This window comes from Pseudomonas sp. 11/12A, from assembly GCF_000800055.1.
Lineage (GTDB): Bacteria > Pseudomonadota > Gammaproteobacteria > Pseudomonadales > Pseudomonadaceae > Aquipseudomonas > Aquipseudomonas mohnii.
Genome location: NZ_JUGV01000001.1, coordinates 1 through 115,343, shown reverse-complemented (window position 1 = coordinate 115,343; position 115,343 = coordinate 1). Strand labels below are relative to the sequence as shown.

Genomic DNA, 115,343 nt, shown 5'->3' with positions numbered 1-115,343 from the left:
TGAGCCGCAGCGGCTCAGCGCAGATTGTTCAAGTGATCCTGCCCAAGGACTGCCTGCTGCAAAGCCGCGCCCTGCAGTCGGGCTTGAGAGAACTCAAAGGCCCGGCAACCCTGGTCAGCGGCATCGGCCCCGGTGCGGTACTCGCCTGGCGCTGGTTGTCCGAACAGAAAAACGACAAGGCCCAGGCTGTCTCGGTCGACCTGGCCCTGGAAAAGGGTGGCTGCACGCACCTGCTGCCAAAAAGCGCCTCCCACGGCCATTGGCTGGTGGCGTGGAACGACAACCCGGATGACACCAGTGCCGGCTTCGTGCGCGACCAGCCCAACGCCGAAACCAGCATCAGCGACTACGACATCAACCTGCCGCAAGTGCTGAACAACGAACTGCGCAAGATCTTGGTCGGTGGCGACAAGGCCTCGGGCGGCCTGCAGATTCCTGTGGTTGAAGTGCCGGCCGGCCAGGCCAAGGACACCGTGACCCTGTTCCTGTCCGGAGATGGTGGCTGGCGTGACCTCGACCGCGACGTGGCGGGCGAAATGGCGAAGATCGGCTACCCCGTGGTCGGCATCGATACCCTGCGCTACTACTGGCAGCACAAAAGCCCTGAGCAAAGCGCCCTGGACCTTGCCGAGCTGATGCAGCACTACCGGCAGAAATGGGGCACCAAGCGCTTCATCCTCACCGGCTACTCGTTTGGTGCCGATGTGTTGCCTGCGATCTACAACCGCCTGGCGGAGTCCGAGCAGCAGCGCGTCGACGCGATCATCCTGCTGGCCTTCGCCCGCACCGGCAGCTTTGAGATCGAAGTCGAAGGCTGGCTTGGCAACGCCGGCAAGGAAGCCGCCACCGGCCCGGAAATGGCCAAGTTGCCTGCCGCCAAAGTGGTGTGCATCTACGGTGAAGAAGAAGTCGACGAAAGCGGCTGCACCGACAAGACCGCCGTGGGCGAAGCCATCAAACTGCCTGGCGGTCACCACTTCGACGAGAACTACCCAGCCCTGGCCAAGCGCCTGGTGGACATCATCATAAAACGCCAGGCCAAGGAAGAGGCGACGGCGCAGGAGTGATGTAAGCCGAGCAAACAAAAAAGCCCCTACCGCTGCATAAGCGTGGGGGCTTTTTCATTTCAGCAGGTACTACTTATCCTGTGTGGGAGCGAGGCTGCTCGCTCCCACAGGGTATCCGCGCAAGGTTCATTCAATTGCCAGACAACAAAAAGCCCCCGATACCGCAAGGCACCGGGGGCTTTTGATTCAGGCTTACATCTCGACCTGAGTACCCAGCTCGATCACCCGGTTCAGCGGCAGATTGAAGAAGCGCAGGTTGCCGTTGGCGTTTTTCAACATAAAGGCGAACAGCGCCTCACGCCAGCGGGCCATGCCTTCGATTTTAGAGGCGATGACCGTCTCACGACTGAGGAAGTAGGTCGTGCGCATCGGACTGAAGTCCAGCTCATCCAGATGGCACAACTTCAGCGCTTGCGGTACGTCCGGCTCGTCAGTGAAACCGAAGTGCAGGATCACGCGGAAGAAACCCTCACCATAGGCGTCGACCTCGAACCGTCGTGATGAGGGCACACGCGGGATGTCCTCATACACCACCGTCAGCAGCACCACTTGCTCGTGCAGCACCTGGTTATGCAACAGATTGTGCAACAACGCGTGAGGCACGGCGTCTGGCCGCGCCGTGAGGAATACGGCGGTGCCCTGAACACGATGCGGTGGTTGTACGGCGATACTGCTGATGAAAATCGGCAGCGGCAGGCCGCCCTCGTCCAGCCGATCCACCAGCAACTCTTTGCCGCGCTTCCAGGTGGTCATCAGGACAAACAACACGATCCCCGCCAGAACCGGGAAGGCACCACCCTGAATGATTTTTGGCACGTTGGCGGCAAAAAACAGGCCGTCCACCAGCAGAAAGCCCACCAGGATTGGCACCGCCAGCACGGGTGGCCATTTCCACAACAACAGCATCACAGCGGAGACCAGAATACTGGTGATCAGCATGGTTCCGGTTACCGCCACGCCATAGGCCGAGGCCAACGCGCCGGAGGATTCAAAGCCAAGCACCAGCAGGATCACGCCAACCATCAGCGCCCAGTTCACCGCACCAATGTAGATCTGCCCCTGCTCGGCACTGGAGGTGTGCTGAATGTGCATGCGCGGGATATATCCCAGTTGAATCGCCTGACGAGTCAACGAGAACGCGCCAGAGATCACTGCTTGCGAAGCAATCACCGTGGCCAGGGTCGCCAACACCACCAGCGGGATCAACGCCCAGCTCGGCGCCAACAGGTAGAACGGGTTGCGCGCTGCGTCCGGGTTTTCCAGCAGCAAGGCGCCCTGGCCAAAGTAGTTGAGCACCAGCGCCGGCAGCACCAGGGCGAACCAGGCACGAGCGATCGGCTTGCGGCCGAAGTGGCCCATGTCAGCGTACAACGCTTCGGCACCGGTCAAGGCCAGCACCACAGCGCCCAGGATGGCAACACCCATGCCCGGATGCACCATGAAGAACCGCACGCCCCACATCGGGTTCAGCGCGCTAAGGACTTCCGGGTGCTGCACAATACCGTTGGCGCCAAGCACACCCAGCACCACGAACCACAGCACCATGACTGGGCCGAACAGCTTGCCGATTCGGTCTGTACCGTGCTTCTGGATCAGAAACAACGCCACGAGCACGAGCAGTGCCAAGGGCACCACCCAGCGATCCAGGCCCTCGAATGCCAATTCCATACCCTCCACCGCCGACAACACGGAAATCGCCGGGGTGATCATACTGTCGCCATAAAACAGCGCCGCGCCGATCAGTCCCAGAATCACCAGCACTGATCGCAGCTTCGGATAGGGCGATGAGGCGCGACGAGCAAGCGCCGTCAGCGCCATGATCCCGCCTTCGCCCTGGTTGTCTGCCCGCAGAATAAACAGCACGTACTTGATCGAAACAACCCAGACCAGCGACCAAAAAATCAGCGCCAGAATCCCAAATACACCGTCATGATTGACCGGAACTCCATAGTGGCCTGTAAACACCTCTTTGAGGGTGTACAGCGGGCTCGTGCCGATATCGCCATATACCACCCCAACCGCCGCGACCAGCATGCCGATCGGCTTTGCCGTCGAATGCCCGGCGCCCGCAGCCTGACTACTTGCCTGACCCATCCACCACTCCTACTACCCAGACCCGGGCTTCTTTTGAAGAAGCACTATGCTTTGTCGTGCAGCATGCGCTGTTTTACTTCGCGTTACAGACGTTTTGATGACTGTAAAAATTCGGTAAAGCCTAACGGCGCGAAGCATAGCGCAGCACTCGTCGTATTTCCCTGCATAAAGCTGGTCAAGTGCGCTTGCCATCGCTAGAATTGCGCACTTTTTGATCAGAGGCGCGATAAAGCGTCCATCTGTCGCCTTGCCGATCATGGCTGGAGGCGTCACAAAATACCGAGGTTAGACATGTCCACCACTCCTGCGCCGGCCAATCCCAAGGTTGGCTTCGTATCCCTGGGTTGCCCGAAAGCACTGGTCGACTCCGAGCGCATCCTTACCCAGCTGCGCATGGAAGGCTATGACGTCGTGTCCACTTATCAGGATGCGGACGTAGTGGTCGTCAATACCTGTGGCTTCATCGATTCGGCCAAGGCGGAATCCCTGGAAGTGATCGGCGAAGCCATCAAGGAAAACGGCAAGGTCATCGTGACCGGTTGCATGGGCGTCGAAGAAGGCAATATCCGCAACGTGCACCCGAGCGTGCTGGCCGTGACAGGCCCGCAGCAGTACGAGCAAGTGGTCAACGCCGTGCATGACGTCGTGCCTCCGAGACAGGATCACAACCCGCTGATCGACCTGGTACCGCCTCAAGGGATCAAACTGACCCCGCGCCACTACGCCTACCTGAAGATTTCCGAAGGCTGCAACCACAGCTGCAGCTTCTGCATCATCCCGTCGATGCGCGGCAAACTGGTCAGCCGTCCAGTGGGTGATGTGCTCGACGAAGCCCAGCGCCTGGTCAAATCCGGCGTCAAGGAGCTGCTGGTGATCTCCCAGGACACCAGCGCCTACGGCGTCGACGTGAAATACCGCACCGGATTCTGGAACGGCGCGCCGGTGAAAACCCGCATGACCGAACTCTGCGAGGCCCTCAGCACCCTGGGCGTCTGGGTTCGTCTGCACTACGTCTACCCGTACCCGCACGTCGATGAGTTGATCCCGCTGATGGCCGACGGCAAGATCCTGCCGTACCTGGACATCCCGTTCCAGCACGCCAGCCCGAAAGTCCTCAAGGCAATGAAACGCCCGGCGTTCGAAGACAAAACCCTGGCGCGTATCAAGAACTGGCGCGAGATCTGCCCGGACCTGATCATCCGTTCGACCTTCATCGTCGGCTTCCCCGGCGAAACCGAAGAAGACTTCCAATACCTGCTGAACTGGCTGACCGAAGCGCAGCTCGACCGCGTCGGCTGCTTCCAGTATTCGCCGGTCGAAGGCGCTCCCGCCAACGATCTGGATCTGGAAGTCGTCCCGGACGAGGTCAAACAGGATCGCTGGGAGCGCTTCATGGCGCACCAGCAGGCGATCAGCTCGGCGCGCCTGCAACTGCGCATCGGCCGTGAAATCGAAGTGCTGGTCGATGAGGTCGACGAGCAAGGCGCAGTCGGCCGCTGCTTCTTCGATGCCCCGGAAATTGATGGCAACGTGTTCATCGACAACGGCAGCAACCTGAAGCCGGGCGACAAGGTCTGGTGCAAAGTGACCGACGCCGACGAATATGACCTGTGGGCTGAACAGATCTAAGCGCCAAAAATACGAAAAGCCCCGCTCTCTTGACGAGATGCGGGGCTTTTTTACGGCTATCGTTTTATGAAGAACGGATTTCTCTTCCCTCACAACCGGTTGAAAAAAGAAGGAGCAGTCAGGCATGCGCCAACATTCGGTCATCCATACGCCGAAACTGAGCGACTACGAAGAACTGACACGGGTTTGGGAGGCTTCGGTACGGGCCACCCATGACTTTCTGCCAGAGAGCTACATCGAATTGCTGAAAAACCTGGTGCTGACCCGCTACCTCGACGCGGTCATGCTGATCTGCACCAAAGACCCACGCCAGCGCATTACCGGATTCGCCGGGGTCGCGGCAGGCAAGATCGAAATGCTTTTCATCGACCCCGCACACCGCGGCCAGGGCTTGGGCAAGCAGTTGCTGCGCTACGCCATGGAGCACCTGAATGCCGATGAACTGGACGTCAACGAACAGAACCCGCAAGCCCTCGGTTTTTACTTTAAACAGGGCTTCGAAGTCATTGGACGCTCTGAAGTCGACGGCATGGGGCAGCCGTATCCGCTGTTGCATATGCGGATGCGCCAAAACCAGCAGCGCTCACGACTTGGCTGACACCACACGGAACGACAAGCCAGCGCCTACAAAAAGCCCCTGCGGCAAAATGGTTCCGGGATTAACCGGCGCCAGGCAGGTACAATGCCCACCCCTTTTTTGTTACGGCCTTGTCATGACTGACCCGATTCGACTCTCCAAACGCCTCATCGAACTCGTCGGCTGCTCCCGTCGGGAGGCTGAGCTGTTCATCGAGGGCGGCTGGGTCACCGTCGACGGCGAAGTCATCGATGAACCGCAATTCAAGGTTGGCGACCAGAAAGTCGAACTCGACAAGGATGCCAAGGCTAGCGCGCCGGAGCCGGTGACCCTTCTGCTCAACGTGCCTGCCGGCATGGATGCGCAAACCGCCATGGCGACCATTAGCGCCGAAACCCTGAGCGAGGAGCACCGCTACGGCAAACGCCCGCTCAAGGGTCACTTCCTGCGCCTGACCGCCAGCACCGACCTGCAAGCCAATGCCAGCGGCTTGCTGGTGTTCACCCAGGACTGGAAGATCCTGCGCAAACTCACCGCCGACGCGAGCAAGATCGAGCAGGAATACGTGGTCGAGGTCGAGGGCGACATGGTTGACCACGGCCTCAATCGCTTGCAGCACGGCCTGACCTACAAGGGCAAGGAGCTGCCACCGGTGAAGGCCAGTTGGCAGAACGAAAACCGCCTGCGGTTCGCCATGAAGAACCCGCAACCAGGCGTGATCGCCCTGTTCTGCCAGGCTGTCGGCCTGAAGGTCGTGGCCATCCGCCGCATCCGTATCGGCGGTGTGTCCATCGGCAAAGTGCCCTTGGGGCAATGGCGCTACCTGACCGGCAAAGAGAAGTTCTAAGACGCTCACGCCGCCCTACATTTCGGCATCGCTGTTTTCTGCGACGCCCATAGCTGAATTATCAGGATTGCTCACATGATTCATAACGACGTACTGCGCAGCGTGCGCTACATGCTGGACATCAGCGACAAGAAAGTCATCGAGATCATCAAGCTCGGCGGCATGGACGTGGCCCTGGCCGACCTGGTGAGCTACCTCGACAAGAAAGAGGAAGACGAAGAAGGCTTCGTACGCTGCCCGGACGAAGTCATGGCGCATTTCCTCGATGGCCTGGTGATCTTCAAGCGCGGCAAGGACGAAAGCCGTCCACCGCAGCCAATCGAAGTGCCAGTGACCAACAACATCATCCTGAAAAAGCTGCGCGTGGCCTTCGAACTGAAAGAAGACGACATGCACGCGATTCTCAAGGCCGCCGAGTTCCCGGTGTCCAAACCTGAGTTGAGCGCCCTGTTCCGCAAGTTCGGCCACACCAACTATCGCCCGTGCGGCGACCAGTTGCTGCGCAATTTCCTTAAGGGGCTCACTCTTCGAGTGAGAGCCTGAAGCAGCTGCAAGCTACAAGCCGCAAGCGGACAGGGCCCGGCTTGTAGCTTGTAGCTTGTAGCTTGTAGCCGGGCCGTATACCCCCCCATTCCGCACAAAAATAGTGGCTCCGCTTCCAGCGGTTGACGACTAGGGTGTTAAGACCTTCAGTTCTCAGGACTCGCCATGCACCCCTACTTTTCCCTGCAAGGCCGCACCGCACTGGTGACCGGCGGCACTCGCGGTATCGGCAAAATGATCGCCAAGGCCTATGTCGAGGCGGGCGCTACCGTTTACGTCTGCGCCCGAGATGCCGAAGCCTGCCTGCAAACGGCTGATGAGCTCGGCGCACTTGGCCGCTGTCACGCCGTCGCCGCCAACCTGGCCACGGAAGAAGGCGTGCAGCAACTGGCCGCACGCTTGAGCGAGCAGATCGGCCACCTCGATATTCTGGTGAACAACGCAGGTACGACCTGGGGCGCGCCACTGGAGAGTTACCCGGTCAAGGGCTGGGAAAAGGTCATGCAGCTCAATGTGACGTCGGTGTTCAATTGCATCCAGCAATTTCTGCCACTGTTGCGCAAGGCCGGCTCACCGGCGAATCCGGCCCGGATCATCAACATCGGTTCGGTTGCAGGAATTTCGTCCTTCGGTGAACAAGCCTATGCCTACGGACCGAGCAAGGCGGCCCTGCATCAACTGTCACGCATTCTGGCGCGGGAGCTGGTGAGCCAGCACATCAACGTCAACGTGATCGCACCGGGACGTTTTCCGAGCAAGATGACCCGGCACATCGGCAACGATGAGCAGGCATTGGCCGAAGATACCGCGTTGATTCCAATGAAGCGCTGGGGCCGGGAGGAAGAGATGGCGGCGCTGGCGATCAGTCTGGCGAGTACGGCGGGGGCTTACATGACTGGCAATATCATTCCGTTGGATGGGGGGTTCAGTCTCTGAAATTTGCGGCGTGGCCATCGCGGGCAAGCCACGCTCCCATAGGGTTCTTGAGCGAACACACAAGGCGCGCCCACTCCAATAACAGTGGGAGTGTGGCTTGCCCGCGATAGCAGACTCACAGTCTGCACCGATGCACGGGTTGATCGGGTTATCATTCCCGCCCCCATTCCGCTTCGATCCCACACCATGACCTACAGCGTTTCTCCCATCGGCTTCGTGCGTTCCTGCTTCAAGGAGAAGTTCGCCATCCCGCGCCAGCCGCAACTGGCACCGGCCGCACGCGGCGTGCTGGAGCTGGTGGCGCCATTCGATCAGGGCGATGCGGTGCAGGGTTTGGAACAGGTCAGCCACGTCTGGCTGCTGTTCCTGTTTCATCAAGCCCTGGAAGATAAACCACGACTGAAGGTCCGCCCGCCTCGCCTCGGCGGCAACAAATCCATGGGTGTGTTCGCCACCCGCGCGACCCACCGACCCAACGGCATTGGCCAGTCCGTAGTCAAACTGGACAAGGTCGAAGCCAATCGCTTGTGGATATCCGGCATAGACCTGCTGGACGGCACGCCGATTCTCGACATCAAGCCCTACGTGCCTTATGCCGACGTTATCGAGAACGCCACCAACACCATCGCCAGCGCCGCGCCACAGCTGATTCCTGTGCAATGGACGGACACCGCCCTGCAACAGGCCCATGGGCACGCTCAGCGCCTTCAGGAGCCCCTGGTCGAGCTGATCGAACAGTGCCTGGCGCAAGACCCTCGCCCGGCCTATCAGACGCCGGTACCGGAACGGGAGTACGGCGCGCAGTTCTGGGACCTGGACGTGCGTTGGCATTACCCGACACCGGAGCTGATCCGCGTGATCGAAGTCATTCCAGCAAAAGCTTGAACGCCGGAAACGAAAAAGCCCGCATGACCTTACCAGGCCATGCGGGCTTTTCAGATACGCTGCAAAACTACTGTAGGAGCGCGCCTACAGGTGACCTACGGTCACTTCTCGACGAACGCACGCTCGATCAGGTAGTCACCCGGTTCGCGCATCCGCGGCGACACTTTCAGGCCGAAGCTGTTCAGCACTTCGCTGGTCTCGTCGAGCATGCTCGGGCTGCCGCACAGCATGGCGCGGTCGTCCTGCGGGTTGATTGGCGGCAGACCGATGTCGCGGAACAGCTTGCCACTGCGCATCAGGTCGGTCAGGCGGCCTTCGTTCTCGAACGGCTCGCGGGTCACGGTCGGGTAGTAGATCAACTTCTCACGCAGCGCTTCGCCGAAGAACTCGTTCTGCGGCAAGTGCTCGGTGATGAATTCGCGGTACGCGACTTCATTGACGTAACGTACGCCGTGGCACAGGATCACTTTTTCGAAACGCTCGTAGGTTTCCGGATCCTGGATGACGCTCATGAACGGCGCCAGACCGGTACCGGTGCTGAGCAGGTACAGATGTTTGCCAGGCTTCAAGTCATCCAGCACCAGCGTGCCGGTAGGCTTCTTGCTGATGATGATCTCGTCGCCTTCCTTCAGGTGTTGCAACTGCGAAGTCAGCGGACCATCCGGTACCTTGATGCTGAAGAACTCGAGATGCTCTTCCCAGTTCGGGCTGGCAATCGAGTAAGCGCGCATAAGCGGGCGGCCATTGGGCTGTTGCAGGCCGATCATCACGAACTGACCGTTCTCGAAGCGCAGGCCCGGATCGCGGGTGCACTTGAAGCTGAACAGAGTGTCGTTCCAGTGGTGAACACTGAGGACACGCTCGTGGTTCATGTTGCTCATGTACGTGGGACTCCTGGAGATTGGTCTGCGCCCTGCCCTGCGAAAAAGAGCTGGCTTCGCGCAATTGCATCGCATTCTAAAGGCAGCGACAATATCTGTTAAATGGATTATTAAGATAAGGGTTATCGGTTATATAGATATGCGATTTACTCTCCGTCAACTTCAAGTATTTGTCGCCGTCGCCCAGCAGGAAAGCGTGTCCCGCGCTGCGGGCTTGCTCAATCTCTCGCAATCGGCGGCGAGCACCTCGATCACCGAGCTTGAGCGCCAATGCAGCTGCCAGCTGTTCGACCGCGCCGGCAAACGGCTGAGCCTCAATGCCCTTGGCAAGCAGCTGCTGCCGCAAGCCGTCGCCCTGCTGGATCAGGCCAAGGAAATCGAAGACCTGCTCAACGGCAAGTCCGGCTTCGGCTCTCTGGCGGTGGGCGCGACCCTCACCATCGGCAATTACCTGGCCACTTTGCTGATCGGCAGCTTCATGCAACGCCACCCGGAAAGCCAGGTAAAGCTGCACGTACAGAACACTGCCAATATTGTGCAACAAGTGGCCCACTACGAAATTGACCTGGGTCTAATCGAAGGCGACTGCAGCCATCCGGACATCGAAGTGCAGAGCTGGGTCGAGGATGAGCTGGTGGTGTTTTGCGCACCGCAGCATCCCTTGGCCAAACGCGGCACGGCGACCATGGATGAGTTGAGTCACGAAGCCTGGATTCTGCGCGAACAAGGCTCGGGCACGCGATTGACCTTCGATCAGGCGATGCGTCATCACCGAAGTTCGCTCAACATCCGTCTTGAGCTGGAACACACCGAAGCGATAAAACGCGCAGTGGAGTCTGGCCTGGGGATTGGTTGCATCTCGCGACTGGCGCTACGGGACGCATTCCGGCGCGGCAGCCTGGTGCCGGTGGAGACACCGGATCTGGACCTGGCGAGGCAGTTTTATTTCATCTGGCACAAACAGAAATACCAGACGTCGGCGATGCGTGAGTTTCTCGATCTCTGCCGCGCCTTCACCGCCGGGGTTCAGCGCAGCGACGAGATCGTGCTGCCGACAATCGCTTAAAGCAGAATCACGGCCCACACCAGCGCGATCATGCTCAACGCCACCAATTGCGCGGCACTGCCCATGTCTTTGGCGTTTTTCGACAACGGGTGCAATTCAAGGGAAATGCGGTCGATGGCTGCTTCCACTGCCGAATTGAGCAACTCGACTATCAAGGCCAGCAGGCAGACCGCAATCAGCAATGCCTGCTCGACACGGCTGACATTCAGGAAGAACGACAGCGGAATCAGGATGACGTTAAGCAACACCAACTGGCGAAAAGCGGCTTCGCCGGTGAAAGCTGCGCGCAGGCCGTCAAGGGAATAGCCGGAGGCGTTGAGGATGCGTTTCAGGCCGGTCTGGCCTTTGAAAGGTGACATAGAGTATGCAACTGACCAAAAAAGAGGTGGGAAAGCTAGATGAGCCAAAGTCAAAAAAGCGTGAAGACGCTGCTTCTTAATGGCTCGGAATTGACTCAAGTTGTTGCAGAAGCAGCGCGGCCTGGGTTCGGGTCCGGACATTCAGTTTACGGAAAATCGCGGTTACGTGGGCTTTGATGGTCGCCTCGGAAACGCTCAGTTCGTAAGCGATCTGCTTGTTCAGCAGTCCTTCACAGACCATGGTCAACACGCGAAACTGCTGCGGCGTCAGGCTCGCAAGGCCTTCACTGGCCGCTTTAGCCGCTTCGGAAACACTGACGGCTTCGAACGCTTGCGGTGGCCAGTAAACATCGCCATCGAGGACCGCCCGCACGGCTTTCTGGATCACGCCCAGGTCGCTGGACTTGGGAATGAAGCCACTGGCGCCAAATTCACGGGACTTGACCATGATCGTAGCCTCTTCCTGGGCCGAGACCATGACCACAGGAATCTGCGGATACTGACCGCGCAGCAGCACCAACCCGGAAAAACCGTATGCCCCCGGCATGTTCAGATCCAGCAGTACAAGATCCCAATCGGCCTTTTCGGTCAGACGGGTTTCCAGCTCCGCAATGCTCGCTACTTCGACAAGACGGACATCCGGGCCAAGACCCAGAGTCAACGCTTGGTGCAAGGCGGAACGAAAAAGCGGGTGGTCATCGGCTATCAGGATTTCGTATGTGGCCATTTTTCAAATCATCCTGTTCTTCAAACAGCTCAAGGTGCAGCCACGGAGCTGCACCAAAGGGCACGCTAAACGCCAGTCACGTGGATCTCACGTGAAAAAATGGCGTATCAAACCTTGGCCGCGCCCCAATCGGCGCCAAGCATGCCCAGCGTAGCCGGGGTGGTCAAGGTGCATGGCCCGGACAGTTCTTTGCAGTATGGGCGACAATTAGCTCATTGAGGCGGCGTTACCCTGCACGAATGGCATCAACTCAGCGTGCGCCGCTGTTTCAACGTTCATTTCAAGCTGCCGCTTGGCATCGAGGTAATGCTGGCTAAAGACGTCGAAATAAGCGTCCAGCGCCGACGCCGCCTGCGCATCGCCGGCAAGATCGAGGCACAACGCCGCCACTTCCGCAGTGCACAGATGCTCACTGCGTGTAGAGCGACGCAACTGATAGCGGGAGAGTTTTTCCGGCAGCAGGCTGAGGATCGGCAATGCGTCGAAGTAGGGGCTTTTACGAAAAATCTTGCGGGCTTCGGTCCAGGTCGCGTCGAGCAATATGAACAGCGGCCGCTTGGTGCTATCAGGCGTCACACCATGGGTCACCCGCTCAGGCGCGACGTATTCGCCCGGGAACACCAGGTAGGGTTGCCATTGCGGGTCGGATAGCAATGCCAGCAGCTTTGGGTCGACCTCGGTGCGCGACCAGATAAACGCGTGATTGTCCCGCACCACATCGGCGATAAGCCAGCCGGTATTACTTGGCTTGAACACTTCCTTGTTGGTCATGATCAGGCACACGCCGGAGCGGGTTTCGACCTGCGGGCGCCAGGCACACAGGCAATGGCTCTCGATCACACGACAATCGCGGCAACGGGTTGCCCGCCAGCCACGGGCCTGAATCGGCTTGATGCCTTCCTCTTCACGTTGATCGCGCAGCCGGGCTACGGCGTTGGGAGCATGGCTCATCGAAGGTAACGCCGACAAAATGGGGAAATTGACACGAACAACTCTCGGCAGGGCAATAAAGGCCGACAGTTTAACAGAGCGCTGAGCGCAAACCTGTACCGTCCCGACCACCTCCCCTATAATTCGCCACCACTGAACGCACAGTCATGTGACTGGTCGAAGCACTCAGTCACTGAATCAGGAGAGTTTCATGCTGCGCCTTATCGTTCCCACCGCTGCCATTCTGCTGGCGTCGTCATTCAGCGCCCAGGCTGCATCCTTGAGTGAACAGAATCTGAACAAAGAGCTGCAAAACGTCGCCGCGCAAAGCAGTGTTGGTACTCCACGAGCAATCAATGAAGACATTCTTGATCAGGGCTATACCGTCGAAGGAACGACATTGATCAACCACCTGAGCGTGCAAAGCAGCCACGCCACCAAGATGCGCGCCGATCCAAAAGCCGTGTATTTCCAACTCGGTGCGTCGGTATGCAACAACCCGTCGTTCCGCAAGCTGATGGCCAAAGGCGCAACCATGCGTTACGACTTCACCGAAGTGAAGTCCAACCGTTCGGTCGGCTCGGCCAGCTACCGGGAATCGGATTGCCCGAAAGCACCTCAGAAGAAAAAGTAATCAGTGGGACTTGGCGCGCCGCTGTTCATCTTCGGCGCGCAGCTCCGCCAGTAACGCCTGCAGGTAACGAGAGTGCGGCTCTGCTCCCTCAAGCCGTCGACAGCACTCCTCTTCGAGACTCAAATGATGGGTCTCGGCTGACGACTTCAGCAATCGATACAAATTCGTATCGATCTCTATTTCCAGAATGACTCTGGCCATGGCTCCCGCCTCCTTGCTCCTCGCTCTTGTTAAGCGACAAATCCTTAAACCGCTCGTACCGTGCGCCCTACCCTTGACGCCAAGTTGTTGTGATACACCTGTCATTCAGTTAATCAGAATGCAGCCCCCCGGGCGCGCCTTCAGACGAGTGGTGAAACCACCTTGTAAATCGTCAATAAGCGGTTGCCAGGAAAGACTTTGCGGCGCAATGATCAAGACAGCGCAAATCATCGCGAGGGTCTAGATTTCAGGTTAGCCACGTTCAATTTTTCAGGGCTGGAAAGGGGCCGTCCGTTACGTACCAAGCTTTGCGAATGTTTCTTTCACCCAAGGAAAAAACAGAGCCTGTATGGATGATCCGCCAACCATTCGGATCAAGTGGGTCGCCCAGGCATGGGTCTGGGCAGACAGCGACACACGAGGTGTCGTGGCATTGACGAATGCGTTGTCGATGTCGAGGGCTCTGTGCAGAAGGAGAAGTTGAATGCCTTACCAACCGAATGACCTCTTGAGCCGTCATTTTGAAGAAAGCGGCCACGACCTCATCAGCAAGGTCGAAGAACAACTCAACCTGGTTTCACCCAACAGCCCGAACATCCCGATCTATCGCGACATGATCCTGACCGTGCTGCGCATGGCCCAGGAAGACCACAACCGCTGGAATGCCAAGATCACCCTTCAAACCTTGCGCGAACTGGAGCAGGCCTTCCGCGTACTGGAGCAGTTCAAGGGACGGCGTAAAGTCACGGTTTTCGGTTCGGCCCGCACCCCCGTTGAACATCCGCTGTACGGAATGGCCCGTGAACTCGGCGCCGCTCTGGCCCGCTCAGACCTGATGGTTATCACTGGCGCCGGTGGCGGTATCATGGCCGCGGCCCATGAAGGGGCCGGCCTCACGCACAGCCTGGGCTTCAACATCACCCTGCCCTTCGAACAACACGCCAACCCGACGGTCAGCGGCACCACCAATCTGCTGCCCTTCCACTTTTTCTTCACGCGCAAACTGTTCTTTGTCAAGGAAGCCGATGCGCTGGTGCTATGCCCCGGTGGCTTCGGCACGCTGGATGAAGCACTGGAAGTACTGACACTGATCCAGACCGGAAAAACGCCTTTGGTACCGGTCGTGTTGCTGGATGCCCCGGGCGGCAAATTCTGGCAGGTCGCGTTGGACTTCATTCATCAGCAATTGGCGGAGAACCGCTACATCCTGCCCACCGACATGAAACTGGTGAAATTGGTCTACTGCGTCGATGAAGCGGTGGAGCACATCAACCAGTTCTACAGCAACTTCCACTCCAGCCGCTGGCTCAAGCGTCAATTTCTGATTCGCATGAATCACACACTCAGTGACCCGGCGCTCGAACACATGCAGGTGGCATTTGCCGACCTGTGCCTCAGCGACCACTTCCATCAACATGTCTACGGCGGCGAAGAACACGACGAAGCGCAGTTCAGCCACTTGGCGCGATTGGCCTTCAATTTCAACGCCCGTGATCATGGCCGGCTGCGAGAACTGGTGGACTACATCAATCTGCCGGAAAACTGGGCGCAGCCCCAACCTCAGGCGCAACAGCACACTCGTGAGCCATCAAAGGTTACATGAGGCATAAAAAACGGCCCGCTATCGAAATAGCGAGCCGTTTCAGTTAATCGTCCATCCCTCGACCACTGAACAAGCGGCCGATCATTTCCATGGAGAAGCCCCGATACGCCAGGAACCTGCCTTGTTTGGCACGTTCCCGGTTGTCGATCGGTAGATGCCCGGAGAACTTGCGCTGCCAGGTGTCAGCCAACCGCTCTTGCCAGTCTATCCCGCTTACGCGCAAGGCGAGTTCAATGTCACTGCGCTGCAGGCCCCGCTGGTTTAACTCTTCACGAATACGCAGAGGGCCATAGCCGGAACGGGCACGATAGGCAACGAAGCTTTCAAGGTATCGGGATTCGGACAACAAACCCTCTTCCGTCAATCGGTCGAGGGCTGTCTCGATCATTTCAGGGAGAGCGCCGCGCTGACGCAGCTTACGCGTCAGCTCGACCCGACCGTGCTCACGACGTGCGAGCAGGTCCATGGCAGTTCGCCGCACCGCGACGAGGGTATCGAGTACGGCAGTCATCGGTTCTTATCAGATGTCAGCGTCAGCCAGGTCATCTTCAGTCTCTTTGACTGGCGAAGCTTTGACGTCCGGCGCTGGCGTCAGCAGTTTGTCGCGCAGTTGTTTTTCAAGGGTCGCTGCAATTTCCGGGTTATCCGCCAGGAACTTGGCCGAGTTGGCTTTGCCCTGACCGATCTTGGTGCCGTTGTAGGCATACCAGGCACCGGATTTTTCAACGAAACCGTGCAGAACACCCAAGTCGATCATCTCGCCATTGAGGTAGATACCTTTGCCATAAAGAATCTGGAACTCGGCCTGACGGAACGGCGAAGCCACCTTGTTCTTCACAACCTTGACGCGGGTCTCGCTACCGACGACTTCATCACCTTCTTTCACCGCGCCAGTACGACGGATATCCAGACGAACCGAAGCGTAGAACTTCAGCGCGTTACCACCGGTGGTGGTTTCCGGGCTGCCGAACATCACGCCGATTTTCATACGGATCTGGTTGATGAAGATCACCAGGCAGTTGGCGTTCTTGATGTTACCGGTGATCTTACGCAGCGCCTGGGACATCAGACGGGCTTGCAGGCCAACGTGCATGTCGCCCATTTCGCCTTCGATTTCAGCCTTTGGCACCAGCGCCGCCACGGAGTCGACGATGATCACGTCAACCGCGTTGGAACGCACCAGCATGTCGGTGATTTCCAGGGCTTGCTCGCCGGTGTCCGGCTGGGAAACCAGCAGGTCGTCAACGTTGACACCCAACTTGCCGGCGTATTCAGGATCGAGAGCGTGTTCAGCATCGACGAATGCACAAGTCGCGCCGGCTTTTTGAGCCTGGGCAATGACGGACAAGGTCAGAGTAGTTTTACCGGAAGACTCAGGACCGTAGATTTCAACAATACGGCCTTTTGGCAGACCGCCAATGCCCAGTGCGATGTCCAGACCCAGAGAGCCAGTGGAAATGGATGGGATCGCCTGACGGTCCTGATCGCCCATACGCATTACGGCACCCTTGCCGAATTGACGTTCGATCTGACCCAGGGCCGCAGCCAAGGCTTTCTTCTTGTTGTCGTCCATTAAAGTCCTCACGTAATCAATAAGGCCTGACGGCCAACACCTGTATAAGTAGACAGTATTATTCCACAGCGTTCGAGGATCGCCTACCCCTGATTTGAGATTTCTCCGGCGGCATGTCGCAGCAGCCCCTCTAGCGCGGCCTTCACCGTTTGTCGGCGAACTTCGTCGCGATTACCCGGGAAGTGCTGTAACTCACTGAACACCTGCTCGCCGACGCCCCAGGCCAGCCATACGGTGCCGACCGGCTTACTTGGCGAACCGCCGTCCGGGCCGGCGACGCCGCTGACTGCTACGGCAAAACGCGCATGGCTTCTTTCCTGCGCGCCGCGGACCATGGCTTCGACGACCTCTCGACTGACCGCCCCCACCGTTGAAAACAACTCGGCAGGGACATTCAACTGCTGGGTCTTCTGACGGTTGGAGTAAGTGACGTAACCCGCCTCGAACCATGCCGAACTGCCCGGAATCCGGGTTATCGCCTCGGAAATTCCGCCGCCCGTACAGGACTCTGCTGCGGTGACATGGGCGTTGAGAACCTGCAAGCGTCTACCGAGCTCGGCGGCCAGCTGTGTGATTTCTTTCACAGTCATCTCCTGATCAGGCGGAATGAGGCCTACCGTACACGAGCGGATCACGCTTGCAAGTTACAGGATCGATCAAAATGTTAGCGCGCGGGCGCTCTGATATAAGCCTGACACGTCTGCAAGGCAATCAATCCGCGGTCGCTGGCATGGACGTCACGATCACATCGACGACTGACAGAGCACTTCCTGTTTATTTATCGACGGGATTCATTATTGGTCGGGCCGAGAGTCTCGGGGTGGCATTTTACAAACGCCGATCCGCTTGGCCGCCCACCGTTCATAAAGACCGATCGCCACGTCCGCCCCGGCCATCGCAGTGAGGCCACCGAAGGCGCCGGCGACCCAGATCGACAGGCCGGCGGCATACAACAGCATGATTGCCGATACCCCGCCGACCATGCAGGCCCCGGAGCGCAGGACCAGCCGCCGCAGCAACGCCCAACCACGGGCGCCATCCTTGTCGGCGCGCCACATCTCACCGGACAGCCCACCCACCAACGCAAGGACGACGACCAGCCAGATCGGAATGTCCAGCAACGCTGGCGGCTCAATGGTCATGTCATGCCTCCTGGAGTAATCGATGGGGTGTAAGTGCGCTTAACCATGTCCGTTGCTGAGTCTTACATCACGCAGGCAGAAAACTTCGTTGGAACCGATTAACAGACCGGGGAGATCGAATTTATGCGTCAGTGCATATTTTGTCAATGTTAAAGTGCATTCCAACCGTACATAAAATGCACAAACGCATTCTCACTCATGCAAACAAGGGCGTTCGCGCTTTTGCCGCAGGTGAAAAAAACCCGCCTGATGGCGGGTTTTATCTGACAGTGACGGGAGGTTATCGGGCGTACATGCCCCACCAGAAGACGTGACCGAGGATGACGATTTGCTCTTCCTGCATTTCCTGGAAGCTGTAGTCCTCGTCCGGGTGTTCATCGCGATTGAAACTGCGCAGGCGAATTCCGGTAGGCAGGCGATAAAGCTGTTTCACCCGCAGTTGACCGTTGTGGTTGATGGCATAGAGGTCGCCATCAACGATGTCGCCAATCCTGCACTTGCCGGCGTTAACCCCAACCGTGGCCCCGTCGCGCAGTACCGGCAGCATGCTGTTACCACGCACGGTTACGCATTTGGCCTGGTCGAACTGCACACCGTTATGGCGCAAGCTGCGCTTGCCAAAGCGTAGGCTGGCGCGTTCGCTCTCTTCGATGACGAATCTTCCCGATCCCGCCGCCAATTCAACCTCGCGAAGAAAGGGGACCGACACCTCGTCGTCATCGACAGGGGTATCGTCGTCCCACAGACTTATATCCTTGAGTTCAGCATGCGATCGACCGCGCCCGGCATTGGCTGTCGGCGTGATGTCCACGCGACCACGCAACTGATCGGTGCTCACGGCGAAGTACTCGGCGATCTTCGAGATGTGTTTATCCGATGGGTCGACGATCTTCTCGCTGAGAATCCGCGAGAGCGTGGATTGGGGCACGCCAGTGCGACGGTGAAGCTCCGTGGGGGAGATTCCGTGCTGGTCGAGCAGTGCTCTTAAGACGGTAGAAACGTTGCGTTTTTGCATACTCTGCATAGTGCTTGTTCTTTGCATGGAAAACAAATGCTGATTTGCATGCCTCATGCATAGATCAGCAGAAGCAAGCCGCGTGGCGTTCGTGCCTGCGTCCGGCGGACCGCCCATGTTAATCTTGCGCCCATTGCGGAAAAGCCGGGCCGATGCCCACCTTTGCCCCACACCTTTCAATGAGTTTTCCGATTCCCGATGAATAAAGCCCTGTCCGACCTGTCCTCCCACACGCCGATGATGCAGCAGTACTGGCGCCTGAAGAACCAGCACCCTGATCAGTTGATGTTCTACCGCATGGGCGACTTCTACGAGATCTTCTACGAAGACGCGAAGAAGGCCGCCAAGTTGCTGGACATCACCCTCACTGCCCGCGGGCAATCGGCCGGGCAAGCGATTCCGATGTGCGGTATTCCTTACCACGCGGCCGAAGGCTATTTGGCGAAACTGGTGAAGCTTGGCGAGTCGGTGGTGATCTGTGAACAGGTTGGCGACCCGGCGACCAGCAAAGGGCCGGTGGATCGCCAAGTGGTGCGGATCATCACGCCGGGGACAGTGAGCGATGAGGCGTTGCTGGACGAGCGTCGGGACAACCTGATCGCCGCGGTATTGGGTGACGAGCGTCTGTTCGGCTTGGCGGTGCTGGACATCACCAGCGGCAACTTCAGCGTGCTGGAAATCAAAGGTTGGGAAAACCTGTTGGCGGAACTCGAGCGGGTCAATCCGGTGGAGCTTCTGATCCCGGATGACTGGCCGAAAGACCTGCCGGCGGAAAAACGCCGTGGGGTGCGTCGCCGCGCGCCGTGGGATTTCGAGCGCGATTCGGCACTGAAAAGTCTTTGCCAGCAATTCGCTACCCAAGACCTGAAAGGTTTCGGTTGTGAAAACCTAACCCTGGCCATCGGCGCCGCCGGTTGCCTGCTGGCTTACGCGAAAGAAACCCAACGCACCGCATTGCCTCACTTGCGCAGCTTGCGTCATGAACGCCTGGACGACACTGTCGTACTCGACGGCGCGAGCCGCCGCAACCTGGAGCTGGATACCAACCTGGCCGGCGGCCGTGACAACACCTTGCAGTCGGTGGTCGACCGTTGCCAGACGGCCATGGGCAGTCGTCTTCTGACCCGCTGGCTGAACCGTCCTCTGCGCGATCTGACCGTATTGCTGGCTCGCCAGACATCGATCACCTGCCTGCTCGATGGCTACCGATTCGAGAAACTGCAACCGCAGCTCAAGGAAATCGGTGACATCGAACGAATTCTCGCGCGAATCGGCCTGCGCAATGCTCGCCCCCGCGATCTCGCACGCCTGCGTGACGCCCTCGGTGCACTGCCGGCACTGCAAGTGGCGATGACTGAGCTCGAAGCCCCGCACATTATTCAACTGGCCAGGACCACCAGCACCTACCCCGAACTGGCGGCGCTGCTGGATAAAGCCATCATCGACAATCCACCGGCGGTGATCCGTGACGGCGGCGTGTTGAAGACCGGTTACGACAGTGAACTCGACGAACTGCAATCGCTCAGCGAAAACGCCGGGCAGTTCCTGATTGACCTCGAAGCCCGAGAAAAAGCCCGCACCGGCCTCTCGCACCTGAAGGTTGGCTACAACCGCATTCACGGTTACTTCATCGAACTGCCAAGCAAGCAGGCCGAATCAGCACCGGCTGACTACATCCGCCGCCAGACGCTCAAAGGCGCCGAACGCTTCATCACACCAGAACTGAAGGCCTTCGAAGACAAGGCGCTGTCGGCCAAGAGCCGTGCCCTTGCCCGGGAAAAAATGCTCTACGAAGCGCTACTGGAAGATTTGATCGCACAGTTGCCACCGCTGCAGGACACCGCTGCGGCGCTAGCCGAGCTAGACGTTCTGAGCAACCTGGCCGAGCGTGCGCTGAACCTCGACCTGAACTGCCCGCGCTTCGTCAGCGAGCCGTGCATGCGCATCACGCAGGGCCGTCACCCGGTAGTCGAACAAGTCCTGACCACCCCGTTCGTCGCCAACGACCTGAACCTGGACGACAGCACGCGGATGCTGGTGATTACCGGTCCGAACATGGGCGGTAAATCCACCTACATGCGGCAAACCGCGCTGATCGTGCTGTTGGCACACATCGGCAGCTTCGTACCGGCGGCCAGTTGCGAGCTGTCCCTGGTCGACCGGATCTTCACCCGGATCGGTTCCAGTGATGACCTGGCCGGCGGGCGCTCGACTTTCATGGTCGAAATGAGCGAAACCGCCAACATCCTGCACAACGCCACCGAGCGCAGCCTGGTGCTGATGGACGAAGTCGGACGCGGCACCAGTACATTCGACGGTCTGTCCCTGGCGTGGGCGGCAGCGGAGCGCCTGGCGCATTTGCGGGCTTACACGCTGTTCGCCACCCATTACTTTGAGTTGACGGTCCTGCCGGAAGCCCAACCGCTGGTGGCCAACGTGCACCTCAACGCCACCGAGCATAACGAGCGCATCGTGTTCCTGCACCACGTTCTGCCAGGGCCTGCCAGCCAAAGCTACGGCCTGGCTGTTGCGCAGCTGGCCGGCGTCCCAAGCGAAGTGATTGTGCGTGCCCGCGAGCATTTAAGCCGACTGGAAGATACCGCCCTGCCTCACGAGGCGCCCAAGCCAGTCAAAGGCAAACCGGCCGCGCCACAGCAAAGCGATATGTTCGCCAGCCTGCCACATCCCGTGCTGGATGAACTGGCCAAACTCGACCTGGACGACATGACACCACGTCGTGCACTCGAAATGCTCTATACACTGAAGACACGGATCTAACGCATAGGCTTGCAAGCTGTTAGAATCTCGCGCGGTTTGGGATGCTGCTGGCTATAGCCTGGCCTGCAGACTATCGCTCCCGAACCTTGCGACCCCCACGTGAAGGGGCGCAGCAAGCCGCGCCTGAGGAGAAAATTAGAAATGACCTTCGTCGTCACCGACAACTGCATCAAGTGCAAGTACACCGACTGCGTAGAAGTGTGTCCGGTGGACTGCTTTTACGAAGGCCCGAATTTCCTGGTGATTCACCCGGATGAGTGCATCGACTGCGCACTGTGCGAACCAGAATGCCCTGCCGTGGCCATCTTCTCCGAAGATGAAGTCCCGGAGGAGATGCAGGAGTTCATTCAGCTCAACGTTGAGCTGGCTGAAATCTGGCCCAACATCACCGAAAAGAAAGAATCGTTGCCCGATGCCGAAGAGTGGGATGGTGTCAAAGGCAAGATCAAAGATCTCGAACGCTGATTTTACCCGCGCTCACGAAAAGGCCCCTTGCGGGCCTTTTTGCTTTTTCATGGGCAAAAAAAGGGGCGGTTTGACCCGCCCGCTTTTTTTCCCTATTCCCTGTGTTCCTTTTCATCGTCCTGATGAATCGCTTCCTGCGATGTCCCTTCCCTTCGTCCTTGAAGGGTGTGTCTGTCCGTCGACACAACCCGAATACTAGAGCGTTCCGTGGCAAGAGCAATCGGGGCCTGGCTCCCCAACCGCTTGTCACACGCCGTAAATGTATAAAAATTTACTTATTTTTCAGTTAGATAAAATTCTCGCCTGAAATTCTGAGCAACTATCACCCTGTAAAAATAACGAACACTTACGAAAGAGTAAGCGAAGACTTACAACGCGAGACTACGAACCAGATGAGCACCCTGCGCTTAGATTATTTTTCCATGGCAACAAAAAGCCCCGAACCAGTCGGGGCTTTTTGTTAGCTGCTACACAAGGCTGTTACTGAAACAGCGACTCGCTAGACAAGCCATTTTTCTCCAGGATCTCCCGAAGACGCTTCAGGCCTTCAACCTGAATTTGTCTGACCCGTTCCCGGGTGAGGCCAATTTCCAGGCCTACGTCTTCAAGGGTGCTGCTCTCATGACCTCGCAGGCCGAAGCGACGAACTACCACTTCGCGTTGCTTATCGGTCAACTCGGAAAGCCATTGATCAATGCTCTGGGACAGGTCGTCATCCTGCAACAACTCGCATGGATCGGTTGGGCGATCATCGGTAAGGGTATCCAGCAGGGTTTTATCCGAATCCGGGCCCAGCGAGACGTCGACTGAGGAAACTCGCTCGTTCAGGCCGAGCATGCGCTTGACCTCGCCTACCGGTTTTTCCAGCAGATTGGCGATTTCTTCAGGTGAGGGTTCATGGTCGAGTTTTTGCGTCAGCTCCCGTGCGGCCCGCAGGTACACGTTGAGCTCTTTGACCACATGGATCGGCAACCGGATGGTCCGGGTCTGATTCATGATCGCGCGTTCGATGGTTTGACGAATCCACCAGGTCGCGTAGGTCGAGAAGCGGAAGCCACGTTCAGGATCAAACTTCTCCACCGCCCGGATCAACCCCAGGTTGCCCTCTTCGATCAGATCAAGCAGCGACAGACCACGATTGACGTAACGTCGGGCGATTTTCACCACCAGTCGCAAGTTACTTTCAATCATGCGCTTGCGCCCGGCCGGATCGCCACTTTGCGACAGGCGCGCAAAATGCACTTCTTCTTCAGGGGACAACAGCGGGGAAAAACCGATTTCATTGAGGTACAGCTGCGTGGCATCGAGCGCCCGCGTGTAGTCAATGTACTTGTGTTGCTTTAGCGAAGTGGAGTGTTTGGATTTGGCACGAACGGAAGGTGGAGCCGCCCCTTCATCATTCGACATCGAATCCGCACCGATGCCGGTCTCCATCAGGAGAACCTCATCGTCGATGTCAAACTCCGGCACTTCTTTACTGAGAGCCATTGTTATAGTCCTTTGGTGAGTTCGACCTCAAGCTCAAGCGGCGCCTTTATCCTTGGCAACGCTGGAGCCTGTCCCCTCTACGATGGAACAGGCTGGTAAGCGATCAACGGCGTGGCAGGAATTGCAGCGGATCTACAGGTTTACCTTGACGGCGAATCTCAAAATGCAGTTTCACCCGGTCCGTACCCGTTGACCCCATTTCGGCAATTGTCTGTCCGACCTTGACCTGCTGCCCCTCCCGAACCAACAGCCTGCGGTTATGTCCGTAGGCACTGACGTAGGTTTCGCTGTGTTTGATGATCACTAATTCGCCGTAGCCCCTTAAGCCACTCCCGGCGTATACCACCGTCCCATCAGACGCAGCTAAAACAGGCTGTCCCAAATCCCCGGCGATATCAATTCCTTTATTCAAACTACCGTTTGAAGAGAATTTTCCAATTAAAATGCCATTAGATGGCCATCCCCAGCCGGTCGGGGCCGGACCGGCAGGAGGCATCGGAGCGGGTGCTGGCTTGTTGGCGACGGACGGTACAACCGCAGTCGCAGTGCTGGTCGAACCGTTTACCGGACGACGGAAAACCGTGGTTTTACTCGAGGACGAAGGCGTTGAATTCGACGAACTGACCGTCGTCGACGTTGAATCACTACGCCCGTCGAAGCGAATCGTCTGACCCGGATGGATCGTATAGGGCTCAGCAATGTTGTTTCGTGCCGCCAGGGCCTTGTAGTCCCAGCCGTAACGAAAGGCAATGGAAAACAGCGTGTCCTTGGGGCGGACGACATACTGCCCCGTCGTTACCGCCGGACGCTGGGCGACGGCATTGTTGCGATCGACCACGCGTACATCGCTGGATTTGTTGCTGGAACAACCGACCAGCAAGGTGCTCAAGACAAGGCCAGTCACCAGGCGCTGAAAGCTCGTTGTACCCATACGCTGCGCAATGACTGTGAGACTCACCCGCCGCTCCCTTTGTGGTGGCTGAAAATATGATTTGCCGTGGTCCGGCATGAAATGTCGCAAGTATAACGGGCCGTGCACGCTTTACCTTTAATGAAGCGAAATGGCTTCGCGCACACGTTTGCTGCTAGACAAAACAACCCGTTTAACCGATCGACGCCGCTGTAAGACAAAGGCAATCGAAGAGAATTCAGAACGCTGAAACAAATGATCAGGCCAGTGGTCCGTTGAGCAACGGAACGAAGCGAACCGATCCCAGAACACGTCTGGAAAAGCCCTGTTCTTCCCTGATGATCAGCATCAATTGTTGAACCTCGCCCGACCCGACCGGGATCACCAGACGCCCTCCCGGCGCCAGTTGATCGAGCAGTGCCTGAGGCACATCGGTCGCCACGGCGGTCACGATAATACCGTTGTAGGGCGCCAGCGCCGGCCAACCCTCCCAGCCATCGCCCCAGCGAAACACCACATTGCGCAGGTTCAATTCGACCAGGCGCTCCTTGGCCCGGTCCTGCAGCACCTTGATGCGCTCGACGGAAAACACTCGCTCGACCAGTTGCGACAAAACGGCCGTCTGATAACCCGACCCCGTGCCGATTTCCAGCACTTTGTCCAACGGACCTGCTTCCAGCAGCAGCTCGCTCATGCGCGCCACCATATAAGGCTGGGAAATGGTCTGGTTATGTCCAATCGGCAGCGCCGTGTCTTCATAAGCACGGTGCGCCAGCGCTTCGTCGACGAACAGGTGACGCGGTGTACGGCGGATGACTTCCAGCACCCTGGCGTTCGACAACCCCTCCTCATACAAACGCTGGATAAGCCGTTCACGGGTCCGTTGCGACGTCATCCCGATGCCGCGCCGCAGCATATCGTCGTGCTCACGAGACATCAGCGCAGCCCCTCCAGCCAGCCATCGAGACTTCTAAAGGCGTCATTGAAGGTGCGATCCAGTTGCAGCGGAGTAATGGACACATAGCCCTGCATGACCGCATGGAAATCAGTGCCCGGGCCACCGTCCTCGGCATCTCCGGCAGCCGCGATCCAGTACCCGGCCTTGCCTCGCGGATCGACCACCTGCATCGGTGCCGCCGCGCGAGCGCGATGGCCCAGACGGGTCAACTGGATGCCGCGTATGTGATCCAGCGGCAAATTCGGAATATTCACGTTCAATACCGTACGCGGAGGAAGATCGAGCTCAGCGTGGGCTTCGACCAGTTTGCGCGCAAAGTACGCCGCCGTAGGAAGGTTCTCGACTTGTCGTGAAACCAACGAAAAGGCGAATGAAGGACGCGCCAGGAAACGCCCTTCGAGCGCCGCCGCCACGGTTCCGGAATACAGGACATCGTCCCCCAGATTGGCGCCCAGGTTGATCCCGGAAACCACCATGTCCGCTTCACGTTCCAGCAAGCCGTTCAGGCCCAAGTGCACACAATCGGTCGGTGTGCCGTTAACGCTGATAAAGCCATTGGCCAGCGTCTGTGGGTGCAACGGACGGTCGAGCGTCAGCGAGCTGCTGGCGCCGCTTTTGTCCTGGTCCGGGGCGATAACCACACATTCGGTGTAATCCGCCAGCGCAGCATAAAGCGCGGCGAGACCGGGTGCGGCTACCCCATCGTCGTTAGAAATCAGAATACGCATGGGCTGTCCGTCTGCCCCACCGGCACCAGATCAACAAGTTCGCGCACCAATACAGTGGCGAAGCATCCGGCCGGCAGGACGAATTCCAGTTGCAGAATGTCAGGCTCGGGATAATGCCACGTCAACCCGGCTATGGGCAGTCGCAGGATGCGACGTTCGTGGCTCATTCCGGCGTTAATCAACCAATCGCGAAGGTCGGCTTCGCGTGCGGCGATTGCCTGCTCCAATTCATGGACAGCGCCCGTGGCCGGCGAGTCACCTTCACCCCACTGCGGGCCGGTCGGATGCAGATCGAGAATCGCCAGACGAGGGTCGCTGCACTCGGCCTCACCGGCCGGAAAGAAGCTGCGGCTATCGGTGAATGCCAGCAAGTCACCCACTTGGGCGCGCTGCCAGGTGCCATCGGCAACACGGGCTGCCAACACCTGGTTGAACAGAAAGCTACGGGCTGTGGAAAGCAGGCGCGAACGAACGTTGCGCTGCTCCGGCAACGCCCTGCGCGCAGCCCAGGCGCGGGCATCGACCACATTGCCGCCGTCGTGCCCGAAGCGCTGCGCCCCGAAATAGTTGGGGATGCCTTGTTGGGCGATCAACTGCAGGCGCTCTTCAATGGCGGCCTTGTCGCCGGCGAACTGCGTCAGGCGCAAAGTAAAGCCATTGGCCGAGTGGGCGCCGCGTTGCAGCTTGCGCTTGTGCCGACTGGTCTTGAGGATTTTCAGCGTGTCGTTTTCTGCCGCCGACAGATCCGGATCGGCCTTGCCCGGCAGTTGAACGCTGAACCACTGGCGGGTCAGCGCCTGGCGATCCTTGAGCCCGGCATAACTGACAGTGCGCAATGAAACGCCGGCTGCCTTGGCGATTCGCCGCGCCGCTTCTTCAGTGTTCAGACCGCGTTTTTCCACCCAGATCCACAGGTGTTCACCGTCACCGCTCAGCGGAATATCAAGGACTTCGTCGACCTGAAAATCTTCCGCGATGGCTTTCAGGACTGCAGTGCCGAGGGCTTCACCATAGGCCCGCGGGCCGAGCAATTGCAGTTCGTTCATGCGCGCAGCAACAAGGCAACGGAGTGCACCGCAATGCCTTCTTCGCGACCGACAAAGCCAAGCTTTTCGGTAGTGGTAGCTTTAACGTTCACTTGATCCAACTCAACTTGAAGATCCGCGGCAATCAGTGCGCGCATCGATTCGATATGCGGGGCCATTTTTGGCGCTTGGGCGACAATGGTGTTATCGACGTTGCCGACTTTCCAGCCCTTGGCGTGGATCAATGCGACGACATGACGCAACAGCCCACGGCTGTCGGTGCCCTTGAATTGCGGGTCGGTGTCCGGGAAATGTTTGCCGATGTCGCCCAGCGCAGCCGCGCCGAGCAAGGCATCGCTCAAGGCGTGCAGCAGGACGTCACCGTCGGAGTGAGCGAGCAGCCCGAAGCCATGTGCAATACGCACGCCGCCCAGAGTGATGAAATCGCCTTCAGCGAAACGGTGCACATCATAGCCGTGGCCAATACGCATAAAAAAACGCCCCGAATTTTGTCAGGGCGTGATTCTACCTGCATTAGGCACCTAGAGCATGCGCGTGATGCCGCAAGTGATCATCGATGAAACTGGCGATGAAGAAATAGCTGTGGTCATAGCCGGGTTGCAGACGCAAGGTCAGCGGATGACCCGCCAGTTTGGTCGCCTGCTGCAAGGCTTCCGGCTTGAGCTGGGTGGCCAGAAAATCATCGCGATCTCCTTGGTCTACCAGCAGCGGCAGCTTCTCGTCGGCCTCGGCAATCAATGCGCAGGCATCCCACTCGCGCCATTTCGAGCGATCTTCCCCGAGGTATCGGGAAAATGCTTTCTGGCCCCAAGGGCAGTCCATCGGATTGTTGATCGGCGAAAACGCTGACACCGAGAGATAGCGCCCAGGATTGCGCAAGGCACAGACCAACGCACCGTGCCCGCCCATGGAGTGACCGCTAATGCCACGTTTGTCGGACGCCGGGAAATGGGCTTCGACCAACGCCGGCAATTCCTGCACGACATAGTCATGCATCCGATAGTGGCGCGACCACGGTTCCTGCGTGGCATTCAGATAAAACCCGGCGCCGAGACCGAAGTCCCAGGCGCCGTCCGGATCGCCCGGTACGTCCGGACCACGGGGACTGGTGTCCGGTGCAACGATGATCAAACCCAGCTCGGCCGCCATGCGCATCGCGCCGGCCTTCTGCATGAAGTTCTCGTCGGTGCAGGTCAGGCCGGACAGCCAATACAGCACCGGCAGTTGGCCACCCTGCTCCGCCTGCGGCGGCAGGTACACGGCAAACACCATGTCGCAGCCGAGCACGTCGGAGCGATGCCGATAACGCTTGTGCCAGCCGCCGAAGCTTTTCTGGCAGGAAATATTTTCCAAACTCATGGGAATCCTCCCAGCAGCAAGCCGCAAGCTTGTAGCTGCAAGTCGAGGCGCGCTCTCTTGCAGCTTATGGCTTGCAGCTTGCTGCCGCTTCTTAGAAATGGATGACGGTGCGGATGCTTTTTCCTTCATGCATCAGGTCGAAAGCCTTGTTGATATCTTCCAGGCCCATGGTGTGGGTGATGAAAGTGTCCAACGGGATTTCGCCGGTTTCAGCCATTTCCACGTAGCTTGGCAATTCGGTACGACCGCGTACGCCACCGAACGCCGAACCGCGCCAGACGCGACCGGTGACCAACTGGAACGGACGGGTGGAGATTTCCTGACCGGCACCGGCGACACCGATGATGACCGACTCGCCCCAACCCTTGTGGCAGCACTCCAGTGCGGCACGCATCAATTGGACATTGCCGATGCATTCGAAGGAGAAGTCGACGCCACCATCGGTCATGTCGACGATGACTTCCTGGATCGGACGGTCGAAGTCTTTCGGGTTCACGCAGTCGGTTGCACCCAGCTGTTTGGCGATCTCGAATTTGGCCGGGTTGATGTCGATGGCGATGATACGAGCAGCCTTGGCTTTGACTGCGCCGATGACAGCCGACAGGCCGATGCCGCCAAGGCCGAAAATGGCCACGGTATCACCGGGTTTCACCTTGGCAGTATTGAGGACTGCGCCGATGCCGGTGGTGACACCGCAACCCAGCAGGCAGACTTTTTCCAGTGGTGCTTCTTTAGCGATCTTGGCGACGGAGATTTCCGGCAGCACGGTGTACTCGGAGAAGGTCGAAGTGCCCATGTAGTGGAAAATCGTTTCGCCCTTGTAGGAAAAACGCGAAGTGCCATCCGGCATCAGGCCTTTGCCCTGAGTCGCGCGAATCGCCTGGCAGAGATTGGTTTTGCCCGACAGACAGAATTTGCACTGACGGCATTCCGGGGTGTACAGCGGGATCACATGGTCACCGACGGCAACGGAGGTCACGCCTTCGCCGATCGCCTCGACAATCGCACCACCTTCATGACCGAGGATCGACGGAAAGATACCTTCCGGGTCGGCACCGGACAGGGTGTAGGCATCGGTATGGCAAACACCGGACGCCACCACACGCAGCAGCACTTCACCGGCCTTGGGCATGGCGACATCGACTTCAACGATCTCCAGAGGTTTCTTGGCCTCGAAGGCAACGGCAGCGCGCGACTTGATCATGGTGATTCTCCAGTGAATAAAAACGAGTCAGGGAGTGTATTACAGCGCCTTACGGTGAATAATCCAGACAAAAGCAAAACATTATTGCCACACAGGGATAATCCGGGATGTCCGACAATCGCTGGGAAGGAATCGACGAATTTGTCGCGGTCGCCGAATGCAGTCAGTTCACCGCTGCCGCCGAACGCCTGGGGGTTTCTTCCTCCCACATCAGTCGACAAATTGTACGCCTGGAAGAACGCCTGCAAACCCGATTGCTTTATCGCAGTACGCGCCGGGTCGCACTGACCGAAGCCGGGCAAACTTTTTTGCAGCATTGCCAGCGTTTACAGGACGGTCGTGAGGAGGCGTTGCGCGCGGTCGGCGACTTGACCAGCGAACCCAAGGGCATGCTGCGCATGACCTGCGCCGTGGCATACGGGGAACGCTTTATCGTGCCGCTGGTGACGAGATTCATGGGGCTCTATCCGCAACTGCGGATCGACATCGAACTGAGCAACCGGCAACTCGATCTGGTGCATGAAGGCCTGGACCTGGCCATCCGCCTGGGTCGCCTGCAGGACTCGCGACTGGTCGCCACCCGCCTCGCACCACGACGCATGTTTCTTTGCGCGTCACCTTCCTACCTGGAGCGCTATGGCCGGCCCCACAGTTTGTCGGAGTTGAGCCGTCACAATTGCCTGATCGGCAGTTCCGATCTCTGGCAACTCGAACAGAACGGGCGGGAATTTTCCCAACGAGTCCAGGGAAACTGGCGTTGCAACAGTGGGCAAGCGGTGCTGGATGCGGCACTTCAGGGCGTAGGGTTATGCCAGCTGCCGGATTATTACGTGCTGGAACATCTGAAAAGCGGTGCACTGATTTCGCTATTGGAGGCGCATCAGCCGCCGAATACGGCCGTGTGGGCGCTTTATCCACAGCAACGGCATCTGTCGCCCAAGGTGCGCAAACTGGTCGATTATCTGAAGGAAGGATTGGCGGAAAGACCCGAATACCGGGGTTAGGGATCGTCTAGCCTCGGTTAGCCCAGCGCTGACGCAACCATTCCAGATCTTCGGGGCGCGTGACCTTGAGGTTATCGGCGCGCCCTTCGATCAGGCGCGGCGCCATCCCCGCCCACTCCATGGCCGAAGCTTCGTCGGTGATGATGGCGTCGGCCACCAGGCTGTCCGCCAGCGCGCGATGCAATGCGCCAAGACGGAACATTTGCGGCGTATAGGCTTGCCAGATCACGCTGCGATCCACGGTTTCAACCACACGACCCTGCTTGTCGACCCGCTTCAAGGTATCCCGTGCCGGCACCGCCAGCAGTCCACCCACCGGATCATCCGCCAGATCGCCCAGCAACTTGTCCAGATCATCGCGACTCAGATTGGGCCGTGCGGCATCGTGCACCAACACCCAATCCTCGTCATCCGCACCCAACGCATGCAAATGCAACAGCGCATTGAGTACCGATCCGGAACGTTCAGCACCGCCATCAACGCGTTGAATGCGCCGATCGGAAGCACACGCCAGGTTCGGCCAATAAGGATCGTCAACCGCAAGACTGACCACCAATCCCTTAAGAGATGGGTGATCAAGGAAACAGCCGAGGCTGTGTTCGAGAATAGTGCGCCCGCCCAATTGCAAGTATTGCTTGGGACGGTCCGCGGCCATACGGGCACCGACGCCCGCGGCAGGAATCACGGCCCAGAAGGCCGGTAGAGACAAATTCATTGTGCCAACTGGTAAAGGGTTTCACCGTCCTTGACCATGCCCAGCTCATGGCGAGCCCGCTCTTCAACGGTCTCCATGCCCTTTTTCAACTCGCTGACTTCAGCGTCCATCACCCGATTGCGCTCCAGCAAAGACTCGTTCTCAGCGTGCTGATCCGCGATCTGCTGAGTCAGTTCGGCCACTTGCGCCAGGCTGCCATTACCCACCCACAGGCGGTACTGCAGGCCAGCCAGCAGCAGGAGCAAGACGAGGAACAACCAATTGGGACTGCGCATCGAATATCAGGTATCCAGTGAAAAAAGACAGCCATACCAAAACATGAAGCTACTGATAGCACGAAGCCTGGATGAACCAGGCTTGTGCTAATAAGGCATCAGATTAGTGCTAAAAACGTCGCCGTAGCGATTTTTCCGACACAATCCGGTGTCTTTTTTTTGTAGCGATTAGCCGCGGAATTCGCTGCGGCCGTTGTACTTGGCTTTGCCGTTCAACTGCTCTTCGATACGCAGCAGTTGGTTGTACTTGGAAACGCGATCGGAACGGCACAGGGAGCCGGTCTTGATCTGGCCAACCGAGGTGCCCACAGCCAGGTCGGCAATGGTCGAATCTTCAGTTTCGCCGGAACGGTGCGAGATCACCGCGGTGTAACCAGCGGCCTTGGCCATCTGGATGGCTTCCAGGGTTTCGGTCAGGGTGCCGATCTGGTTGAACTTGATCAGGATCGAGTTGGCGATCTTCTTGTCGATGCCTTCTTTCAGGATCTTGGTGTTGGTCACGAACAGGTCGTCGCCTACCAGTTGGGTCTTCTCGCCGATCTTGTCGGTGAGGATTTTCCAGCCAGCCCAGTCGGACTCGTCCAGGCCGTCTTCGATGGAGATGATTGGGTAACGCTCGGTCAGACCTTTGAGGTAATCAGCGAAACCTTCAGCGGTGAAGACCTGGCCTTCGCCGGACAGGTTGTATTTACCGTCTTCGTAGAATTCGCTGGCCGCGCAGTCCAGGGCCAGGGTCACATCGGTGCCCAGCTTGTAACCGGCATTGGCCACGGCTTCGGAGATCACTTTCAAAGCGTCTTCGTTGGAAGCCAGGTTAGGCGCGAAACCACCTTCGTCACCGACCGCAGTGCTCAGGCCACGGGCTTTCAGCACGGCTTTGAGGTGATGGAAAATCTCGGTGCCCATGCGCAGACCTTCCGAGAAAGTCTTGGCGCCAACTGGCTGAACCATGAATTCCTGGATGTCGACGTTGTTGTCGGCGTGCTCGCCACCGTTGATGATGTTCATCATCGGGACCGGCATCGAGTAGACACCCGGGGTGCCGTTCAGGTTGGCGATGTGAGCGTACAGCGGCAGATCCTGGTCCTGTGCAGCTGCCTTGGCGGCGGCCAGGGAAACGGCGAGGATCGCGTTGGCGCCCAGGGTTGCCTTGTTTTCAGTACCGTCGAGCTTGATCATCGCCAGATCCAGCGCTTTCTGGTCGCTTGGGTCAGTGCCTTTCAACAGGTCACGGATCGGACCGTTGATGTTGGCAACGGCCTTGAGTACGCCCTTGCCCAGGTAACGGCTCTTGTCGCCATCACGCAGCTCGAGCGCTTCACGCGAGCCAGTGGAAGCACCGGACGGCGCGCAGGCGCTGCCGATGATGCCGTTGTCGAGAAGCACATCCGCTTCCACGGTGGGATTGCCACGGGAGTCGAGAACTTCACGACCTTTGATGTCGACGATTTTAGCCATTGTTGTAAACACTCCAAAGTTGACGAAAACGACGCAGCTGTAGGAAATCTTTGATCGTCGGCAAGCGATGTGCAGCGGGCAGACTTGCAGACGATAAAGCTCAGACCCGAGGGCCTGAGCGTTAAATCGTGCGGTACTTTACCGGAGAATTGAGGATTACGCGGTTTCTACCGTCGGAAAACTCTTCACCAATTCGTCCAGCGCCTTGAGCTGGGCCAGGAATGGCTCCAGTTTATCCAGACGCAGGGCGCAAGGGCCGTCGCACTTGGCGTTGTCCGGGTCCGGGTGGGCTTCCAGGAACAGGCCAGCCAGGGACTGACTCATGCCTGCCTTGGCCAGATCGGTGACTTGGGCGCGACGACCACCGGCGGAATCGGCGCGACCACCCGGCATCTGCAGGGCGTGGGTTACGTCGAAGAACACCGGATATTCGAACTGCTTCATGATGCCGAAGCCGAGCATGTCGACGACCAGGTTGTTGTAGCCAAAACTCGAACCGCGCTCGCAGAGGATCAACTGATCATTACCGGCCTCCACGCACTTGTTCAGGATGTGTTTCATTTCCTGAGGCGCGAGGAATTGAGCTTTCTTGATGTTGATCACGGCACCGGTCTTGGCCATCGCGACCACCAGGTCGGTCTGGCGCGACAGGAAGGCCGGCAGCTGAATGATGTCGCAAACTTCAGCAACGACCGCGGCCTGATCCGGCTCATGGACATCGGTGATGACCGGCACGCCAAAGGCCTGCTTGATGTCCTGGAAAATCCGCATGCCCTCTTCCAGGCCGGGGCCTCGGTAAGAGGTCACGGAGGAGCGGTTAGCCTTGTCGAAACTGGCCTTGAACACGTAAGGGATACCGAGTTTCTCGGTAACCTTCACGTATTCTTCGCAGACCTGCATCGCCATGTCGCGGCTTTCCAGCACGTTCATGCCACCGAACAGCACCATTGGCTTGTCGTTGGCAATCTCGATATCACCTACACGGATGATCTTCTGCGCCATAAGGTTCAAGCCTTCTTCTGGTGTTGAGCCAAGGCGGCCTTGACGAAACCACTGAACAACGGGTGACCGTCGCGAGGTGTCGAGGTGAACTCAGGGTGGAACTGGCAGGCGACGAACCACGGATGATCCGGTGCTTCAACCACCTCGACCAGCGCGCCATCACCGGAACGACCGGAGATTTTCAGGCCGGCTTCGATGATTTGCGGCAGCAGGTTGTTGTTCACTTCATAGCGGTGACGGTGACGCTCGACGATCACGTCCTTGCCGTAGCAATCGTGAACCAGGGAACCCGGTTCCAGTAGGCAGTCTTGCGCGCCGAGGCGCATGGTGCCGCCCAGATCGGACGCTTCGGTACGGATTTCGACGGCACCGGTGGCATCTTCCCACTCGGTGATCAGGCCCACGACCGGGTGGCCGCTGGCGCGATCGAATTCGGTGGAGTTGGCGTCTTTCCAGCCCATGACGTTACGAGCGAACTCGATCACGGCCACCTGCATGCCCAGGCAGATACCCAGGTATGGCACTTTGTTTTCGCGAGCGTATTGAACGGCAGTGATCTTGCCTTCCACGCCACGCAGGCCGAAACCACCCGGCACCAGGATTGCGTCGACACCTTCGAGCAGCGCGGTGCCCTGGTTTTCGATGTCTTCGGAATCGATGTAGCGCAGGTTGACCTTGGTACGGTTGCTGATGCCGGCATGACTCATCGCTTCGATCAGCGATTTGTAGGCGTCCAGCAGCTCCATGTACTTGCCGACCATCGCGATGGTGACTTCGTGCTCCGGGTTCAGCTTGGCGTCAACCACGGCGTCCCACTCGGACAGATCGGCGCCGCCGCATTGCAGGCCGAAACGCTCGACGACGAAATCGTCCAGACCCTGGGAGTGCAGAATGCCCGGGATCTTGTAGATGGTGTCGGCGTCTTCCAGCGCGATCACCGCACGCTCTTCAACGTTGGTGAATTGCGCGATCTTGCGACGGGAAGACAGATCGATCGGATGATCGGAACGGCAAACCAGCACGTCAGGTTGCAGGCCGATGGAGCGCAGCTCCTTGACCGAGTGCTGGGTTGGCTTGGTTTTGGTTTCGCCGGCAGTGGCGATGTACGGCACCAGCGTCAGGTGCATCAGCATCGCGCGCTTGGCGCCGACTTCGAAACGCAACTGGCGGATGGCTTCGAGGAACGGTTGGGATTCGATGTCACCCACGGTGCCGCCAATCTCGACCATCGCCACGTCGGCATCGCCGGCGCCCTTGATGATGCGGCGCTTGATTTCGTCGGTGATGTGCGGGATGACCTGGATGGTCGCCCCCAGGTAGTCACCACGGCGCTCTTTGCGCAGCACGTGTTCGTAAACGCGTCCAGTGGTGAAGTTGTTATTCTGGGTCATGGTCGTGCGGATGAACCGCTCGTAATGGCCCAGGTCCAGGTCGGTCTCGGCGCCGTCGTGGGTGACGAACACCTCACCGTGCTGGAACGGGCTCATGGTGCCCGGGTCGACGTTGATGTACGGGTCCAGCTTCAGCATGGTGACCTTAAGTCCCCGCGCCTCCAGGATGGCCGCCAATGATGCCGATGCAATGCCTTTCCCCAATGAAGAAACAACACCGCCCGTGACGAATATGTAGCGCGTCATGAAAAACCCTAGAAGTCTGCGTTAAAGCGGTCCGAGCCGCCGGGGAAAGCGAAGGAAGGCCGAAGCCCCCGATCACCTGCATTAATCACAGTGCACCTTTCAAAAAAACCGCCGCGTTGGGACAGACCGGAAGATGAAACACCGGTACGTTGCTCGCTACACATTTTTTGGAATCGCCCAGCAAAGACTGCTTGGTAATCGGCAACTCCTGCAATTCAGGCGAATCCACAGAAGTTGTATCAAGAAGGGAGCGTAGTCTACCGGAAAGCCCCTTTCATCTCAAACCTTGATCCTCGTCAGGCGGCTGCCAATGTAAATTCCAGCTTCCCGCCGCCGCGCCATCGAGCCCCGGCAGGTTCGCTACCGCCAGCAATTGCTGACCTTTGAACAGCAGCGGCAATCTGCCGCGCACGAACAACGGTACAGCGCATTCGTTAAGCAAACGCTTCAGATCGCGATGCCCCCGACCTGGCAAATCCATCACTTCTCCACCTTCACGATAGCGGATATGCAGCGGACCCTCCGGGATTGCCCCGGTGATTTTCAGCACTCCATTTTCGGGCAAGGCCAGAGGAGACGCTGGGTCCAGCCATGCCCCGACAGCGGGGCAAGCGCGCAACCAGTGGCCGGTCAGCCACCAGATGCGGCCGCCAGACCGATGCAATTCGCCATCGGCCAACCGCCAGACCGGACGGGCATCACCCGCCGCATCGCGTAAATCTTGCCAACCCGACCAATGGTCGGTGTCCGGTAGCCCTGTCAGCGACTCGAGCCAATGGCCAAGCGCATTGCGTTGACGCGCGGCGGAGAGTTTCTGCAGTGCTGCCAACTCCAGCGATGGCAACTTGAGCCACTTGAAAGGACTGTCCGTGCTGGCGTCGAGCAGATCCATTTGTGCCAGGTCGTCGAGCAATCCCTGCGCCTCGCTCAGATGCGCAGCGCTGCGGGCCATGGTCGCGGCGGCCTGCGGCCACCGCGCGGTCAATGCGGGGAACACTTGATGACGCAGGTAATTGCGCGAGAAATGTCGATCCTGGTTGGAAGGATCCTCGATCCAGCTCAATTGATGCTTGGCCGCATAGGCTTCCAGATCGGCGCGAGTCGCCTCCAGCAGGGGCCGCAACAGATAGCCGTTACCCAGCCGACGCTGGCGAGGCATTCCCGACAGACCTCGCACCCCGGCCCCACGCAACAAACGGAAAAGCAGGGTTTCGGCCTGATCATCACGATGCTGACCGGTCAACAGAACGTCGTTGACCCCGGTAACCTCGACGAACGCGCCATAACGGGCATCCCGGGCCGCACGCTCAAGACTGGCGCCGGGCTGCACTTGCACACGGACAACCCGCAACGGTACGCCCAGCGCCGCGCACAACGACCGACAATGGTCCGGCCAGGCTTCAGCCACAGCCTGAAGACCATGATGAACATGAATGGCACTTAATGGCGGCAGGGATTCGGTTTTCGCGAGTGTTGCGAGAAGGTGCAGCAGGACAGTGGAGTCAAGCCCCCCGGAGAAGGCGATGCGCCAGGTTTTGGCGTTGCGCCAGGGCGCGAGATTCAGGAGAAGTCTGGTTGGCAGATCACTATTGGACTGGCTCATATCCTTCATTCACACAAATCAAATGTGGGAGCGAGCTTGCTCGCGATAGCGGTATAACAGGCGACGGATTGGTCGAATGTTAAGCCCCATCGCGAGCTGGCTCGCCCCCACAGGGTAGAGCGAACAGCGCGGTCAGATCAGAGACCGTAGCTCATCAGACGCTCGTAACGACGGGCCAGCAGCGCCTTGTGGTCGAGCTTCTTCAGCATCCCCAGTTGCGAGCTCAGCTCGGCACGGATATTTGCAGCTGCCGCCGCTGGATCACGGTGCGCACCGCCCAAAGGCTCGCTGATCACTTTGTCCACGATGCCCAGGCCTTTCAGGCGCTCGGCGGTGATACCCATGGCTTCAGCGGCGTCCGGTGCTTTCTCGGCGGTTTTCCACAGAATCGAAGCGCAACCTTCCGGAGAGATCACCGCATAGGTCGAGTACTGCAGCATGTTCAAATGATCGCAAACGCCGATCGCCAAAGCACCACCGGAACCACCTTCACCGATCACGGTGGCGATGATTGGGGTTTTCAGGCGAGCCATGACCCGCAGGTTCCAGGCAATGGCTTCGCTCTGGTTGCGCTCTTCAGCGTCGATGCCAGGGTAAGCGCCCGGCGTGTCGATGAAGGTCAGGATCGGCATCTTGAAGCGTTCGGCCATTTCCATCAGGCGGCAGGCCTTGCGGTAGCCTTCCGGACGCGGCATGCCGAAGTTGCGGCGAACCTTTTCGCGCACTTCGCGGCCTTTCTGGTGACCGATCACCATCACTGGCTGGTCATCCAGGCGGGCGATACCGCCTACGATGGCGGCGTCGTCGGAGAAGTGGCGGTCACCGTGCAACTCATCGAACTCGGTGAAGATGTGTTCGATGTAGTCCAGGGTGTAAGGGCGACGCGGGTGACGCGCCAGACGCGCGATCTGCCAGCTGGTCAGCTTGCCGAAGATATCTTCGGTCAGCGTGCTGCTTTTGTCCTGCAGGCGGGAGATCTCATCGCCGATATTCAGCGAATTGTCATTACCGACCAAGCGCAACTCTTCGATCTTGGCTTGCAGGTCGGCGATCGGCTGTTCGAAATCTAGAAAATTCGGGTTCATAGGCGTCCGTCTTGGGTCGACGTCCAAGAGAGCTTGGGCCGGCCGGTTGTCTATTCGCGCCCTACCTTAAGGGACAGGCGCGTTCAGGTCGAGATTAAAAATTCAGGTCAAGGCCAGGGCCATCCAACAGCACTGACCGTCAACGGTATTGGAGGAAGACGTTGTCTCGCCCGAACTGGTCACGCAGGGCTTGAATCAACGCATCCGCCGGATCGATTCGCCAGCCTTCACCGAACTGCAGCAAGGCTTTCGCATCGGGACTGGTGTAGTCCATGGTGATCGGGCACGCACCACGGTGGCGCTTGAGCAGCTCACCCAGCCAGCGTAGCTGATCACCTTTCAAATCTTTGGCGTGCAACTTCAGGCGCAGGCTCTCAGCCAGGTTGGTACGCGCATCTTCCATGCTCATCACCCGCTTCACCCGCAACCTCAGGCCGCCGGAGAAATCATCGTTGCTGACTTCGCCTTCGACTACCACCATTGCATCAGTCTGCAACAGCGATTGCGCGGAATGGAACGCATCGGCAAACAACGATGCCTCGATCCGCCCGGAACGGTCATCAAGGGTGATGAACCCCATTTTGTCGCCCTTTTTGTTCTTCATCACCCGTAGGGCGATGATCATGCCGGCGACCGTCTGGGTATCGCGCGCAGGCTTGAGATCGATGATGCGCTGACGGGCGAAACGGCGTATTTCACCTTCGTATTCGTCGATCGGGTGACCGGTCAGGTACAGGCCCAGGGTATCTTTTTCCCCTTTCAACCGCTCCTTGAGGGTCAGCTCCTTGGCTCTGCGATGGTTGGCGTAAACATCGGCATCTTCTTCGACGAACAGACCGCCAAACAGGTCGGCATGGCCACTGTCGTGGGTACGGGCAGTCTGCTCGGCAGCCTTGATCGCCTCTTCCATCGCGGTCAGCAGGACGGCACGGTTACGGTCGATATTGGCTTGATAAGCCTTCGGCTCATCGTGGAAGTACGGGCCAAGACGATCCAGCGCTCCGCTGCGGATCAAGCCGTCGAGGGTGCGTTTGTTGATGCGCTTGAGGTCGACCCGGGCGCAGAAATCGAACAGATCCTTGAACGGCCCCTCCAGGCGCGCTTCGGTGATCGCTTCGACCGGCCCCTCGCCCACGCCCTTGATCGCGCCCAATCCGTAAATGATCCGGCCTTCGTCGTTCACCGTGAACTTGAACTCTGAAGTGTTCACATCCGGTGCGTCGAGGCGCAGCTTCATCGTGCGCACTTCCTCGATCAAGGTCACGACCTTGTCGGTGTTGTGCATATCCGCCGAAAGCACCGCCGCCATGAACGGCGCCGGGTAGTGCGTTTTGAGCCATGCCGTCTGGTACGAGACCAGACCATAAGCCGCGGAGTGGGATTTGTTGAAGCCGTAACCGGCGAATTTTTCCACCAGGTCGAAGATGTTACCGGCGAGGTCGGCATCGATATTGTTGGTGGCGCAACCTTCAATGAAGCCGCCACGCTGCTTGGCCATTTCTTCGGGCTTTTTCTTACCCATCGCCCGACGCAGCATGTCTGCACCGCCGAGGGTGTAGCCGGCCATGACCTGGGCAATCTGCATCACCTGTTCCTGATACAGGATGATGCCGTAAGTCGGCGCCAATACGGGCTTGAGCCCTTCGTACTGGTAATCCGAGTGCGGGTATGCCAGTTCGGCACGACCGTGTTTACGGTTGATGAAGTCGTCCACCATGCCCGATTGCAGCGGGCCAGGACGGAACAGGGCCACCAGTGCGATCAAGTCTTCCAGGCAGTCGGGCTTGAGCTTCTTGATCAGCTCTTTCATGCCACGGGATTCGAGCTGGAACACCGCCGTGGTTTCGGCTTTTTGCAGCAGCGTGTAGGTCGGCTTGTCGTCCAGCGGGATAAACGCGATATCCAGCGGCGGCTCGTTGACCTTGGCGCGGTCGCGGTTGATGGTTTTCAGGGCCCAGTCGATGATCGTCAAGGTCCGCAGGCCCAGGAAGTCGAACTTCACCAGCCCGGCGGCTTCAACGTCGTCCTTGTCGAACTGGGTCACCAGGCCATCGCCCGCTTCATCGCAATAGATCGGCGAGAAATCGGTCAATTTGGTCGGAGCGATCACCACACCACCGGCGTGCTTGCCGACGTTACGCACAACGCCTTCGAGCTTGCGGGCCATCTCCCAGATTTCAGCGGCTTCTTCATCGACCTTGATGAAGTCACGCAGAATTTCTTCCTGTTCGTAGGCCTTTTCCAGGGTCATGCCGACTTCGAACGGAATCATCTTCGACAGACGATCCGCCAGGCCATAAGACTTGCCCTGCACCCGCGCCACGTCACGCACCACCGCCTTTGCCGCCATCGAACCGAAGGTGATGATCTGGCTTACCGCGTTGCGGCCGTATTTTTCGGCCACATAGTCGATCACCCGATCGCGCCCGTCCATGCAGAAGTCGACGTCGAAGTCGGGCATGGAGACCCGTTCCGGGTTAAGGAAACGTTCGAACAGCAGGTCATATTCCAGCGGGTCGAGGTCGGTGATCTTCTGTACATAAGCCACCAGCGATCCGGCACCCGATCCACGGCCTGGCCCCACCGGCACACCGTTGTTCTTGGCCCATTGGATAAAGTCCATCACGATCAGGAAATAACCGGGGAATCCCATCTGGATGATGATATCCAGCTCGAAATTCAGCCGGTCGACATAGACCTGACGCTTGGCCTCGTAGTCTTCAGTGGTGTCCTTGGGCAGCAGGACCGCGAGACGCTCCTCAAGGCCATCGAACGAGACTTTGCGGAAATACTCGTCGATGGTCATGCCATCGGGAATCGGGAAGTTGGGCAGGAAGTGCGTGCCCAGCTTGACTTCGATGTTGCAGCGTTTGGCGATCTCGACCGTGTTTTCCAGCGCTTCGGGAATATCGCTGAACAGCTCGGCCATTTCCTCGGCGCTTTTAAGGTACTGCTGATCGCTGTAATTCTTCGAACGCCGCGGATCGTCCAGCGCGCGGCCCTCACCGATGCAAACGCGAGTTTCGTGGGCGGCGAAGTCTTCCTGCTTGATGAAGCGCACATCGTTGGTCGCCACCAGCGGCGCACCGATTTTCTCGGCCAGCGCCACGGCACCGTGCAGTTGCTCTTCGTCGTTGGGGCGATTGGTACGCTGGATTTCCAGATAGAAGCGGTCCGGGAACACCTCCATCCATTCGCGCGCCAAGGTTTCGGCTTCGTCCGGGTTGCCACTGAGCATCGCCTGGCCGATCTCGCCTTCTTTCGCCGCCGACAGCATGATCAAGCCTGCGCTGGCTTCAGCGACCCACTCGCGCTCGATGATGATCGAACCGTTGCGCTGGCCGTCGATAAAGCCGCGGGAAATCAGCTCGGTGAGGTTGCGATAACCTTCGGCGTTCATCACCAGCAGGCTGATCCGGCTCAGCGGATTGTCCGGATCCTTGTTCGACAACCACAGGTCGGCGCCACAGATCGGCTTGATTCCCGCGCCCATGGCGGCTTTATAGAATTTGACCAGGGAACACATGTTGTTCTGATCGGTGACCGCAACGGCAGGCATGTTCATGCCGACCAGGGTCTTGACCAGCGGCTTGATCCGCACCAGACCGTCGACCAGGGAATATTCAGTGTGCAGGCGTAGATGAACGAATGAAGCCGGCATAGTGATCCTGTCTAGAAACTAGAAACGTGAAGACAACAAGGCCCGGATTGTACCGGGCCTTGGCAAAAAAAATCAGCCTTGCCGCTAACTCTCGATCAGGCGTTCCCGCGCCTCATACGCCAGGCGCACCGGGGCAAACGAGCGCCGATGGATCGGGGTCGGCCCCAGACGAGCGAGCGCTTCAAGATGGACTGGCGTCGGGTAACCTTTATGCCCGCCAATGCCGTAGCCGGGATAAATCAATTCGAACGCAGCCATTTCACGGTCACGACTGACCTTGGCCAGAATCGATGCAGCCGCGATGGCCGGCACCTTGCCATCACCCTGCACCACCGCTTCGGCGCGCATCGGCAATTTTGGGCAACGATTACCGTCGATCATCGCGAGTTTCGGCTGTATATGCAGCCCTGCTACCGCGCGCTGCATGGCCAGCATGGTGGCATGGAGTATGTTCAGCTCGTCGATCTCTTCGACTTCCGCGCGGGCGATGCACCAGCTCAGGGCTTTCTCGCAGATTTCATCGTAGAGTTTTTCCCGGCGAGCTTCGGTGAGCTTCTTCGAGTCATTCAAGCCGAGAATCGGACGGTTCGGATCAAGGATCACAGCCGCAGTCACCACGGCGCCACAGAGCGGGCCGCGACCGACCTCGTCGACGCCGGCAACCAACTCTTCCACTTCAGCGACCAAGGTGAAATCCAGCCCCATCTGCATGCTTGTTTTACTCATTGTGCTTGGCCGATCAAATTCAGCACCGCATCCGCCGCCTGATTAGAGGCATCCAGACGCAAGGTACGGTGGATTTCGTCAAAGCCGCGAGTTTGCTCTTCCCCACCCTCGATCAGCGGCGACAGGGTCTGGGCCAGCGCTTCGACCGTTGCATCGTCTTGCAGCAACTCGGGCACCAGCAGTCGCTGGGCCAGCAGGTTCGGCAAGGAGACGTAGGGGCTTTTCACCATCCGCTTGAGAATCCAGAACGTCAGCGGCGCCAAGCGATAAGCGACCACCATTGGGCGTTTGTACAACAGGGCTTCAAGCGTTGCCGTTCCGGACGCGATCAGCACTGCGTTACACGCGGCCAAGGCCAGGTGGGACTTGCCATCGAGCAAGGTCAGCGGCAGATCGCGGCCGACCAACAGCTCTTCAAGCTGCGCGCGACGCTGCGGGTTGGCACACGGCAAGACAAACCGCACGCCAGGACGCAGTGCCCGCAGGCGCTGGGCCGTGTCGAGAAACAATGCACCCAGACGGCCTACTTCGCCGCCGCGACTGCCGGGCATCAGCGCGACCAACGGCCCGTCAGGCAATCCAAGCTCGGCCCGCGCTGCGGCACGGTCGGCCTCGAGCGGAATGGCATCGGCCAGGGTGTGCCCGACAAACCGCACTGGCACGCCCTTCTCTTCATAGAACTTTGCTTCAAACGGAAACAGCGTCAGCATCAGGTCGCAACCTTCACGAATCTTCAGCACACGCTTCTGTCGCCAAGCCCAGACCGACGGACTGACGTAATGCACGGTCTTGATCCCGGCCTGACGCAGCTTGAGTTCGATATTGAGATTGAAATCCGGGGCATCGATTCCGATGAACACGTCCGGCTTTGCGGCAATCAGGTCTGCGACCAGTTTCTTGCGACGTGCCAGCAATTCGCGCAATCGGCCAAGGACCTCCACCAGGCCCATGACCGACAGGCGCTCCATCGGGAAGTATGAGGTCAAACCTTCAGCCTGCATCAGCGGACCACCGACACCGATGAATTCGATTGCCGGGTGTTGAGCCCTGAGCGCACGCATCAGCCCCGCGCCCAGAATGTCACCGGAAGCCTCACCCGCCACCAGCGCAATACGCAGATTGGCCATGATTAGCGGGTGATGCCGCGCGTCGAAGACTGGATGGAGTCACGGAACACCGCAACTTCCGGGAATTGCTCCGAAGGTTCGGCCAGTTCGGCGAGTGCTTGCTCAACCGTCAAGCCCTGGCGATAGACCACCTTGTAGGCACGACGCAGGGCGTGGATCGCATCTTCGCTGAAACCGCGACGGCGCATGCCTTCGAAGTTCATGCTACGGGCTTCGGCCGGATTGCCGAACACCGTAACGAACGCGGGAACGTCCTTGCCGATGGCGGTCCCCATGCCGGAAAAGCTGTGGGCACCAATGTGGCAATACTGGTGAACCAGGGTGAACCCGGACAGGATCGCCCAGTCTTCAACGTGCACATGACCGGCAAGTGCGGTGTTGTTGACCAGAATGCAGTGGTTTCCGATGACGCTGTCGTGACCGATGTGGGCATAGGCCATGATCAGGTTGTGATCGCCCAGGGTGGTTTCCGAACGATCCTGAATGGTTCCACGGTGAATGGTCACGCCTTCGCGAATGACATTGTGGTCACCGATCACCAGGCGAGTTTCTTCGCCCTTGTACTTCAGATCAGGCGTGTCTTCACCTACCGAGGAGAACTGATAGATGCGGTTGTGCTTACCGATTCGGGTTGGGCCCTTAAGAATCACATGCGGCCCGATAACCGTCCCCTCGCCGATCTCCACACCTGCGCCGATGATCGACCACGGCCCGACCTCGACACCGTCAGCCAGGACGGCCGTCGGATCGATGATTGCGCGAGGGTCAATCAAACTCATAGTTTACGTTCCGCGCAGATGATTTCAGCTGAGCAGACTGGCTTGCCGTCGACCGAAGCCTGGCACTCGAACTTCCAGATCTGACGCTTGCAGCTGATGAACTTGGCTTCAAGAATCAACTGATCACCCGGCAACACCGGCTGGCGGAAGCGTAGCTTGTCGGAACCGACGAAGTAATAAAGGGTGCCATCGGCCGGTTTCACGTCGAGCATCTTGAAACCAAGGATCCCGGCAGCCTGAGCCATCGCTTCGATGATCAGTACGCCCGGCATGATCGGATGCGCCGGAAAGTGACCATTGAAGAAAGGTTCGTTGATGCTGACATTCTTGTAGGCGCGAATGCGCTTGCCTTCCACATCCAGATCCACGACCCGGTCCACCAGCAGGAACGGGTAACGGTGAGGCAGGTATTCGCGAATCTCGTTGATGTCCATCATTTCGGGGGGAAGCCTATGTAAAGATTGGGAGCGCGCGACTTACGCGCACTCCTCTAGCAAATCAAGGACACAGTCTAGCGGCTGCGCACATTTGATATGGAAATGGTATCAGCCATCTGAAGAAGCATTACCGTCAGGGGTCACTTCCCCTACTTGCTTTTCCAGCTGTCGCAAACGCCGTGCGATGTCATCGAGCTGACGGATACGGGCCGCGCTTTTGCGCCACTCGGCCGCTGGCTGCATTGCCGTACCGGAAGAATAGGAACCTGACTCGGTGATCGAGTGAGTCACCATGGTCATCCCGGTAATGAAAACGTTGTCGCAAATATCGATATGTCCCACCAGCCCTACGCCACCGGCGAGCATGCAATGCTTGCCGATCTTGGTGCTGCCGGAAATTCCCACGCACGCGGCCATGGCCGTGTGATCACCAATCTGGACGTTGTGGGCGATCTGAATCTGGTTGTCGAGCTTAACGCCATTACCGATGATGGTATCGGCGAGCGCGCCGCGGTCGATGGCAGTATTCACGCCAATTTCCACGTCGTCACCGACCAGAACGCCACCGATCTGGGCAATTTTCTGCCAGATACCCTTTTCGTTGGCAAAACCAAAGCCTTCGCCACCGAGTACGGCACCCGACTGGATGACCACTCGTTTGCCGATGCGCACGTCGTGATACAGCGTGACACGCGGAGCGAGCCAGCCACCTTCGCCAATGACGCTACGAGCACCGATGAAACAGTGCGCGCCAACGGTAGTCCCCGCGGCAACTTGCGCACCGCTCTCGATGACTACAAACGCTCCGATACTCGCCGCCGGATCGACCACCGCGTCCGCCGCAATGACTGCGGTCGGATGAATACCGGCCGCCGCCTTGGGTTTGGGATCGAACAGGTGAGAAATGCGCGCGTAGGCAGCGTATGGATCAGGCACCACCAACACATTACCGACAAACCCCTCAGCATCAGAGGCTTTCAGCAACAAGGCTGCAGCCTGGCTGCCTGCCAGGTATTTACGGTATTGGGGATTTGCGAGAAAGCTCAACTGAGTTGGGCCAGCCTCCTGCAAGGTGGCTAGCCCAGTAATTGCCTTCTCCGCGTCGCCACGTAATGTGGCACCGAGGAACTCGGCCAGTTGGCCGAGTTTGATAGTCGCAGTCATGGATTACTTCAGCTGATTCATGCGCTCGATAACCTGGCGCGTGATGTCGTACTGAGGCTTGACATCAATCACTGCGCCACGCTCGAAGACCAGGTCAAAAGCACCTTTCTTGATGACTTCTTCCACAGCGCTGTCCAGTTTCGGCTTGAGCTGTTTCAGCATTTCACGGTCGGCAACGGCTTTGGCTTCGTTCAGTTCCTTGGACTGGAACTGGAAGTCACGAGCCTTTTGCTTGAATTCAAGCTCCAGACGCTCACGCTCGCCTTGCTGCATTTTGTCGCCACCGGCCATCAGACGATCCTGAATACCCTTGGCACTGCTTTCCAGTGTCTTGAGCTTGGTCAGTTGAGGACCGAATTTTTTCTCGGCATCCACGGCGTACTTCTTGGCCGCATCGGATTCCAGCAGGGCCATCTGATAGTTCAGAACGGCGATTTTCATGTCGGCAAAAGCCGGGCCTGCTACCAGTACGGAAGCCAGGAGAACCAATTGAGTCAACTTACGCACGATGCACTCCTACAAAATCCATTGTCGTTATCTTGGGTCAGACGCTTAGAACGTCTGGCCGAGGGAGAATTGGAACACTTGAGTCTCGGCATTGCTGTCCGGCTTTTTAACTGGCATCGCTAACGCGAAGCTCAACGGACCAAGGGCGGTCACCCAAGTCACACCAACACCCACAGAACTGGCCATATTGCTCAGGCTGACGTCGTTACATTGAGTGTTGGACTTCGAGCCATCGGCATTGGTGCTCTGCTTGCAGGTCGAATCGAACACGTTACCCACATCCCAGAATACCGAGGTACGCAACGAACGCTGGTCTTTCACGAACGGCAACGGGAACAGAAGTTCTACACCACCCTGAATCAGGACGTTACCACCAAACGGCAATGGATCCTGGTCTGGATCGACTGCTGTTCCCGGGTTCACGCCCCGGCTCGGGGTACTGCGAGGCCCCAAAGTGCTGTCCTTGAAGCCACGAACCGAGTTGAAACCACCAGCATAGTAGTTTTCATAGAACGGCAAGCCATCAGTGGAACCATAACCATCGCCATAACCCAGTTCGGTGTGCAGGCGCATGGTGTAGTTTTCAGACAACGGCTGGAACAATTGACCGCGGTAATCCAGTTTAAAGAACGACAAATCGCTGCCCGGGGTTGTCGCTTCCGCAGTCAGGCTTTGGGAATGACCACGGGTCGCCAGTACGCCTTTGTTCAATGTGGACTCGGACCAACCGGCCGAGGCCTTGAAGTTCAGATACTGATCACCTTGCTGGTTAACGAAGTCGAAAATTTCGTCGACGGTGTAAAGACCCGTCTTGATCTTGTCTTGTTGCGCAGTCAATCCGAAGGTCAGACGCGACGTCTCGCTGATTGGATAACCGACGCTGACGCCCGCTCCCAGGCTGTCAACGGCGTAGCTGGCTACGTTGACATCAAGGTCTTTGTAGTCGGTGGTGCGATAGAAGGCGTTGTAACCCAGGCTCACACCATCAGCGGTCCAGTACGGGTCGACATAACCGAAGTTATAGCGACTTTGATATTGGCTGCGAGTCAAGCCGATGCTGACCTTGTTACCCGTACCCAGGAAGTTGTTCTGGGTAATCGAACCACCAAGGATCAAACCGGCACTCTGGGCAAAACCGACGCTGGCGGTAATCGAACCGGACGCTTGTTCTTCAACGCTGTAGTTCACATCCACCTGGTCATCGACGCCAGGTACGGCCGGCGTCTCAACGTTGACTTCCTTGAAGAAGCCCAGTCGCTCCAGACGTGTCTTGGATTGGTCGATCAGGTAAGTCGACGCCCAACCGCCTTCCATCTGGCGCATTTCACGGCGCAGCACTTCGTCCTCGGACTTGGTGTTGCCACGGAAGTTGATGCGGTTGACGTAAGCACGCTTGCCCGGATCCACAGCGAAGGTGATGTCTACGGTGTGGTCTTCATCATGAGGCTGCGGTACGCCGTTGACGTTGGCGAAGGTGTAACCCTCGTTACCCAGACGACGGGTGATCAGCTCGGACGTCGTGGTCATCAGCTTGCGCGAGAACACCTGGCCTTTCTGCACCAGGAGCAGGGACTTGACCTGATCCTCTGGAACCTTCAGGTCACCGCTCAACTTGACGTCGCGAACGGTGTACTTGTCGCCTTCGTTGATGTTGACGGTGATATAGACGTGCTTTTTGTCCGGAGTGATGGACACCTGGGTCGAAGCGATATCCATGTTGATATAGCCACGGTCCAGGTAGTAGGAACGCAGACGCTCCAGGTCACCGGACAGTTTTTCACGAGCATACTTGTCGTCGTTCTTGAAGAACGACAACCAGTTGGTTGTCTTGAGTTCGAACAGGTCGATCAGGTCTTCATCCGGGAAGACCGTGTTGCCCACCACGTTGATGTGCTGGATAGCCGCCACGGTGCCTTCGTTGATGTTGACCTTCAAACCGACGCGGTTGCGCGGTTGAGGTACCACTTCGGTGTCGACGGTGGCGGAGTAGCGACCCTGAGCGACGTACTGGCGCTGCAGCTCGTTACGTACACCTTCAAGGGTCGCACGCTGGAAGATCTCGCCTTCGGCCAGACCGGACTGCTTGAGGCCCTTCATCAGGTCCTCAGTGGAAATCGCCTTGTTACCTTCGATCTCGATACTGGCGACCGAAGGACGCTCGACTACAGTAATAACCAGGACGTTGCCATCGCGGCCCAGCTGGATATCTTGAAAGAAACCGGTTTTGAACAACGCACGAGTGGATTCCACCAGGCGATGATCATCCGCCTGTTCACCGACGTTCAACGGCAAAGCACCAAAGACGCTACCCGCGGAGACCCGCTGGAGGCCATTGACGCGAATATCAGAGATAGTGAAGGACTCGGCGTGAACTTCGGCGATCATCAATACGGTGAGAACCGCAGTTAGCAGCAGACGTTTCATGAAGTCCTTTCTTATTCCAACTGGCAATAAACAAACTGCCGCAAAATGCGGCAGATTCGCAATTCAGCGACGTTACAGACGACCCAGATCATTGACCAGAGCAAGCAACATCACTCCGACCACCAAACTGATACCGATCTGTATCCCCCAACCTTGCACCCGATCCGACAAGGGACGACCACGCGCCCACTCAATCAGATAAAACAACAAATGCCCCCCATCCAGCACAGGAATGGGCAGCAAATTCAGAACTCCCAGGCTAATACTCAGATAAGCAAGGAAATTCAGGAAATCAGCAACACCCGACTGGGCCGAAGCGCCCGCCACTTTAGCAATGGTTATCGGTCCACTCAAGTTTTTTACCGAGAGCTCGCCGAACAACATTTTCTTCAGCGAATCCAGGGTCAGCAGGCTCATGGTCCAAGTACGCCGCGCCCCCTCCCCAATCGCGGCCACCGGACCGTAACTGACCTCCCGAATCATCTCCGGCGGCCAGTCGACAGGCTTGACCCCAGCCCCCAGGTAACCGCTCGGTGCCTTCCTGTCGCCACGCGCAGCCAGTGTCACAGGGACGTCGATTTGAGCACCCTCGCGCTCGACCCGCAGCATGATTTTGGTATCAGGATGCATACGAACGGTGTCGACCACTTGCTGCCAGTCATCCAGCGCCTTGCTGTCCAGCGCCAGCAGTCGGTCACCGGTTTTCAGGCCAGCAGCCTGCGCCGGGCCCTTTGGATCAAGTTCAGCCAGGACCGGCGGCAACGCCGGACGCCAGGGACGGATACCCAGCGATCGAATCGGATCCGGCTCATCAGCCCCCTTGAGCCATTTATCAAGGGCCAGCTCACGCGGAGAATCGACCGTGGAGCCTTGTTCACGAACCAACACTTGCAGGGAACCGCTTTCCCCGAGTCGACGGACCAACTGCAAATTCACCGCCGCCCAACCGGAAGTCGGCTCACCGTCGATGGAAACAATTTCCTGACCCGGGTTCAAACCGGCCTTGGCGGCGATACTGCCAGACTCTACAGCCCCGATGACCGGGCGCACCTGCTCGCTGCCGAGCATGGCCAGCACCCAGAAAAACACCAGGGCCAACAGGAAGTTGGCAATCGGCCCAGCCGCTACGATGGCAATACGCTGACGGACGGATTTTCGATTGAAGGATTGGTCGAGTTGATCGACAGGGACTTCGCCTTCACGCTCGTCAAGCATCTTGACGTAGCCACCCAGCGGGATGGCAGCCAAAACGAACTCAGTACCTTTTTTGTCGTGCCAGCGCAGCAGTGGCATTCCGAAGCCAACGGAGAAGCGCAGCACTTTGACCCCACAGCGACGCGCGACCCAGAAATGGCCGAACTCGTGGAAGGTAACCAGCACGCCCAAAGCTACCAGGGTGCCGACAATCATATAGAGCGCGCTCATCTATTTTCTCCGCATTCCTATCCGCTGCTGCATGGGCCAACGCATTGCACACTTATCGTCCGTGACGACTCAACCATCGTTCGGCCAGCACACGCGCCTTCGCGTCTGCCGTGAACACTGCCGCGAGATCATCCACTGCTACCACAGGCTCGAGATTCAAGGTTTCCTCGATGATACTCGCGATTTCCGGGTAGCGAACCCGTCCGTCGAGAAAGGCCGCAACCGCGACCTCATTGGCCGCATTCAACATGGCCGGTGCACTGTTGCCTGCCTCGGCCGCCAGGCGGGCCAGGCGCAGGCAAGGAAAACGCTCCTCATCGGGCGCCTGGAAGTCCAGACGCGCGATGGCAAACAGATCGAGCGGCGCCACGCCCGAATCGATCCGTTCCGGCCAGGCAAGCGCATGGGCGATTGGCGTGCGCATGTCAGGGTTACCCAATTGAGCCAACACCGAGCCATCGATATAGTCGACTAGCGAATGAATGACGCTCTGCGGGTGAATCACCACTTCGACCTGGGAAGGCTTGGCATCGAACAGCCAGCAGGCCTCGATCAGTTCGAGCCCTTTATTCATCATGCTGGCCGAGTCGACCGAAATCTTGCGCCCCATGGACCAATTCGGATGAGCACAGGCCTGCTCGGGGGTAACATGTGCCAGCTCAGCCATGGGTGTCTGCCGGAACGGGCCACCCGATGCCGTCAGCAGAATCCGACGCACACCGACCGCCCCCAGACCTCGGGCAAAATCCTGCGGCATGCACTGGAAAATCGCGTTGTGCTCACTATCGATCGGCAGTAACACCGAGCCACTTTTGCGCACAGCCTGCATGAACAACGCACCGGACATTACCAGTGCTTCCTTGTTGGCCAAGAGGATTTTTTTGCCAGCCTCGACTGCAGCCAAGGTCGGACGCAAACCCGCCGCACCGACAATGGCCGCCATGACCGCATCGACTTCCGGGTCGGCGGCGACCTGACACAGACCTTCCTCCCCCACCAAAACCCGGGTCGAAAGACCTGCCGCACGCAGATCATCCTGCAACACTCGAGCAGCCGCCGCTTCAGGCACTACAGCGAATCGCGGAGTATGACGCACGCACAGTGCCAGCAGCTCACTCAATCGTGTGAAGCCGCTCAAGGCGTAAGCTTGGTAGCGCGCAGGATGGCGAGCGATGACATCAAGGGTGCTCAGACCGATCGAACCCGTCGCCCCCAACACGGTAATCTGCTGTGGGCGGCTCACGGTGCAGCCATCCACAACAGTACGGCAAATACAGGGATCGCGGCGGTCAGACTGTCGATCCGATCCAGTACGCCGCCGTGTCCCGGCAGTAGATTACTGCTGTCCTTGATCCCTGACTGGCGCTTGAACATGCTTTCGGTAAGGTCGCCCACGACTGAAATAAACACGATCAACGCCGCGCCGATCAGCCCCTTGAACAGCTCGGCAACCGTCCAGTCACGGAAAAACCCGACCAGAACAGTGATGATCAGGCTCAGCGCCAAACCACCGTAAACGCCTTCCCAACTTTTGCCCGGGCTGACTAGCGGAGCCAGCTTGCGCTTGCCGAACGCCCGACCGGAAAAATACGCGCCGATATCAGCCCCCCAGACCAGCACCATCACCGCCATGATCAACCAGTTCCCCAGGGGCTCCTGCTTGATAAGGACCAGGCCTTGCCAGGCCGGCAGCAGAATCAGCAGTCCGATCACCAGCTTGCAGGCCGCACTGGCCCAGTGATCGCTGGAGCGTGGATACGTCAGCACCAGATAGGTCGCAATGCCCCACCAGAGCACCGAAGCCCCCAGTATCCAGGGCGCGAGCCCCGGCAACAGGTGCATGACAAACAGCATCAGCGCGACGGCTGCGGCATAAGCAACGCGCATCGACTGCTCATTGAAACCCGCCAGGCGAGCCCACTCCCAGCCCCCCAGGGTCACTACCAATCCGATGAACAGCGCGAAGGCAGACCCCTCGAGAAGGAAGAAACCGCACAGGGCAATCGGCAGCAGGATCAGCGCGGTGATGATTCGTTGTTTGAGCATTAAACCCGGGCTCCAGCCTCGACCTGCTCGCTCGTTTTACCGAAGCGACGCTGGCGAGATGCGAAATCGGCCAGCGCGTTACGCATGGCGTCGTGTTTGAAGTCCGGCCAGAACAGGTCGGAGAAGTACAATTCGGCATAGGCCAGCTGCCACAGCAAAAAATTGCTGATGCGGTGTTCGCCACCGGTACGGATGCACAAGTCCGGTAACGGCAGATCACCGGTAGCCAGACAGGTTTGCAGTAATTCCGGGGTGATGTCTTCGGGTCGCAGGTGCCCCGCCTGAACTTCCCGAGCCAGGCGCTGCGCCGCCTGCGCGATATCCCACTGACCGCCGTAATTGGCGGCGATCTGCAGAACGAAGCGATTGGCGCCTGCGGTCATATTCTCGGCTTCACGCATCGCAGCCTGAAGCTCCGGGTGGAAACGCGAACGGTCGCCAATGATGCGCAAGCTGATGTTGTTGTCGTTGAGGCGCTTGGCCTCACGACGCAATGCCTTGAAGAACAGATCCATCAAGGCACTGACCTCATCGGCCGGGCGCTGCCAGTTCTCACTGGAAAACGCGAACAAGGTCAGTACTTCGACCCCCGCCTCGGCGCACACCTCGATGACCGCACGAACCGCATCCACACCCGCTTTATGCCCGGCGATACCCGGCATAAAGCGTTTTTTCGCCCAGCGATTATTACCATCCATGATGATCGCGACATGGCGCGGCACCGCAGGCGGTGCAATCTGCTTGGTCTTTTCCATGAAAACGTGACCCTTATACGGCCATCAGGTCTTTTTCTTTCTGCGCCAAATCCGCATCGATTTTAGCCACGAACTTTTTGGTCAGATCGTCGATTTCGCCAGTGGCGCGACGCTCTTCGTCTTCACTGATTTCCTTTTCCTTGACCAGATCCTTGAGCTGGCTGTTCGCGTCACGACGGATGTTGCGCACCGCAACACGGGCGTCTTCAGCAACATCGCGAGCCTGTTTGGTGAAGCCCTTACGGGTTTCCTCAGTCAGGGCAGGCATGGAAATCAGCAGCAACTCACCGAGGTTGGTCGGATTGAGGTTCAGACCAGCGCTACCGATCGCCTTGTCCACAGCACCCAGCATATTGCGCTCGAAGGCAACGACTTGCAGGGTGCGAGCGTCTTTGACAGTGATGTTCGCAACTTGCTTGATCGGCGTGTCGGAGCCGTAATACGGCACCATGACACCTTCCAGAATGCTTGGATGCGCCTGGCCGGTACGAATACGACCGAAGTTGTGCGCCAGCGATTCCACGGATTTCTGCATGCGCTCTTGAGCGTCTTTCTTGATTTCGTTGATCATTGTTGGCCTTCCTCGATCAGGGTCCCTTCAGCGCCACCGTGCACGATGTTCAGCAGGGCGCCGGGCTTGTTCATGTTAAATACGCGCAACGGCATCTTGTGGTCGCGGCACAGGCAAATGGCCGTCAGATCCATCACGCCCAGCTTGCGATCCAGTACTTCATCGTAGGTCAGATGATCGAACTTCTCGGCATGCGGGTCTTTGAATGGGTCAGCGGTGTAGACGCCATCGACCTTGGTCGCCTTAAGCACGACATCGGCATCGATTTCAATTGCACGCAGGCAGGCTGCCGAATCCGTGGTAAAGAACGGGTTGCCGGTACCGGCTGCGAAAATCACGACATCCTTGGAGTTCAGGTGACGCATGGCCTTGCGGCGATCATAGTGATCGGTCACGCCAACCATGGAAATGGCCGACATCACAATGGCCGAGATATTGGCACGTTCGAGCGCATCGCGCATCGCCAAGGCGTTCATCACAGTGGCCAGCATGCCCATGTGGTCGCCAGTGACCCGATCCATCCCAGCCTTGCTCAGCGCTTCGCCACGGAACAGATTACCGCCGCCGATCACCAGACCGACCTGAACACCGATGCCGACCAGTTGGCCAACTTCCAGCGCCATGCGATCCAGAACTTTCGGATCGATCCCGAACTCTTCCGAGCCCATCAGGGCCTCGCCGCTAAGCTTGAGTAGAATGCGTTTATAGCGAGCCTGATAACCACTGCCCTGCTGAGCCATTGCGAATCTCTCCTGCGGCGTATTTTAAAAATTCTTTGCGAGCTGTTTTCAGCTGGCGTTCACTCTAGCTTGGCGCTGCTTCAGCGCCATCGGAACATGGCTTTGTAAGTCAGTTCCAAAAGGAAACCAATTAAAAATTGGTGCCCCATCTGAAAAGAGGCTGCGCGCGTGAGCGGGCAGCCTCTTCAGGGCGACAGTTAAAAAACCGTCTTATTGCTTGGAAGCAGCCGCAACCTGAGCAGCAACTTCTTCAGCGAAGTTGTCAACTGGCTTCTCGATGCCTTCGCCGACCTTGAAGTAGGTGAAGGAAACGATTTCTGCGCCAGCTTTCTTGGCCAGGGCACCAACGGTGATTTCCGGGTTCATGACGAAAGCTTGCTCGACCAGGCTGGCTTCGGCCAGGAACTTGGTGATACGGCCAGCGATCATCTTCTCGACGATTTCTGCTGGTTTGCCTTTCATCTTGTCTTCGTTCAGGGTCATGAAAACACCCTTCTCGCGCTCGATGGCCTCTGGCGAAACCTGCGATGGCAGCAGGAACTCAGGGTTGCTTGCCGCCACGTGCATGGCGATCTCTTTGGCCAGCTGTACATCGCCGCCCTTGAGAACAACAGCAACACCGATCTTGTTACCGTGCAGGTAGGTGCCGACAACGTCACCCTCTACGCGTACCAGACGACGGATGTTGACGTTTTCGCCAACTTTGGCAACCAGGGCTTCACGAGCCAATTCCTGAGCGGCGATCAGCGGAGCTGCGTCGGTCAGTTTTTCGTCGAAAGCTTTTTCTACGCTGGCAGCAACGAAGTTCTTGAAGTCGTCTTGCAGGGCCAGGAAGTCGGTCTGCGAGTTAACTTCCAGCAGAACGGCGGACTTGTCGTCAGCCTTGATGGCGATTGCGCCTTCAGCGGCAACGTTGCCAGCTTTTTTGGCAGCCTTGATGGCGCCCGAAGCACGCATGTCATCAATGGCTTTTTCGATGTCGCCGCCAGCCTTGGTCAAGGCCTTTTTGCAGTCCATCATGCCTTCGCCAGTACGCTCGCGCAGTTCTTTGACCAACGCTGCAGTAATCTCTGCCATTTCAAAATTCCTCTTGGATAGGTTATCAACCATTCCACCCGATCGAACGGGCGTTCAATTCTTCCCGAACCACCCTTGTTAGCTGCCGCACGTTACAGATGAAGCAGAGGGCGCCAACAAATGGTTTCCGAGGTGGCAAAAAGGGGGCCAAGCCCCCTTTTTGCTTACTGAGTCAACGCCAGGGGCGTTAATTACTCAGCTGCAGCTACCGGAGCTTCTTCAACGAAAACTTCGGTGCCGCCAGAAACGTTGTTGCGACCACGGATAACAGCGTCAGCCATCGAACCCATGTACAGCTGGATAGCGCGGATTGCGTCATCGTTGCCTGGGATGATGTAGTCAACGCCTTCCGGGCTGCTGTTGGTATCGACTACGCCGATAACCGGGATGCCCAGCTTGTTGGCTTCGGTGATCGCGATGCGCTCGTGATCAACGTCGATAACGAACAGAGCGTCTGGCAGACCGCCCATGTCCTTGATACCACCCAGGGAACGATCCAGCTTTTCCAGGTCACGGGAGCGCATCAGCGCTTCTTTCTTGGTCAGCTTGGCGAAAGTACCGTCTTCGGCTTGTACTTCAAGGTCACGCAGACGCTTGATGGAAGCACGGATGGTTTTGAAGTTGGTCAGCATGCCGCCCAACCAGCGGTGATCGACGTACGGCGAACCGCAACGTGCTGCTTCTTCAGCAACGATCTTGCCAGCGGAACGCTTGGTGCCGACGAACAGAATCTTGTTTTTGCCCTGGGCCAGGCGCTCTACGAAAGTCAGAGCTTCGTTGAACATTGGCAGGGTTTTTTCAAGGTTGATGATGTGGATCTTGTTACGCGCGCCGAAAATGTATTTACCCATTTTCGGGTTCCAGTAACGGGTCTGGTGACCGAAGTGCACACCGGCCTTCAGCATATCGCGCATGTTGACTTGGGACATGATAGTTCCTTAATAAGTCGGGTTTGGCCTCCACGTATCCCAATGACCAACCAGCAGCATCAGCTGAAGGCACCCAGGTCATCGTGTCGACACGTGTGTGGATTTAGGCTTTTCGGGGCATCCCCGGAAAGCGGCGCATTTTATATCACAAGGGAGGAAAAAACGAAACCCGGATTCTGAAATCCTGGCGACCACACAGTTCCCGCCCTTGGAATCGGCCCACAATGCACCATTGTATGGAGAGAAGCGATTCACAGAGCGGCGGATTTGCCCCGATCGTCTGTTAGAATTGCGTTTTTCAGGGCGGCGAAGTTCGATTGCGCAACGCCCTTTTCGTTGAGAAAGCGCCATCGAGCGCAGAGAGAGCCTGTATGACCGTCACCCTCAAAACCCCCGAGGACATCGCAAAAATGCGCGTCGCCGGCAAACTGGCCGCCGATGTGCTGGAAATGATTGCCGAATACGTCAAGCCGGGTGTGACCACCGATCAACTGAACCAGATCTGCCACGACTATATTGTCAACGAGCAGAAAGCCATCCCTGCCCCGCTCAACTACAAGGGCTACCCGAAGTCGATTTGCACATCGATCAACCACGTGGTCTGCCACGGCATCCCGAACGACAAGCCGCTGAAGGATGGCGACACCCTGAACATCGATGTCACCGTTATCAAGGACGGCTACCACGGCGACACCAGCCGCATGTTCCACGTCGGCACCGTGCCGGTCTGGGCCGAGCGTCTGTCACAAGTGACCCAGGAATGCATGTACAAGGCGATTGAAATCGTCAAGCCCGGTTGCCGCCTCGGCGACATCGGTGAAATCATCCAGAAACACGCTGAAAAGAACGGTTTCTCGGTGGTTCGCGAATTCTGTGGTCACGGCATCGGTAAAGTTTTCCACGAAGAGCCACAGATCCTGCACTACGGCCGCGCGGGCACCGGCATGGAACTGCAAGCCGGCATGACCTTCACCATCGAGCCGATGATCAACCAGGGCAAGGCTGACACCAAGGTCCTGGGTGACGGCTGGACCGCGATCACCAAGGATCGCAAGCTGTCGGCACAGTGGGAACACACGCTGCTGGTGACCGAGACCGGTTACGAGATCTTTACCTTGCGCAGCGATGACACCATCCCGCGCGTTTCGGCCTGATCCGCCCCGCTCCATTCCCAGCCTTACAGAAAGGAAAGCCAATCGATGCCGCAGGTGGATCCAGAACTCTTCGATCGCGGCCAGTTCCAGGCTGAACTGGCCCTGAAGGCAAGCCCGATCGCGGCTTTCAAGAAGGCGATCCGCCAGGCCCGCGAGGTGCTCGACGGGCGCTTTCGCAGCGGCCGGGACATTCGCCGGTTGATCGAGGATCGTGCCTGGTTCGTCGATAACATCCTGCAAAAGGCCTGGGAACAGTTCGACTGGAGTGAAGACGCCGACATCGCACTGGTTGCAGTCGGCGGCTATGGTCGGGGCGAATTGCACCCCTACTCCGACATCGATCTGCTGATCCTGCTGGACAGCGCCGATCATGAAATTTTCCGTGACTCCATCGAGCGTTTTCTGACGCTGCTGTGGGACATCGGCCTGGAAGTCGGTCAGAGCGTTCGCTCGGTCGACGAATGTGCCCAGGAGGCCCGCGCCGACCTGACGATCATCACCAACCTGATGGAAAGCCGCACCATCGCCGGCCCCGAGCGCTTGCGCCAACGCATGCTCGACGTCACCAGCACCGCACACATGTGGCCGAGCAAGGATTTCTTCCTGGCCAAGCGGGCCGAACAGAAGGCCCGTCACCACAAGTACAACGACACCGAATACAACCTGGAACCCAACGTCAAAGGCTCGCCGGGCGGACTGCGGGATATTCAGACGATTCTGTGGGTGGCTCGTCGCGAGTACGGCACCCTGAACCTGCGCGCACTGGCCGGCGAAGGCTTCCTGGTCGAGAGCGAAAACGCCCTGCTGGCGTCTTCCCAGGAATTCCTGTGGAAGGTGCGTTACGCCCTGCACATGCTCGCCGGCCGCTCGGAAGACCGCCTGCTGTTCGATCACCAGCGCACCATTGCCAAGCTGCTGGGGTTCGAAGGCGACGATGCCAAGCAAGCCATCGAAAACTTCATGCAGCAGTATTACCGGGTGGTGATGAGCATTGCCCAGCTCAGCGACCTGATCATCCAGCACTTCGAGGAGGTCATCCTCGCACCGGATGATCAAGCGCCGCCGCAGCCGATCAACTCGCGATTCCAGCTCCACGATGGCTACATCGAGGCGCGCAACGACAACGTGTTCCGTCGCACCCCGTTTGCCATGCTGGAGATCTTCGTGCTGATGGCCCAGCAGCCGGAAATCAAGGGCGTGCGCGCCGACACCATTCGTCTGCTGCGCGAAAACCGTCACCTGATCGACGACGATTTCCGCAACGACATTCGCAACACCAGCCTGTTCATCGAGTTGTTCAAGTGCAAGATCGGCATCCATCGCAACCTGCGACGGATGAACCGTTACGGCATCCTCGGGCGTTATCTGCCGGAATTCGGCTTCATCGTCGGGCAGATGCAACACGACCTGTTTCATATTTATACGGTCGACGCCCACACGTTGAACCTGATCAAACACCTGCGTAAGTTGCAATACACGCAAGTGTCGGAAAAATTCCCGCTGGCCAGCAAGCTCATGGGCAAACTGCCCAAACCCGAGCTGATCTACCTGGCCGGGCTGTACCACGACATCGGCAAGGGCCGGCATGGCGATCACTCGGATATCGGCGCCGTGGATGCCGAAGCTTTTTGCCAGCGCCACCAACTCCCCCTGTGGGACAGTCGCCTGATCGTCTGGCTGGTGCAGAATCATCTGGTGATGTCGACCACCGCCCAGCGCAAGGACTTGTCCGACCCGCAGGTGATCCACGATTTCGCACAGATCGTCGGTGACGAAACCCGCCTCGACTACCTGTACGTGCTGACCGTCGCCGACATCAACGCCACCAACCCGACGCTGTGGAACTCCTGGCGCGCCAGCCTCCTGCGCCAGCTTTACACGGAAACCAAGCGCGCCCTTCGTCGCGGCCTGGAAAACCCGGTCGATCGCGAGGAGCAGATCCGCCAGACCCAGAGCGCCGCCCTGGATATTCTGGTGCGCGGCGGCACCGATCCGGACGACGTCGAGCAATTGTGGGCGCAATTAGGCGATGACTATTTCCTGCGCCACACCGCTGGCGACGTGGCCTGGCACAGCGATGCGATCCTCCAGCAGCCAGCCGATGGCGGGCCACTGGTGCTGATCAAGGAGACCACTCAGCGCGAGTTCGAGGGTGGCACGCAAATCTTCATCTACGCACCCGACCAGCACGACTTCTTCGCCGTGACCGTGGCCGCGATGGACCAGCTCAACCTGAACATCCATGACGCCCGGGTCATCACCTCCAGCAGCCAGTTCACCCTCGACACCTACATTGTGCTCGACGCGGATGGCGACTCGATCGGCGATAATCCGACACGGGTCAAGGAGATCCGCGAAGGCCTGACCGAAGCCCTGCGAAACCCGGCCGACTACCCGACCATCATCCAGCGCCGGGTACCGCGCCAGCTCAAGCATTTTGCCTTCGCGCCGCAGGTCACGATCCATAACGATGCACAGCGCCCGGTCACCGTACTTGAACTGACCGCGCCCGACCGCCCCGGCCTGCTGGCGCGAATCGGTACGATCTTCCTGGAGTTCGACCTGTCGCTGCAAAACGCCAAGATTGCGACCCTGGGCGAACGGGTGGAAGACGTCTTCTTCATCACCGACGCCCACAACCAGCCCTTGTCCGATCCGCAGCTGTGCAGCCGTTTACAGGATGCAATCGTCGAGCAGTTGAGCGTCAATCAGGAACCCGATATCAAACTGTCGCGTATCAGCATTTGAATAACAAATTTCCCGAATGGAGCCCGCCCCTGTAGGAGCTGGCTTGCCAGCGATGGACAAAAGGCGTCGCGTTTATCCTGTAGAAACGCGTCATCGTTAACGCCCATCGCTGGCAAGCCAGCGCCTGCAAAGGGTCGGCCAGCCGCCACACCGAACGAGATCTACCGATGAACAACGCTCTGACCCAGCTCCAGCCCTACCCTTTCGAAAAGCTCCGCGCCCTGCTCGGCAGCGTCACGCCAAACCCGGAAAAGCGCGCTATCGCGCTGTCCATCGGCGAGCCGAAACACCGCTCGCCAAGCTTTGTCGCCGAAGCGCTGGCAAGCAATCTGGATCAGATGGCCGTGTACCCGACCACTCTCGGCATCCCGGCCCTGCGCGAAGCCATTGCGGCATGGTGCGAACGTCGCTTCAACGTCCCGAACGGTTGGCTCGACCCGGCGCGCAACGTGCTGCCGGTCAATGGCACCCGTGAAGCGCTGTTCGCCTTCACCCAGACCGTGGTCAACCGTGGCGACGATGCGCTGGTGGTCAGCCCGAACCCGTTTTATCAGATCTACGAAGGCGCAGCGTTCCTCGCCGGTGCCAAGCCGCATTACCTGCCATGCCTGGATGAAAACGGTTTCAACCCGGACTTCGATGCCGTTTCACCGGACATCTGGAAACGCTGCCAGATCCTGTTCCTGTGCTCGCCAGGCAACCCGACCGGCGCGCTGATCCCGGTCGACACCCTGAAAAAACTGATCGCCCTGGCCGATGAATACGACTTCGTGATCGCTGCCGACGAGTGCTACAGCGAACTGTACTTCGACGAACAAACCCCGCCGGCCGGCCTGCTCAGTGCCTGCGTGGAACTGGGCCGCAAGGACTTCAAGCGTTGCGTGGTATTCCACAGCCTGTCCAAGCGCTCGAACCTGCCAGGCCTGCGTTCGGGTTTTGTCGCCGGTGATGCGGACATCCTCAAAGGCTTCCTGCTGTATCGCACCTACCACGGCTGCGCGATGCCAGTGCAAACCCAACTGGCCAGCGTCGCTGCGTGGAACGACGAAGTGCACGTGCGCGCCAACCGTGCCCTGTACCGCGAGAAGTATGACGCAGTGCTGGAAATCCTCAGCCCGGTCATGGACGTGCAGCGCCCGGATGGCGGTTTTTACCTGTGGCCGAATGTAGCCGGTGACGACGCTGCCTTCTGCCGCGACCTGTTCGAACAGGAGCACGTGACCGTGGTGCCGGGTTCTTACCTGTCGCGGGATGTCGATGGCGTCAACCCGGGCGCAGGCCGTGTGCGCATGGCACTGGTCGCACCACTGGCCGAATGCGTCGAAGCCGCGGAACGTATCCGTGACTTCGTCCAGCGTCGTAAATAGCACGCGTCCTCTGTAGGGGCGAACTTGCTCCTACAAGGGTTACTTGACCTGTCCGAGTTTCGCTTCACTCAGGTCCAGCTCACTCAACACCTCACGCAAGACGTCATCACCAATCTGGTGATGACGGCTGAGGCTATACAACTCCAGGCGTTGCGCCCGCAGCGCCTTCAAGCGCAGACGCCGCTCCAGCAAATCCATCTGAAACGCCAGCGCCTGGGCTTCAGCCGAATCGTTGTATACCTCCAGTTGATGCCGATATTCGGACATGATCCGCGCCTTGAGCTCTGCCGATAAGGCGGATTCAGCGGCGTCATGAGGGTTGACCTCTTCGACTTCGAGCGCATGAATAGCCGCCTCGGCGGTTTTGCGCCAGGCATCGCGCACTTCATTTCTACGCTTGTCGTCAGGGCTTTTTTCGATCCCGCGCAGCAGCAACGGCAAGGCAATGCAGGCCGCGATCAGCGACAACAGAATGACCCCGGCCGCGATGAAGATCAGCAGGTCACGCTCAGGGAACTCGCTGCGGCCCATGAGCATCGGCACCGACAGCACACCCGCCAATGTCACCGCGCCGCGAACGCCACCGACCGTCAGCAACCAACAGGAACGCGCGCTGGGCACCCGGGTGATCTGATCCGCGCCACGCCAGCGCCGCAGCAAAATGGACAGGCGCCAGATGCTCTGCACCCAGACAAACCGCAACACCAGCAGCACCAGGAAAATCGCCAGGACATCCAGACAACGGTAAAGCAACGTTGGCCATAGTGATGTTTCGTGGCTGGCCACGGCTTTGATGATGTCCGGTAACTGCAGACCCAACAGCAGGAAGATCAAGCCGTTGAAGGCAAACTCCAGCAAGGACCAGACGCTGCGATTGAGCAAGCGGGTATTGGTCTGGCGCGGAAGCAGGTCAAGCCAGCTCTGCATCATCCCCGCCGCCACCGCCGACAGAATGCCCGACACCCCCACCCGCTCGGCCAGCACGTAGGCGGCAAACGGCAACAGCAACATGAAAACCACATGCGTGGCCGGATCATCCCAACCGCGGGCGACCATCCATGAGCGCAAGCGGCCCACCAGCCAGCTCAATGCCACGCCCGTGGCCAGGCCTCCAATTGCCACCAGCACGAAAGTGACACTGGCATTGGCCAGCGAGAACACGCCTGTCACGGCGGCCACCAAGGCAAACTTGAAGGTCACCAGACCCGACGCATCGTTCATCAGCGCCTCGCCCTGCAGCATGTGCATCAATGGCGTCGGCAAGCGGTTCTGGGAGATCGCCGATACCGCCACGGCATCGGTCGGCGATAGCACCGCCGCCAGTGCAAACGCCACGGCCAGCGGAATGCTCGGCAACAACCAATGAATGAAATACCCCGCACCGACTACCGTGAACAACACCAGGCCCACCGCCAGCGTCAAAATCGGCCCACGCAAGCGCCAGAACTCACGCTTGGGCATGCGCCAGCCATCGGAAAACAACAGCGGTGGCAGGAACAGAAACAGAAACAGCTCAGGATCAAGGGTGACGTGCAGCCCGAGTGTCGGCCAGGCAAGCAAGGCACCGGCGCCAATCTGCACCAATGGCAACGGCAACGGGATCACCCGTCCGATCAGGCGTGAAACGCCGACCAACATCAGCATGATCAAGACGGTGTAGGCGGTTTGCATAACGCAGGGTTCCCGGACAAACGACAGCATTGAAGTGCCATATTAGCCGCTTAGACTGTGCACTGACCTTTGCACCAATGTCGCACGCGGTCCTGCAGGAACGAGCTCGCTCGCGAGGGTCGCCAACAATGGCGCTACCAAACTGACACCCCGTGGTGTTCTCGAGTTCATCGCGAGCGGGCTCGCTCCTACAGGGTTTCATGCAGGTGATAAAGACAAACCCGACCACAGCCGACGCGAAACCGTCCGGTCATGGCATAATCCCGAACCTTTTATTTCCGGCACCTGTAAAGGGGGCGATTCCTTGACCGTTTCAAGTAAAACGTTGCACCTTTTCGGCATCAAAGCCTGCGACACCATGAAAAAGGCGCGCACCTGGCTTGATGAACACGCTGTCAGCTATGACTTCCATGATTACAAGGCGGTCGGTATCGACCGTGAACACCTGACCCAATGGTGCAACGAGCACGGCTGGGAAGTGGTGTTGAACCGTGCAGGCACGACCTTTCGCAAGCTCGACGACGAACGCAAAGCCGATCTCGACCAGTCGAAAGCCATCGAGCTGATGCTCGCACAACCTTCGATGATCAAGCGCCCGGTGCTCGATCTCGGTGACCGAACCCTGATTGGCTTCAAGCCAGATATCTACGCGGCAGCACTCAAGTAGGCAGCCCGTTCCAATTTGCTAGAGGTATCAACATGTCCACTACCCCGTTCAGCCTGGCCTTTGGTGTCGGCACTCAAAACCGTCAAGGCGCATGGCTGGAAGTGTTTTACGCGCAGCCATTGCTTAATCCGTCCGCCGAACTGATCGCTGCCATCGCCCCGGTTCTGGGCTACACCGAAGGCAACCAGGCCATCGCCTTCACCACCGCACAGGCTTCGCAACTGGCTGAAGCGGTCAAAGGCGTCGACGCTGCCCAGGCCGCCCTGCTGACCCGTCTGGCCGAGAGCCACAAGCCGCTGGTTGCGACCATCCTGGCCGAAGACGCCCAACTGACTTCCACGCCTGAGGCTTACCTCAAGCTGCACCTGCTGTCCCATCGCCTGGTCAAGCCCCATGGCCTGAACCTGGCCGGTGTGTTCCCGCTGCTGCCAAACGTGGCGTGGACCAGCCAGGGTGCGATCGACCTGGCCGAACTGGCCGAGCATCAACTCGAAGCCCGCCTGCGCGGCGAGTTGCTGGAAGTGTTCTCGGTGGACAAGTTCCCGAAAATGACTGACTACGTCGTACCGGCCGGCGTGCGTATCGCTGACGCGGCACGTCTGCGCCTGGGCGCTTACGTTGGCGAAGGCACCACCGTCATGCACGAAGGTTTCGTCAACTTCAACGCCGGCACCGAAGGTCCGGGCATGATCGAAGGCCGTGTATCGGCTGGTGTATTCGTCGGCAAAGGCTCTGACCTGGGCGGCGGTTGCTCGACCATGGGCACCCTGTCCGGCGGCGGCAACATCGTGATCAAGGTGGGCGAAGGCTGCCTGATCGGCGCCAACGCCGGTATCGGCATCCCGTTGGGCGACCGCAACACCGTTGAATCGGGCCTGTACGTGACCGCTGGCACCAAAGTGGCGCTGCTGGACGAGAAAAACCAGCTGGTCAAAGTGGTCAAGGCCCGTGAACTGGCGGGTCAGCCTGACCTGCTGTTCCGCCGCAATTCGGAAACCGGTGCCGTGGAGTGCAAAACCCACAAATCGGCGATCGAACTGAACGAAGCGCTGCACGCTCACAACTAAGCGTCATACAAGTTCACCTGTAGGAGCGAGCCTGCTCGCGATGGACGTCAACGATAACGCGGGGCATCAGATAGCCCGTGTCGTCCACGCGATCATCGCGAGCAGGCTCGCTCCTACAGGAGTCTGGCGTACACCCGCCCAAGTTCACCAGGGCTCAAAAGCATGATGATTCCCTCTCCCTGGCGCGCCGACTTTCCGGCCATCGCCGCGCTGCAACGGCAAGACCAGACCTATCTGGACAGCGCCGCCACCACGCAAAAACCTCAAGCCCTGCTCGATGCCCTCACGCATTACTACGCCAACGGCGCGGCCAACGTGCATCGGGCGCAACACCTGCCGGGCGCCCACGCCACCCAGGCCTTCGAGGACAGCCGCAGCAAAGTCGCCCAGTGGCTCAATGCCGGGGACCGCGGGCAAATTATCTTCACCCACGGCGCGACGTCTGCGCTGAATCTCCTGGCCTATGGCCTGGAACACCTATTCAATCCGGGCGATGAAATGGTCATCAGCGCCCTGGAGCATCACGCCAACCTGCTGCCATGGCAGCAACTGGCCAAGCGTCGCGCATTGAAACTGGTGATCCTGCCGCTGAACGGAGACGGCCTGATCGACCTCGAAGCCGCGGCGCAATTGATCGGCCCGCGCACTCGCCTGATGGCGGTCAGCCAGTTGTCCAACGTGCTCGGCGCCTGGCAACCATTGCCCGCACTCTTGGCGATGGCCAAGGCGCACAACGCCCTGACCGTGATCGACGGTGCCCAAGGCGTGGTCCATGGTCGACATGACGTCCAGGCACTGGGTTGCGACTTCTATGTGTTTTCCAGCCACAAGCTCTATGGCCCTGATGGCCTGGGCGTGCTGTTCGGGCGCAATGAAGCCCTGCAACAGCTTCAGCCCTGGCAGTTCGGCGGCGAGATGGTGTTGGACGCCAACTACCACGACGCACGCTTTCGCCCTGCACCGCTGGGATTCGAGGCGGGCACACCGCCGATTGCCAGTGTGATCGGCCTGGGCGCGACCCTGGATTATCTCGCCGGGCTCGATCAGGACGCCGTATCCGCCCATGAAGCGGCACTGCATGACTATCTGCTCAAAGGCCTTGAGGCGCGCAACGGCATTCACCTGCTGGGCAAGCCGCAAGTGGCATTGGCCAGTTTCACCGTCCAGGGTGTGCATAACTCCGATCTGGCCCATTTGCTGACCGAGCAAGGCATCGCCGTTCGCGCCGGTCATCATTGCGCCATGCCGTTGCTGAAAAGCCTTCAACTGGCCGGAGCGATTCGGGTGTCGCTGGCGCTGTATAACGATTCCGAAGATCTGGAGCGGTTCTTTGAAGCACTGGACCAGGCACTGGAGTTGCTGCGATGAGTTTGCCCGTCGATGCCGTGACCGCCCTGCACGCCTTTCAGAATGCGCCCGGCTGGGAACAACGGGCACGCCTGTTGATGCAATGGGGCGAACGCCTGCCAGCGTTGAGCGATGAGGATAAAGTCGACGCCAACCGCGTGCACGGCTGTGAAAGCCAGGTATGGCTGGTGGGCGAGTTGCGCGACGGCCATTGGCAGTTCAGTGCCAACAGCGATGCGCGGTTGATTCGCGGATTGGTGGCGCTGCTGCTGGCACGGGTCAACGGCTTGTCGGCGGTTGAATTGCAACAGGTGGACTTGCCGGACTGGTTCAATCAGTTGGGCTTGAGTCGCCAGCTTTCCCCCTCGCGCAGCAATGGCTTGAATGCAGTTTTACAGCGCATGCGTGACTTGGCAGGTTAATAGCCATCGCGAGCTGGCTCGCTCCCACCGGGGATTTGTATTCGACGCCTATCCAATGTGGGAGCGAGCCTGCTCGCGATGAGGCCATCAGCAACAACCATCAAACCTCAGGTTTGACCCGATCCGCCGGCCGCCGCACGCCCGCCACAATCTTGTCCACAGCCTTGGTCGCCGCGACCATGCCGAACGTCGCCGTCACCATCATCACCGCGCCAAACCCGCCGGCACAGTCGAGCTTCACGCCGTCGCCGACAAAACTCTTCTGCAGGCAGATGCTGCCGTCCGGTTTCGGGTAGCGCAGCTGCTCGGTGGAAAAAACGCAGGGGACGCTGTAATGGCGGGTCACGGTGCGCGAGAAGCCATAGTCGCGACGCAGGGTCGAGCGCACTTTCGAAGCCAATGGGTCATTGAAGGTGCGGTTGAGGTCGCAGACCTGGATCAGTGTCGGATCAATCTGCCCGCCCGCGCCGCCGGTGGTGATGATCTGGATCTTGCGGCGCTTGCACCAGGCGATCAGCGCCGCCTTCGCATTGACGCTGTCGATGCAGTCGATCACGCAGTCGATGTTCGGCGTGATGTACTCGGCCATGGTCTCGCGGGTCACGAAATCCGCCACCGCGTGCACGGTGCAGTCCGGGTTGATCCCGCGCAGGCGCTCGGCCATCACTTCGACCTTGGGCTTGCCGACGGTGCTGTCCAGCGCATGCAACTGACGGTTGGCATTGCTGACGCAGACGTCATCCAGGTCAAACAGCGAAATCTCGCCCACGCCGCAGCGCGCCATGGCTTCCGCCGCCCAGGAACCTACGCCACCGACGCCGACGATCGCCACATGGGCCGCGCGCAGGCGCTCAAGGCCTTCGATGCCATACAAACGGGCAATACCAGCAAACCGCGGATCTTCTGTACTCATGACCATTACCCCAAAAACCGGCGCGCATTATAGAGGGTGTCCGGCCTTCTAATAAGATTTAACTTTCAAGCTACAAGTGTAAGAACTTATGTGAAAGCACATTGCCCAATGTCGGGCATTTCCCTGTCCGATGTACGTTCAGCGATCTGCCGGTGTAGGATGCGCGCCCCTTGGCGGTAGCCAACCGTTCCTTCGTTCCACAGCCTTTGGAACCCGAAATAGCTATGTCATCGCGTAAATTTGGACTCAATCTGGTGGTGGTGCTCGCCATCGCTGCCTTGTTTACCGGCTTCTGGGCGCTGATCAATCGCCCGGTCACCGCTCCCAACTGGCCTGAACAGATTTCAGGCTTCTCCTATTCGCCGTTCCAGCAGGGCCAATTCCCACAGAAGGACCAGTACCCCACTGACGACCAAATGCGGCGTGATCTGGAGATCATGAGCAAGCTGACGGACAACATCCGTATTTACTCGGTCGACGGCACGCTGGAGGACATCCCCAAGCTCGCGGAAGAATTCGGCCTGCGGGTGACCCTGGGGATCTGGATCAGCCCGGACCAGGAGCGCAACGAGCGAGAAATCGCCCGGGCTATCGAACTGGCCAACACCTCGCGCAGCGTCGTACGCGTGGTTGTAGGCAACGAGGCGATTTTCCGTAAGGAAATTACCGCACAGGAACTCAGCGTAATGCTGGACCGCGTTCGCGCCGCCGTGAAGGTGCCGGTCACCACGTCCGAGCAGTGGCACGTCTGGGAAGAACACCCCGAACTGGCCAAGCACGTCGACCTGATCGCCGCCCACGTTCTTCCTTATTGGGAATTTATCCCGGTGGACAAGGCCCAGCAATTCGTTCTGGACCGCGCCCGCGACCTGAAAAAGCTGTTCCCGAAAAAGCCGCTGCTGCTGTCTGAAGTGGGCTGGCCGAGCAACGGCCGCATGCGCGGCGGCGCCGACGCGTCGCCGGCAGACCAGGCGATCTACTTGCGTAACCTGGTCAACAAACTCAACCGCCAAGGCTTTAACTACTTCGTGATCGAGGCCTTTGACCAGCCTTGGAAGGCCAGCGACGAAGGTTCGGTGGGAGCGTATTGGGGCGTGTTCAACGCCGCGCGCCAGCAGAAATTCAACTTCGAAGGCCCGGTCGTCGCCATTCCGCAATGGCGCGTACTGGCCATCGGCTCGGTGGTGCTGGCACTGCTGTCGCTGACCCTGCTGATGATCGACGGCTCGGCCCTGCGCCAACGCGGCCGTACCTTCCTGACGTTCATCGCGTTCCTCTGCGGTTCGGTGCTGGTGTGGATCGGTTATGACTACAGCCAGCAATACAGCACCTGGTTCAGCCTGACGGTGGGCTTCCTGCTTGCCCTCGGTGCGCTCGGGGTGTTCATCGTGCTGCTCACCGAGGCCCATGAACTGGCCGAGGCGGTGTGGATTCACAAGCGCCGCCGGGAATTCCTGCCGGTGGTCGGTGATTCGAACTACCGCCCCAAAGTGTCGATTCACGTGCCGTGCTACAACGAGCCGCCCGAGATGGTCAAACAGACCCTCGATGCCCTGGCCAACCTCGATTATCCGGACTTCGAAGTCCTGATCATCGACAACAACACCAAGGACCCGGCGGTCTGGGAACCGGTGCGCGACTACTGCGAAACCCTCGGCCCGCGCTTCAAGTTCTTCCATGTCGCGCCATTGGCCGGTTTCAAGGGCGGCGCGCTGAATTACCTGATTCCGCATACCGCCAAGGACGCCGAAGTCATCGCGGTCATCGACTCCGACTACTGCGTGCACCCGAACTGGCTAAAGCACATGGTGCCGCACTTCGCCGATCCGAAAATCGCCGTGGTGCAATCGCCGCAGGACTATCGCGACCAGAACGAAAGCACCTTCAAGAAGCTCTGCTACGCGGAATACAAAGGCTTCTTCCACATCGGTATGGTCACCCGCAACGACCGTGATGCGATCATCCAGCACGGCACCATGACCATGACCCGTCGCTCGGTGCTCGAAGAACTGGGCTGGGCCGACTGGTGCATCTGTGAGGACGCCGAGCTGGGTCTGCGGGTGTTCGAAAAAGGTTTGTCGGCGGCGTACTACCACGACAGTTACGGCAAGGGCCTGATGCCCGATACCTTTATCGACTTCAAGAAACAGCGGTTCCGCTGGGCCTACGGTGCCATTCAGATCATTAAGCGCCACACCGCCAGCCTGCTGCGCGGCAAGGACACCGAACTGACCCGTGGCCAGCGTTACCACTTCCTCGCGGGCTGGTTGCCGTGGGTGGCGGACGGCATGAACATCTTCTTCACCGTCGGTGCACTGCTGTGGTCGGCGGCGATGATCATCGTGCCGCAACGGGTCGATCCGCCACTGCTGATCTTCGCAATCCCGCCTCTGGCACTGTTCGTGTTCAAGGTTGGCAAGATCATCTTCCTCTACCGCCGCGCGGTGGGCGTGAACCTGAAAGACGCGTTCTGCGCGGCCCTGGCCGGGCTGGCGTTGTCGCACACCATCGCCAAAGCGGTGCTGTACGGCTTCTTCACCAGCAGCATTCCGTTCTTCCGCACCCCGAAGAATGCCGATAACCACGGTTTCTGGGTGGCGATTTCGGAGGCTCGCGAAGAGGTGTTCATCATGCTCTTGCTATGGGGCGCGGCGCTGGGGATCTTCCTGGTCAACGGCATGCCGAGCAATGACATGCGCTTCTGGGTCACCATGTTGCTGGTGCAATCGCTGCCCTACCTGGCGGCGCTGATCATGGCGTTCCTGTCGTCACTGCCCAAACCCGTGGCCGAGACGGCAACGGCACCTGCGGTCTAAATCTTCGCGGATGCACTAAACGGCGGCCTATGGTCGCCGTTTTGCTTTAAGATAACCGCCATTTTGCAGGGCTTGGCTGAAGGGCCAGACCCAATACCTGTAGGAGCGAGCCTGCTCGCGAGAAACGCAAGGGCAACGCGGTCATTCAGATCGCACGCGTTACCGTTATCGTCCATCGCGAGCAAGCTCGCTCCTACACATTTACAGAATCCGGAGTTTTCACATGACGGCCCACGCCGACCTTTCGCCGACCCTTCAACTCGCCATCGACCTGATCCGCCGTCCATCCGTGACGCCGGTCGACGCCGATTGCCAGAAGCAGATGATGCAGCGCCTGGGCGATTCCGGTTTTGCGCTCGAGCCGATGCGCATCGAGGATGTGGATAACTTCTGGGCCACCCACGGTCAACACGACGGTCCCGTACTGTGCTTCGCCGGTCACACCGACGTCGTACCGACCGGCCCGGTGACCGCCTGGCAGATCGAACCGTTCAACGCAGTGATCGACGAACACGGCATGCTCTGCGGCCGTGGCGCGGCGGACATGAAGGGCAGCCTCGCCGCCATGACCGTAGCCGCCGAACGCTTTGTCGCCGACTACCCGGATCACAAGGGCAAGGTCGCGTTCCTGATCACCAGCGACGAAGAAGGCCCGGCGCACCACGGCACCAAAGCCGTGGTCGAGCGCCTGGCGGCGCGCAAGGAGCGTCTGGACTGGTGCATCGTCGGCGAGCCGTCGAGCACCACCCTGGTCGGTGACGTGGTCAAGAACGGCCGTCGTGGCTCCCTCGGCGCCAAGCTGACCGTCCGCGGCCTGCAGGGCCACGTCGCCTATCCGCATCTGGCGAAGAACCCGATCCACCTCGCTGCCCCGGCCCTGGCCGAACTGGCCGCCGAGCACTGGGACCACGGCAACGACTTCTTCCCGCCGACCAGTTTCCAGATTTCCAACGTCAACTCCGGCACCGGTGCGACCAACGTCATCCCGGGCGATCTGGTCGCGGTGTTCAACTTCCGCTTCTCCACCGAATCCACCGTCGAAGGCCTGCAGAAGCGCGTTGCCGACATCCTCGACAAACATGGCCTGGACTGGCACATCGACTGGGCGCTGTCCGGCTTGCCATTCCTCACCGAACCGGGCGCGCTGCTCGACGCCGTTTCGTCCAGCATCAAGGACATCACCGGTCGCGAGACCAAGGCGTCCACCAGCGGCGGCACCTCCGACGGGCGCTTCATCGCCACCATGGGCACGCAAGTGGTTGAGCTGGGGCCGGTCAACGCGACCATCCACCAGGTCAACGAGCGGGTGCTGGCGGCTGATCTCGACGTGCTGACCGAAATCTATTACCAGACCCTGATCAAGTTGCTCGCCTGATGCTGGCCTGCCCGATTTGCAGCGAACCGCTCAACGCGGTGGACAACGGCGTGGCCTGCCCCGCCGGGCATCGTTTTGACCGCGCACGCCAGGGTTACTTGAACCTGCTGCCGGTGCAGCACAAGAACAGCCGCGATCCTGGGGATAACCAGGCAATGGTTGAAGCCCGCCGCGACTTTCTGAACGCTGGCCACTACGCGCCCGTGGCCAGGCGCCTGGCGGAGCTGGCGGCCAGTTATGCGCCGCAGCGCTGGCTGGACATCGGTTGTGGCGAGGGTTACTACACCGCGCAAATCGCCGATGCCTTGCCGGACGCCGACGGTTACGCGCTGGACATTTCCCGGGAAGCGGTCAAACGCGCCTGCAAACGCAATCCGCAGCTGACCTGGTTGATCGCCAGCATGGCCCGCGTACCCTTGGCCTCCGGCAGTTGCCAGTTTCTGGCCAGTGTCTTCAGCCCGCTGGACTGGCAGGAGGCCAAACGCCTGCTCAGCCCTGGTGGTGGACTGATGAAAGTCGGACCGACCAGCGGACACCTGATGGAATTGCGTGAGCGGCTGTATGACGAAGTCCGCGAATACATTGACGACAAACATCTGGACCTGGTGCCTGAAGGCATGGCGCTGGCGCACAGTGAAACCCTGGAGTTCCGGCTGACGCTAACCAGCGGCCAGGACCGCGCGAACCTGCTGGCCATGACGCCCCATGGTTGGCGCGCCAGCGCTGAACGTCGGGCCGCGGTCATCGAACAGGCCGAGCCGTTCGAGGTCACCGTGTCAATGCGCTACGATTATTTCGTTCTTCAATAACTTCAAACATTTTTGGTCTTGGGCAACGGCTCAAGGCCGGCTAAATCCGCGAATGGATTTTTCAGACACGCAGTGAGGACATCCATGCGCCAACCCGATATCGAGATTTACCTGAAAGACGCCGACGTCGACCACAAGGCCATCTCCGCCTGGCTCGGCGCGGCATTAGGCCCGTGCAGCGACTGGGTTCAAAAAGGCCAGACCTACAAGTGCAAGGCCGGCAATGTGCCGGTGACCTGGTTGCCGAAAGCCGTAGGAAAATGGAACAGCCTGTACCTGGAAAGCGACCAGACCCCATGGGAAGACGACATTGCCTGCGCACGCGCCGCATTTGCCGCGCTGAACGTTGAAGTGCGTTGCGCACCGGGGAGCTGGGTCGAGGAGGAAGGCGAGGAGACGGCCGATCGCTGGATTCGCATCAGCGCCGACGGTGAAGAAGAGATCACCTGGAAGACCGCTTAAAGCCTGAACACCGCACCTGTAGGAGCGAGCTTGCTCGCGATGGTCGTCAACGATAACGCGCCATTTCCAGAAAGCGCGGCGTCCTTGAGATCTTCGCGAGCAAGCTCGCTCCTACGGTGGTTTTGAGATGAGCTGAAGTTGGGGTTACAACCCCACCACATCCTCAGCCTGCAACCCCTTCTGCCCTTCCACCACCGCGTATTCAACCTGCTGGCCTTCGGTCAGCGAACGATGCCCTTCGCCACGAATGGCCCGGTAGTGCACGAATACGTCCACCCCGTCCGCGCGCTGGATAAAACCGTAGCCCTTGGCGTCGTTGAACCACTTCACGTTGCCGGTTTCACGTGTTGCCATCTGTTCATACTCCTTTTTTATTATGGATCGGGCTTTTCGCAGGAAAGCCTCGGGAACATTGCTAGCACTGGTCGTGCCATTGTCTGGCCAGCGCGGGCTCGCCGAGTATATGACAGCCGTAAAAACTCTCAACTCACTTTACTTAGCCGCTTTTTTGCCGATTTTCAGCGAATACGGCACACTATCGACCGCCCGAGCATTTGCTTGGTTTTTATTCACTCACGCAGAAGCCGTATGACCCGTTCCCCGTTCCGCCGTCTTGTGTTTGGCACCCTGCGCCGACTGTTGTACCTCTGGGTTCGCTCGGAGACGATCAACCAGTCGTCGTTCACCCTTGACCTGGACCGCAGTCGCCCGGTGTTCTACGTGCTGCAAAATCCTTCGCTGACCGACCTCGCCGTGGTCGACACCGAATGCACCAAGGCCGGCCTGCCGCGCCCGGTACTGCCAGTCTCGGTGGGCAACCTGCTGGAACCCGCTGCGTTCTTCTACCTGACACCGGACCCCGACTGGCTCGGCCGCCAGGACAAGCGCGGCGCGCCACCCACCTTGACTCGCCTGGTCAGCGCCCTGAGCCAGAATGCGGCCGAAGACGCACAAATCATTCCGGTCAGCGTGTTCTGGGGCCAGTCGCCGGACAGCGAATCCAGTCCGTGGAAACTCTTGTTCGCCGACAGTTGGGCCGTCACCGGGCGCCTGCGTCGCTTGCTCAGCATCATCGTGCTGGGGCGCAAGACCCGCGTGCAGTTCTCCGCACCGATCCACCTGCGCGAACTGATCGACCATAACAAGGGTCACGAGCGCACGGTACGCATGGCCCAGCGCATCCTGCGGGTGCACTTCCGCAACTTGAAAGCCGCCGTGATCGGCCCGGACATTTCCCACCGCCGGAATCTGGTCAAAGGCTTGCTCAACCAACCCCTGGTCAAACAGGCGATCATCGAAGAGGCCGAGCGCGAAAACATCTCCCTGGAAAAAGCCAAGGCCCAGGCCCTGCGTTATGGCAACGAAATCGCCTCGGACTACACCTACACCGCGATCCGCTTCCTGGAAGTGGTACTGAGCTGGTTCTGGAACAAGATCTACGACGGCATCAAGGTCAATCACATCGAAGGTGTGCAAAAAGTCGCCCAGGGCCACGAAGTGATCTATGTGCCGTGCCACCGCAGCCACATCGACTACCTGCTGCTCTCCTATCTGCTGTTTCGCAACGGCCTGACCCCGCCGCACATCGCCGCCGGGATCAACCTCAACATGCCGGTCATCGGCGGCCTGCTGCGACGTGGCGGCGCGTTTTTCATGCGCCGTACCTTCAAAGGCAACCCGCTCTACACCTCGGTGTTCAACGAATACCTGCACACCCTGTTCACCAAGGGTTTCCCGGTGGAGTACTTCGTCGAAGGCGGGCGCTCACGCACCGGTCGCATGCTGCAACCGAAAACCGGAATGCTCGCGATCACCTTGCGCAGCTTCCTGCGTTCGTCGCGCATGCCCATCGTGTTCATACCGGTGTACATCGGCTACGAACGTGTACTGGAAGGCCGGACCTACCTCGGAGAATTGCGCGGCGCGAGCAAGAAGAAAGAATCGATCTTCGATATTTTCAAAGTCATCGGCGCGCTCAAGCAGCGCTTCGGTCAGGTCGCGGTGAACTTCGGCGAACCGATCAAACTGGCGCAATTCCTCGACAGCGAACAGCCGGGCTGGCGCAAGCAGGAACTCGGCCCTCAGTTCAAACCCGCCTGGCTCAACGAAACCACCAACCGCCTCGGCGAGAAAGTTGCGCAACATCTGAACGAAGCCGCCGCGATCAATCCGGTCAACCTGGTCGCTTTGGCGCTGCTGTCCACCAGCCGCCTGGCGCTGGACGATCGCGCCATGGCACGGGTGCTCGACCTGTATCTGGCGCTGCTGCGCAAGGTTCCTTACTCCCCGCACACCACGCTGCCGGACGGCGACGGCCGGGCCTTGATCGAGCATGTAAAGGACATGGATCTGCTCTCGGAGCAGAGCGATGCCTTGGGCAAGATCCTGTATCTGGACGAGCAGAACGCTGTCCTGATGACCTATTACCGCAACAACGTGCTGCACATCTTCGCGCTGCCGGCCCTGCTGGCAAGCTTCTTCCAGAGCGCCTCGCGCATGAGTCGCGAACAGATCCTGCGCTACACCCGCGCGCTGTACCCGTACCTGCAGGCGGAGCTGTTCATTCGCTGGTCGCTGGACGAACTGGACGCGGTGATCGATCAATGGCTCGAGGCGTTCGTCGAGCAAGGGCTGCTGCGTTTCGAAAACGACGTGTACTTGCGTCCGGCACCGAGTTCGCGGCATTTCGTGCTGCTGACACTGCTGTCCAAGAGCATTGCCCAGACCTTGCAGCGCTTCTACATGACCGTGTCCCTGCTGCTCAACAGCGGCCAGAACAGTATCAGCGCCGAAGAACTGGAAGACCTGTGCACGGTCATGGCCCAGCGCCTGTCGATCCTCCACGGCCTGAACGCCCCGGAGTTCTTCGACAAGAGCCTGTTCCGCCACTTCATTCAGACCCTGCTCGACCTCGACGTGCTCAAACGCGACGCAGCCGGCAAGCTGGGCTATCACGAACTGCTCGGCGAACTGGCCGAAGGCGCAGCCAAGCGGGTGTTGCCGGCGGAGATTCGTTTGTCGATTCGTCAGGTGGCCTTGCATCGCAGTGAAGATGCGGAGGAGTTGGCTACGCCGCTCTGATCCAGATCGCAGAAGCAAGGACGCTTCTCATCTACCGCCTGTTGAATCGCTGGTCCACCTCGTTCAACGGTGAGCCACCGTAGCAATACTCCGTACACCTGAGCGTCAACGCCAGACACTCCATCAAATGTCTGTAACACCTTGCCGGGCGATATTGCCGGAAGTTTCCGCTAAATTGTCGCTGGCGCCGAGCTTCTTCGGGCGTCAACGACATTGGATTCCACTCATGAAAAAACTTTCGCTTCTGGGGCTGACGGCTCTGCTTGGAGCTTGCCAATCGATACAACCTGCCGCCAAGACCAGCCTGGACGGTGAAGTCTTCTACTTGCAACGCATCGCCCTGCCCCCTGACGCCACCTTGAGCGTGAGCTTGCAGGACGTGTCGCTGGCCGATGCGCCGGCTGCAGTCCTCGACGAACAGAAAGGCCAAATCAAAGGTCAGGTGCCTCTCCCCTTTCATCTGAGTTACGATCCGGCGCAGGTTAAACCGGGTCATCGCTATTCAGTCAGTGCGCGCATCGAAGTCGATGGCAAGTTACTGTTCATCACCACCGAAAATCATGCCGTGCAGCTTGATGGCAGCGATCCACAACCTTTGAAAATCCGCGTCAACGCCGTCCGCTAACTCCCATTTTTGAAAGGAAGCTGCCATGCTCCGCCCCACTCTCCGCTTCGCCGGCCTGTGCGCTGGCTTGATGATCTGCGCCAACGCCATGGCACTGTCCCTCAGCGACCTCTCGCAAAAAGACGCCACCGGCGGCCTCAAGGATGCGCTGACCCAAGGCGCGCAATTGGCCGTGAAACAACTGGGCACACCAGGGGGTTTCAGTAACAACCCGGACGTGAAAATCGAACTGCCAGGCAAACTGGGCAAGGTCGCCAGCAAAATGAAGCAGTTCGGCATGGGTGATCAGGTCGATCAACTGGAGGCCAGCATGAACAAAGCGGCGGAAACCGCCGTGGTCCAGGCCCAGCCGATCCTCGTGGATGCAGTAAAGAAAATGACCGTGGAAGACGCCAAGGGCATTCTCAGTGGCGGCAACGACTCGGCCACCCAGTACCTGAACAAAACCAGCCGCGAACAGATCCGCGCCAAGTTCCTGCCTATCGTCAAGCAAGCCACCGACCATGTCGGCCTGGCCCAACAGTACAACTCGTTCGCCGGCCAGGCCGCGACCATGGGCGTGATCGACACCAAGAACGCCAACATCGAAAGCTATGTCACCGAACAGGCATTGAACGGCCTGTTCGAAATGATCGGCAAACAGGAAGAAACCATCCGCCAGAACCCGGCAGCCGCGGCGACCAGCCTGGCGAAGAAGGTGTTTGGTACGCTCTAAGCCGAAACAAAAATGCTGTGGGGGGAGGTACATCCAAGGGAAATTGGTCGGCTGGCAGGCCGCCACCGCACTATATCGAAGTGCGGAGGGCCGGGGTCTACACCGGCAACGACGATACCGGCAAGATCTACTCCATTCACCAGAGCCCCTGTAGGAGCGAGCCTGCTCCGGGCGGCGTTCCGACGATGGTCGTCAACGATGACGCGGGCTTCCTGAATACCCGCGTTGCCCTGACGTTCATCGCGAGCAGGCTCGCTCCTACAGAGAGCACAGCGGCGTACACCCACCCGCTCTTCACCACTCATCAGGCCGAGCGTTAGCTCGCCTGCAGCTTTTGATCTTGATCCACCCGCCCCTTCGGGAGGCTGAGTGGAGGTGTTCATCCGGGGAGTGGCGCGCAGCGCCGTTCGACGCAGTCGAACACGCTGCATGTAGGTCGTCGCGAAGCAGACCGGAGGGCAGTGTCCCCGGATGGATACCGCAACGAAGGAACGCCGAGCCCCAGCGAGGGGCCGGACGCTCGGGGCGAGCCTTTTTTTGCTTATCTTTTTTTTTGGCGTTTCCGGTTTGAAAAAAAGTAAGTCGCCGTAAGGGCGAAACCGCCAGCCGCCACTACCGCAGCAACGGATATGTACTCAATCCACCAAGAGCCTGGTCGGCCCGAAGGCCGCCAAGCCCAAAGATCAAGCCGACTCCTTCCTGACCCGGAACCAGGCCGCATACAACGCCGGCAAAAACAGTAACGTCAGCGCCGTCGCCACGATCAACCCGCCCATGATCGCCACCGCCATTGGTCCGAAGAACACACTTCGTGACAGCGGAATCATCGCCAGCACCGCCGCCAGCGCGGTCAATACAATCGGCCGGAACCGCCGCACCGTCGCCTCGATAATCGCCTGCCATGGCTTGAGACCGGCAGCGATGTCCTGCTCGATTTGATCCACCAGAATCACCGAGTTACGCATGATCATCCCTGACAACGCGATCGTCCCGAGCATCGCGACAAAACCAAACGGCTGACGGAACACCATCAGGAACAGGGTCACCCCGATCAGACCCAACGGCGCGGTCAGAAACACCATCGCCGTGCGGGAGAAACTGCGCAGTTGCAGCATCAGCAACGTCAGTACGACCACAATGAACAACGGTACGCCAGCCTTCACCGAGTTCTGCCCGCGTGCCGAGTCCTCCACCGTGCCCCCGACATCCAGCAAATACCCGTCCGGCAACTCGGCGCGGATCGGTTCCAGGGTCGGCAAGATCTGCTGCACCAGGGTCGCCGGTTGTTCCTTGCCATAAATGTCGGCGCGAACCGTCACGTTGGGCAAGCGGTTACGGTGCCAGATCACGCCTTCCTCAAAGCCGTACTCCAACGTTGCGATCTGCGACAGCGCCACGCTACGACCGTTATCGGTCGGCACCGCCAGGCTTGGCAGCAGCGACAGTTCGCTGCGTTCACGCAAGGTGCCGCGCAGCAGGATTTCGATCAACTCGTTGTCTTCACGGTACTGGCTGACGCTGGAGCCGGTCAGCGAACTTTGCAGGAACTTCGACAGGTTCGCCGTGCTCACGCCCAGTGCCCGCGCGCGGTCCTGATCGACGTTCAGGTACACGACTTTGCTCGGTTCTTCCCAGTCCAGGTGGACGTTGGCCACGTGCGGGTTTTCGCGAACCTTGGCCGCGACCTTGCGGGCCAGTGCGCGGACCTCCTCGATGTGCTCGCCCGTCACCCGGAACTGCACCGGATAACCGACCGGCGGGCCATTCTCCAGGCGCGTGACCCGCGAGCGCAGGGCCGGGAATTGTTCGTTGAGGGTTTCGATCAGCCAGGTGCGCAGCGCTTCACGCTCTTCGATGGTCTTGGCCAGGACCACGAACTGGGCGAAGCTCGCCGCGGGAAGTTGCTGATCCAGCGGCAGGTAAAAACGCGGCGAACCGGTGCCGATGTAGGCCACGTAGTTATCGATTCCGGCTTTGTCTTTGAGCAGCGCCTCCAGGCGTTTGACCTCCTTGGCCGTGTTGCTCAGGGAAGCGCCTTCAGCCAGTTTCAGGTCGACCATCAACTCCAGTCGGCCGGAGGCTGGAAAGAACTGCTGAGGCACAAAGCGGAACAGCACGATGGAGGCAATGAACAACAGCACAGTCAAAGCGATAACGGTTTTGCGCCAGCGCACACACCACTCCACCAGACGCCTGACGCGCTGATAGAACGGTGTGCCATAAGGGTCGGGCTGGCCTGCGCCGTGTTTGGCCGCGTGAATTTTCGCCAGGTCCGGCAGGAGTTTTTCCCCGAGATAAGGCACGAACACCACAGCAGCCACCCAGGAGGCGAGCAGTGCGATCGTCACCACCTGGAAGATCGAGCGGGTGTATTCGCCCGTGCCCGATTGCGCGGTGGCTATCGGCAAGAACCCGGCGGCGGTGATCAGCGTTCCGGTCAGCATCGGGAACGCGGTACTGGTCCAGGCATAGCTGGCGGCTTTTATGCGATCGAAGCCCTGCTCCATTTTGATCGCCATCATTTCCACGGCGATGATCGCGTCGTCCACCAGCAAACCCAGCGCCAGCACCAGCGCGCCGAGGGAAATCTTGTGCAGGCCGATGCCCAAGTAATACATGCAGGCGAAGGTCATTGCCAACACCAACGGGATCGCCAGGGCGACCACCATGCCCGTGCGCACACCGAGGGAGAAAAAGCTCACCAGCAGCACAATCGCCAACGCTTCCACCAGCACCTGGACGAACTCGCCGACGCCGGTTTTCACTGCCGCAGGCTGGTCGGACACCTTGCGCAGTTGCATGCCAACCGGGAGGTTTTTCTGAATGCGGGCGAACTCGACTTCCAAGGCCTTGCCCAGCACCAGAATGTCGCCGCCATCCTTCATGGCCACGGCCAGACCAAGGGCATCCTGCGCCATGAAGCGCATGCGCGGTGCGGGAGGATCGTTGAAGCCACGGCGTACGTCAGCCACATCGGAGATGCGGAAGGTGCGATCACCGACGCGAATCGGAAAGTTTTTTATCTCATCGACTGTCTGAAAATTCCCCGACACCCGTAGCTGCAATCGTTCGCTGCTGGTTTCAAAGAATCCGGCGGTGGATACCGCGTTCTGTTCTTCAAGCGCCTGTTGCACCGCCGCCAACGGCAAGCCAAGGGTGGCGAGTTTGACGTTGGAAAGCTCAATCCAGATTTTTTCGTCCTGCAACCCGAGCAGGTCGACCTTGCCCACATCCTTGACCCGCTGCAGCTGGATTTGAATACGGTCGGCGTAATCCTTGAGCACGGCGTAGTCGAAACCCTCGCCGGTCAGTGCATAGATATTGCCGAAGGTGGTACCGAACTCATCGTTGAAGAAGGGCCCCTGGATGCCCGGTGGCAGAGTGTGGCGGATGTCGCTGACCTTCTTGCGTACCTGATACCAGAGGTCCGGGATTTCCACCGAGTGCATGGAATCACGCGCGATGAACGTCACCTGGGATTCACCCGGCCGGGAGAACGACACGATGCGTTCGTACTCGCCGGTTTCCATCAATTTCTTTTCGATGCGCTCGGTCACCTGGCGCGAGACTTCCTGCGCCGTTGCCCCCGGCCAGTTGGTACGGATCACCATGGCCTTGAAGGTAAACGGCGGGTCTTCGCTTTGCCCCAGCTTGGTGTAGGAAAGAGCACCAACGACTGCCAGCAACAGCATCAGGAACAGTACGATCTGGCGGTTACGCAACGCCCATTCAGAAAGATTGAAGCCCATCGGGGATTACTCCTTGTCCGCCAGATTGACTACGCGGTTGGAGTGATCCACCGGGCGTACCTGCTGCCCGTCGAGAAGCACATGAACACCAGCGGCCACGACCCAGTCGCTGGCATTGAGACCTTCGAGCACCGGCACGGTTTTCTCTCCGAAGGCTCCGACCCGCACCGGGGTCTTCTTCAACGTACTGTTGGCGCTGACCACCCAGACGTAGGTCACGCCGTTTTCCGCGGTCAACGCCGAAAGCGGCACGGACAGTGGAATCACCTCGGCGGTCTGCACGAACACCCTGGCGCTCTGGCCCAGTTCGGCGGGGACCTTGCCGCCCGTGAAGGCAATGCGAGCGGCAAAGGTGCGGGATTTTGGATCGGCGGCTGGCGACAGTTCGCGGATGTGCCCGGCGAAGCGTTGATCCGGTTGCGTCCACAGCTCCACCGAAACCGGTTGCCCGACCTTGAAGCGGCCGAAGCTCTGCTCCGGCAGGCTGATCAACACTTCACGCTCGCCATCGGTGGCCAGGGTAAACACCGTTTGCCCGGCGGCCACTACCTGCCCGACTTCGACGGCACGCTTGGCCACCACGCCGTCCTGCGGTGCACGCAACACGGCATAGCTGGCCTGATTGGTCGAAACGTTGAACTCGGCTTTGATCTGCTTGAGGCGTGCTTCGCCGGATCGATAGAGGTTTTCGGCGTTGTCGTACTGCGAACGACTGACCAACTGACGGTCCATCAGGGTCTTGTAGCGATCGCGTTCGGAACGTACCAGGTTGAGGTTGGCTTCGGCGGCGGCGACCTGGGCGCGCGTGGCCTCCAGTTGCAGGCGAACGTCCTGGGGATCGAGCTCCGCCAGCGGTTGATCGGCCTTGACGCGCTGCCCCTCTTCGACCAGTCGTCGGCTGACTTTGCCGCCAATCCGGAACGCCAGGTCGGGCTCATAGCGGGCGCGGACTTCACCGGGATAGCTTTCCATCGCCTGGGCCGAAGGCTCTGGCTGAACCACCATGGCCGGCCGAATGCTGACTTGAGGCGCCTCTTCGTGACCGCACGCAGACAATAAAAACGCCAGACTGACTGGCAACGCGAGGGGCAAGACATAGCGGAACATGGTGAAGGACCTTTCGCTAATGGTGCTTGGAATAATTATACTGACCGGTATGTTATTAATAGCAAACTGACCAGTCCAGTAATAAAAGCGAATATGCCGAACAATCTTTCAGCACCCAACGGCCCAGGCCGCCCCAAGGATCTGGCCAAACGCCGGGCGATCCTCGATGCCGCGAAAACGCTGTTTTTGAGCAAGGGCTACGCCAGCACCAGCATGGACGCCGTGGCAACGGAGGCCGGTGTGTCGAAGCTGACGGTCTACAGCCACTTCAACGACAAGGAGACACTGTTCTCCGCCGCCGTGATGGCCAAGTGCGAGGAGCAACTGCCTCCGCTGTTCTTTGAGTTGCCGGAAGGCGTGGCGGTGGAAACAGTGCTGCTGAATATCGCACGCGGGTTTCATCAGCTGATCAACAGCGACGAGTCGGTGAACCTGCACCGATTGATGATGGCCCTGGGCAGCCAGGACCCGAAGCTCTCGCAGATTTTCTTCGAGGCCGGGCCACAGCGCATGCTGCAGGGCATGGAGCGGTTGCTCAGCCGGATCAACGAGAGTGGCGTGCTGAGCATCGACAAACCGCACAATGCGGCCGAGCACTTTTTCTGCCTGCTCAAGGGTGCGGGTAATTTTCGTTTGCTGTATGGCTGCGGTGAACCGCCGGTTGGCGAGGCGGCGGAGAGCCATGTGCGGGAAGTGGTAGGGTTGTTTATGCGGGCTTATCGGCCTGACCCGGCCTGAAGGATTTGTCGTGTCATGGCCGACGCCATCGCGAGCAAGCTCGCTCCCACAGAGTTAGTGAAGAACCTGTGGGAGCGAGCCTGCTCGCGATGGGGGCAACTCGGTCTTAAGGCTTGAGCGCCTTCTTCGGATAAATGTCATACCGACTGGATTTGCCATCCAGCGCATGACTGGGCTTGGGCCCTTCAATGCACGGCGCCTTGCGCGGTCGCTTGACCACCACCCGATGGCTGGCCAGCGCCAACGCCGCCTCAAGCAGTGCCGGCGCGTCCGGGTCATCGCCCACCAGCGGCCGGAACAGGCGCATTTCCTTCTTCACCAACGCCGTTTTCTCACGATGCGGGAACATCGGGTCGAGGTAGATCACCTGCGGCGGCTCGCCCTCCCAGTTGCGCATCACCTCGATCGAGTTGCCCTTGAGCAAACGCATGCGCGCCACGATCGGCGCCACGTCGAAATCTTCCGCGCCGCGGGCCAGGCCATCTTCAAGCAAGGCACCGATCAACGGTTGACGCTCGATCAGGCTCATCTCGCACCCCAGGCTGGCCAGTACGAACGCATCTTTGCCCAACCCTGCCGTGGCATCCAATACACGGGGACGCACGCCCTGAGCGATGCCAACGGCCTTGGCGATCATTTGCCCGCTGCCACCACCGAATAACCGACGATGGGCCGCGCCGCCCTCGACAAAGTCAACGCGCACCGGCCCCGGCGCATCCGGTCCCAATTGTTGCAGCTGCAAACCCTGCTCGCCCACCTGCAAGGCAAACTCACCGTCGGCCATCTGCAATGGCAGGCCCAGGCGCTCGGCCCACTGCTCGGCTTGCGGCTCGAACGCCGCGTCCAGGGCCTCGACATGGATGCGGCAGGCCGCAGGTTGATCATTCATCAGAAAACACGCTCAAAAAATTAATGATCGGCAAAAACTGCCGATAACAAAACTATCGAGCATTTTGCCAGAGCTGAGCGTCGACCGAGAGAAATGTCAGACATTCAACCCACAATCACAGGTTTTATCTCGCCTTACGGCAATTACAACCTGCGAAATACCCAGGCACTGAGCGGTGTCAGTCACATCTGGCAGGATTTCTTTGCCCGTGCGCTGGCCGATCAGTCGGGTGATGCGCTGCCGCAATCTCTCAACTTTCCACCGGTCGATCTCGAAAGCCCGGTTGAGCCTACCGTTGGCAGCGACCTGCTGGCACACATCGTTTCCCAGCGCGAATGTGATGTGAAGGACAACGAAGTTCGTCCGCCAGAGCCTCTGTTCCTGCCGATCGCCGAATTCGAAATGGACCTGGCCGACAAGCCGTTCCCACCGTTCCCGCCGGAAGAAATCGCCGCCCAGCAGAAACAACAGGACTTCGAAAGCGGCTGGGTACGCCCGATCGTGCTGACTGCCGGTCAACCTGAGCCAGAAGCCGGCCCGGCGCCGCAGCCACGTCCACTGCATCTGCCAATCGCCGAGTTCGAACTCGATCTGCTGGACAAGCCTTTCCCGCCCTTCTCCCCCGAAGAACTGATCGAACAGCAGAAGCAACTCGACTTCGATAACGGCTGGGCACGCCCGATCATCCTGCAGAACCTGCGTCTGGCCGCCTGACCCTCAGCTCACTGCGCGGCTCAGCCCTTGAACAATGAATTGGCCTGCTGGAACGGCATGGAGCGCGATGTGAAGCCGAACGTGCCTGCATCGCGGATCTCCTGGGCGGCGCGGAAGAACTCGCCATAGGCTGCCAATGCAAGCGCCGAGCCGACGCTGATGCGTTTGACGCCCATCTCACTCAACTGCTCGACCGTTAGCTTCAGGCCACCAGACATCAACACGTTGACCGGTTTCGGCGCCACGGCGCGGACCACCGCCAATACGTCTTCAGCGCTGCGCAGGCCCGGCGCATAGAGCACGTCGGCACCGGCCTCGGCAAACGCCTGCAAGCGGCGAATGGTATCGGCCAGATCCGGATTGCCGTGCAGAAAGTTCTCGGCCCGCGCGGTCAGCGTGAACGGATAAGGCAAACCGCGTGCGGCGGCGACGGCCGCTTCGATGCGCGCCACGGCATGTTCGAAGCAGTAGATCGGGCCTTCTTCACGCCCGGTGGCGTCTTCAATCGAACCACCGACCGCCCCCACTTGCGCCGCCCGCACAATGCTCTTCGCGCATTCGGCCGGGCTGTCGGCAAAGCCGTTTTCCAGATCGACCGCCACCGGCAAATCGCTGGCCGCGACAATCGCCTGAACGTTCAACAGGGTTTCGTCGAGGGTCAGCCCGCCGTCGGGACGCGCCCTGGAAAAGGCATAACCGGCGCTGGTGGTCGCCAACGCCTCGAAACCCAGGCTGGCGAGCATTTTCGCCGAACCGGCGTCCCACGGATTGGGAATCACAAAGGCGCCTTTGCGCTCGTGCAGGGCTTTGAAGGCTTGGGCTCGAAGGGTTTGCGCGTCCATTGGCAGGCTCCTGAAAAGGCGAACGAATCCGCTTCAGAGCAAGCCTAGTTGCTCGGCGGCGGGCTCTCTGTATAGCTCAGGCAGCGGCGGCAAGCCAGGCAGACGCAGCATCAATCTGGCGTGGAAGCGCTGCGCCAGTTTCGCCGCCAGCACGTTGTCGGCGGTGTGCAGGAAGATGTAAGGCGTGCGCCCCTCTTCGATCCACAGGGCGATTTTCTCCACCCAGGGCAGCAGAAACGGATCGTTGGCTTCAAGCTGTGGATGGCCGATGAAACGCACCTGAGGACATTGCGTGAATGCCGCCGGACGCGGTGGAACCCGTGGCTTCTTCGATTGGGCGTGGAGCACCGAAGGGTCGGTCGAGGTGCAGCTGAACAGCGCGCGCGGATCGAGACAAATGCGCTCGACGCCGCGATCCCGCAACAGGCGATTGAGCTCACGTTCGCTATCCCCCTTGGCGAAGAATTCGTCATGCCGCACTTCCACGGCCAACGGCCGCTCAAGGGCATCGATAAATCCCGCCAACTCGGGCAAGCGTTGTGGCGTAAAGCTTTTCGATAGCTGCAACCACAGTGGCGACACTCGGGCGCCGAGCGGGCTGAGCAATTGCGTGAAGGTTTCGGCGGCGGTCAGTTGCTCACGCAGGTCACCGCCGTGACTGATGTCACCGGGGAACTTGGCGGTGAAACGAAAGTGTTCGGGCAGGGTTTCGGCCCAGCGCTGCACGGTGGTGACAGCCGGGCTTGCGTAGAAGGTAGTGTTGCCTTCCACGGCGTTGAACACTTGGGAGTAAAGACTCAGAAATTCGGCGGGTTTGGCGTCTGGCGGGTACAAATACTCGCGCCAGGCGTTTTCACTCCAGGACGGGCAACCCAGGTAGTAAGGCAGCACCATCAGATGTACAGGTCGAGACCCAGCACTTCGCCATCCCAATCGACGAAACCGGCGGTGCTCAGGTAGCTGGCCAGGGCCATCGCCACACTTTTGCTCATGGCACGGTGGTAAATCATGTCCTGCTGACGGGCGGGGAGATTGCTCAATTTTTGCGCCGAGGCTTTGGCGGCTCGGGCGGCCATCTGCTCTTCGGACGGAAACTCCAGCTCGCCGTCGATATCGACGGACTCGTCTTCCACCACAGGGCCTTTGCGAGGCTTGCGCTTGATGGGGTAGGACTGAGAAGAAAGGCCGTCTATACGCATAATTGTATGCTCGGTATCAGTGATGGCAGTTTAGTGGCGCATCGCCCACTTCGCAAACCGCCGAGTGATAACTAGAACACATAAAGAGCAAAAGGTTTAAAAGCGGGGGTTAGAAACTGACGATTGGCTGTGTTCCTGAAATCGCCATCGCGAGCAGGCTCGCTCCTACAAGGATTGATGTTGCTCACAAAGTGTATGAGCGAGACTGACTCCTGTGGGAGCGAGCCTGCTCGCGATGGGACCACCTCGATCCAGCCAGTTACCGCGCCTTGGGCGTCGCCACCTTGTCGCGCAGATAAACCGGCTGCGCCTCATCGGCCACTATTGCCTCGCCACGCGCCCAGGCAAACCGTGCCAGCGTCAGCAAGTCTTCGGCGTGGGGCAGCATGCCGGCGTCCTGACCGCTCAGGTGGACGCCGATGCGCTCGGCATAGCCCCAACCGGTGCCCGCGCCGAACCATTCGCCACTGGCGTCAGCCGGCAACGCTGCCGCTTCCGGGGCCAATACCGCCTCAGCCCCGACCAGTCGCATCTCCCCCGCCGTTTCGCGGTAGCAGCCCCAATACACCTCGTCCATCCGCGCATCGATGGCCGCCGCGACCTGGCTGACGCCCTGTTCGCGATACGCACGCTGGGCCAGTACGGCCAGGTTCGACACTGGCAACACCGGGCGATCCAGCGCGAACGCCAGGCCCTGCACCACACCGATGGCAATACGCACGCCGGTGAATGCGCCCGGTCCGCGACCGAAAGCGATGGCGTCGACCGCTTGCAGCGTGGTCCCGGCATCGGCCAGCAACTGCTGGATCATGGGCAACAGCTTCTGCGCATGCAGGCGCGGGATCACCTCGTAATGACTCGTGACTTTGCCGTCGTGCAGCAAGGCAACGGAGCAAGCTTCAGTCGCGGTGTCCAGGGCCAGCAAGGTGCTCATCGATGTATCCGTAAGAGAGGTCAGAAAAAAGTGCGTCAGTATAAACAACTACGGCCCGCAAGCGGGCCGTAGAAGATGAAGCCGATCAGACTTTTCAGCTCAGCGCTTCAAGCACCTTGCCGGTGATCGCTTCTACCGAGCCAACGCCAGCGATGTGGCTGTACTTCGGCTTGCCATTGGTTTTGGCGGACAGCTGCTGGTAGAAGTCCACCAACGGCTTGGTTTGCGAATGGTAGACCGACAGGCGATGACGCACGGTTTCTTCAGTGTCGTCCTTGCGCTGCACCAGTGGCTCACCGGTGACGTCGTCCTTGTCGGCGACTTTCGGCGGGTTGTAGACGGTGTGGTACACACGGCCGCTGGCCTCGTGCACACGACGACCGGCAATACGCTGAACGATCTCTTCGTCGTCGACAGCGATTTCAACCACGTGATCCAGCTCCACGCCGGCTTCCACCAGGGCTTCAGCCTGGGGAATGGTGCGCGGGAAACCGTCGAACAGGAAACCGTTGACGCAGTCGGACTGGGCAATGCGGTCCTTGACCAGTGCGATGATCAGGTCATCGGACACCAGTCCGCCAGCATCCATGATGCTCTTGGCTTTGATGCCCAGCTCGGTGCCGGCCTTGACCGCGGCGCGCAGCATGTCGCCGGTGGAGATTTGCGGAATACCGAATTTCTCGGTGATGAACTTAGCCTGAGTACCTTTACCGGCCCCGGGAGCTCCCAGCAGAATGACGCGCATCGATGTGCTCCTCAATTTTTTATATGGATAACGTCAGATTCGCCTCATGGGGCCAATCTCAAAAACAGGGTCGTGACCGCCCAAACGGTCAAAGGCTGCTCAAGATACACAGCAGGCTGCGCCCACACAAGCCGCCAAAAGTCGGAGAAACCGCTGTCTCCTGCGACCTTTTGGCGCGGTTCCCCTAGTCGCAACCCCATCATTAACTGTCGCCTGGCCGCACCTTCGCGCCTGCCCGACTCCACGGCAAAAAATCTTAGCCTGTATTACGCAAACCGGCGGCAATCCCTGCCACGGACACCAGCAATGCCTGTTCTACCGGGCTGCCCTGCGCCACATCCTGTTGTCGCGAGCGTGCCAACAACTCCGCCTGCAATAGATGAAGCGGGTCAAGGTAGGTATTGCGCAAACGGATGAATTCAAGGGTGTCAGGGCTATGTGCCAGTAGCTGCGACTGTCCCGTCAGCCCCAGGACGATCGCGCATGCCTGCGACAATAGGTCGCGCAAGTGCGCACCCAATGGCAGCAATTGAGGCTCCACCAGGCGCTCATCGTAGGACCGGGCGATCTCTGCGTCGGCCTTGGCCAGGACCATTTCCAGCATATCGATGCGCGTACGGAAGAACGGCCACTGCTCGCGCATTTGCCCCAGCAGTTCACCTTCACCGCGCTCCAGTGCCTTGCTCAATGCCGCTTCCCAACCCAGCCAGGCCGGCAGCATCAGGCGCGTCTGGGTCCAGCCGAAGATCCACGGGATCGCCCGCAGGCTCTCGATACCGCCGGCCCGGCGCTTGGCTGGACGGCTGCCCAACGGCAAGCGTCCGAGCTCCTGTTCCGGAGTGGACTGGCGGAAATACTCGACAAACTGCGGGTTTTCCCGCACCACGGCGCGATAAGCGCTGACACCGTCCGCCGCCAATTCGTCCATTAAATGCCGCCACTCGGGCGTCGGTGGCGGTGGCGGCAACAAGGTCGCCTCGAGCACCGCCGCCAGGTACAGATTGAGGTTTTGTTCGGCGATGTCCGGCAGGCCGAATTTGAATCGAATCATTTCCCCCTGCTCGGTGGTGCGGAAACGCCCCGCGACCGAACCCGGTGGCTGCGACAGAATGGCCGCGTGCGCCGGGCCGCCACCACGGCCCACGGTGCCGCCGCGACCGTGGAACAAGAGCAACTCCACTTGCTGCTCGCGGCAGATATCCACCAACCGCTCCTGCGCCCGATATTGCGCCCATGCCGCCGCCGTGGTGCCGGCGTCCTTGGCTGAGTCGGAATAGCCGATCATCACTTCCTGCGGCCCTTGCAGGCGCGAGCGATAGCCCGGCAGCAGCAGAAGTTTCTCGATCACCGGCCCGGCGTTGTCCAGGTCAGCGAGGGTTTCGAACAACGGCACCACGCGCATCGGCCTCAATACGCCAGACTCTTTGAGCAGCAGTTGCACGGCGAGCACATCGGATGCGGCACCGGCCATGGAGATCACGTACGAGCCGAGGGATGCCCCTGGCGCTGCGGCGATTTCGCGACAGGTCGCCAGCACTTCGGCGGTGTCGGCGGACGGTTTGTAGTGAGGCGGCAGCAAGGGCCGACGGTTGTTCAGTTCACGCATCAGGAAGGCAATGCGTTCTTCTTCGCTCCAGTCTTCGTAGCGCCCCAGGCCCAGGTAATCGGTGATTTCGGTCATGGCGGCACTGTGGCGCGACGAGTCCTGGCGCACATCGAGACGCACCAGGAACAGGCCGAAGGTGACCGCCCGGCGCAAGCAATCGAGCAACGGACCGTCGGCGATCACACCCATGCCGCATTGATGCAGCGAGTGGTAGCACAGCTCCAGCGGATCGAGCAGTTCCCGATTGTTCTGCAGAACGTCGGCCGGTGCGGGCACAGGGGTTGTCAACGCGGTGTGAGCCCAGTTACGCGTCGCACGCAGGCGATCGCGCAATTGCTTGAGTACCGCGCGATAGGGTTCCGCACTGTCGCCGGCCTTGGCTTTCAACTCATCACTGGCCTGCTGCATCGAAAGCTCGGCGGCGAGCTGATCAACGTCGCGCAGGTACAAATCCGCTGCCATCCAGCGCGCCAACAGCAACACTTCGCGAGTGACGGTGGCCGTCACGTTCGGATTGCCGTCGCGGTCGCCGCCCATCCAGGAGGCAAAGCGAATCGGCGCGGCTTCCAGAGGCAAACGCAGGCCCGTGGCGGCATGCAGGGCCTGATCGGCCTTGCGCAAGTAATTGGGGATGGCTTGCCACAGCGAATGCTCGATCACCGCGAAGCCCCATTTGGCTTCATCGACCGGTGTCGGGCGTGTACGGCGGATCTCTTCGGTGTGCCACGCCTCGGCGATCAGGCGTTGCAATGTCGACTTGATTTGCTCGCGCTCGGCGCCGGTCAGGTCGCGATGGTCCAGGGCCGCCAGTTGCGCGGCGATGGCATCGTACTTCTGGATCAGTGTGCGACGCGCAACCTCGGTCGGGTGTGCCGTGAGGACAAGCTCGATTTCCAGCCGGCCCAATTGCCGGGCCAGGGACTCGGCGCCATGACCTTCGGCACGCAGGCGGGCAAGCAGCTCCGGCAGCACACGCGCTTCGAACGGTGCCGGCCTGGATTCTTCGCGACGGTGAATCAGCTGATATTGCTCGGCGATGTTGGCCAGGTTGAGGAACTGATTGAACGCCCGCGCCACCGGCAGCAACTCGTCCTCGGTCAGTTGGTTGAGGCTCGCGCTCAGCTCGGCGTCCATGGAACCGCGGCGATCGGCCTTGGCCCCCTTGCGGATCTGCTCGATCTTGTCGAGGAAGCCGTCCCCGTATTGGTCACGAATGGTGTTGCCCAACAGCTCACCCAACAGGTGAACATCCTCGCGCAAGCGTGCATCAATATCGGTCATCAGCAGTTCTCCAGCGAACAATCCGGGCGGCCATGAGCTTAAAGAGTGCCGCTCCAGAGCGCTTCTTACAAGCAAGACGACGAAGGGACTTTAAACCTTGAGCGTTAAAGCTAGTCTGAATGATGAGCCGTACTGCGGCTGTCACCGGCCAAAGCCGGACACTCACCCGGCCTGCCACGAGCAGGAGCGCAATGAGGTCATTATGAAAATCCGCGAACTGGCCCAGCATTGGGAAGAAAATGCCAAGGGTCGCCTGACCCAGACGGGCTACACGATTCATCTGGACGTGGAAGCCGCCGCACGCCTGGCGGCCATTACCGAGATGTACCCCAAACGGCAGCCCGAGGAGCTGCTCGGTGAACTGATCGGCGCCGCTTTGGAAGAACTGGAAAAGAGCTTTCCCTATGTGAAGGGCTCGACCGTGGTGGCCACTGATGAAGAAGGTGATCCACTGTACGAGGACGTCGGCCCGACCCCTCGTTTTCTCGCCTTGTCCCGTCGTCACTTGCATGACTTGTCAGCAGGCAACGACAAGCAAAAACACTGATTCTGCCTACGAATGATCCCCCTGTAGGAGCGAGCCTGCTCGCGATGGTCGTCAACGAAACGCGTGATACCTGACGTCGAAGTCCATCGTCGGAACGCCGCCCGGAGCAGGCTCGCTCCTACAAACGCGAGCCCCCCCGCCCCTGATTAATTTCTCTGAACTTTTGAAAAGCGCCTCGGGTCAACCCTGTAACCACGCCTGGGACGGCCGTATCAAATCCCCTCGAAACCGAAGCTCGCGGCTCCTTTGCCCAGGATGGATTTTTTAGTTGTTCAGGAGTTAGCCCAATGGAGTTGAAGATCATGAAAACCGCTAGTGGCAAATCATCATCCACCCCTCTGCATGGCCTGAAAATGGCAGCCCTCGCCCTCGGCGGCAGTCTCGTACTGACCGGTTGCGCCGGTAACCCTCCCACCGAGCAATTTGCCGTCACCGAGTCAGCGGTCAATAACGCTGTCAGCGCGGGCGGCACTGAATTCGCCGCAGTGGAAATGAAGTCTGCGCAAGACAAGCTCAAACAAGCCGAAATCGCCATGCACGACAAAAAATACGAGCAGGCGAAAACCCTGGCCGAGCAAGCCGAATGGGACGCTCGCGTGGCGGAACGCAAGGCGCAGGCGATGAAAGCCGAACAAGCGGTGAAGGACTCTCGCCAAGGGGTTCAGGAACTGCGTCAGGAAAGCCAGCGCACCGTTCAGTAACGGCGCGGCATGACGTATTTCTTACTCGACTAAAAGGACGAAACCATGATTTCCAAGTGCATGAATGCCAAACAATTGATGATCCCTGCCCTGCTGGCCGCCAGTGTTGCCCTGGCGGCGTGCTCCACACCGCCCAACGCCAACCTTGAACAGGCCCGCACCAACTATTCCGGACTGCAAGCCAACCCGCAGGCGAGCAAAGTCGCGGCGCTGGAAACCAAGGATGCCAGTGATTATCTGGATAAGGCCGACAAGGCCTATCTGGACAAGGAAGACCCAGCCAAAGTCGATCAACTGGCCTATCTGACCAACCAGCGTGTGGAAGTGGCAAAACAGACCATCGCCCTGCGTACTGCGGAAGCCAACCTTAAAAACGCTTCTGCGCAACGTGCCCAGGCCCGCCTGGATGCGCGTGACCAGCAGATCAAGCAATTGCAGGACAGCCTCAACGCCCGGCAAACCGATCGCGGCACACTGGTGACCTTCGGTGACGTGCTGTTTGCCACCGACAAGGCCGAGCTGAAATCCAATGGCCTGATGAACATCAACAAACTGGCGCAATACCTCCAGGAAAACCCCGACCGCAAAGTGATCGTCGAGGGCTACACCGACAGCACCGGTACGGCAACGCACAACCAGTCACTGTCGGAACGACGCGCGAACTCCGTGCGCATGGCGCTGGTGAAAATGGGCGTCGACCCGACCCGCGTCGTCGCCCAGGGTTATGGCAAGGAATACCCGGTCGCGGATAACACCAGCGTGTCGGGACGGGCACAGAATCGTCGGGTGGAAGTGACGATTTCCAACGATAACCAACCGGTGATTCCGCGCTCGGCGGTGAGTGCCAACACCCAGTAAACACCACTGTGGGAGCGAGCCTGCTCGCGATGAGGCCCGGACATTCAACATCTGTGTTGACTGTCACGCCGCCATCGCGAGCAGGCTCGCTCCCACATTTATTTTCTGTTCAGGGTTGCAGCTTCTGCGGCGTTTCCTGGCCCATGCAACGCACGGCTTTTTTCTTGCTGTCGATCAGCACCCCGGTCAGGCCTTTCTGCTCGGTGTCGAACAGCACCAGCACGCCATCGATGCACTGCGCCACCTGGGCAGCCGGTTCCAGGGAGACTTTGTAGTCCTCACCCGGCACGGTCTTGAGCATGGTGAATTCGTTGAGCAGCAACGCATCCTCAGGCTTGGCGAAGTGCAGGTAGCCGTACCACCACAGGGCACCGACAGTGCCGAGGATGCTGCAAATACCGGTGATGATCAGCGGGATGGCGTTACGTTCTTCACTCATTGCGGACTCTCTGGTGGTTCATCTTCAGAATGTTCGGGCGCCGGGTAATTAGGGATTTCACCCAGGCGGCGCAAACCGTTGAAATGCTGTGGATCGTCAAGATAACGCAGCATGACTTTGCGCCAGACCGGGTCGGCGAACGTCTGCACATGACCGCCACGGGTCAGTTGCAGCACCCGCGGCGGCGGCGCAGCTTGATACAGACGGATGCCGTTGGAAAGAGGCACGATCGGATCGTCGATGCTGTGGTAGATCAATTTCGGCACGCCATTGAGCTGCGCCATGGAGCTGATCGCGCTGTCACCGTCCGGTACAAGCCAGGACAGCGGCACCTGAAAGGCCCAGGTCAGCCATGAGTGGCTCAGGGCAAACTGACCGACACTGCGATAACTGGCGGGCACGCCATCGAGCACAAACGCCTTGAGTTGTTTCTGCCGCTCGGGGTGTTGCACGAGGTAATGGACCGCCATCGAACCGCCGAGGCTCTGACCGAGGAGGATCAATGGCTTGCCCTTGACCTCCGGGGCCTGGTCAAGCCATTTGAATGCGGCGTCGATGTCCTGGTAGATCGCCGGCAGGCTAGGCTCGCCTTCGGACAGGCCATAACCGCGATAGTCCACCAGCAACACTTGGTAACCATGCTCCGGCAACCAATAGCTGCCACCCAGATGCATGGGCAGGTTTCCACCATTGCCGTGCAGGTGCAGCACCGTACCCTTGACCTCGACGCCCTGCTTGGCCGGCAACCACCAGGCATGCAGGCGCAGGCCGTCGGCAGTGGTCAGGGTGACGTCACGGTATTCGAGCCCGGCTTTTTCCGGGGTGAACAACTGGCCGGGTTCAGGGTAGAACAGCAGCGAACTGCAACCGCTCAGGGCCAGTAGAAGGCAGATGACGCCGAGGATTCTCATCCGTTGAAACCTCGCAAAAAAAGAAGAAGGCCGAACCCTGTGGGAGCGAGCCTGCTCGCGATGGCGGTGCATCAGGCAACATTAATGTTGAATGTAAAACCGCTATCGCGAGCAGGCTCGCTCCCACAATGGTCCATGGCTTACCGCTACAGGATGTTGGAGTAATCCGCCTCGATCCGGTCCAGGCTCAGGTGATTGAGGAAGTTGGAGAAGCACATCCACGCCGACAACGCATTCATGTCACGGAACTGCTCCGGCAAGTACTTGGGCGGTACCACCAGCCCTTCATCCACCAACTGCCGCAGCGTGCGCATGTCTTCCAGCGTGGTCTTGCCGCAAAACAGCAACGGGATCTGCTCCAGTTTGCCTTTGCGCACGGCCAACTGAATGTAGTTGTAAATCATGATGAAGCCCTTGAGGTAGGACAAGTCTTTGGTAAATGGCAGACCTGTCGGCACCGAGCCTCGGAAAACGCGACTGGTGTTGCTGTAGCTTTCCGCCATTTCGAAACCCTGCTCGCGGAAGAACTCGAACACCTGCAGGAAGTCGGCACCCTCCTCCACCATATGAATGGCGCGGGTACGGTTGGTCAGTTTTCGCAGGCGACTCGGATAGGACGCGAAGGTGATGATTTCCATAAGGATCGCCAGGCCTTCCTGGGTCACCGTCGACGAGGGCGGGCCCTTGGCCAGGAAAGTGCAGATCGGCTGGTTCAGGCCATTGAGCGTGGTGCCGACGTGCACCAGCCCTTCATGGACTTCCAGGGCGCGCACATCACGCTGGTTGAACATCGCGTCGGTGCGGATCTTGATGTAGTCGGCGCCGGCCGCCGCATCGGCGACGATCCCGTCGGACTCGAACACCCGGATGGTCTCCTCGGCCTCACCGAACACCTTGTTCAAGCGATGCTGCAGCATTTCCACCGCATCCTTGGCCGTCAGCGTCTTCGGTTCATCCTTGAGGTCGCCACGGCCGTCGATGTTGTTCAGGTAATCGGAGAGCATCAGCCCCAGATCGGACAGCGTCGGGTCACCGGCGTGGAACGCATCGGACGCGGCACCGTACAACTCCTGGGAAATCAGGCCGAAATCCTCGGTGCCGCGCGCTTCGAGCATGCGCACCACCATCCGGTATTCCTTGCACATGCGCCGCATGATCTGGCCGACCGGGTTGAACTGGCCGAGCTGGCGGGTGATGTCGCGCTCGATGTTCTGGAACTCCAGCTTCACTTTGCTGGAGTCGAAGGACAGCGGCCGATTCAGGTAATAGTCGCGGTCCACCTCTGGCAATTCCTTGCCCTTGGCCTTGAGGAAACGCTGACGGATGTTGTCGTCCCACTTGACCGCATCGAGGACGCGGATCGGCGTCTGCGCCAGCACAATGCGATCGGACAAAATGCGTATCGACTGCTGGTAATCGTCCACCCGAAACTCCTGTTGAATGCGTTGTGTGCTGGGTTTATTTGGCCTTGGCCTGACGCTGATAACGCACCACTTCGACGAACACATCGGAGTTGGCCGGGTCGTCGAGGTAAGCGGACACCTGGCCCATGTTGCTGTTGATCAACACACCATCGCCTTCGATCGTTTGAAAGCCATCGCCGCTCAGGGCCTTTTGCTGCAATGCCTGGTTGATCTGCTCGAGGTCGAGGTTGTAGACCACCAGTTCATGTTTGTCGGTCAGTTCGAAGCCGGCAATCGTGAAATGCCCGCCGAACTGCGCGGGCACTTTCGCCGACAGATACCAGCGATTGCCATGTCGCGACACCGTAAAAGGATAGGCTTCGCGCTCCTTGGGCTTGGCGCGAAAGTAGCTGACCGCCTGATACTGATTTTCACCGACGCGCGTCAACTCCAGATTCAGCGGCTCACCCCAGGCGTTGGTGCTGGTCCATTTGCCGAGCAATCCTTTGGGCGCGGGCTCGTTCGTGGGCAGCGGCTCCTTGAAGGTCACCAGGCAGCCACTGAGCAGCAGGAACGACAAGGCGATCACGACGACACGCCAGTCTTTCATTCGACACTCCCTATGAACACACCGCCGGCCTCAAGTGAACACCGGACCTTATGGCAGCGAGCTTGCTCGCGATGAAGGCGTGTCAGGCAACACAGGTGCTGAATGTTAAGCCGACATCACGAGCAAGCTCACTCCCACAGGGTCAAAAAGCATCAACAGGATCTACGCCGACGCCAGCACCAGATGCATATAACGCGTCAGGATGCCGAGCATTTCCTCTTCGGCCACCGGTTCGGCGTCGTTGAGCAGGCCCTGATATTCCATCCGTCCGATTATAGCCGTCAACACTTTGGCATCCTGTTGCGGCTCACGGGAACCCAATACCTGAAACAGCTGGCAGGAGCCCTGCAGGAGAATCTGTTGGTGCGAGCGCACCAACTCGGCCAGGCGCGGGTTCAGCAGCGCTTCCTGGCGGAACGCCTGCTCGGCCATCAGATGTTCGCGACGGGTGACCAATTGCCGGTGCACATAATCCGCCATCAGCCGTGCGATATCGTCCGCCAGCCTGGAACGGGCCTGCGGGCTGCCATCGCCGCTGTCGACCATTTCGCGCAGCAGGCCTTCGTTATTTACCCACAACTTGGCCATGTAGGCCGCGCTGCGCTCCACGTATTGGGCGAAGGTATCGGTGAGCAGGTCATCGATATCCTTGAAGTAGTAAGTGGTCGCCGACAACGGCACATTGGCCTCGGCGGCCACAGCGCGGTGGCGCACGGCCCGCACGCCATCGCGCACGACAATGCGCATCGCCGCATCGAGAATGTCCTGTCGACGCTGCTCGCTGCCCTGCCGGCTGGCCTTGCGGCCCTGGTACTGAACACTTTCAGCGACCGCAGTGGCGATACCCGCTGCACCTTCTTGAGCCATTGCACGATTCACGACAGGTCTTTCCTCTCAGATGAAAGCAACAAACTGATACGTTTGTACCAGACAGGCAATAAAAAACCGCCTGAAGAGGCGGTTTTTTAGTTAAAACACTTACGCTTGCGGCCGCATGTGCGGGAACAGGATCACGTCGCGGATCGACGGGGAGTTGGTCAGCAGCATCACCAGACGGTCGATGCCGATACCTTCGCCCGCCGTTGGCGGCATGCCATATTCCAGCGCGCGAACGAAGTCGGCGTCGAAGTGCATGGCTTCGTCATCGCCGGCGTCCTTGTCGGCCACCTGGGCCATGAAGCGTTCGGCCTGGTCTTCCGCGTCGTTCAACTCGGAGTAGGCGTTGGCGATTTCACGGCCGCCAATGAACAGCTCGAAACGGTCGGTGACGTTCGGGTTCTCGTCGTTACGACGCGCCAGCGGCGACACTTCGAACGGGTACTGGGTGATGAAGTGCGGCTGTTCCAGCTTGTGCTCGACCAGCTCTTCGAAAATCATCACCTGCAGCTTGCCCAGACCTTCGAAGCCCAGCACCTTGGCGCCAGCCTTCTTGGCGATGTCGCGGGCCTTGTCGATGTCGTTCAGGTCGTCAGCGGTCAGCTCAGGGTTGTACTTGAGGATCGAGTCGAACACCGACAGACGCACGAACGGCTCGCCGAAGTGGAACACCTTGTCGCCGTACGGCACGTCGGTGCTGCCCAGAACCAGCTGCGCCAGTTCACGGAACAGTTCTTCGGTCAGGTCCATGTTGTCTTCGTAGTCGGCGTAGGCCTGGTAGAACTCCAACATGGTGAACTCAGGGTTGTGACGAGTCGAAACACCTTCGTTGCGGAAGTTGCGGTTGATCTCGAACACTTTTTCAAAACCACCGACCACCAGACGCTTGAGGTACAGCTCAGGCGCGATACGCAGGAACATTTCCATGTCCAGCGCGTTGTGGTGGGTTTCGAACGGCTTGGCTGCCGCGCCGCCCGGAATGGTTTGCAGCATCGGCGTTTCCACTTCCAGGAAGTCACGCTTCATCAAGAAGCTGCGGATGTGGGCGATGACTTGCGAACGCACGCGGAAAGTCTGGCGTACGTCTTCGTTGACGATCAGGTCAACGTAGCGCTGACGGTAGCGTTGCTCGGTGTCGGTCAGGCCGTGGTGCTTGTCCGGCAGCGGGCGCAGGGATTTGGTCAGCAGGCGCACGCTGGTCATTTCGACGTACAGGTCGCCCTTGCCGGAACGGGCCAGGGTACCTTCGGCGGCAATGATGTCGCCCATGTCCCAGGTTTTCACCGCGGCCAGGGTTTCTTCGGACAGGGTCTTGCGGTTGACGTAGACCTGGATGCGACCGGTCATGTCCTGGATCACCATGAACGAGCCACGGTTGAGCATGATGCGACCGGCAACCTTGACCGGAATCGCAGCCTCTGCCAGCTCTTCCTTGGTCTTGTCCGCGTACTGTTTCTGCAAGTCATTGCAGTAGTTTTCGCGGCGGAAGTCGTTCGGGAAGGCATTGCCCTTGGCACGCTCGGCAGCAAGCTTTTCCTTGCGCAGGGCGATCAGGGAGTTTTCTTCCTGTTGCAGGGCTTGCGGGTCGAGTTCTAGGTCGCTCATGTCTTTAGATATTCCATCACGGGTTCGTTGCCCCCGGCCTGCGGCCGGGGATCGCCAGCAGGCTGGCTCCTACAGGGATCGCGTTGAATCAGCCGATCCTGTGTTACGTCTTTTACAGCCCGGATTTCAGGCTGGCTTCCAGGTATTCGTCGATGTCGCCATCGAGCACCTTGTCGCAGTCGCTGCGTTCGATGTTGGTGCGCAGATCCTTGATCCGCGAGGCATCCAGCACATACGAACGAATCTGGTGACCCCAGCCGATATCGGACTTGGTGTCTTCCAGGGCCTGGGAGGCCGCGTTGCGTTTCTGCATTTCCTGCTCGTACAACTTGGCCCGCAGCATTTTCATGGCGGTGTCCTTGTTGGCGTGCTGGGAACGTTCGTTCTGGCAGCTGACCACGGTGTTGGTCGGTACGTGGGTGATACGTACGGCCGAGTCGGTGGTGTTTACGTGCTGACCACCGGCACCGGAGGAACGATAGGTATCGATCCGCAGGTCCGCCGGGTTGATCTCGATTTCCACCTTGTCATCGATCTCGGGGGAAACGAACACCGCAGAGAACGATGTGTGACGACGGTTGCCGGAGTCGAACGGGCTCTTGCGCACCAGGCGGTGTACGCCGATCTCGGTACGCAGCCAGCCAAAGGCGTATTCGCCCTTGATGTGCACGGTAGCGCCCTTGATCCCGGCGACTTCACCGGCGGACAACTCCATGATGGTCGCGTCGAAACCGCGTTTGTCGGCCCAGCGCAGGTACATGCGCAACAGGATGTTGGCCCAGTCCTGGGCTTCGGTACCGCCGGAGCCGGCCTGGATGTCCAGGTAGGCGTTGTTCGGGTCCATTTCGTGGCTGAACATGCGGCGGAATTCAAGCTTGGCGAGGTTTTCCTCGAGACGGGCCAGTTCGGCGACAACATCGCCGACCGCGCCTTCGTCGTTTTCTTCGACGGCCATGTCCAGCAGGTCGCGGCAATCGGCCAGACCGGCGTTCAGTTCGTCCAGGGTTTCGACGATCTGAGCCAGCGCAGAGCGCTCGCGGCCCAGCTCCTGGGCGTATTCAGGTTTGTTCCAGACATTCGGATCTTCAAGCTCGCGATTGACCTCGGTCAGACGCTCATGCTTTTGATCGTAGTCAAAGATACCCCCGAATGGTTTCGGAGCGCTCGGACAGGTCCTTGATGGTGTTCAGGATCGGGTTGATTTCCATGGCGGGCAGCACTCGTTGGCGAACTTTTGAAAGCCGGCGAGTATAACGGCAAACGGCTGGAAACGGCAGTCCGCTTGGCCGAAAAGGCAGGGTTTAGGGGGAAATGTTGATCAGTTAAAACACCAAGCCTGCGGGAGCGAGCTCGCGCCGGGCGGCGTTCCGACGATGGCGGTATAACCTTCAACATCGATGTTGACTGACACGCCGCTTTCGCGAGAAAGCTCGCTCCCACAAGGAATGCGTTGATTAGCAGAATAGGCGGATCACCCGATCCCCACCTGATTACGCCCATTGTTCTTCGCCTGGTACAGCCCCTTGTCCGCCGCCGAAATCAATTCGCGGCAATTGCTGCCTGCTGTCGGGGTGATGGTCGACAGGCCGATGCTGATGGTCAGGCTTGAGCCTTCGGTTGGGGAAATGTGCGGGATCTTCAGGGCTTGCACGGTCATGCGCAGTTTTTCCGCCACCAGCCGTGCACCGCCCGGGGAGGTGTTGGGCAGGACCAGGGCGAATTCTTCGCCGCCGTAACGGGCCGGCAGGTCCGAAGGCCGGGCACTGGCATCGCGGATCGCCGTGGCGACCTTGCGCAAGGCTTCGTCGCCTTCCAGGTGGCCGAAGGTGTCATTGAAGGTCTTGAAGTAATCCACGTCGATCATCAGCAGTGACATTTGGCTCTGCTCGCGCAGGGAGCGGCGCCATTCAAGCTCTATGTATTCATCGAAATGCCGACGGTTCGACAGACCGGTCAGGCCGTCGGAGTTCATCAGGCGTTGCAGCACCAGGTTGGTGTCGAGCAACTGCTGCTGACTGACGCGCAGGGCACGATAGGCCGCGTCCCGCTGCAACAGGGTCATGTAGGAACGCGAGTGATAGCGAATGCGCGCGACCAGCTCGATGTTGTCCGGCAGCTTGACCAGGTAATCGTTGGCCCCGGCCGCGAACGCGGCGCTCTTGATCAACGGGTCTTCCTTGGTCGACAGGACGATGATCGGGATGTCCTTGGTCGCCGGATGATTGCGGTACTCGCGCACCAGACTCAGGCCGTCCAGCCCGGGCATTACCAGGTCCTGAAGGATCACGGTCGGCTTGATGCGAATCGCATGGGCAATCGCCTGATGCGGGTCGGCGCAGAAATGGAAGTCGATGTTGTCTTCATTCGACAACCCGCGCCGCACCGCCTCGCCGATCATTGCCTGGTCATCCACCAACAACACCATGGCGGCGTTTTCGTCAGTCTTGAAGTCGTCGAGCTGTAAGTCATTCATCTGCGTTCACCTGAATACTGCTTGGGCCAGGATTGCTGTGAAAAGTTGTCATTTGGGGAAAATCTCCAGCAATCGTGGCGCTATCTTTTCCAGCGGACGGATTTCCACAGCGGCGTCGATGGCCGCGGCCGCCTTCGGCATGCCATACACCGCGCTGCTTTGTTGGTCCTGAGCGATGGTCAAGTAGCCCCGTTGGCGCATGAGTTTAAGCCCCTGTGCACCATCACGCCCCATGCCGGTGAGCAACACCCCCACCGCATCGCCATTCCAGTAGTTGGCCACACTCTCGAAAAACACATCGATAGAAGGCCGATAGATTTCATTGACCGGCTCGGCGGTGTAAGCCAGCGTGCCGTTCTTCAACAAACGAATATGGTGATTGGTGCCAGCCAGCAGAACCGTGCCGCTTTGCGGCGTGTCGCCTTCCATGGCCAGGCGCACCTTGAGCCCACTGGCGCTGCCGAGCCATTCGGCCATGCCGGCGGCGAACACCTGGTCGACGTGTTGCACCAGCACGATGGCGGCGGAAAAATCCTTCGGCAGGCCTTTGAGCAAGACTTCCAGCGCCGCCGGTCCGCCCGCTGAAGAGCCGATGGCGATCAGGCGCTTGGTCGAAGCAGAACTGCGCGCCGGACTTGGCGCCGGACGTTCCCGAGCGCGTTTATCGCCGATCAGCCAGCCGATGTTCATGATCTTGCGCAGCAAGGGCGCCGCCGCTTCCTGGGCGTTGCCGGCACCGAGGGTCGGAGTATCGACCACATCCAGAGCCCCATGGCCCATGGCTTCGAACACCCGGTGCACGTTCTGCTGGCGATCCACGGTCACGATGACAATGGCACAGGGCGTCTCGGCCATGATCCGGCGGGTGGCTTCCACCCCGTCCATCACTGGCATGATCAGGTCCATCAAAATCAAATCCGGTGTCTGCCCGGCAGCCTTTTGCACGGCTTCCTCGCCGTTGGCGGCCACCCAGATCACCTGGTGCGCCGGCTCGAAGGCCAGCGCCCGGCGCAGCGCTTCCACGGCCATGGGCATGTCGTTGACGATGGCGATTTTCATGCCCGCGCTCCTCCTATGAGCTCAACCACTGCATCGAGCAGGGCGTCGTCATGAAAACTGGCTTTGGCTAGATAATAGTCGGCTCCAGCGTCCAGTCCACGGCGACGATCCTCTTCACGATCCTTGTAGGACACCACCATCACCGGCAGCGATTGCAATCGATTGTCCCGGCGCAACAAAGTCACCAGTTCGATGCCGTCCATGCGCGGCATATCAATGTCGGTAATCAGCAGATCGAAATCCTCTGAACGCAGCGCATTCCAGCCGTCCATGCCGTCGACCGCCACGGCCACGTCATAACCCCGATTAAGCAACAGCTTGCGCTGCAGCTCACGCACGGTCAGGGAGTCGTCGACCACCAGAATCCGCTTGCGGGCCACCTCGACGGCCTGGTCGCCCTGTCGGGCAATGCGCTCCAGGCGCCCGGTATTGAGCAGTTTGTCCACCGAGCGCAGCATGTCTTCGACATCGACGATCAGTACCACCGATCCGTCGTCGAGCAAAGCCCCGGCAGAAATGTCCTGGACCTTGCCCAGACGTTCATCCAGCGGCAACACCACCAGGGTCCGCTCGCCGATAAAGCGCTCAACCGCCACGCCGTAGATCGTATCGCGCTCGCGGATCACCACCACCTTCAGGGTCGGCTGGTGGCCTTGATTGACCGGACGCTGCAAAAGCTGACTGGCCGCCACCAGGCCGACATGCCGGCCCTCGTACCAAAAATGCTGACGCCCCTCGACCTGCACAATGTCAGCCGCCTCCAGATCGCACATGCGTTCGATGTGGGCCAGGGGAAAGGCATAGGCCTCGCCGCCCACTTCCACCACCAGGCTGCGCACCACCGACAGGGTCAGCGGCACTTCGAGATGGAAGCGACTGCCCTCGCCCGCCGTCTGCTCCAGCACCACGGCGCCACGCAACTGGCGCACCATGTGCTGCACCGCATCCAGACCCACTCCGCGTCCGGAGACTTCAGTGACCGTGTCGCGCAGGCTGAAACCCGGCAGGAACAGGAAGGTCAGCAGCTCCTCTTCGCTGAGTTGGGCAGCGGTTTGCGCCGGGGACAACTGGCGCTCGATGATACTGCTGCGGACCTTCTCAAGGTCGACGCCGTTGCCGTCATCGCTCAGTTCCAGCACCAGCAAGCCCGCCTGATGGGACGCGCGCAACCGGATCAGGCCCTCCGCCGGCTTGCCCGCCAACAGCCGTTGCTCAGGGGTTTCAATACCGTGATCGACCGCATTGCGCAGCAGGTGCGTCAGCGGCGCTTCGAGTTTTTCCAACACGTCGCGGTCAACCTGGGTCTTCTCACCCTCGATTTCCAGGCGCACCTGTTTTCCGAGACTGCGACCGAGGTCGCGGACCATCCGCACCTGACCGTTCAAGACATCGGCGAACGGACGCATGCGACAGGCCAGCGCGGTGTCGTACAACACCTGCGCGCGTTGACTGGCCTGCCAGACGAACTCATCCAGCTCGGCGTTTTTTTCCACCAGCAATTGCTGGGACTCCGCCAACAGTCGCCGTGCATCTTCGAGGGCTTCCTGGGCCTCGAGACTCAGGGCGTGCTCCTTGAGGTGGACGTTGAGGTTTTCCAGAGCGCGCAGGCCATTGTTCTGCATGCGCTTGAGACGCTGCATGGTGGCCAGATGCGGTTTGAGGCGCAGGGTTTCCACCAGGGATTTGCTCGACAGATCGAGCAGGCTGTTCAGGCGTTCGGCCGTGACCCGCAGTACGCGCTCACCGTTCTCGGTGGTGCGCCTGGTCTTTTTCGGCGCTTCGGGCAGCGGCTCGACGACAGGTGCCGGCTCTTCGAGCCAGGCCAGCGGCGGTTCGAGCTGGAGTTCCGCCATCAACGGCGAGGCGGGGGCCGAGACCCGAACGGCAGCAGTCGCAGCCGCAGCCGGATCGAGCAGGCCCCCCATCAAGGCGACATAGGCCTCGATATCTTCCGGCGCCGGAGCATTGTTAGGCGTCGCGATGCGCATCAGCAAATCGGTGCCTTGCAGCAACGCGTCGATGTGTTCGGGTCGCAGCAGCAGGCGGCCTTCCTGGGCGCTGACCAGGCAATCTTCCATGACGTGGGCAACGCTGACGCCTGCATCCACGCCGACGATACGTGCCGCTCCCTTGAGCGAGTGCGCCGCGCGCATGCACGACTCGAGTTGATCGGCCTGGGTGGGATTGCGCTCCAGGGCCAGCAGCCCCGCATTCAGCACTTGGGTCTGGGCCTCGGCTTCCAGGCTGAACAGTTCCAGCAACGAGGTGTCGCGCATCTGCTCGGGGGTCATGTGAGGCTCCGGGTCACGGCGGACAATAGCTGCTCTTCATCCAGCCAACGCAGGCTGCGACCTTTGAATTGCAACACGCCGCGAGTGTATTTGGCACTGGCCTGAGTGCCGGAGCGCGAGGCGGCATCGAGGATCTGCTCGTCGATGGCATGAATGCCGTCCACTTCATCCACCGGCACCACCACGGGCCCGCCATGGGCGGCGATGATCAACATGCGCGGCATGACCCGTGTGCCGGAGGCGACATTGCTGATGCCATCGAGCCCCAACAATTCGACCAGCGAGAGGCATGCCACCAGCGCACCGCGCACGTTCGCCACGCCGAGCAAGGCGCCGGAGCGCTGGTGCGGCAACGAGTGAATCGCTTGCGACGGCGCGACTTCCACCAAACAGCGGGTGGCCAGGCCCAACCATTCTTCGCCGAGGCGGAACATCAATAGCGAGCGGGTTTTCACCTCACTCTCCACGGTGTTGGACACCTGCACGCGGTCATCCTGCTGCAGCGCATAACGATCCAGCAGGCGCGTGGCGGCGGTCGAATACACCGCGCAATTGCGGCAATGAATGTGTTCGCTCAGCAGCGGGCAGGACTTGTCGCCATGGATACCGATGCGGTTCCAGCAATCATCGATGGCCTGGGCATCTTCATGGGTGACGCTAAAGGTGTCGGAGGCGATCATCGTTTACGCTCACGGTCAGCGGTGCGCTCGCTGCGGGCGGCGCGCTCCTGCAATCGTCTGGCCCCCACGGTGTCGCCCTGGGATTGCAGCAAGGCTGCCAGCTGCAACAACGCGGCGGGATGTTGCGGTTCGAGGTACAACGCCTTGCGATAAAAGCCCTGGGCTTCCAGGACATTGCCCGCCACATCGCTGAGCAACCCGAGCCAGTAAAACACCTGGGCCACCGGCTCATGACTGCGCAGGTAACTTTCGCACGCGGCACGGGCTTCGGCACTCTTGCCTTCGTTGGCCAGCGAGGCGATGTTCGCCAACAGCGTGGCCACATCGACGCCGGCTTTTTTGGCCACAGGGGTTTCTGGCGCTACAGGCGCGAACGGGCGCCTGTTCATGGGCGCAGGCACCATGTTGCGCAACGGTCGCGGCACGGGCAATGGCGCAGGCAATGATGCTGGAACAAAGGCCAGTGCCGGTTCAGGTTCCAAAGCCTTGTGACGACTGAAGGCAAAGGACTGTGGAATGCCGATGGAGCGCATGCCGAAACGCCCCAGCAGGCTACCTTCGGCCGGGCCGATAAACAGCACACCGTCGACGTGGGTCAGACGCTTGAGGACTTCGAACACCTGCTGTTGCGTTGCCTGATCGAAATAGATCAACAGGTTGCGGCAGAACACGAAGTCGTAAGGAGGCTCGTTGGCGAGCAACGCCGGATCGAGCACGTTGCCGACCTGCAGGCGCACTTGGTCCAGCACCCGGTCACTGAGGCGAAAACCGTCGTTCTGCGCCGTGAAATGCCGGTCGCGGAAGGCGATATCCTGACCGCGAAACGAATTCTTGCCATACAGCGCACGCCGGGCCTTTTCCACCGACAGCGGGCTGACGTCCATGCCTTCGACCTTGAACTGATGCGGCTGGAATCCGGCGTCCAGCAGCGCCATGGCAATCGAGTACGGCTCTTCACCGGTTGAGCATGGCAGGCTCAGAATCCGCAGTGCCCGCAGATTGTTGATTTCGGCCAGACGTTTGCTCGCCAGTTTCGCCAGGGTGGCAAAGGATTCCGGGTAACGGAAAAACCAGGTTTCAGGAACGATCACCGCTTCGATCAGCGCCTGCTGTTCATCTCGTGAACCCTGCAGGATTCGCCAGTATTCGTCGGCGGTGAACGCATTGGACACGGTGCTGCGCTGGCGAACGGCACGCTCGATGATGGCGGGCCCCACGGAGGTCACATCGAGGCCGATGCGCTCCTTGAGGAAATCGAAAAACCGCGGGTCGCCGCTCATGGCCGCTCCTCAAGCAGCGCCAGGTCCAGCGGTGGCGACGGGAACAGCAGCGCGCGCACCTGATCGTCCAGCAAGTCGGCGACCCGTACCCATTGCAGTAGACCCTGCGCATCTTCGCGCACAGGTCCCAGGTAGCGGGCCTGGCGATTGTCGAGGCCGTAGGGCTGAAAATCCGTCGGGTTATATCGCACGGTGTCGGTGGCCTGCTCCAGAATCAAGCCGAGCAATTTCGTCTCTGCGCCGTCATTCGCGCAGTAATGAACCAGCACCAGCCGAGTGCTGGTTCGAGCCTGGGCAGGCGTGCCAAACGCCAGGGCGCACAGGTCGATCACCGGTACCACCGCGCCACGATAGGCGAAAACCCCGGCGACCCAGTGCGGCGCGTGGGCAATCGGCTTCAAGGGCTGGCGCGCCAGCACCTCCGCGACTTCGGTGGCTTGCAAGGCATAGCGCTCGCTGCCGATGCGGAAAACCAGAAACAACGCATGCAACGCCTGCTTCACGGCAGTGCGTTTGGCCGTGAGTTCGCTCATCAGACTTTGAATCGCGAGACGCCGCTACGCAGCCCTACGGCCACCTGACTCAGCTCGTCGATGGCAAAACTGGCCTGGCGCAGGGATTCAACGGTCTGACTGCTGGCGTCGCCCAATTGCACCAGGGCGTGGTTGATCTGCTCGGCGCCGGTGGCCTGGGCCTGCATGCCCTCATTGACCATCAACACGCGCGGCGCCAGTGCCTGAACCTGATGGATGATTTGCGACAGCTGCTCGCCGACCTGCTGCACCTCGGACATGCCGCGGCGCACTTCCTCGGAGAACTTGTCCATGCCCATCACACCGGCCGATACCGCCGACTGAATCTCGCGCACCATCTGCTCGATGTCATAGGTGGCGACAGCGGTCTGGTCCGCCAGACGCCGTACCTCGGTGGCCACTACGGCGAAACCGCGCCCGTATTCCCCGGCCTTCTCGGCTTCGATCGCCGCGTTGAGCGACAGCAGGTTGGTCTGGTCGGCGACCTTGACGATGGTGACCACCACCTGATTGATGTTGCCGGCCTTCTCGTTGAGGATCGCCAGTTTGGCGTTGACCAGATCGGCCGCGCCCATCACCGAATGCATGGTTTCCTCCATGCGCGCCAGCCCCTGCTGCCCGGAACCGGCGGCCACCGAGGCTTGATCGGCAGCGCTGGAGACCTCGGTCATGGTGCGCACCAGGTCACGGGACGTGGCGGCGATTTCACGGGAGGTCGCGCCGATTTCGGTGGTGGTGGCAGCGGTTTCGGTGGCGGTGGCCTGCTGTTGCCTGGACGTGGCGGCGATCTCGGTGACTGACGTGGTGACCTGCACCGACGAGCGCTGGGCCTGGGACACGAGCGAAGTCAGTTCGCTCATCATGTCGTTGAAGCCGGTTTCCACCGCGCCAAATTCGTCCTTGCGCTCCAGGTTCAGGCGATTGCTGAGGTCACCGGTGCGCATCACTTCAAGGATGCTGACGATGCGGTTCATCGGCGCCATGATCGCGCGCATCAACAGCAGACCGCAGAGGCCGGCCGCCAGTATGGCGACCAGCAGAGAGACGCCCATGCTGATTTTTGCCGTGACCACCGCGTCATCGATGGCCGCCATGTCGTTGTCCGCCACCGCCTTGTTTTCTCTGATGATGTCATTGAGTTTCATGCGGCCTGCGGTCCAGGCCGGAGTCAGTTGCTCGTTGAACAACTTGATGGCTTCAGCTTCCTGGTTGCGCTTGTGCAAATCGAGGACGGCGGCATGGATGCGGTTGAATTCTTCGTGCCTTTGTTCAAAGGCCGCAAATTCAATTTTGTCTTCATTCGAGGTGACGGTGCCGCGATAGTTGGCTAGCTGCTCCTCCAGGCGCGTCTCGAAAACCTTGAAATCGGCGGCATCTTCGGCGCTGACGCCCTGCCCTTCTTTCAATAAGAGCATTTCCTGTGTCTGAAGGTAGGTGTCGACCCAGGCGCTGCGAATCATCGAGCTGAAATAGACCCCCGGCAAAGCGTCATCACGCACGCTGGCTTCGCTGTCCTCGATCTTCAACAACCGTGAATAAGAGACGACGACCATCAACAGCATGATGGCGATAATTACTGCAAAACTCGCCAAAATGCGTTGGCGCAACGTCCAGTTCTTCACAATCAGTCCTCAGGGGCCATTATCAAATGCTGGGGGAGTATAGCCGAGGGCGGTGTTTCATTTATAAGACGCTTGTGCGCCACCTCTCATCTCGCCATAAAAGGCAGGACAGGCTCTGGAACGGGACTTTCCGCATTGTTCAGGATACTGGCCAGTGGCGTTTCGGAAGAAAGGGGCCGTGATTCGGCCATGAGCGACGTCATCGCGGCTGGAACGGCGTCGCCAGCATGCCCGCGCCTACAGGGCCGGGGACGCTGGCTTGCCAGCGAATACCTGTGGAAGGTCTACATCGAAGCCTGGCGAACCTGTTTCTCCAATTCCGCCTTCAGCCCCGGCTCAAGCTTGAGCTGTCGCGCCAGTTCATCGAGATAGGACTTTTCCATGAAGCTCTCCTCATCCACCAGCATCACACTGGCGATGTACATCTCGGCGGCCATTTCCGGGGTGCTGGCGGCGCGGGCGACATCCGCCGGGTCCAGGGGTTTGTTGAGTTCGGCGTGCAACCAGTGCGCAAGCGCCTGATCGCTGTCCAGCCTGGTGAACTCGCCCTCGATCAACTCGCGTTCGCGCTCGTCGATATGACCGTCGGCCTTGGCCGCCGCCACCAGGGCCTTGAGAATCGCCTGGCTGTGTTGCTCGACTTGCGCTGTCGGTAAACGGTCGAGGGTTTGCGGTTCACGTTTCGGTGCCGTGCCCTGCCCAGCCTGCCAGTTGCCATATGCCTTATAAGCCAGTACGCCCAGCGCCGCGAGACCACCGTACACAGCCACCTTGCCTCCGACTTTGCGGGCTTTCTTGCTACCCAGCAGCAACCCCATGGCGCCTGCGGCCAGCGCACCGCCGCCAGCGCCCGAAAGCAGCCCGCCCAAGCCACCGGAAGCCTTGTTCTGCGCGCCGCCTGCCTTGTTCTGCAACAAGTCCTGGCCAGATTTGAGTAGCTGATCGAGCAATCCACGGGTATTCATTTTCCGCCTCCAAAAAAGGTGTAACCGGATTTTGAGGCCCCAGCCTAGTTCGAAAGTGCCCGACGGCTGCCAGGGAGAGTGCTTCCAGATGTTGCCTTGCTGCTGTCACTGAAGCTTGAAGCATGCAGTAAGTTTCGGTTTTTTAGATATACACTCGGACAAATCGATAAAAACCGCTCACCGGGTACGTTTCCCATGATGACCTTGCGTCAGATCCGCCATTTCATCGCCGTGGCCGAGACCGGCTCGATCTCCGCCGCCGCACAAGCCGCCTTCATCTCCCAGTCCACCCTGACCCTGGCCATCCAGCAGTTGGAGGAGGAAATCGGCGTCAGCCTGTTCAGCCGTCACGCCAAAGGCATGACCCTGACCCACCAGGGCCATCAATTCCTGCGCCAGGCGCACCTGATCCTGGCCACCGTGGACAACGCCAAACGCAGCCTGCAACAAAGCACCGACCAGGTCGCCGGGCAGTTGATCATCGGGGTGACCAGCCTGGTGGCCGGTTATTACCTGGCGGACTTGCTCACCCGCTTCCAGCGCGCCTACCCCAACGTCGAAATCCGCGTGATGGAAGACGAACGCCCGTACATCGAACATTTGCTGGTCAGCGGCGAGATCGATGTCGGCGTACTGATTCTTTCCAACCTCGAAGACCGCCACGCCCTGCAAACCGAGGTACTGACCCATTCGCCCCATCGGCTCTGGCTACCGGCCCAGCATCCGCTGCTGGAGCACGACAGCATCAACCTGGCCGATGTCGCCCGCGAACCCTTGATTCAACTGAACGTCGATGAAATGGACCACAACGCCCAACGCATGTGGTCGGCAGCCTCGCTGCAACCGCGCATCACCTTGCGCAGCGCCTCGACCGAAGCCGTGCGAAGCCTGGTAGCCGCGGGCCTGGGCGTATCCATTCAGCCAGACATGACCTACCGCCCATGGTCGCTGGAAGGCGACATCATCGAAGCGCGGCCGATTGCCGACCTCAGCCAGACCCTCGACGTCGGCCTCGCGTGGCGACGGGGTACGGCGCGCCCGGCGCTGGTGGACCCGTTCCTGACCGTCGCCCGCGAGCAACCCCACGGCGGACGCAAGCCATCTATTTAATCGAACGCCACCTTCAGTATTTAGTATTTGTCGACCTCGGGTCCGCGCACTAGTCTTGCTTCATCTATAAGACGGCCGGCCCCAGTCACAGGGAGCAGCATGGCCACACAAGAAAAGAGAATCCGAAAAATGGCTGGCGCGCAGACCCCGTTGTTTACCGCCTTGTTGATCGATGGCGAATTGGTCGCGGGCCAGGGCGTTGCCGAGCCGATTCTCAACCCGGCCACAGGCGAAGTCCTGACGCAAATCGCCGAAGCCAGCACCGAACAAGTCGAAGCCGCCATCCTCGCCGCCCACCGCGCCTTCGCCAGTTGGTCGCGGACCACTCCGCAGCAGCGCTCGAACCTGTTGCTGGACATCGCCAACGCCATTGAAAAAAACGCCGACCTGCTCGCCCGCCTCGAATCCCTGAACTGCGGCAAACCGTTGCACCTGGCCCGCCAGGATGACTTGAGCGCGACGGTCGACGTGTTCCGTTTCTTCGCCGGTGCCGTGCGCTGCCAGACCGGACAACTCAGCGGCGAATACCTGCCGGGCTACACCAGCATGGTGCGGCGCGATCCCATCGGGGTCGTGGCGTCCATTGCGCCGTGGAACTACCCGATCATGATGGCCGCCTGGAAAATCGCCCCCGCCCTGGCCGCCGGTAACACGCTGGTGTTCAAACCGTCCGAACACACGCCGCTGTCGATCCTGGCCCTGGCGCCAGCGCTGGCAGAGATTCTGCCGCGCGGCGTGATCAACATCATCTGCGGTGGCGGTGAAGGCGTCGGCAGCCATTTAGTCAGCCACCCGAAAGTGCGCATGGTGTCGCTGACCGGCGATATCGTCACCGGGCAAAAAATCCTCCAGGCCGCAGCAAAAACCCTCAAGCGTACCCACCTCGAACTCGGTGGCAAGGCCCCGGTGATCGTTTGCAACGATGCCGACATTCAGGCGGTGGTCGACGGTGTGCGCGCCTACGGCTACTACAACGCCGGCCAGGACTGCACCGCCGCCTGCCGGATTTACGCGCAGAAGGGGATTCACGATCGCTTGGTGGCCGAACTCGGCGCGGCGGTCAGCAGCCTGCGGTTTGCCGGCAAACGCGATGCCGACAACGAACTCGGCCCGCTGATCAGCACTCGCCAACGCGACCGCGTGGCCAGTTTCGTCGAACGCGCCCTCGGTCAACCGCACATCGAACGGGTGACCGGTGCCGCCGTGCATTCCGGCGCCGGCTTCTATTACCAGCCGACCCTGCTGGCTGGTTGCAAACAGGGCGACGAAATCGTTCAGCGCGAAGTGTTCGGGCCGGTGGTCACCGTGACCCGCTTCGATGAGCTGGAGCAAGCGGTGGACTGGGCCAACGATTCGGAATACGGCCTGGCGTCGTCGGTCTGGACCCAGAACCTCGACAAGGCGATGCAAGTCGCCGCGCGATTGCAGTACGGCTGCACCTGGATCAACAGCCATTTCATGCTGGTCAGCGAGATGCCCCATGGTGGCCTGAAGCGTTCCGGCTACGGCAAGGACCTGTCCAGTGATTCGCTCCAGGACTACAGCGTGGTGCGGCACATCATGGCCCGGCATGGCCGGGAGTTTTGAGCCGCACGCTGCACCTCAGGTGCAGGCCTGCGTTTTTCTTGCGGCTTGACGCTTGAAACTTGCAGCTACGCTAACAACAACAATTAGCAGTACGCATTACCGAACCCACTGCCCCGACCATAATTTGAAAAAGAGGGATTTCCCATGTTCGTGCACAAGACCGCACTGCTCAGTGCAATCACCACCGCGCTGCTGGCCAGTGCCAGTGTCCAGGCCGCAGAGCCGCTGAAAGCTGTCGGGGCCGGCGAAGGCCAATTGGATATCGTGGCCTGGCCTGGCTACATCGAACGTGGCGAAAGTGACAAGGCCTACGACTGGGTGACGGGTTTCGAGAAAGAAACCGGCTGCAAGGTCAACGTGAAGACCGCCGCGACGTCCGACGAGATGGTCAGCCTGATGGCCAAGGGCGGTTACGACCTGGTCACCGCGTCCGGCGACGCCTCGCTGCGCCTGATCGTCGGCAAGCGTGTTCAGCCGATCAACACCTCGTTGATCCCGAACTGGAAGAACATCGACCCGCGCCTGAAAGATGCGCCTTGGTACGTGGTCAACAAGCAGACCTACGGCACCCCGTATCAATGGGGTCCGAACGTGCTGATGTACAACACCAACGTATTCAAGACCGCACCCGACAGCTGGGGCGTGGTGTTCAATGCGCAAAACCTGCCGGACGGCAAACCGAACAAGGGCCGCGTGCAGGCCTATGACGGCCCGATCTACATCGCCGACGCGGCGCTGTACCTCAAAAGCACCCAACCGGAACTGGGCATCCAGAACCCCTATGAACTGACCGAAGCGCAATACAAGGCGGTGCTCGATCTGTTGCGCGCCCAGCAGCCGCTGATTCACCGCTACTGGCACGACACCACCGTACAAATGAGCGACTTCAAAAACGAAGGCGTGGTCGCGTCCGGTGCCTGGCCGTATCAGGTCAACGGTCTGGTGAACGAGAAACAACCGATCGCGTCGACCATCCCTAAAGAAGGCGCCACCGGTTGGGCCGACACCACCATGATGCATACCGAGGCCAAACACCCGAACTGCGCCTACAAGTGGATGGACTGGTCGCTGCAACCAAAAGTCCAGGGTGACGTGGCGGCATGGTTCGGTTCGTTGCCAGCGGTGCCTGCGGCGTGCAAGGAGAGCGAACTGCTCGGCGCCGAAGGCTGCAAAACCAACGGTTTCGACCAGTTCGACAAGATCGCCTTCTGGAAAACCCCGCAGGCTGAAGGTGGCAAATTCGTGCCGTACAGCCGCTGGACCCAGGACTACATCGCGATCATGGGCGGCCGCTAATTCTTGAAGTGAAGTAGATCCCTGTGGGAGCGGGCTTGCCCGCGATGGCGGAGCGTCAGGCAACACCCTATTGACTGTGCTGGCGCCATCGCTGGCAAGCCAGCTCCCACAGTTGATTACCTCTGTTGCCACTGCCGAGCAAGGCAGCCGGCTGTAGTTGACCGTTACTCGTTTTTTCAGAAGTCCAGGCAGGGCCGCTGCGACGGCCCGCGCCTTTTTGGAGCACCGCACCATGACGCTTGCAGTCCAGTTCACCAACGTTTCCCGTCAGTTCGGCGAAGTGAAAGCCGTTGACCGGGTTTCCATCGACATCCAGGACGGCGAGTTCTTCTCCATGCTGGGGCCTTCCGGCTCGGGCAAAACCACCTGTCTGCGCCTGATCGCCGGTTTCGAACAACCGAGCGCGGGCTCTATCCGTATTCATGGCGAAGAAGCCGCCGGGCTCCCGCCGTACCAGCGCGATGTGAACACCGTGTTCCAGGATTACGCGCTGTTCCCGCACATGAACGTTCGCGACAACGTCGCCTACGGCTTGAAGGTCAAAGGCGTCGGCAAGGACGAACGCCTCAAACGCGCCGAAGAAGCCCTCGACATGGTCGCCCTCGGCGGCTATGGCGAGCGCAAACCGGTGCAGCTCTCCGGTGGCCAGCGCCAGCGCGTAG

105 protein-coding genes (1 of these 105 running past the window's edge) are annotated in these 115,343 nt (G+C 59.5%); 36 read left to right on the top strand and 69 right to left on the bottom strand.

What is annotated here, in order from left to right:
- Positions 1–1,067 carry the 3' portion of a virulence factor family protein gene (locus GQ39_RS00530; protein WP_047526383.1) on the top strand. Its footprint begins 232 nt before the window's first position, so 1,067 of the gene's 1,299 nt are visible here — the last part of the coding sequence; its start codon lies beyond the left edge, outside the window; its stop codon occupies positions 1,065–1,067.
- A gap of 192 nt (positions 1,068–1,259) precedes the next feature.
- Here the strand turns inward: GQ39_RS00530 and GQ39_RS00525 are convergent, their stop codons facing one another.
- On the bottom strand, positions 1,260–3,161 hold the full coding sequence (locus GQ39_RS00525; protein WP_047526382.1) for a potassium transporter Kup: 1,902 nt from the start codon (positions 3,159–3,161) through the stop codon (positions 1,260–1,262).
- 291 nt (positions 3,162–3,452) lie between these two features.
- Between GQ39_RS00525 and rimO the strand changes: the two genes are divergently transcribed.
- From rimO to tsaA, 6 genes are all read left to right on the top strand, one after another.
- The gene (rimO, locus tag GQ39_RS00520; protein WP_047526380.1) at positions 3,453–4,790 is read left to right on the top strand and encodes a 30S ribosomal protein S12 methylthiotransferase RimO; all 1,338 of its coding nucleotides are present in this window, start codon (positions 3,453–3,455) and stop codon (positions 4,788–4,790) included.
- A 124-nt stretch (positions 4,791–4,914) separates the two neighbouring features.
- The gene (locus GQ39_RS00515) at positions 4,915–5,388 is read left to right on the top strand and encodes a GNAT family N-acetyltransferase (RefSeq protein ID WP_047526378.1); all 474 of its coding nucleotides are present in this window, start codon (positions 4,915–4,917) and stop codon (positions 5,386–5,388) included.
- Between the two features lie 115 nt (positions 5,389–5,503).
- Positions 5,504–6,214 carry an rRNA pseudouridine synthase gene (locus GQ39_RS00510; RefSeq protein ID WP_047526376.1) on the top strand — a complete coding sequence of 237 codons (711 nt, stop codon included), beginning with the start codon at positions 5,504–5,506 and terminating at the stop codon, positions 6,212–6,214.
- 75 nt (positions 6,215–6,289) lie between these two features.
- Entirely contained in the window at positions 6,290–6,757 is a 468-nt protein-coding gene (locus GQ39_RS00505; RefSeq protein WP_047526374.1) for a DUF1456 family protein, read from the top strand.
- 165 nt (positions 6,758–6,922) lie between these two features.
- Entirely contained in the window at positions 6,923–7,693 is a 771-nt protein-coding gene (locus tag GQ39_RS00500) for an SDR family oxidoreductase (protein ID WP_047526372.1), read from the top strand.
- A gap of 186 nt (positions 7,694–7,879) precedes the next feature.
- Positions 7,880–8,578 (top strand): tRNA (N6-threonylcarbamoyladenosine(37)-N6)-methyltransferase TrmO, encoded by a 699-nt coding sequence (gene tsaA / locus GQ39_RS00495; protein WP_047526371.1) that lies wholly within the window; start codon positions 7,880–7,882, stop codon positions 8,576–8,578.
- A gap of 101 nt (positions 8,579–8,679) precedes the next feature.
- Here the strand turns inward: tsaA and fpr are convergent, their stop codons facing one another.
- Complete coding sequence (gene fpr, locus GQ39_RS00490) at positions 8,680–9,459, bottom strand: ferredoxin-NADP reductase (RefSeq protein ID WP_047526369.1); 780 nt, start codon at positions 9,457–9,459, stop codon at positions 8,680–8,682.
- A gap of 139 nt (positions 9,460–9,598) precedes the next feature.
- Here fpr and GQ39_RS00485 point away from each other — a divergent pair, with 139 nt between their 5' ends.
- Entirely contained in the window at positions 9,599–10,525 is a 927-nt protein-coding gene (locus GQ39_RS00485; protein ID WP_033047456.1) for a LysR family transcriptional regulator, read from the top strand.
- On the opposite strand, the gene GQ39_RS00480 is transcribed toward GQ39_RS00485, so the two are convergent.
- From GQ39_RS00480 to GQ39_RS00470, 3 genes are all read right to left on the bottom strand, one after another.
- A complete protein-coding gene (locus tag GQ39_RS00480) occupies positions 10,522–10,884 on the bottom strand; it encodes a diacylglycerol kinase (protein WP_008153979.1) in 363 nt (120 codons plus the stop codon). The genes GQ39_RS00485 and GQ39_RS00480 overlap by 4 nt on opposite strands.
- 76 nt (positions 10,885–10,960) lie before the next feature.
- Positions 10,961–11,611, bottom strand: coding sequence for a response regulator transcription factor ErdR (erdR, locus tag GQ39_RS00475; protein ID WP_047526366.1), 651 nt, complete (start codon positions 11,609–11,611; stop codon positions 10,961–10,963).
- 207 nt (positions 11,612–11,818) lie between these two features.
- A complete protein-coding gene (locus tag GQ39_RS00470; protein WP_047526364.1) occupies positions 11,819–12,562 on the bottom strand; it encodes a tRNA-uridine aminocarboxypropyltransferase in 744 nt (247 codons plus the stop codon).
- A gap of 190 nt (positions 12,563–12,752) precedes the next feature.
- Between GQ39_RS00470 and GQ39_RS00465 the strand changes: the two genes are divergently transcribed.
- Positions 12,753–13,175: a PA3611 family quorum-sensing-regulated virulence factor gene (locus GQ39_RS00465; protein WP_047526362.1), complete on the top strand. Its 423-nt coding sequence runs from the start codon at positions 12,753–12,755 to the stop codon at positions 13,173–13,175.
- On the opposite strand, the gene GQ39_RS00460 is transcribed toward GQ39_RS00465, so the two are convergent.
- Complete coding sequence (locus GQ39_RS00460; RefSeq protein WP_047526361.1) at positions 13,176–13,376, bottom strand: hypothetical protein; 201 nt, start codon at positions 13,374–13,376, stop codon at positions 13,176–13,178.
- A 484-nt stretch (positions 13,377–13,860) separates the two neighbouring features.
- Here GQ39_RS00460 and GQ39_RS00455 point away from each other — a divergent pair, with 484 nt between their 5' ends.
- A complete protein-coding gene (locus GQ39_RS00455) occupies positions 13,861–14,979 on the top strand; it encodes a TIGR00730 family Rossman fold protein (protein ID WP_047526360.1) in 1,119 nt (372 codons plus the stop codon).
- A 43-nt stretch (positions 14,980–15,022) separates the two neighbouring features.
- Here the strand turns inward: GQ39_RS00455 and recX are convergent, their stop codons facing one another.
- The 5 genes from recX to GQ39_RS00430 form a co-directional block, all read right to left on the bottom strand.
- Positions 15,023–15,490 carry a recombination regulator RecX gene (gene recX, locus GQ39_RS00450; protein WP_047526358.1) on the bottom strand — a complete coding sequence of 156 codons (468 nt, stop codon included), beginning with the start codon at positions 15,488–15,490 and terminating at the stop codon, positions 15,023–15,025.
- Between the two features lie 9 nt (positions 15,491–15,499).
- The gene (gene recA, locus GQ39_RS00445; RefSeq protein ID WP_047526357.1) at positions 15,500–16,552 is read right to left on the bottom strand and encodes a recombinase RecA; all 1,053 of its coding nucleotides are present in this window, start codon (positions 16,550–16,552) and stop codon (positions 15,500–15,502) included.
- 83 nt (positions 16,553–16,635) lie between these two features.
- Positions 16,636–17,136, bottom strand: a complete 501-nt coding sequence (locus tag GQ39_RS00440; protein ID WP_047538317.1) for a CinA family protein — start codon at positions 17,134–17,136, stop codon at positions 16,636–16,638.
- Positions 17,137–17,346: 210 nt separating this feature from the next.
- Positions 17,347–17,694 carry a phage holin family protein gene (locus tag GQ39_RS00435; protein ID WP_047526356.1) on the bottom strand — a complete coding sequence of 116 codons (348 nt, stop codon included), beginning with the start codon at positions 17,692–17,694 and terminating at the stop codon, positions 17,347–17,349.
- Positions 17,695–17,974: 280 nt separating this feature from the next.
- Positions 17,975–18,709: a LexA family transcriptional regulator gene (locus GQ39_RS00430; protein ID WP_047538313.1), complete on the bottom strand. Its 735-nt coding sequence runs from the start codon at positions 18,707–18,709 to the stop codon at positions 17,975–17,977.
- A gap of 210 nt (positions 18,710–18,919) precedes the next feature.
- On the opposite strand from GQ39_RS00430, the gene mutS reads away from it, so the two are divergent.
- Positions 18,920–21,487: a DNA mismatch repair protein MutS gene (gene mutS / locus GQ39_RS00425; protein WP_177329344.1), complete on the top strand. Its 2,568-nt coding sequence runs from the start codon at positions 18,920–18,922 to the stop codon at positions 21,485–21,487.
- A gap of 141 nt (positions 21,488–21,628) precedes the next feature.
- A complete protein-coding gene (gene fdxA, locus GQ39_RS00420; protein ID WP_007908827.1) occupies positions 21,629–21,952 on the top strand; it encodes a ferredoxin FdxA in 324 nt (107 codons plus the stop codon).
- A gap of 480 nt (positions 21,953–22,432) precedes the next feature.
- Here the strand turns inward: fdxA and rpoS are convergent, their stop codons facing one another.
- From rpoS to GQ39_RS00380, 8 genes are all read right to left on the bottom strand, one after another.
- Positions 22,433–23,440 carry an RNA polymerase sigma factor RpoS gene (gene rpoS, locus GQ39_RS00415; protein WP_047526351.1) on the bottom strand — a complete coding sequence of 336 codons (1,008 nt, stop codon included), beginning with the start codon at positions 23,438–23,440 and terminating at the stop codon, positions 22,433–22,435.
- 103 nt (positions 23,441–23,543) lie between these two features.
- Positions 23,544–24,398, bottom strand: a complete 855-nt coding sequence (locus GQ39_RS00410; protein WP_047526350.1) for a peptidoglycan DD-metalloendopeptidase family protein — start codon at positions 24,396–24,398, stop codon at positions 23,544–23,546.
- Between the two features lie 211 nt (positions 24,399–24,609).
- The gene (locus GQ39_RS00405) at positions 24,610–25,245 is read right to left on the bottom strand and encodes a protein-L-isoaspartate(D-aspartate) O-methyltransferase (RefSeq protein WP_177329343.1); all 636 of its coding nucleotides are present in this window, start codon (positions 25,243–25,245) and stop codon (positions 24,610–24,612) included.
- A gap of 41 nt (positions 25,246–25,286) precedes the next feature.
- Positions 25,287–26,036 carry a 5'/3'-nucleotidase SurE gene (gene surE / locus GQ39_RS00400; protein ID WP_047526347.1) on the bottom strand — a complete coding sequence of 250 codons (750 nt, stop codon included), beginning with the start codon at positions 26,034–26,036 and terminating at the stop codon, positions 25,287–25,289.
- On the bottom strand, positions 26,024–27,082 hold the full coding sequence (truD, locus tag GQ39_RS00395) for a tRNA pseudouridine(13) synthase TruD (protein WP_047526345.1): 1,059 nt from the start codon (positions 27,080–27,082) through the stop codon (positions 26,024–26,026). Before truD ends, surE begins: the two co-directional genes overlap by 13 nt.
- A complete protein-coding gene (gene ispF, locus GQ39_RS00390) occupies positions 27,079–27,552 on the bottom strand; it encodes a 2-C-methyl-D-erythritol 2,4-cyclodiphosphate synthase (protein WP_047526344.1) in 474 nt (157 codons plus the stop codon). Before ispF ends, truD begins: the two co-directional genes overlap by 4 nt.
- Positions 27,553–27,595: 43 nt before the next feature.
- Entirely contained in the window at positions 27,596–28,447 is an 852-nt protein-coding gene (gene fghA / locus GQ39_RS00385; RefSeq protein WP_161793948.1) for an S-formylglutathione hydrolase, read from the bottom strand.
- A gap of 85 nt (positions 28,448–28,532) precedes the next feature.
- Positions 28,533–29,645, bottom strand: coding sequence for an S-(hydroxymethyl)glutathione dehydrogenase/class III alcohol dehydrogenase (locus GQ39_RS00380; protein WP_047526341.1), 1,113 nt, complete (start codon positions 29,643–29,645; stop codon positions 28,533–28,535).
- Positions 29,646–29,752: 107 nt separating this feature from the next.
- On the opposite strand from GQ39_RS00380, the gene GQ39_RS00375 reads away from it, so the two are divergent.
- Complete coding sequence (locus tag GQ39_RS00375; protein ID WP_047526339.1) at positions 29,753–30,649, top strand: LysR substrate-binding domain-containing protein; 897 nt, start codon at positions 29,753–29,755, stop codon at positions 30,647–30,649.
- A gap of 7 nt (positions 30,650–30,656) precedes the next feature.
- Here the strand turns inward: GQ39_RS00375 and ispD are convergent, their stop codons facing one another.
- The 23 genes from ispD to rpsB all read right to left on the bottom strand — a co-directional run bounded on the left by ispD (position 30,657) and on the right by rpsB (position 56,792).
- On the bottom strand, positions 30,657–31,364 hold the full coding sequence (gene ispD / locus GQ39_RS00370) for a 2-C-methyl-D-erythritol 4-phosphate cytidylyltransferase (RefSeq protein ID WP_047526338.1): 708 nt from the start codon (positions 31,362–31,364) through the stop codon (positions 30,657–30,659).
- The gene (gene ftsB, locus GQ39_RS00365; protein ID WP_047526337.1) at positions 31,361–31,639 is read right to left on the bottom strand and encodes a cell division protein FtsB; all 279 of its coding nucleotides are present in this window, start codon (positions 31,637–31,639) and stop codon (positions 31,361–31,363) included. The genes ispD and ftsB overlap by 4 nt, the downstream gene beginning before the upstream one ends.
- A gap of 168 nt (positions 31,640–31,807) precedes the next feature.
- Complete coding sequence (gene eno / locus GQ39_RS00360; RefSeq protein ID WP_047526335.1) at positions 31,808–33,097, bottom strand: phosphopyruvate hydratase; 1,290 nt, start codon at positions 33,095–33,097, stop codon at positions 31,808–31,810.
- Between the two features lie 156 nt (positions 33,098–33,253).
- Entirely contained in the window at positions 33,254–34,099 is an 846-nt protein-coding gene (gene kdsA, locus GQ39_RS00355; protein ID WP_047526334.1) for a 3-deoxy-8-phosphooctulonate synthase, read from the bottom strand.
- A 5-nt stretch (positions 34,100–34,104) separates the two neighbouring features.
- On the bottom strand, positions 34,105–35,736 hold the full coding sequence (locus GQ39_RS00350) for a CTP synthase (RefSeq protein WP_047526333.1): 1,632 nt from the start codon (positions 35,734–35,736) through the stop codon (positions 34,105–34,107).
- A gap of 274 nt (positions 35,737–36,010) precedes the next feature.
- Complete coding sequence (gene tilS / locus GQ39_RS00345) at positions 36,011–37,339, bottom strand: tRNA lysidine(34) synthetase TilS (protein WP_047526332.1); 1,329 nt, start codon at positions 37,337–37,339, stop codon at positions 36,011–36,013.
- A gap of 137 nt (positions 37,340–37,476) precedes the next feature.
- Positions 37,477–38,424, bottom strand: a complete 948-nt coding sequence (locus GQ39_RS00340) for an acetyl-CoA carboxylase carboxyltransferase subunit alpha (RefSeq protein WP_047526331.1) — start codon at positions 38,422–38,424, stop codon at positions 37,477–37,479.
- Positions 38,425–38,563: 139 nt separating this feature from the next.
- On the bottom strand, positions 38,564–42,085 hold the full coding sequence (gene dnaE, locus GQ39_RS00335) for a DNA polymerase III subunit alpha (protein WP_047526330.1): 3,522 nt from the start codon (positions 42,083–42,085) through the stop codon (positions 38,564–38,566).
- Between the two features lie 84 nt (positions 42,086–42,169).
- Positions 42,170–42,796, bottom strand: a complete 627-nt coding sequence (gene rnhB, locus GQ39_RS00330) for a ribonuclease HII (protein ID WP_047526329.1) — start codon at positions 42,794–42,796, stop codon at positions 42,170–42,172.
- Between the two features lie 11 nt (positions 42,797–42,807).
- Positions 42,808–43,938: a lipid-A-disaccharide synthase gene (gene lpxB, locus GQ39_RS00325; RefSeq protein WP_047526327.1), complete on the bottom strand. Its 1,131-nt coding sequence runs from the start codon at positions 43,936–43,938 to the stop codon at positions 42,808–42,810.
- Positions 43,939–43,940: 2 nt separating this feature from the next.
- On the bottom strand, positions 43,941–44,717 hold the full coding sequence (lpxA, locus tag GQ39_RS00320; protein WP_047526326.1) for an acyl-ACP--UDP-N-acetylglucosamine O-acyltransferase: 777 nt from the start codon (positions 44,715–44,717) through the stop codon (positions 43,941–43,943).
- The gene (fabZ, locus tag GQ39_RS00315) at positions 44,714–45,154 is read right to left on the bottom strand and encodes a 3-hydroxyacyl-ACP dehydratase FabZ (protein ID WP_007940511.1); all 441 of its coding nucleotides are present in this window, start codon (positions 45,152–45,154) and stop codon (positions 44,714–44,716) included. Before fabZ ends, lpxA begins: the two co-directional genes overlap by 4 nt.
- Before the next feature lie 108 nt (positions 45,155–45,262).
- The gene (gene lpxD / locus GQ39_RS00310; RefSeq protein WP_047526320.1) at positions 45,263–46,318 is read right to left on the bottom strand and encodes a UDP-3-O-(3-hydroxymyristoyl)glucosamine N-acyltransferase; all 1,056 of its coding nucleotides are present in this window, start codon (positions 46,316–46,318) and stop codon (positions 45,263–45,265) included.
- A 3-nt stretch (positions 46,319–46,321) separates the two neighbouring features.
- Positions 46,322–46,825: an OmpH family outer membrane protein gene (locus tag GQ39_RS00305; RefSeq protein WP_007990260.1), complete on the bottom strand. Its 504-nt coding sequence runs from the start codon at positions 46,823–46,825 to the stop codon at positions 46,322–46,324.
- A gap of 45 nt (positions 46,826–46,870) precedes the next feature.
- Positions 46,871–49,249 carry an outer membrane protein assembly factor BamA gene (bamA, locus tag GQ39_RS00300; RefSeq protein WP_047526317.1) on the bottom strand — a complete coding sequence of 793 codons (2,379 nt, stop codon included), beginning with the start codon at positions 49,247–49,249 and terminating at the stop codon, positions 46,871–46,873.
- 72 nt (positions 49,250–49,321) lie between these two features.
- Complete coding sequence (rseP, locus tag GQ39_RS00295) at positions 49,322–50,674, bottom strand: sigma E protease regulator RseP (RefSeq protein WP_047526316.1); 1,353 nt, start codon at positions 50,672–50,674, stop codon at positions 49,322–49,324.
- Between the two features lie 52 nt (positions 50,675–50,726).
- The gene (gene ispC, locus GQ39_RS00290) at positions 50,727–51,917 is read right to left on the bottom strand and encodes a 1-deoxy-D-xylulose-5-phosphate reductoisomerase (RefSeq protein ID WP_047526314.1); all 1,191 of its coding nucleotides are present in this window, start codon (positions 51,915–51,917) and stop codon (positions 50,727–50,729) included.
- Positions 51,914–52,720, bottom strand: coding sequence for a phosphatidate cytidylyltransferase (locus GQ39_RS00285; RefSeq protein ID WP_047526313.1), 807 nt, complete (start codon positions 52,718–52,720; stop codon positions 51,914–51,916). The genes ispC and GQ39_RS00285 overlap by 4 nt, the downstream gene beginning before the upstream one ends.
- Entirely contained in the window at positions 52,720–53,475 is a 756-nt protein-coding gene (gene uppS, locus GQ39_RS00280) for a polyprenyl diphosphate synthase (protein ID WP_047526310.1), read from the bottom strand. The genes GQ39_RS00285 and uppS overlap by 1 nt, the downstream gene beginning before the upstream one ends.
- 13 nt (positions 53,476–53,488) lie before the next feature.
- Positions 53,489–54,046: a ribosome recycling factor gene (gene frr / locus GQ39_RS00275; RefSeq protein ID WP_008000041.1), complete on the bottom strand. Its 558-nt coding sequence runs from the start codon at positions 54,044–54,046 to the stop codon at positions 53,489–53,491.
- The gene (pyrH, locus tag GQ39_RS00270) at positions 54,043–54,786 is read right to left on the bottom strand and encodes a UMP kinase (protein ID WP_003222124.1); all 744 of its coding nucleotides are present in this window, start codon (positions 54,784–54,786) and stop codon (positions 54,043–54,045) included. The genes frr and pyrH overlap by 4 nt, the downstream gene beginning before the upstream one ends.
- Positions 54,787–54,996: 210 nt before the next feature.
- The gene (tsf, locus tag GQ39_RS00265; protein WP_047526300.1) at positions 54,997–55,863 is read right to left on the bottom strand and encodes a translation elongation factor Ts; all 867 of its coding nucleotides are present in this window, start codon (positions 55,861–55,863) and stop codon (positions 54,997–54,999) included.
- 191 nt (positions 55,864–56,054) lie between these two features.
- Positions 56,055–56,792, bottom strand: coding sequence for a 30S ribosomal protein S2 (gene rpsB, locus GQ39_RS00260; RefSeq protein ID WP_047526298.1), 738 nt, complete (start codon positions 56,790–56,792; stop codon positions 56,055–56,057).
- A 371-nt stretch (positions 56,793–57,163) separates the two neighbouring features.
- Here rpsB and map point away from each other — a divergent pair, with 371 nt between their 5' ends.
- The 3 genes from map (at position 57,164) to dapC (ending at position 62,061) form a co-directional block, all read left to right on the top strand.
- On the top strand, positions 57,164–57,946 hold the full coding sequence (gene map / locus GQ39_RS00255) for a type I methionyl aminopeptidase (protein WP_047526297.1): 783 nt from the start codon (positions 57,164–57,166) through the stop codon (positions 57,944–57,946).
- Positions 57,947–57,991: 45 nt separating this feature from the next.
- Positions 57,992–60,694, top strand: coding sequence for a [protein-PII] uridylyltransferase (locus GQ39_RS00250; protein ID WP_047526296.1), 2,703 nt, complete (start codon positions 57,992–57,994; stop codon positions 60,692–60,694).
- 167 nt (positions 60,695–60,861) lie between these two features.
- Entirely contained in the window at positions 60,862–62,061 is a 1,200-nt protein-coding gene (gene dapC / locus GQ39_RS00245; RefSeq protein ID WP_047526295.1) for a succinyldiaminopimelate transaminase, read from the top strand.
- 39 nt (positions 62,062–62,100) lie between these two features.
- Here dapC and GQ39_RS00240 read toward each other — a convergent pair whose 3' ends face one another.
- On the bottom strand, positions 62,101–63,732 hold the full coding sequence (locus tag GQ39_RS00240; protein ID WP_047526293.1) for a Na+/H+ antiporter: 1,632 nt from the start codon (positions 63,730–63,732) through the stop codon (positions 62,101–62,103).
- A 304-nt stretch (positions 63,733–64,036) separates the two neighbouring features.
- Here GQ39_RS00240 and GQ39_RS00235 point away from each other — a divergent pair, with 304 nt between their 5' ends.
- The 4 genes from GQ39_RS00235 to GQ39_RS00220 all read left to right on the top strand — a co-directional run bounded on the left by GQ39_RS00235 (position 64,037) and on the right by GQ39_RS00220 (position 67,235).
- Positions 64,037–64,399 carry an ArsC family reductase gene (locus GQ39_RS00235; protein ID WP_008057297.1) on the top strand — a complete coding sequence of 121 codons (363 nt, stop codon included), beginning with the start codon at positions 64,037–64,039 and terminating at the stop codon, positions 64,397–64,399.
- A gap of 32 nt (positions 64,400–64,431) precedes the next feature.
- Positions 64,432–65,466, top strand: a complete 1,035-nt coding sequence (gene dapD, locus GQ39_RS00230; RefSeq protein WP_047526289.1) for a 2,3,4,5-tetrahydropyridine-2,6-dicarboxylate N-succinyltransferase — start codon at positions 64,432–64,434, stop codon at positions 65,464–65,466.
- Positions 65,467–65,628: 162 nt separating this feature from the next.
- Positions 65,629–66,834 (top strand): aminotransferase class V-fold PLP-dependent enzyme, encoded by a 1,206-nt coding sequence (locus GQ39_RS00225; protein ID WP_047526287.1) that lies wholly within the window; start codon positions 65,629–65,631, stop codon positions 66,832–66,834.
- Positions 66,831–67,235, top strand: coding sequence for a SufE family protein (locus GQ39_RS00220; RefSeq protein WP_047526286.1), 405 nt, complete (start codon positions 66,831–66,833; stop codon positions 67,233–67,235). The genes GQ39_RS00225 and GQ39_RS00220 overlap by 4 nt, the downstream gene beginning before the upstream one ends.
- Positions 67,236–67,335: 100 nt before the next feature.
- Here the strand turns inward: GQ39_RS00220 and tcdA are convergent, their stop codons facing one another.
- The gene (gene tcdA, locus GQ39_RS00215) at positions 67,336–68,148 is read right to left on the bottom strand and encodes a tRNA cyclic N6-threonylcarbamoyladenosine(37) synthase TcdA (RefSeq protein ID WP_161793914.1); all 813 of its coding nucleotides are present in this window, start codon (positions 68,146–68,148) and stop codon (positions 67,336–67,338) included.
- Positions 68,149–68,372: 224 nt separating this feature from the next.
- Between tcdA and GQ39_RS00210 the strand changes: the two genes are divergently transcribed.
- The 4 genes from GQ39_RS00210 to GQ39_RS00195 all read left to right on the top strand — a co-directional run bounded on the left by GQ39_RS00210 (position 68,373) and on the right by GQ39_RS00195 (position 73,610).
- A complete protein-coding gene (locus GQ39_RS00210; RefSeq protein WP_047526282.1) occupies positions 68,373–70,964 on the top strand; it encodes a glycosyltransferase in 2,592 nt (863 codons plus the stop codon).
- Positions 70,965–71,187: 223 nt separating this feature from the next.
- A complete protein-coding gene (gene dapE / locus GQ39_RS00205; RefSeq protein WP_047526281.1) occupies positions 71,188–72,339 on the top strand; it encodes a succinyl-diaminopimelate desuccinylase in 1,152 nt (383 codons plus the stop codon).
- A complete protein-coding gene (locus GQ39_RS00200) occupies positions 72,339–73,148 on the top strand; it encodes a putative RNA methyltransferase (protein ID WP_047526280.1) in 810 nt (269 codons plus the stop codon). The genes dapE and GQ39_RS00200 overlap by 1 nt, the downstream gene beginning before the upstream one ends.
- An 84-nt stretch (positions 73,149–73,232) precedes the next feature.
- Positions 73,233–73,610 (top strand): hypothetical protein, encoded by a 378-nt coding sequence (locus GQ39_RS00195; RefSeq protein ID WP_047526277.1) that lies wholly within the window; start codon positions 73,233–73,235, stop codon positions 73,608–73,610.
- Positions 73,611–73,754: 144 nt separating this feature from the next.
- Here GQ39_RS00195 and GQ39_RS00190 read toward each other — a convergent pair whose 3' ends face one another.
- Positions 73,755–73,964, bottom strand: a complete 210-nt coding sequence (locus GQ39_RS00190; RefSeq protein ID WP_019647794.1) for a cold shock domain-containing protein — start codon at positions 73,962–73,964, stop codon at positions 73,755–73,757.
- A 234-nt stretch (positions 73,965–74,198) separates the two neighbouring features.
- Between GQ39_RS00190 and plsB the strand changes: the two genes are divergently transcribed.
- From plsB to GQ39_RS00175, 3 genes are all read left to right on the top strand, one after another.
- Complete coding sequence (gene plsB / locus GQ39_RS00185) at positions 74,199–76,691, top strand: glycerol-3-phosphate 1-O-acyltransferase PlsB (RefSeq protein WP_047526274.1); 2,493 nt, start codon at positions 74,199–74,201, stop codon at positions 76,689–76,691.
- Positions 76,692–76,917: 226 nt separating this feature from the next.
- Positions 76,918–77,316 (top strand): YbaY family lipoprotein, encoded by a 399-nt coding sequence (locus tag GQ39_RS00180; RefSeq protein ID WP_047526273.1) that lies wholly within the window; start codon positions 76,918–76,920, stop codon positions 77,314–77,316.
- A gap of 25 nt (positions 77,317–77,341) precedes the next feature.
- Positions 77,342–78,031 carry a DUF4197 domain-containing protein gene (locus tag GQ39_RS00175; RefSeq protein ID WP_047526271.1) on the top strand — a complete coding sequence of 230 codons (690 nt, stop codon included), beginning with the start codon at positions 77,342–77,344 and terminating at the stop codon, positions 78,029–78,031.
- Positions 78,032–78,714: 683 nt separating this feature from the next.
- On the opposite strand, the gene GQ39_RS00170 is transcribed toward GQ39_RS00175, so the two are convergent.
- Both GQ39_RS00170 and GQ39_RS00165 read right to left on the bottom strand, forming a co-directional pair.
- Positions 78,715–81,780 carry an efflux RND transporter permease subunit gene (locus GQ39_RS00170; RefSeq protein WP_047526269.1) on the bottom strand — a complete coding sequence of 1,022 codons (3,066 nt, stop codon included), beginning with the start codon at positions 81,778–81,780 and terminating at the stop codon, positions 78,715–78,717.
- Between the two features lie 6 nt (positions 81,781–81,786).
- Positions 81,787–82,887, bottom strand: coding sequence for an efflux RND transporter periplasmic adaptor subunit (locus GQ39_RS00165; protein WP_047526268.1), 1,101 nt, complete (start codon positions 82,885–82,887; stop codon positions 81,787–81,789).
- A 93-nt stretch (positions 82,888–82,980) separates the two neighbouring features.
- On the opposite strand from GQ39_RS00165, the gene GQ39_RS00160 reads away from it, so the two are divergent.
- Positions 82,981–83,625 carry a TetR/AcrR family transcriptional regulator gene (locus tag GQ39_RS00160; protein WP_047526266.1) on the top strand — a complete coding sequence of 215 codons (645 nt, stop codon included), beginning with the start codon at positions 82,981–82,983 and terminating at the stop codon, positions 83,623–83,625.
- A gap of 106 nt (positions 83,626–83,731) precedes the next feature.
- Here GQ39_RS00160 and GQ39_RS00155 read toward each other — a convergent pair whose 3' ends face one another.
- Positions 83,732–84,514 (bottom strand): class I SAM-dependent methyltransferase, encoded by a 783-nt coding sequence (locus GQ39_RS00155; protein ID WP_047526263.1) that lies wholly within the window; start codon positions 84,512–84,514, stop codon positions 83,732–83,734.
- A gap of 93 nt (positions 84,515–84,607) precedes the next feature.
- Between GQ39_RS00155 and GQ39_RS00150 the strand changes: the two genes are divergently transcribed.
- Complete coding sequence (locus GQ39_RS00150) at positions 84,608–85,228, top strand: hypothetical protein (protein WP_047526261.1); 621 nt, start codon at positions 84,608–84,610, stop codon at positions 85,226–85,228.
- A 20-nt stretch (positions 85,229–85,248) separates the two neighbouring features.
- Here the strand turns inward: GQ39_RS00150 and GQ39_RS00145 are convergent, their stop codons facing one another.
- The 6 genes from GQ39_RS00145 to ppc form a co-directional block, all read right to left on the bottom strand.
- Positions 85,249–86,070: an isocitrate lyase/PEP mutase family protein gene (locus GQ39_RS00145; protein WP_047526259.1), complete on the bottom strand. Its 822-nt coding sequence runs from the start codon at positions 86,068–86,070 to the stop codon at positions 85,249–85,251.
- A 33-nt stretch (positions 86,071–86,103) separates the two neighbouring features.
- The gene (locus GQ39_RS00140; protein WP_047526258.1) at positions 86,104–86,964 is read right to left on the bottom strand and encodes a DUF72 domain-containing protein; all 861 of its coding nucleotides are present in this window, start codon (positions 86,962–86,964) and stop codon (positions 86,104–86,106) included.
- A complete protein-coding gene (locus GQ39_RS00135; RefSeq protein ID WP_047526256.1) occupies positions 86,964–87,269 on the bottom strand; it encodes a hypothetical protein in 306 nt (101 codons plus the stop codon). The genes GQ39_RS00140 and GQ39_RS00135 overlap by 1 nt, the downstream gene beginning before the upstream one ends.
- A 259-nt stretch (positions 87,270–87,528) precedes the next feature.
- Positions 87,529–88,203, bottom strand: a complete 675-nt coding sequence (gene tsaB, locus GQ39_RS00130; RefSeq protein ID WP_047526255.1) for a tRNA (adenosine(37)-N6)-threonylcarbamoyltransferase complex dimerization subunit type 1 TsaB — start codon at positions 88,201–88,203, stop codon at positions 87,529–87,531.
- 94 nt (positions 88,204–88,297) lie between these two features.
- Complete coding sequence (gene adk, locus GQ39_RS00125; RefSeq protein WP_047526252.1) at positions 88,298–88,948, bottom strand: adenylate kinase; 651 nt, start codon at positions 88,946–88,948, stop codon at positions 88,298–88,300.
- Positions 88,949–89,204: 256 nt separating this feature from the next.
- On the bottom strand, positions 89,205–91,835 hold the full coding sequence (gene ppc / locus GQ39_RS00120) for a phosphoenolpyruvate carboxylase (RefSeq protein WP_047526251.1): 2,631 nt from the start codon (positions 91,833–91,835) through the stop codon (positions 89,205–89,207).
- Between the two features lie 202 nt (positions 91,836–92,037).
- On the opposite strand from ppc, the gene GQ39_RS00115 reads away from it, so the two are divergent.
- From GQ39_RS00115 to GQ39_RS00105, 3 genes are all read left to right on the top strand, one after another.
- On the top strand, positions 92,038–92,382 hold the full coding sequence (locus tag GQ39_RS00115; protein WP_047526249.1) for a hypothetical protein: 345 nt from the start codon (positions 92,038–92,040) through the stop codon (positions 92,380–92,382).
- A 287-nt stretch (positions 92,383–92,669) separates the two neighbouring features.
- Positions 92,670–93,083 (top strand): DUF4398 domain-containing protein, encoded by a 414-nt coding sequence (locus GQ39_RS00110; protein WP_047526247.1) that lies wholly within the window; start codon positions 92,670–92,672, stop codon positions 93,081–93,083.
- A gap of 60 nt (positions 93,084–93,143) precedes the next feature.
- Positions 93,144–93,941 carry an OmpA family protein gene (locus tag GQ39_RS00105; RefSeq protein ID WP_047538310.1) on the top strand — a complete coding sequence of 266 codons (798 nt, stop codon included), beginning with the start codon at positions 93,144–93,146 and terminating at the stop codon, positions 93,939–93,941.
- A 109-nt stretch (positions 93,942–94,050) separates the two neighbouring features.
- Here GQ39_RS00105 and GQ39_RS00100 read toward each other — a convergent pair whose 3' ends face one another.
- The 15 genes from GQ39_RS00100 to GQ39_RS00025 all read right to left on the bottom strand — a co-directional run bounded on the left by GQ39_RS00100 (position 94,051) and on the right by GQ39_RS00025 (position 110,688).
- The gene (locus GQ39_RS00100; RefSeq protein ID WP_047526246.1) at positions 94,051–94,380 is read right to left on the bottom strand and encodes a hypothetical protein; all 330 of its coding nucleotides are present in this window, start codon (positions 94,378–94,380) and stop codon (positions 94,051–94,053) included.
- Positions 94,377–95,291, bottom strand: a complete 915-nt coding sequence (locus tag GQ39_RS00095; RefSeq protein ID WP_047526244.1) for an alpha/beta hydrolase — start codon at positions 95,289–95,291, stop codon at positions 94,377–94,379. Before GQ39_RS00095 ends, GQ39_RS00100 begins: the two co-directional genes overlap by 4 nt.
- 146 nt (positions 95,292–95,437) lie before the next feature.
- Positions 95,438–96,715: a flavohemoglobin expression-modulating QEGLA motif protein gene (locus GQ39_RS00090; protein WP_047526242.1), complete on the bottom strand. Its 1,278-nt coding sequence runs from the start codon at positions 96,713–96,715 to the stop codon at positions 95,438–95,440.
- A 34-nt stretch (positions 96,716–96,749) separates the two neighbouring features.
- Positions 96,750–97,304, bottom strand: coding sequence for a lipoprotein (locus GQ39_RS00085; protein WP_047526240.1), 555 nt, complete (start codon positions 97,302–97,304; stop codon positions 96,750–96,752).
- A 162-nt stretch (positions 97,305–97,466) separates the two neighbouring features.
- The gene (locus GQ39_RS00080) at positions 97,467–98,183 is read right to left on the bottom strand and encodes a TetR/AcrR family transcriptional regulator (protein ID WP_167361798.1); all 717 of its coding nucleotides are present in this window, start codon (positions 98,181–98,183) and stop codon (positions 97,467–97,469) included.
- 99 nt (positions 98,184–98,282) lie between these two features.
- Positions 98,283–99,785: a lysine--tRNA ligase gene (lysS, locus tag GQ39_RS00075; protein WP_047526236.1), complete on the bottom strand. Its 1,503-nt coding sequence runs from the start codon at positions 99,783–99,785 to the stop codon at positions 98,283–98,285.
- A gap of 112 nt (positions 99,786–99,897) precedes the next feature.
- Positions 99,898–100,993, bottom strand: a protein-coding gene (prfB, locus tag GQ39_RS00070) for a peptide chain release factor 2 (RefSeq protein WP_103403637.1) whose coding sequence is annotated in 2 segments (ribosomal slippage) — positions 99,898–100,920 and positions 100,922–100,993 — 1,095 coding nt in all. Because the reading frame shifts where the segments join, the coding sequence is not laid out codon by codon here.
- Between the two features lie 263 nt (positions 100,994–101,256).
- Positions 101,257–102,258, bottom strand: a complete 1,002-nt coding sequence (locus GQ39_RS00060; RefSeq protein WP_047526232.1) for a response regulator — start codon at positions 102,256–102,258, stop codon at positions 101,257–101,259.
- Positions 102,259–102,306: 48 nt separating this feature from the next.
- The gene (locus GQ39_RS00055; RefSeq protein ID WP_047526231.1) at positions 102,307–103,317 is read right to left on the bottom strand and encodes a chemotaxis response regulator protein-glutamate methylesterase; all 1,011 of its coding nucleotides are present in this window, start codon (positions 103,315–103,317) and stop codon (positions 102,307–102,309) included.
- Positions 103,314–105,608 (bottom strand): hybrid sensor histidine kinase/response regulator, encoded by a 2,295-nt coding sequence (locus tag GQ39_RS00050; RefSeq protein ID WP_047526229.1) that lies wholly within the window; start codon positions 105,606–105,608, stop codon positions 103,314–103,316. Before GQ39_RS00050 ends, GQ39_RS00055 begins: the two co-directional genes overlap by 4 nt.
- Complete coding sequence (locus GQ39_RS00045; RefSeq protein WP_047526227.1) at positions 105,605–106,288, bottom strand: chemotaxis protein CheW; 684 nt, start codon at positions 106,286–106,288, stop codon at positions 105,605–105,607. The genes GQ39_RS00050 and GQ39_RS00045 overlap by 4 nt, the downstream gene beginning before the upstream one ends.
- Positions 106,285–107,568 (bottom strand): CheR family methyltransferase, encoded by a 1,284-nt coding sequence (locus GQ39_RS00040; protein WP_047526225.1) that lies wholly within the window; start codon positions 107,566–107,568, stop codon positions 106,285–106,287. The genes GQ39_RS00045 and GQ39_RS00040 overlap by 4 nt, the downstream gene beginning before the upstream one ends.
- The gene (locus GQ39_RS00035) at positions 107,565–108,101 is read right to left on the bottom strand and encodes a chemotaxis protein CheW (RefSeq protein WP_047526224.1); all 537 of its coding nucleotides are present in this window, start codon (positions 108,099–108,101) and stop codon (positions 107,565–107,567) included. Before GQ39_RS00035 ends, GQ39_RS00040 begins: the two co-directional genes overlap by 4 nt.
- A complete protein-coding gene (locus tag GQ39_RS00030) occupies positions 108,101–109,663 on the bottom strand; it encodes a methyl-accepting chemotaxis protein (RefSeq protein WP_442961741.1) in 1,563 nt (520 codons plus the stop codon). Before GQ39_RS00030 ends, GQ39_RS00035 begins: the two co-directional genes overlap by 1 nt.
- Before the next feature lie 344 nt (positions 109,664–110,007).
- The gene (locus tag GQ39_RS00025) at positions 110,008–110,688 is read right to left on the bottom strand and encodes a tellurite resistance TerB family protein (protein WP_047526221.1); all 681 of its coding nucleotides are present in this window, start codon (positions 110,686–110,688) and stop codon (positions 110,008–110,010) included.
- A gap of 195 nt (positions 110,689–110,883) precedes the next feature.
- Here GQ39_RS00025 and GQ39_RS00020 point away from each other — a divergent pair, with 195 nt between their 5' ends.
- The 4 genes from GQ39_RS00020 to GQ39_RS00005 form a co-directional block, all read left to right on the top strand.
- Positions 110,884–111,798, top strand: coding sequence for a LysR family transcriptional regulator (locus GQ39_RS00020; RefSeq protein ID WP_047526220.1), 915 nt, complete (start codon positions 110,884–110,886; stop codon positions 111,796–111,798).
- 99 nt (positions 111,799–111,897) lie between these two features.
- The gene (locus GQ39_RS00015; protein WP_081997818.1) at positions 111,898–113,385 is read left to right on the top strand and encodes a gamma-aminobutyraldehyde dehydrogenase; all 1,488 of its coding nucleotides are present in this window, start codon (positions 111,898–111,900) and stop codon (positions 113,383–113,385) included.
- Positions 113,386–113,529: 144 nt separating this feature from the next.
- On the top strand, positions 113,530–114,681 hold the full coding sequence (gene ydcS / locus GQ39_RS00010; protein WP_047526217.1) for a putative ABC transporter substrate-binding protein YdcS: 1,152 nt from the start codon (positions 113,530–113,532) through the stop codon (positions 114,679–114,681).
- Between the two features lie 232 nt (positions 114,682–114,913).
- The coding region (locus tag GQ39_RS00005; protein ID WP_047526216.1) for an ABC transporter ATP-binding protein at positions 114,914–115,343 on the top strand (430 nt) is incomplete at its 3' end.

Bases quoted from the DNA above. Each gene is read 5' to 3' on its own strand.
- GQ39_RS00105 (WP_047538310.1), top strand. From the start codon at position 93,144: ATGAATGCCAAACAATTGATGATCCCTGCCCTGCTGGCCGCCAGTGTT.
- GQ39_RS00170 (WP_047526269.1), bottom strand. From the start codon at position 81,780: ATGGGCTTCAATCTTTCTGAATGGGCGTTGCGTAACCGCCAGATCGTA.
- lpxA (WP_047526326.1), bottom strand. From the start codon at position 44,717: ATGAGTTTGATTGACCCTCGCGCAATCATCGATCCGACGGCCGTCCTG.
- GQ39_RS00405 (WP_177329343.1), bottom strand. From the start codon at position 25,245: ATGACGTCGCAACGGACCCGTGAACGGCTTATCCAGCGTTTGTATGAG.
- tsaA (WP_047526371.1), top strand. From the start codon at position 7,880: ATGACCTACAGCGTTTCTCCCATCGGCTTCGTGCGTTCCTGCTTCAAG.
- GQ39_RS00485 (WP_033047456.1), top strand. From the start codon at position 9,599: ATGCGATTTACTCTCCGTCAACTTCAAGTATTTGTCGCCGTCGCCCAG.
- dnaE (WP_047526330.1), bottom strand. From the start codon at position 42,085: ATGCCGGCTTCATTCGTTCATCTACGCCTGCACACTGAATATTCCCTG.
- lpxB (WP_047526327.1), bottom strand. From the start codon at position 43,938: ATGGCCAATCTGCGTATTGCGCTGGTGGCGGGTGAGGCTTCCGGTGAC.
- ispF (WP_047526344.1), bottom strand. From the start codon at position 27,552: ATGCGTATTGGCCACGGCTATGATGTGCACCGTTTCGCTGAAGGCGAT.
- tilS (WP_047526332.1), bottom strand. From the start codon at position 37,339: ATGAGCCAGTCCAATAGTGATCTGCCAACCAGACTTCTCCTGAATCTC.
- rpsB (WP_047526298.1), bottom strand. From the start codon at position 56,792: ATGTCCCAAGTCAACATGCGCGATATGCTGAAGGCCGGTGTGCACTTC.
- fpr (WP_047526369.1), bottom strand. From the start codon at position 9,459: ATGAGCAACATGAACCACGAGCGTGTCCTCAGTGTTCACCACTGGAAC.
- GQ39_RS00350 (WP_047526333.1), bottom strand. From the start codon at position 35,736: ATGACGCGCTACATATTCGTCACGGGCGGTGTTGTTTCTTCATTGGGG.
- GQ39_RS00165 (WP_047526268.1), bottom strand. From the start codon at position 82,887: ATGTTCCGCTATGTCTTGCCCCTCGCGTTGCCAGTCAGTCTGGCGTTT.
- GQ39_RS00140 (WP_047526258.1), bottom strand. From the start codon at position 86,964: ATGGTGCTGCCTTACTACCTGGGTTGCCCGTCCTGGAGTGAAAACGCC.
- GQ39_RS00025 (WP_047526221.1), bottom strand. From the start codon at position 110,688: ATGAATACCCGTGGATTGCTCGATCAGCTACTCAAATCTGGCCAGGAC.
- GQ39_RS00110 (WP_047526247.1), top strand. From the start codon at position 92,670: ATGGAGTTGAAGATCATGAAAACCGCTAGTGGCAAATCATCATCCACC.
- GQ39_RS00375 (WP_047526339.1), top strand. From the start codon at position 29,753: ATGTCCGACAATCGCTGGGAAGGAATCGACGAATTTGTCGCGGTCGCC.
- GQ39_RS00480 (WP_008153979.1), bottom strand. From the start codon at position 10,884: ATGTCACCTTTCAAAGGCCAGACCGGCCTGAAACGCATCCTCAACGCC.
- GQ39_RS00135 (WP_047526256.1), bottom strand. From the start codon at position 87,269: ATGCGTATAGACGGCCTTTCTTCTCAGTCCTACCCCATCAAGCGCAAG.
- GQ39_RS00500 (WP_047526372.1), top strand. From the start codon at position 6,923: ATGCACCCCTACTTTTCCCTGCAAGGCCGCACCGCACTGGTGACCGGC.
- ppc (WP_047526251.1), bottom strand. From the start codon at position 91,835: ATGACCGATATTGATGCACGCTTGCGCGAGGATGTTCACCTGTTGGGT.
- recA (WP_047526357.1), bottom strand. From the start codon at position 16,552: ATGGACGACAACAAGAAGAAAGCCTTGGCTGCGGCCCTGGGTCAGATC.
- GQ39_RS00225 (WP_047526287.1), top strand. From the start codon at position 65,629: ATGATGATTCCCTCTCCCTGGCGCGCCGACTTTCCGGCCATCGCCGCG.
- GQ39_RS00015 (WP_081997818.1), top strand. From the start codon at position 111,898: ATGGCCACACAAGAAAAGAGAATCCGAAAAATGGCTGGCGCGCAGACC.
- GQ39_RS00085 (WP_047526240.1), bottom strand. From the start codon at position 97,304: ATGAAAGACTGGCGTGTCGTCGTGATCGCCTTGTCGTTCCTGCTGCTC.
- GQ39_RS00380 (WP_047526341.1), bottom strand. From the start codon at position 29,645: ATGATCAAGTCGCGCGCTGCCGTTGCCTTCGAGGCCAAGAAACCTCTG.
- pyrH (WP_003222124.1), bottom strand. From the start codon at position 54,786: ATGGCTCAGCAGGGCAGTGGTTATCAGGCTCGCTATAAACGCATTCTA.
- GQ39_RS00045 (WP_047526227.1), bottom strand. From the start codon at position 106,288: ATGATCGCCTCCGACACCTTTAGCGTCACCCATGAAGATGCCCAGGCC.
- GQ39_RS00040 (WP_047526225.1), bottom strand. From the start codon at position 107,568: ATGAGCGGCGACCCGCGGTTTTTCGATTTCCTCAAGGAGCGCATCGGC.
- rimO (WP_047526380.1), top strand. From the start codon at position 3,453: ATGTCCACCACTCCTGCGCCGGCCAATCCCAAGGTTGGCTTCGTATCC.
- GQ39_RS00160 (WP_047526266.1), top strand. From the start codon at position 82,981: ATGCCGAACAATCTTTCAGCACCCAACGGCCCAGGCCGCCCCAAGGAT.
- plsB (WP_047526274.1), top strand. From the start codon at position 74,199: ATGACCCGTTCCCCGTTCCGCCGTCTTGTGTTTGGCACCCTGCGCCGA.
- GQ39_RS00220 (WP_047526286.1), top strand. From the start codon at position 66,831: ATGAGTTTGCCCGTCGATGCCGTGACCGCCCTGCACGCCTTTCAGAAT.
- GQ39_RS00210 (WP_047526282.1), top strand. From the start codon at position 68,373: ATGTCATCGCGTAAATTTGGACTCAATCTGGTGGTGGTGCTCGCCATC.
- GQ39_RS00145 (WP_047526259.1), bottom strand. From the start codon at position 86,070: ATGGACGCGCAAACCCTTCGAGCCCAAGCCTTCAAAGCCCTGCACGAG.
- GQ39_RS00250 (WP_047526296.1), top strand. From the start codon at position 57,992: ATGCCGCAGGTGGATCCAGAACTCTTCGATCGCGGCCAGTTCCAGGCT.
- eno (WP_047526335.1), bottom strand. From the start codon at position 33,097: ATGGCTAAAATCGTCGACATCAAAGGTCGTGAAGTTCTCGACTCCCGT.
- GQ39_RS00515 (WP_047526378.1), top strand. From the start codon at position 4,915: ATGCGCCAACATTCGGTCATCCATACGCCGAAACTGAGCGACTACGAA.
- GQ39_RS00095 (WP_047526244.1), bottom strand. From the start codon at position 95,291: ATGAGAATCCTCGGCGTCATCTGCCTTCTACTGGCCCTGAGCGGTTGC.
- GQ39_RS00285 (WP_047526313.1), bottom strand. From the start codon at position 52,720: ATGCTCAAACAACGAATCATCACCGCGCTGATCCTGCTGCCGATTGCC.
- ftsB (WP_047526337.1), bottom strand. From the start codon at position 31,639: ATGCGCAGTCCCAATTGGTTGTTCCTCGTCTTGCTCCTGCTGCTGGCT.
- GQ39_RS00525 (WP_047526382.1), bottom strand. From the start codon at position 3,161: ATGGGTCAGGCAAGTAGTCAGGCTGCGGGCGCCGGGCATTCGACGGCA.
- ispD (WP_047526338.1), bottom strand. From the start codon at position 31,364: ATGAATTTGTCTCTACCGGCCTTCTGGGCCGTGATTCCTGCCGCGGGC.
- GQ39_RS00465 (WP_047526362.1), top strand. From the start codon at position 12,753: ATGCTGCGCCTTATCGTTCCCACCGCTGCCATTCTGCTGGCGTCGTCA.
- rseP (WP_047526316.1), bottom strand. From the start codon at position 50,674: ATGAGCGCGCTCTATATGATTGTCGGCACCCTGGTAGCTTTGGGCGTG.
- surE (WP_047526347.1), bottom strand. From the start codon at position 26,036: ATGCGTATTCTGATTTCTAACGACGATGGGGTAGCCGCACCCGGTCTC.
- GQ39_RS00340 (WP_047526331.1), bottom strand. From the start codon at position 38,424: ATGAACCCGAATTTTCTAGATTTCGAACAGCCGATCGCCGACCTGCAA.
- rnhB (WP_047526329.1), bottom strand. From the start codon at position 42,796: ATGCAGATGGGGCTGGATTTCACCTTGGTCGCTGAAGTGGAAGAGTTG.
- GQ39_RS00100 (WP_047526246.1), bottom strand. From the start codon at position 94,380: ATGAGTGAAGAACGTAACGCCATCCCGCTGATCATCACCGGTATTTGC.
- GQ39_RS00060 (WP_047526232.1), bottom strand. From the start codon at position 102,258: ATGAATGACTTACAGCTCGACGACTTCAAGACTGACGAAAACGCCGCC.
- tcdA (WP_161793914.1), bottom strand. From the start codon at position 68,148: ATGAGTACAGAAGATCCGCGGTTTGCTGGTATTGCCCGTTTGTATGGC.
- GQ39_RS00240 (WP_047526293.1), bottom strand. From the start codon at position 63,732: ATGCAAACCGCCTACACCGTCTTGATCATGCTGATGTTGGTCGGCGTT.
- uppS (WP_047526310.1), bottom strand. From the start codon at position 53,475: ATGGAAAAGACCAAGCAGATTGCACCGCCTGCGGTGCCGCGCCATGTC.
- recX (WP_047526358.1), bottom strand. From the start codon at position 15,490: ATGACTGCCGTACTCGATACCCTCGTCGCGGTGCGGCGAACTGCCATG.
- GQ39_RS00030 (WP_442961741.1), bottom strand. From the start codon at position 109,663: ATGCTGTTGATGGTCGTCGTCTCTTATTCACGGTTGTTGAAGATCGAG.
- GQ39_RS00020 (WP_047526220.1), top strand. From the start codon at position 110,884: ATGATGACCTTGCGTCAGATCCGCCATTTCATCGCCGTGGCCGAGACC.
- GQ39_RS00050 (WP_047526229.1), bottom strand. From the start codon at position 105,608: ATGACCCCCGAGCAGATGCGCGACACCTCGTTGCTGGAACTGTTCAGC.
- GQ39_RS00175 (WP_047526271.1), top strand. From the start codon at position 77,342: ATGCTCCGCCCCACTCTCCGCTTCGCCGGCCTGTGCGCTGGCTTGATG.
- rpoS (WP_047526351.1), bottom strand. From the start codon at position 23,440: ATGGCTCTCAGTAAAGAAGTGCCGGAGTTTGACATCGACGATGAGGTT.
- fdxA (WP_007908827.1), top strand. From the start codon at position 21,629: ATGACCTTCGTCGTCACCGACAACTGCATCAAGTGCAAGTACACCGAC.
- GQ39_RS00460 (WP_047526361.1), bottom strand. From the start codon at position 13,376: ATGGCCAGAGTCATTCTGGAAATAGAGATCGATACGAATTTGTATCGA.
- GQ39_RS00470 (WP_047526364.1), bottom strand. From the start codon at position 12,562: ATGAGCCATGCTCCCAACGCCGTAGCCCGGCTGCGCGATCAACGTGAA.
- GQ39_RS00195 (WP_047526277.1), top strand. From the start codon at position 73,233: ATGCGCCAACCCGATATCGAGATTTACCTGAAAGACGCCGACGTCGAC.
- fabZ (WP_007940511.1), bottom strand. From the start codon at position 45,154: ATGATGGACATCAACGAGATTCGCGAATACCTGCCTCACCGTTACCCG.
- erdR (WP_047526366.1), bottom strand. From the start codon at position 11,611: ATGGCCACATACGAAATCCTGATAGCCGATGACCACCCGCTTTTTCGT.
- tsaB (WP_047526255.1), bottom strand. From the start codon at position 88,203: ATGAGCACCTTGCTGGCCCTGGACACCGCGACTGAAGCTTGCTCCGTT.
- GQ39_RS00455 (WP_047526360.1), top strand. From the start codon at position 13,861: ATGCCTTACCAACCGAATGACCTCTTGAGCCGTCATTTTGAAGAAAGC.
- GQ39_RS00180 (WP_047526273.1), top strand. From the start codon at position 76,918: ATGAAAAAACTTTCGCTTCTGGGGCTGACGGCTCTGCTTGGAGCTTGC.
- bamA (WP_047526317.1), bottom strand. From the start codon at position 49,249: ATGAAACGTCTGCTGCTAACTGCGGTTCTCACCGTATTGATGATCGCC.
- adk (WP_047526252.1), bottom strand. From the start codon at position 88,948: ATGCGCGTCATTCTGCTGGGAGCTCCCGGGGCCGGTAAAGGTACTCAG.
- GQ39_RS00510 (WP_047526376.1), top strand. From the start codon at position 5,504: ATGACTGACCCGATTCGACTCTCCAAACGCCTCATCGAACTCGTCGGC.
- GQ39_RS00435 (WP_047526356.1), bottom strand. From the start codon at position 17,694: ATGACCATTGAGCCGCCAGCGTTGCTGGACATTCCGATCTGGCTGGTC.
- GQ39_RS00035 (WP_047526224.1), bottom strand. From the start codon at position 108,101: ATGAGCGAACTCACGGCCAAACGCACTGCCGTGAAGCAGGCGTTGCAT.
- GQ39_RS00190 (WP_019647794.1), bottom strand. From the start codon at position 73,964: ATGGCAACACGTGAAACCGGCAACGTGAAGTGGTTCAACGACGCCAAG.
- GQ39_RS00200 (WP_047526280.1), top strand. From the start codon at position 72,339: ATGCTGGCCTGCCCGATTTGCAGCGAACCGCTCAACGCGGTGGACAAC.
- GQ39_RS00155 (WP_047526263.1), bottom strand. From the start codon at position 84,514: ATGAATGATCAACCTGCGGCCTGCCGCATCCATGTCGAGGCCCTGGAC.
- lysS (WP_047526236.1), bottom strand. From the start codon at position 99,785: ATGAGCGACCTAGAACTCGACCCGCAAGCCCTGCAACAGGAAGAAAAC.
- truD (WP_047526345.1), bottom strand. From the start codon at position 27,082: ATGAACGAACTGCAATTGCTCGGCCCGCGGGCCTATGGTGAAGCCCTC.
- GQ39_RS00115 (WP_047526249.1), top strand. From the start codon at position 92,038: ATGAAAATCCGCGAACTGGCCCAGCATTGGGAAGAAAATGCCAAGGGT.
- GQ39_RS00055 (WP_047526231.1), bottom strand. From the start codon at position 103,317: ATGAAAATCGCCATCGTCAACGACATGCCCATGGCCGTGGAAGCGCTG.
- ydcS (WP_047526217.1), top strand. From the start codon at position 113,530: ATGTTCGTGCACAAGACCGCACTGCTCAGTGCAATCACCACCGCGCTG.
- GQ39_RS00430 (WP_047538313.1), bottom strand. From the start codon at position 18,709: ATGCAAAAACGCAACGTTTCTACCGTCTTAAGAGCACTGCTCGACCAG.
- tsf (WP_047526300.1), bottom strand. From the start codon at position 55,863: ATGGCAGAGATTACTGCAGCGTTGGTCAAAGAACTGCGCGAGCGTACT.
- dapD (WP_047526289.1), top strand. From the start codon at position 64,432: ATGTCCACTACCCCGTTCAGCCTGGCCTTTGGTGTCGGCACTCAAAAC.
- kdsA (WP_047526334.1), bottom strand. From the start codon at position 34,099: ATGGCGCAGAAGATCATCCGTGTAGGTGATATCGAGATTGCCAACGAC.
- GQ39_RS00505 (WP_047526374.1), top strand. From the start codon at position 6,290: ATGATTCATAACGACGTACTGCGCAGCGTGCGCTACATGCTGGACATC.
- dapE (WP_047526281.1), top strand. From the start codon at position 71,188: ATGACGGCCCACGCCGACCTTTCGCCGACCCTTCAACTCGCCATCGAC.
- dapC (WP_047526295.1), top strand. From the start codon at position 60,862: ATGAACAACGCTCTGACCCAGCTCCAGCCCTACCCTTTCGAAAAGCTC.
- lpxD (WP_047526320.1), bottom strand. From the start codon at position 46,318: ATGACTGCGACTATCAAACTCGGCCAACTGGCCGAGTTCCTCGGTGCC.
- frr (WP_008000041.1), bottom strand. From the start codon at position 54,046: ATGATCAACGAAATCAAGAAAGACGCTCAAGAGCGCATGCAGAAATCC.
- GQ39_RS00150 (WP_047526261.1), top strand. From the start codon at position 84,608: ATGTCAGACATTCAACCCACAATCACAGGTTTTATCTCGCCTTACGGC.
- map (WP_047526297.1), top strand. From the start codon at position 57,164: ATGACCGTCACCCTCAAAACCCCCGAGGACATCGCAAAAATGCGCGTC.